This is a genomic window from Ancylobacter dichloromethanicus (assembly GCF_018390645.1).
In the GTDB taxonomy this organism is placed as follows: Bacteria; Pseudomonadota; Alphaproteobacteria; order Rhizobiales; family Xanthobacteraceae; genus Ancylobacter; species Ancylobacter dichloromethanicus.
The window spans coordinates 1-114637 of the sequence record NZ_JAHBGC010000011.1 but is presented as its reverse complement, the minus strand read 5'-3'; the positions used below and the strand labels follow the sequence as shown (position 1 = coordinate 114637).

At 68.5% G+C, this 114637-nt stretch carries 101 protein-coding genes, 1 tRNA gene, 2 rRNA genes, 1 pseudogene and 1 riboswitch (1 of these 106 cut by a window edge); of the genes and pseudogenes, 45 read left to right on the top strand and 60 right to left on the bottom strand.

What is annotated here, in order from left to right; all coding sequences use genetic code 11:
* On the top strand, window positions 1-15 hold the end of the coding sequence (locus tag KHC23_RS06185) for a CoA-acylating methylmalonate-semialdehyde dehydrogenase (RefSeq protein ID WP_213370541.1). 1476 nt of this gene lie to the left of the window's left edge; the window shows 15 of its 1491 coding nt (coding positions 1477-1491); the start codon falls outside the window, past its left edge; it ends in the stop codon at window positions 13-15.
* 60 nt (window positions 16-75) lie between these two features.
* Here the strand turns inward: KHC23_RS06185 and KHC23_RS06180 are convergent, their stop codons facing one another.
* The 4 genes from KHC23_RS06180 to KHC23_RS06165 form a co-directional block, all read right to left on the bottom strand.
* Window positions 76-615, bottom strand: a complete 540-nt coding sequence (locus tag KHC23_RS06180; protein ID WP_213370539.1) for a deaminase — start codon at window positions 613-615, stop codon at window positions 76-78.
* A 141-nt stretch (window positions 616-756) separates the two neighbouring features.
* The gene (locus KHC23_RS06175) at window positions 757-1692 is read right to left on the bottom strand and encodes a prephenate/arogenate dehydrogenase family protein (protein ID WP_213370537.1); all 936 of its coding nucleotides are present in this window, start codon (window positions 1690-1692) and stop codon (window positions 757-759) included.
* Window positions 1682-2812 (bottom strand): histidinol-phosphate transaminase, encoded by a 1131-nt coding sequence (hisC, locus tag KHC23_RS06170; RefSeq protein ID WP_213370535.1) that lies wholly within the window; start codon window positions 2810-2812, stop codon window positions 1682-1684. Before hisC ends, KHC23_RS06175 begins: the two co-directional genes overlap by 11 nt.
* Window positions 2813-2885: 73 nt before the next feature.
* Window positions 2886-3797: a chorismate mutase gene (locus KHC23_RS06165; RefSeq protein ID WP_213370533.1), complete on the bottom strand. Its 912-nt coding sequence runs from the start codon at window positions 3795-3797 to the stop codon at window positions 2886-2888.
* Window positions 3798-3930: 133 nt separating this feature from the next.
* Between KHC23_RS06165 and metX the strand changes: the two genes are divergently transcribed.
* Together metX and metW are read left to right on the top strand one after the other, a co-directional pair.
* On the top strand, window positions 3931-5118 hold the full coding sequence (metX, locus tag KHC23_RS06160; RefSeq protein WP_213370532.1) for a homoserine O-acetyltransferase MetX: 1188 nt from the start codon (window positions 3931-3933) through the stop codon (window positions 5116-5118).
* Window positions 5118-5771 carry a methionine biosynthesis protein MetW gene (gene metW, locus KHC23_RS06155; RefSeq protein WP_213370530.1) on the top strand — a complete coding sequence of 218 codons (654 nt, stop codon included), beginning with the start codon at window positions 5118-5120 and terminating at the stop codon, window positions 5769-5771. Before metX ends, metW begins: the two co-directional genes overlap by 1 nt.
* Window positions 5772-6029: 258 nt before the next feature.
* Here the strand turns inward: metW and KHC23_RS06150 are convergent, their stop codons facing one another.
* Complete coding sequence (locus KHC23_RS06150; protein WP_213370528.1) at window positions 6030-6758, bottom strand: class I SAM-dependent methyltransferase; 729 nt, start codon at window positions 6756-6758, stop codon at window positions 6030-6032.
* 292 nt (window positions 6759-7050) lie between these two features.
* Between KHC23_RS06150 and KHC23_RS06145 the strand changes: the two genes are divergently transcribed.
* Both KHC23_RS06145 and infA read left to right on the top strand, forming a co-directional pair.
* Window positions 7051-8418: a DEAD/DEAH box helicase gene (locus KHC23_RS06145; protein ID WP_213370526.1), complete on the top strand. Its 1368-nt coding sequence runs from the start codon at window positions 7051-7053 to the stop codon at window positions 8416-8418.
* Window positions 8419-8577: 159 nt separating this feature from the next.
* Window positions 8578-8859, top strand: coding sequence for a translation initiation factor IF-1 (infA, locus tag KHC23_RS06140; protein WP_213370524.1), 282 nt, complete (start codon window positions 8578-8580; stop codon window positions 8857-8859).
* A 79-nt stretch (window positions 8860-8938) separates the two neighbouring features.
* Here infA and tenA read toward each other — a convergent pair whose 3' ends face one another.
* From tenA to ccmA, 8 genes are all read right to left on the bottom strand, one after another.
* The gene (tenA, locus tag KHC23_RS06135) at window positions 8939-9628 is read right to left on the bottom strand and encodes a thiaminase II (RefSeq protein WP_213370522.1); all 690 of its coding nucleotides are present in this window, start codon (window positions 9626-9628) and stop codon (window positions 8939-8941) included.
* Window positions 9629-9736: 108 nt separating this feature from the next.
* On the bottom strand, window positions 9737-10153 hold the full coding sequence (locus tag KHC23_RS06130) for a F0F1 ATP synthase subunit epsilon (RefSeq protein WP_213370520.1): 417 nt from the start codon (window positions 10151-10153) through the stop codon (window positions 9737-9739).
* 69 nt (window positions 10154-10222) lie between these two features.
* Complete coding sequence (gene atpD, locus KHC23_RS06125; protein WP_213370518.1) at window positions 10223-11656, bottom strand: F0F1 ATP synthase subunit beta; 1434 nt, start codon at window positions 11654-11656, stop codon at window positions 10223-10225.
* 25 nt (window positions 11657-11681) lie between these two features.
* On the bottom strand, window positions 11682-12566 hold the full coding sequence (locus KHC23_RS06120; RefSeq protein WP_213370516.1) for a F0F1 ATP synthase subunit gamma: 885 nt from the start codon (window positions 12564-12566) through the stop codon (window positions 11682-11684).
* Between the two features lie 25 nt (window positions 12567-12591).
* Window positions 12592-14121, bottom strand: a complete 1530-nt coding sequence (gene atpA, locus KHC23_RS06115) for a F0F1 ATP synthase subunit alpha (RefSeq protein ID WP_213370514.1) — start codon at window positions 14119-14121, stop codon at window positions 12592-12594.
* Window positions 14121-14675: a F0F1 ATP synthase subunit delta gene (locus tag KHC23_RS06110; protein WP_213370512.1), complete on the bottom strand. Its 555-nt coding sequence runs from the start codon at window positions 14673-14675 to the stop codon at window positions 14121-14123. The genes atpA and KHC23_RS06110 overlap by 1 nt, the downstream gene beginning before the upstream one ends.
* A gap of 368 nt (window positions 14676-15043) precedes the next feature.
* Window positions 15044-15715, bottom strand: a complete 672-nt coding sequence (gene ccmB, locus KHC23_RS06105; protein ID WP_213370510.1) for a heme exporter protein CcmB — start codon at window positions 15713-15715, stop codon at window positions 15044-15046.
* On the bottom strand, window positions 15712-16353 hold the full coding sequence (gene ccmA, locus KHC23_RS06100) for a heme ABC exporter ATP-binding protein CcmA (RefSeq protein ID WP_213370508.1): 642 nt from the start codon (window positions 16351-16353) through the stop codon (window positions 15712-15714). The genes ccmB and ccmA overlap by 4 nt, the downstream gene beginning before the upstream one ends.
* Window positions 16354-16568: 215 nt before the next feature.
* On the opposite strand from ccmA, the gene acnA reads away from it, so the two are divergent.
* The 5 genes from acnA (at window position 16569) to aguA (ending at window position 23117) form a co-directional block, all read left to right on the top strand.
* Entirely contained in the window at window positions 16569-19253 is a 2685-nt protein-coding gene (gene acnA, locus KHC23_RS06095; protein WP_213370507.1) for an aconitate hydratase AcnA, read from the top strand.
* A gap of 292 nt (window positions 19254-19545) precedes the next feature.
* Window positions 19546-20406 carry a DUF1223 domain-containing protein gene (locus KHC23_RS06090; RefSeq protein ID WP_213370505.1) on the top strand — a complete coding sequence of 287 codons (861 nt, stop codon included), beginning with the start codon at window positions 19546-19548 and terminating at the stop codon, window positions 20404-20406.
* A 356-nt stretch (window positions 20407-20762) separates the two neighbouring features.
* Window positions 20763-21104 (top strand): DUF2794 domain-containing protein, encoded by a 342-nt coding sequence (locus KHC23_RS06085; protein WP_213370503.1) that lies wholly within the window; start codon window positions 20763-20765, stop codon window positions 21102-21104.
* A 26-nt stretch (window positions 21105-21130) separates the two neighbouring features.
* Window positions 21131-22021 (top strand): N-carbamoylputrescine amidase, encoded by an 891-nt coding sequence (gene aguB, locus KHC23_RS06080; protein ID WP_213370501.1) that lies wholly within the window; start codon window positions 21131-21133, stop codon window positions 22019-22021.
* Between the two features lie 4 nt (window positions 22022-22025).
* On the top strand, window positions 22026-23117 hold the full coding sequence (aguA, locus tag KHC23_RS06075) for an agmatine deiminase (RefSeq protein ID WP_213370499.1): 1092 nt from the start codon (window positions 22026-22028) through the stop codon (window positions 23115-23117).
* Between the two features lie 4 nt (window positions 23118-23121).
* Here the strand turns inward: aguA and KHC23_RS06070 are convergent, their stop codons facing one another.
* The 8 genes from KHC23_RS06070 to KHC23_RS06035 all read right to left on the bottom strand — a co-directional run bounded on the left by KHC23_RS06070 (window position 23122) and on the right by KHC23_RS06035 (window position 31519).
* Window positions 23122-24153, bottom strand: a complete 1032-nt coding sequence (locus KHC23_RS06070; RefSeq protein WP_213370497.1) for an SDR family oxidoreductase — start codon at window positions 24151-24153, stop codon at window positions 23122-23124.
* The gene (gene larB / locus KHC23_RS06065) at window positions 24153-24818 is read right to left on the bottom strand and encodes a nickel pincer cofactor biosynthesis protein LarB (RefSeq protein WP_213370496.1); all 666 of its coding nucleotides are present in this window, start codon (window positions 24816-24818) and stop codon (window positions 24153-24155) included. The genes KHC23_RS06070 and larB overlap by 1 nt, the downstream gene beginning before the upstream one ends.
* A 3-nt stretch (window positions 24819-24821) precedes the next feature.
* Window positions 24822-25640, bottom strand: a complete 819-nt coding sequence (gene larE / locus KHC23_RS06060; RefSeq protein ID WP_213370494.1) for an ATP-dependent sacrificial sulfur transferase LarE — start codon at window positions 25638-25640, stop codon at window positions 24822-24824.
* A complete protein-coding gene (gene larC / locus KHC23_RS06055; RefSeq protein ID WP_213370760.1) occupies window positions 25633-26913 on the bottom strand; it encodes a nickel pincer cofactor biosynthesis protein LarC in 1281 nt (426 codons plus the stop codon). Before larC ends, larE begins: the two co-directional genes overlap by 8 nt.
* Before the next feature lie 71 nt (window positions 26914-26984).
* Complete coding sequence (locus tag KHC23_RS06050; protein ID WP_213370492.1) at window positions 26985-28292, bottom strand: nickel-dependent lactate racemase family protein; 1308 nt, start codon at window positions 28290-28292, stop codon at window positions 26985-26987.
* A gap of 213 nt (window positions 28293-28505) precedes the next feature.
* Window positions 28506-29567 (bottom strand): selenide, water dikinase SelD, encoded by a 1062-nt coding sequence (gene selD / locus KHC23_RS06045; protein ID WP_213370490.1) that lies wholly within the window; start codon window positions 29565-29567, stop codon window positions 28506-28508.
* 177 nt (window positions 29568-29744) lie between these two features.
* Complete coding sequence (locus KHC23_RS06040; protein WP_213370489.1) at window positions 29745-30905, bottom strand: transglutaminase-like domain-containing protein; 1161 nt, start codon at window positions 30903-30905, stop codon at window positions 29745-29747.
* Window positions 30902-31519, bottom strand: coding sequence for a TlpA disulfide reductase family protein (locus KHC23_RS06035; RefSeq protein ID WP_213370487.1), 618 nt, complete (start codon window positions 31517-31519; stop codon window positions 30902-30904). Before KHC23_RS06035 ends, KHC23_RS06040 begins: the two co-directional genes overlap by 4 nt.
* 286 nt (window positions 31520-31805) lie before the next feature.
* On the opposite strand from KHC23_RS06035, the gene fdnG reads away from it, so the two are divergent.
* The 9 genes and pseudogenes from fdnG to KHC23_RS05990 all read left to right on the top strand — a co-directional run bounded on the left by fdnG (window position 31806) and on the right by KHC23_RS05990 (window position 43695).
* Entirely contained in the window at window positions 31806-34895 is a 3090-nt protein-coding gene (gene fdnG, locus KHC23_RS06030; RefSeq protein WP_213370485.1) for a formate dehydrogenase-N subunit alpha, read from the top strand.
* A gap of 12 nt (window positions 34896-34907) precedes the next feature.
* Window positions 34908-35894 (top strand): formate dehydrogenase subunit beta, encoded by a 987-nt coding sequence (fdxH, locus tag KHC23_RS06025; protein ID WP_213370483.1) that lies wholly within the window; start codon window positions 34908-34910, stop codon window positions 35892-35894.
* On the top strand, window positions 35891-36628 hold the full coding sequence (locus KHC23_RS06020; RefSeq protein ID WP_213370481.1) for a formate dehydrogenase subunit gamma: 738 nt from the start codon (window positions 35891-35893) through the stop codon (window positions 36626-36628). Before fdxH ends, KHC23_RS06020 begins: the two co-directional genes overlap by 4 nt.
* 143 nt (window positions 36629-36771) lie before the next feature.
* A complete protein-coding gene (gene fdhE, locus KHC23_RS06015) occupies window positions 36772-37683 on the top strand; it encodes a formate dehydrogenase accessory protein FdhE (RefSeq protein ID WP_213370478.1) in 912 nt (303 codons plus the stop codon).
* Between the two features lie 11 nt (window positions 37684-37694).
* Window positions 37695-39116: an L-seryl-tRNA(Sec) selenium transferase gene (gene selA / locus KHC23_RS06010; RefSeq protein WP_213370476.1), complete on the top strand. Its 1422-nt coding sequence runs from the start codon at window positions 37695-37697 to the stop codon at window positions 39114-39116.
* A pseudogene (gene selB, locus KHC23_RS06005) lies at window positions 39113-40960 on the top strand (selenocysteine-specific translation elongation factor); the annotation flags it as partial. The gene selA and the pseudogene selB, both read left to right, overlap by 4 nt.
* Before the next feature lie 153 nt (window positions 40961-41113).
* A tRNA-Sec gene (locus KHC23_RS06000) sits at window positions 41114-41209 on the top strand.
* Window positions 41210-41444: 235 nt separating this feature from the next.
* Complete coding sequence (locus KHC23_RS05995; RefSeq protein ID WP_213370474.1) at window positions 41445-42692, top strand: cupin domain-containing protein; 1248 nt, start codon at window positions 41445-41447, stop codon at window positions 42690-42692.
* Between the two features lie 166 nt (window positions 42693-42858).
* Window positions 42859-43695, top strand: coding sequence for an alpha/beta fold hydrolase (locus tag KHC23_RS05990; RefSeq protein ID WP_213370472.1), 837 nt, complete (start codon window positions 42859-42861; stop codon window positions 43693-43695).
* Between the two features lie 115 nt (window positions 43696-43810).
* On the opposite strand, the gene KHC23_RS05985 is transcribed toward KHC23_RS05990, so the two are convergent.
* From KHC23_RS05985 to KHC23_RS05960, 6 genes are all read right to left on the bottom strand, one after another.
* Window positions 43811-44698 (bottom strand): ABC transporter permease, encoded by an 888-nt coding sequence (locus KHC23_RS05985; protein ID WP_213370470.1) that lies wholly within the window; start codon window positions 44696-44698, stop codon window positions 43811-43813.
* Window positions 44699-44711: 13 nt separating this feature from the next.
* The gene (locus tag KHC23_RS05980) at window positions 44712-45722 is read right to left on the bottom strand and encodes an ABC transporter permease (RefSeq protein WP_213370468.1); all 1011 of its coding nucleotides are present in this window, start codon (window positions 45720-45722) and stop codon (window positions 44712-44714) included.
* Window position 45723: 1 nt separating this feature from the next.
* Window positions 45724-46803, bottom strand: coding sequence for an ABC transporter ATP-binding protein (locus KHC23_RS05975; RefSeq protein WP_213370466.1), 1080 nt, complete (start codon window positions 46801-46803; stop codon window positions 45724-45726).
* A gap of 116 nt (window positions 46804-46919) precedes the next feature.
* Window positions 46920-48092, bottom strand: a complete 1173-nt coding sequence (locus tag KHC23_RS05970; protein ID WP_271188675.1) for an extracellular solute-binding protein — start codon at window positions 48090-48092, stop codon at window positions 46920-46922.
* 175 nt (window positions 48093-48267) lie between these two features.
* Window positions 48268-49284, bottom strand: a complete 1017-nt coding sequence (locus KHC23_RS05965) for a serine hydrolase domain-containing protein (RefSeq protein WP_213370464.1) — start codon at window positions 49282-49284, stop codon at window positions 48268-48270.
* Window positions 49285-49411: 127 nt separating this feature from the next.
* Window positions 49412-49906, bottom strand: coding sequence for a hypothetical protein (locus KHC23_RS05960; RefSeq protein WP_213370462.1), 495 nt, complete (start codon window positions 49904-49906; stop codon window positions 49412-49414).
* A 354-nt stretch (window positions 49907-50260) separates the two neighbouring features.
* On the opposite strand from KHC23_RS05960, the gene KHC23_RS05955 reads away from it, so the two are divergent.
* Entirely contained in the window at window positions 50261-50932 is a 672-nt protein-coding gene (locus tag KHC23_RS05955; RefSeq protein ID WP_213370460.1) for a hypothetical protein, read from the top strand.
* Window positions 50933-50938: 6 nt separating this feature from the next.
* On the opposite strand, the gene proB is transcribed toward KHC23_RS05955, so the two are convergent.
* The 5 genes from proB to rplU form a co-directional block, all read right to left on the bottom strand.
* A complete protein-coding gene (proB, locus tag KHC23_RS05950) occupies window positions 50939-52144 on the bottom strand; it encodes a glutamate 5-kinase (protein ID WP_246544294.1) in 1206 nt (401 codons plus the stop codon).
* Between the two features lie 199 nt (window positions 52145-52343).
* Window positions 52344-53378, bottom strand: coding sequence for a GTPase ObgE (gene obgE, locus KHC23_RS05945; RefSeq protein WP_213370458.1), 1035 nt, complete (start codon window positions 53376-53378; stop codon window positions 52344-52346).
* A gap of 69 nt (window positions 53379-53447) precedes the next feature.
* On the bottom strand, window positions 53448-54119 hold the full coding sequence (locus tag KHC23_RS05940; protein WP_213370456.1) for a GNAT family N-acetyltransferase: 672 nt from the start codon (window positions 54117-54119) through the stop codon (window positions 53448-53450).
* Between the two features lie 144 nt (window positions 54120-54263).
* Window positions 54264-54533 carry a 50S ribosomal protein L27 gene (gene rpmA / locus KHC23_RS05935; protein WP_213370454.1) on the bottom strand — a complete coding sequence of 90 codons (270 nt, stop codon included), beginning with the start codon at window positions 54531-54533 and terminating at the stop codon, window positions 54264-54266.
* Window positions 54534-54563: 30 nt separating this feature from the next.
* Window positions 54564-54872 carry a 50S ribosomal protein L21 gene (rplU, locus tag KHC23_RS05930; protein WP_213370452.1) on the bottom strand — a complete coding sequence of 103 codons (309 nt, stop codon included), beginning with the start codon at window positions 54870-54872 and terminating at the stop codon, window positions 54564-54566.
* A gap of 353 nt (window positions 54873-55225) precedes the next feature.
* Here rplU and KHC23_RS05925 point away from each other — a divergent pair, with 353 nt between their 5' ends.
* From KHC23_RS05925 to apnL, 4 genes are read left to right on the top strand one after another with little or no spacing between them, the layout of a single operon-like run.
* Window positions 55226-56293: an ABC transporter substrate-binding protein gene (locus KHC23_RS05925; protein ID WP_213370450.1), complete on the top strand. Its 1068-nt coding sequence runs from the start codon at window positions 55226-55228 to the stop codon at window positions 56291-56293.
* A 19-nt stretch (window positions 56294-56312) separates the two neighbouring features.
* Window positions 56313-58862 carry an ATP-binding cassette domain-containing protein gene (locus KHC23_RS05920; RefSeq protein WP_213370448.1) on the top strand — a complete coding sequence of 850 codons (2550 nt, stop codon included), beginning with the start codon at window positions 56313-56315 and terminating at the stop codon, window positions 58860-58862.
* Window positions 58859-59878 (top strand): ABC transporter permease, encoded by a 1020-nt coding sequence (locus tag KHC23_RS05915; protein ID WP_213370446.1) that lies wholly within the window; start codon window positions 58859-58861, stop codon window positions 59876-59878. The genes KHC23_RS05920 and KHC23_RS05915 overlap by 4 nt, the downstream gene beginning before the upstream one ends.
* A gap of 5 nt (window positions 59879-59883) precedes the next feature.
* Window positions 59884-61848 carry a D-apionate lactonase gene (gene apnL / locus KHC23_RS05910; RefSeq protein WP_213370444.1) on the top strand — a complete coding sequence of 655 codons (1965 nt, stop codon included), beginning with the start codon at window positions 59884-59886 and terminating at the stop codon, window positions 61846-61848.
* A gap of 14 nt (window positions 61849-61862) precedes the next feature.
* Here apnL and KHC23_RS05905 read toward each other — a convergent pair whose 3' ends face one another.
* The 7 genes from KHC23_RS05905 to KHC23_RS05875 form a co-directional block, all read right to left on the bottom strand.
* Entirely contained in the window at window positions 61863-62573 is a 711-nt protein-coding gene (locus KHC23_RS05905; RefSeq protein WP_213370442.1) for a transcriptional regulator NanR, read from the bottom strand.
* 102 nt (window positions 62574-62675) lie between these two features.
* Complete coding sequence (locus KHC23_RS05900; protein ID WP_213370440.1) at window positions 62676-63956, bottom strand: TRAP transporter large permease; 1281 nt, start codon at window positions 63954-63956, stop codon at window positions 62676-62678.
* A 5-nt stretch (window positions 63957-63961) separates the two neighbouring features.
* On the bottom strand, window positions 63962-64447 hold the full coding sequence (locus tag KHC23_RS05895; RefSeq protein WP_213370438.1) for a TRAP transporter small permease: 486 nt from the start codon (window positions 64445-64447) through the stop codon (window positions 63962-63964).
* 108 nt (window positions 64448-64555) lie between these two features.
* Window positions 64556-65518 (bottom strand): TRAP transporter substrate-binding protein, encoded by a 963-nt coding sequence (locus KHC23_RS05890; protein ID WP_213370436.1) that lies wholly within the window; start codon window positions 65516-65518, stop codon window positions 64556-64558.
* Between the two features lie 94 nt (window positions 65519-65612).
* On the bottom strand, window positions 65613-66464 hold the full coding sequence (locus KHC23_RS05885) for a phosphogluconate dehydrogenase C-terminal domain-containing protein (protein ID WP_213370435.1): 852 nt from the start codon (window positions 66462-66464) through the stop codon (window positions 65613-65615).
* 20 nt (window positions 66465-66484) lie between these two features.
* Window positions 66485-67879, bottom strand: a complete 1395-nt coding sequence (locus tag KHC23_RS05880; RefSeq protein ID WP_213370433.1) for a four-carbon acid sugar kinase family protein — start codon at window positions 67877-67879, stop codon at window positions 66485-66487.
* Window positions 67876-69141, bottom strand: a complete 1266-nt coding sequence (locus KHC23_RS05875) for a ribulose-bisphosphate carboxylase large subunit family protein (RefSeq protein ID WP_213370431.1) — start codon at window positions 69139-69141, stop codon at window positions 67876-67878. Before KHC23_RS05875 ends, KHC23_RS05880 begins: the two co-directional genes overlap by 4 nt.
* 290 nt (window positions 69142-69431) lie before the next feature.
* On the opposite strand from KHC23_RS05875, the gene KHC23_RS05870 reads away from it, so the two are divergent.
* The 7 genes from KHC23_RS05870 (at window position 69432) to pdxR (ending at window position 77607) form a co-directional block, all read left to right on the top strand.
* Complete coding sequence (locus KHC23_RS05870) at window positions 69432-70670, top strand: CaiB/BaiF CoA transferase family protein (protein WP_213370429.1); 1239 nt, start codon at window positions 69432-69434, stop codon at window positions 70668-70670.
* 149 nt (window positions 70671-70819) lie between these two features.
* Window positions 70820-71761, top strand: a complete 942-nt coding sequence (locus KHC23_RS05865) for an aminotransferase class IV (RefSeq protein ID WP_213370427.1) — start codon at window positions 70820-70822, stop codon at window positions 71759-71761.
* A 142-nt stretch (window positions 71762-71903) separates the two neighbouring features.
* Complete coding sequence (locus KHC23_RS05860) at window positions 71904-73127, top strand: ABC transporter substrate-binding protein (RefSeq protein WP_213370425.1); 1224 nt, start codon at window positions 71904-71906, stop codon at window positions 73125-73127.
* Window positions 73128-73201: 74 nt separating this feature from the next.
* Complete coding sequence (locus tag KHC23_RS05855; protein WP_213370423.1) at window positions 73202-74272, top strand: ABC transporter ATP-binding protein; 1071 nt, start codon at window positions 73202-73204, stop codon at window positions 74270-74272.
* On the top strand, window positions 74269-75129 hold the full coding sequence (locus KHC23_RS05850) for an ABC transporter permease (RefSeq protein ID WP_213370421.1): 861 nt from the start codon (window positions 74269-74271) through the stop codon (window positions 75127-75129). Before KHC23_RS05855 ends, KHC23_RS05850 begins: the two co-directional genes overlap by 4 nt.
* Window positions 75129-75959 carry an ABC transporter permease gene (locus KHC23_RS05845; protein ID WP_213370419.1) on the top strand — a complete coding sequence of 277 codons (831 nt, stop codon included), beginning with the start codon at window positions 75129-75131 and terminating at the stop codon, window positions 75957-75959. Before KHC23_RS05850 ends, KHC23_RS05845 begins: the two co-directional genes overlap by 1 nt.
* Window positions 75960-76035: 76 nt before the next feature.
* Window positions 76036-77607: a MocR-like pyridoxine biosynthesis transcription factor PdxR gene (pdxR, locus tag KHC23_RS05840; RefSeq protein WP_271188674.1), complete on the top strand. Its 1572-nt coding sequence runs from the start codon at window positions 76036-76038 to the stop codon at window positions 77605-77607.
* 41 nt (window positions 77608-77648) lie between these two features.
* Here pdxR and KHC23_RS05835 read toward each other — a convergent pair whose 3' ends face one another.
* The 8 genes from KHC23_RS05835 to KHC23_RS05800 all read right to left on the bottom strand — a co-directional run bounded on the left by KHC23_RS05835 (window position 77649) and on the right by KHC23_RS05800 (window position 86376).
* Entirely contained in the window at window positions 77649-78668 is a 1020-nt protein-coding gene (locus KHC23_RS05835) for an ABC transporter substrate-binding protein (protein ID WP_213370415.1), read from the bottom strand.
* A gap of 33 nt (window positions 78669-78701) precedes the next feature.
* Complete coding sequence (locus KHC23_RS05830; protein ID WP_373878521.1) at window positions 78702-79496, bottom strand: ABC transporter permease; 795 nt, start codon at window positions 79494-79496, stop codon at window positions 78702-78704.
* Window positions 79493-80353: an ABC transporter ATP-binding protein gene (locus KHC23_RS05825; RefSeq protein ID WP_246544291.1), complete on the bottom strand. Its 861-nt coding sequence runs from the start codon at window positions 80351-80353 to the stop codon at window positions 79493-79495. Before KHC23_RS05825 ends, KHC23_RS05830 begins: the two co-directional genes overlap by 4 nt.
* A gap of 24 nt (window positions 80354-80377) precedes the next feature.
* Window positions 80378-81322, bottom strand: a complete 945-nt coding sequence (locus KHC23_RS05820; RefSeq protein WP_213370413.1) for a hydroxymethylglutaryl-CoA lyase — start codon at window positions 81320-81322, stop codon at window positions 80378-80380.
* Entirely contained in the window at window positions 81319-82569 is a 1251-nt protein-coding gene (locus tag KHC23_RS05815) for a CaiB/BaiF CoA transferase family protein (RefSeq protein ID WP_213370411.1), read from the bottom strand. Before KHC23_RS05815 ends, KHC23_RS05820 begins: the two co-directional genes overlap by 4 nt.
* 131 nt (window positions 82570-82700) lie before the next feature.
* Window positions 82701-84968 carry a TonB-dependent receptor gene (locus KHC23_RS05810; protein ID WP_246544288.1) on the bottom strand — a complete coding sequence of 756 codons (2268 nt, stop codon included), beginning with the start codon at window positions 84966-84968 and terminating at the stop codon, window positions 82701-82703.
* Between the two features lie 122 nt (window positions 84969-85090).
* On the bottom strand, window positions 85091-85501 hold the full coding sequence (locus tag KHC23_RS05805) for a DUF2946 family protein (protein WP_213370409.1): 411 nt from the start codon (window positions 85499-85501) through the stop codon (window positions 85091-85093).
* 197 nt (window positions 85502-85698) lie between these two features.
* Window positions 85699-86376, bottom strand: coding sequence for an energy-coupling factor ABC transporter permease (locus KHC23_RS05800; RefSeq protein ID WP_213370407.1), 678 nt, complete (start codon window positions 86374-86376; stop codon window positions 85699-85701).
* A 35-nt stretch (window positions 86377-86411) separates the two neighbouring features.
* Window positions 86412-86642: riboswitch (cobalamin riboswitch) on the bottom strand.
* A gap of 266 nt (window positions 86643-86908) precedes the next feature.
* Here KHC23_RS05800 and KHC23_RS05795 point away from each other — a divergent pair.
* Together KHC23_RS05795 and KHC23_RS05790 are read left to right on the top strand one after the other, a co-directional pair.
* A complete protein-coding gene (locus tag KHC23_RS05795) occupies window positions 86909-88189 on the top strand; it encodes an ATP-binding protein (RefSeq protein WP_213370405.1) in 1281 nt (426 codons plus the stop codon).
* Window positions 88186-88725 carry a response regulator transcription factor gene (locus tag KHC23_RS05790; RefSeq protein WP_213370403.1) on the top strand — a complete coding sequence of 180 codons (540 nt, stop codon included), beginning with the start codon at window positions 88186-88188 and terminating at the stop codon, window positions 88723-88725. The genes KHC23_RS05795 and KHC23_RS05790 overlap by 4 nt, the downstream gene beginning before the upstream one ends.
* 27 nt (window positions 88726-88752) lie before the next feature.
* Here the strand turns inward: KHC23_RS05790 and KHC23_RS05785 are convergent, their stop codons facing one another.
* The 3 genes from KHC23_RS05785 to KHC23_RS05775 are packed head-to-tail and all read right to left on the bottom strand — an operon-like array spanning window position 88753 to window position 92135.
* Complete coding sequence (locus KHC23_RS05785; RefSeq protein WP_213370401.1) at window positions 88753-89994, bottom strand: SAM-dependent methyltransferase; 1242 nt, start codon at window positions 89992-89994, stop codon at window positions 88753-88755.
* A gap of 12 nt (window positions 89995-90006) precedes the next feature.
* Window positions 90007-90789: a DUF1365 domain-containing protein gene (locus KHC23_RS05780; protein ID WP_213370399.1), complete on the bottom strand. Its 783-nt coding sequence runs from the start codon at window positions 90787-90789 to the stop codon at window positions 90007-90009.
* The gene (locus KHC23_RS05775) at window positions 90786-92135 is read right to left on the bottom strand and encodes an NAD(P)/FAD-dependent oxidoreductase (RefSeq protein WP_213370397.1); all 1350 of its coding nucleotides are present in this window, start codon (window positions 92133-92135) and stop codon (window positions 90786-90788) included. The genes KHC23_RS05780 and KHC23_RS05775 overlap by 4 nt, the downstream gene beginning before the upstream one ends.
* Before the next feature lie 164 nt (window positions 92136-92299).
* Between KHC23_RS05775 and KHC23_RS05770 the strand changes: the two genes are divergently transcribed.
* From KHC23_RS05770 to KHC23_RS05755, 4 genes are read left to right on the top strand one after another with little or no spacing between them, the layout of a single operon-like run.
* Window positions 92300-92911, top strand: a complete 612-nt coding sequence (locus KHC23_RS05770) for a sigma-70 family RNA polymerase sigma factor (RefSeq protein WP_213370396.1) — start codon at window positions 92300-92302, stop codon at window positions 92909-92911.
* Window positions 92908-93582 carry a ChrR family anti-sigma-E factor gene (locus tag KHC23_RS05765; protein ID WP_213370394.1) on the top strand — a complete coding sequence of 225 codons (675 nt, stop codon included), beginning with the start codon at window positions 92908-92910 and terminating at the stop codon, window positions 93580-93582. Before KHC23_RS05770 ends, KHC23_RS05765 begins: the two co-directional genes overlap by 4 nt.
* A gap of 5 nt (window positions 93583-93587) precedes the next feature.
* Window positions 93588-93758 (top strand): hypothetical protein, encoded by a 171-nt coding sequence (locus KHC23_RS05760; RefSeq protein WP_213370392.1) that lies wholly within the window; start codon window positions 93588-93590, stop codon window positions 93756-93758.
* Window positions 93755-94558, top strand: coding sequence for a DUF1295 domain-containing protein (locus KHC23_RS05755; protein WP_271188672.1), 804 nt, complete (start codon window positions 93755-93757; stop codon window positions 94556-94558). Before KHC23_RS05760 ends, KHC23_RS05755 begins: the two co-directional genes overlap by 4 nt.
* Window positions 94559-94564: 6 nt before the next feature.
* Here the strand turns inward: KHC23_RS05755 and KHC23_RS05750 are convergent, their stop codons facing one another.
* Window positions 94565-94966, bottom strand: a complete 402-nt coding sequence (locus KHC23_RS05750) for a DUF2177 family protein (RefSeq protein ID WP_213370390.1) — start codon at window positions 94964-94966, stop codon at window positions 94565-94567.
* A 323-nt stretch (window positions 94967-95289) separates the two neighbouring features.
* Between KHC23_RS05750 and KHC23_RS05745 the strand changes: the two genes are divergently transcribed.
* Complete coding sequence (locus KHC23_RS05745; protein ID WP_213370751.1) at window positions 95290-96648, top strand: NAD(P)/FAD-dependent oxidoreductase; 1359 nt, start codon at window positions 95290-95292, stop codon at window positions 96646-96648.
* A 76-nt stretch (window positions 96649-96724) separates the two neighbouring features.
* Here the strand turns inward: KHC23_RS05745 and KHC23_RS24320 are convergent, their stop codons facing one another.
* Window positions 96725-97069, bottom strand: a complete 345-nt coding sequence (locus tag KHC23_RS24320) for a hypothetical protein (protein WP_246544284.1) — start codon at window positions 97067-97069, stop codon at window positions 96725-96727.
* Between the two features lie 327 nt (window positions 97070-97396).
* On the opposite strand from KHC23_RS24320, the gene KHC23_RS05735 reads away from it, so the two are divergent.
* A complete protein-coding gene (locus KHC23_RS05735) occupies window positions 97397-97675 on the top strand; it encodes a hypothetical protein (RefSeq protein WP_213370388.1) in 279 nt (92 codons plus the stop codon).
* Between the two features lie 7 nt (window positions 97676-97682).
* Here KHC23_RS05735 and KHC23_RS05730 read toward each other — a convergent pair whose 3' ends face one another.
* On the bottom strand, window positions 97683-100049 hold the full coding sequence (locus tag KHC23_RS05730; protein ID WP_213370386.1) for an acetamidase/formamidase family protein: 2367 nt from the start codon (window positions 100047-100049) through the stop codon (window positions 97683-97685).
* 293 nt (window positions 100050-100342) lie between these two features.
* On the opposite strand from KHC23_RS05730, the gene KHC23_RS05725 reads away from it, so the two are divergent.
* From KHC23_RS05725 to KHC23_RS05710, 4 genes are read left to right on the top strand one after another with little or no spacing between them, the layout of a single operon-like run.
* Window positions 100343-101437 (top strand): TRAP transporter substrate-binding protein, encoded by a 1095-nt coding sequence (locus KHC23_RS05725; RefSeq protein WP_213370384.1) that lies wholly within the window; start codon window positions 100343-100345, stop codon window positions 101435-101437.
* A complete protein-coding gene (locus tag KHC23_RS05720) occupies window positions 101434-101982 on the top strand; it encodes a TRAP transporter small permease subunit (protein WP_213370382.1) in 549 nt (182 codons plus the stop codon). Before KHC23_RS05725 ends, KHC23_RS05720 begins: the two co-directional genes overlap by 4 nt.
* A complete protein-coding gene (locus tag KHC23_RS05715) occupies window positions 101969-103294 on the top strand; it encodes a TRAP transporter large permease (protein ID WP_213370380.1) in 1326 nt (441 codons plus the stop codon). Before KHC23_RS05720 ends, KHC23_RS05715 begins: the two co-directional genes overlap by 14 nt.
* A gap of 15 nt (window positions 103295-103309) precedes the next feature.
* Window positions 103310-104899, top strand: coding sequence for a gamma-glutamyltransferase family protein (locus KHC23_RS05710; RefSeq protein ID WP_213370379.1), 1590 nt, complete (start codon window positions 103310-103312; stop codon window positions 104897-104899).
* A gap of 85 nt (window positions 104900-104984) precedes the next feature.
* On the opposite strand, the gene KHC23_RS05705 is transcribed toward KHC23_RS05710, so the two are convergent.
* Entirely contained in the window at window positions 104985-105737 is a 753-nt protein-coding gene (locus KHC23_RS05705; protein ID WP_213370377.1) for an outer membrane protein, read from the bottom strand.
* A 534-nt stretch (window positions 105738-106271) separates the two neighbouring features.
* Between KHC23_RS05705 and KHC23_RS05700 the strand changes: the two genes are divergently transcribed.
* Window positions 106272-107600, top strand: a complete 1329-nt coding sequence (locus KHC23_RS05700) for an NAD(P)/FAD-dependent oxidoreductase (protein ID WP_213370375.1) — start codon at window positions 106272-106274, stop codon at window positions 107598-107600.
* Between the two features lie 30 nt (window positions 107601-107630).
* Window positions 107631-108926: an NAD(P)/FAD-dependent oxidoreductase gene (locus KHC23_RS05695; RefSeq protein ID WP_213370374.1), complete on the top strand. Its 1296-nt coding sequence runs from the start codon at window positions 107631-107633 to the stop codon at window positions 108924-108926.
* Window positions 108927-108956: 30 nt separating this feature from the next.
* Here the strand turns inward: KHC23_RS05695 and KHC23_RS05690 are convergent, their stop codons facing one another.
* The 6 genes from KHC23_RS05690 to KHC23_RS05665 form a co-directional block, all read right to left on the bottom strand.
* Window positions 108957-109784, bottom strand: a complete 828-nt coding sequence (locus KHC23_RS05690; RefSeq protein WP_213370372.1) for an ABC transporter permease — start codon at window positions 109782-109784, stop codon at window positions 108957-108959.
* Window positions 109785-109789: 5 nt separating this feature from the next.
* Entirely contained in the window at window positions 109790-111046 is a 1257-nt protein-coding gene (locus KHC23_RS05685) for an ABC transporter permease (RefSeq protein WP_213370370.1), read from the bottom strand.
* Between the two features lie 163 nt (window positions 111047-111209).
* Complete coding sequence (locus KHC23_RS05680) at window positions 111210-112256, bottom strand: ABC transporter substrate-binding protein (RefSeq protein WP_213370368.1); 1047 nt, start codon at window positions 112254-112256, stop codon at window positions 111210-111212.
* 36 nt (window positions 112257-112292) lie between these two features.
* Entirely contained in the window at window positions 112293-113396 is a 1104-nt protein-coding gene (locus KHC23_RS05675) for an ABC transporter ATP-binding protein (protein ID WP_213370366.1), read from the bottom strand.
* 765 nt (window positions 113397-114161) lie between these two features.
* Window positions 114162-114276, bottom strand: a 5S ribosomal RNA gene (gene rrf / locus KHC23_RS05670).
* Window positions 114277-114385: 109 nt separating this feature from the next.
* Window positions 114386-114637 (bottom strand): 23S ribosomal RNA (locus KHC23_RS05665); the annotation flags it as partial.

The window sequence follows — 114637 nt, the reverse complement described above, 5'->3', positions numbered from 1 at the left end:
CCGACCAGCGGCTGAGGGTTCGGCCGCTCGAAAGCGTCATCCCGGCTCTCCCCTGCGCCGGAGCCGTGATGACGCTTATGGAACGACGCCTGAAATTTCCACCGGCTCGCCCCGCACCGCCGTCTGAAAGTGCGGGGCGCCCCCCTCCCGCCAGAACGGCTCGGCCGTCGTGTCGAGAAAGCTGGCGAACAGCGCCCGTGCTTCATCGCGGCGCACACCGCCGGCAATCGCCACCGGGCGGGCGGCGTGGCGCGGCGGTGCGCCGTTGAGCGTCACCGAGGCACAGCCGCCATAGGCGTCCTCCATCGCGAACACCAGCCGCACGATCGGCAGATGCAGAAGCGTGCCGAAGCACATCACGCACGGCTCCAGCGTGGTGTAGAGGGTAAGGCCATCCGCGCGGGAGAAGCGGTAGTCGCCCATGAACACCTTGTGGAACAGGTTCATCTCGGCATGGCTGAGATGATTGGACGCCATCGTCTTGCGCGCGCGGCCCAGAATGTCCGTGCCCTTGGCGAGCACCGCGCCGACGGGGAACACGCCTTCCTGAAGCGCCGCCGCCGCCTCCGCCAGCGCTTCCCCCATCATCCGGTCGTCGCTCGACAGCCTGTCCATCCCCCGCGCCCCCGATGCCGCCGGAACGTTTTCCCACGCCTAGAGCCTTTCCCTGATTCACTGAATCGGGGAAAGGTTCCGGCTCATTGAGTTCACGCGTTTTCCTGCCGCGAACCGGTATCCACTTCGCTCGAAAACGCCTCAATCGTGCGAGCGGCCGAAGTCCGGCGCGGCCGTCTCCTGGCCGATCTCGATGATCGAGCGGCGGATGGCGCGGGTGCGGGTGAACAGGTCGAACAGCGCGTCGCCCTGCTCCCAGCGTATCGCCCGCTGCAGCGCGATCAGGTCTTCGGTGAACCGACCCAACACCTCGATCACCGCCTCGCGATTGTTGAGGAACACGTCGCGCCACATGGTGGGGTCGGAGGCGGCGATGCGGGTGAAGTCGCGGAAGCCGCCGGCGGAGAATTTGATGACCTCGGAATTGGTCACCTCTTCGAGGTCCGCCGCCGTGCCGACGATGTTGTAGGCGATCAGGTGCGGCACATGCGAGGTGATCGCCAGCACCAGGTCGTGGTGCTCGGGCGTCATGGTCTCGACATTGGCGCCCATCGCGGTCCACAGCCCGCAAAGCGACGCCACCGCTGCCGGGTCGGTGCCCTCGGGTGGGGTGAGAATCGACCAGCGGTTCTTGAACAGCGTGGCGAAGCCGGCATCCGGGCCGGAATATTCGGTGCCCGCCACCGGATGGCCGGGGACGATGTGCACATTCGCCGGCAGGTGGGCGCGCAGCGCGCTCACCACCGCGCCCTTCACCGAGCCCACATCGGAGACGATGGCGCCGGCCTTCAGATGCGGGCCGATCGCCTCCGCCACAGCGCCCATGGCGCCGACTGGCACGCATAATATGACGATGTCGGCATCCGCCACCGCCTGCGCCGGCGTGGCAGCGACGAGATCGGCGATATCGAGCGCCAGCACGCGCTCGCGCACGGCCTCCGAACCATCATAGGCGACCAGCGTGCCGGCGAGGCCGCGCGCCCTGGCCGCGCGCAGGATGGACGAACCAATCAGGCCGATGCCGATGACGGCGAGACGGCCGATAATGGGATGGGCGAGCGGCGGATCAAGCACCATCGCCGGTCTCCCCGCCGCCGAGGAACGCGGCCAGCGCCGCGACCACCAGCCGGTTGGCTTCCTCGGTGCCGACGGTCAGGCGCAGCGCGCCCGGCAGCCCGTAGGAATCCACCCGCCGCAGGATCAGCCCGCGCTGGCTGAGAAAGGCGTCGGCCTCCTTCGCCGTGCGGCCCGGCGTGTCGGGAAAATGCACCAGCAGGAAATTGGTCACGCTCGGCGTCACGGTGAGGCCGAGCGCGGTGAGTTCCCGTGTCAGCCACGGCAGCCACACCTCGTTATGGGCGATGGCCGCCTCGACATGGGCCGCGTCCTCGATCGCCGCGACGGCGGCGGCGAGCCCCGGCGCCGAGACGTTGAACGCCCCGCGGATGCGGTTGATGGCGTCCGCCACCTCCGCCGGCCCGTACAGCCAGCCGACGCGCAGCGCGGCGAGGCCGTGGATCTTCGAGAAGGTGCGCAGCATCACCACGTTCGGGCAGGTGGCGACCAGCTCGATGCCGGCCTCGTAGTCGTTGCGGCGGACATATTCGGCATAGGCCGCGTCAAGCGCCAGCAGCACATGCGGCGGCAGCCCGCGCTGCAGCCGCTTCACCTCGTCGAAGGGCAGGTAGGTACCGGTCGGGTTGTTCGGATTGGCCAGGAAGACGACGCGCGTCTTCTCCGTCACCGCCGCCAGCAGGGCGTCGACATCGGTGCGGTAGTCCTTCTCCGGCACCACCACCGGGGTCGCGCCGGCCGCCAGCGCGGCGATGCGATAGACCAGGAAGCCGTGCTGCGAATACAGCACCTCGTCGCCCGGCCCGGCGAAGGCGGCGGCGGTCAGCATCAGGAGTTCGTCCGAGCCGGTTCCGCAGACGATGCGCGCCGGGTCGAGCCCATAGGTCGCGGCGATAGCCTCGCGCAGCTTCGTCGACGAACCGTCGGGATAGAGTTCAAACGCGGTAGCCGACTGGAGGGCGGCGACGGCCTTCGGGCTGGGGCCGAGCGGGTTCTCATTGGCCGAGAGCTTATGCACCTTCACCCCCGGACCGCCCTGCGACTTGCCCGGCACATAGGCCTCGATCGCCAGAACGCTGGCGCGCGGGACGGGACGGGTGGGACGGGACGCGGCGGTCGACATGATGGGGCTCCGGGAGGCGGCAAGCGCGAAATTCAGGAGGAACGGCGGAAAGCGGGCCCGGTCAAGCGCGAACTCAGGCCTTCGGCGCGTGGGTATAGCGGCTCGCATGGCTGCCGACGAGTGCCGCCGCGCGCACCGAGGCCCCGCATTCGCGCAGCGCGGCCAGCACGGTGTCGCGGTCGACCGCGCCGCCGACCGGGATCGAGGCGAGCAGCGCCGCGCCATCGAGCCCGCGGTCGGGCACGGCGATGACGTCGGCGAGCGGCGCCAGCGCGCGGGCCGCCTGCGCGTTCCAGCCGGAAACGTGCAGGCTCCAGGTCTCGACCTCGCTCACCGCGCCATCGGTCACCGGATGGGCGATGCAGAACACCGGCAGGCCGGCCGGGTGGTCGGCCCGCTCGACGAAGGGCAGGCGGGCGATGATCTTGGGCGCGTGCTCGCCTTCCAGCGCGGTCCACCACGCCCCGGCGGAGGGCGAGGCGAAGGCCGGCACCAGGCCGAGATCGCCGCGCGAGCGCGCCACCGCCGCCACCACGCCGGCCGCGCCCATATGGCCGATGAACGGCACGGTGAAGCCGAAATGGAAGCGCGAGGCATCGCGCATCGCCGCCTCGCCCGAGGCGAGGTCGGCATGCACCGCATAGGGGGCCTGCACATAGGTAAATGTGGAGATGATGACCCGCCAGATGCCTTCCACCGTATCGAGGGGAAGGATGCCGCGATGCCGGTCGACGATCTGCCGCATCATCGAGGCTTCGCGGGCCGGGCGGAACGCCGAGCCGCTCTCGGTCCCCCGCGCCCGCTTCACCGCCACCAGCCGGTCGATGATCTGGCTGCGCTCGATCAAAAGCGCGTGCATCGCCGCGTCGAGGCGGTCGATCTCCGCGCGCAGCGTCCCGAGGTCCGGCGCGGTGGCCGGAACCGGCGGGGCGGCAGCGGAGGCGGGAGGCTGCGGCGCGGCGGGAATGGTGGTTTTGCTGTCCATCGCGGGTTGTCGTAAACCCCGCGCGCGCCGCGCGCAAAGCAAAATCTGACGGCCCGCTCTATTGACAAGAGCCGGCTGTGGGATCATCCGATCGTCCGGTATAACGAACTCTTCGTCCGGTATGACGGTTCCCATGTCCGACACTACGGCCCTGCGCGATCTTCCGGCCTATGAGGCGGCCCGCGGCGAAGCGGACAATCCGCATTCCGCGGTGGTGCGCTTCGGCGCCGACACGCCGCTTCAGCTCGACGCCGGTGGCGTGCTCACCCCGTTCCAGATCGCCTACCAGACCTATGGCACGCTGAACGCCGCGCGCTCCAACGCCATTCTGCTGTGTCATGCCCTCTCCGGCGACCAGCACGCGGCCAATGTCCACCCCGTCACCGGCAAGCCGGGCTGGTGGGAGACGCTGGTCGGCCCGGGCAAGCCGGTCGACACCGACCGCTTCTTCGTCATCGCCTCCAACGTGCTGGGCGGCTGCCTCGGCACCACCGGCCCCTCTTCCACCAACCCGGCCACCGGCCAGCCCTATGGCCTCGACCTGCCGGTGGTGACGATCCGCGACATGGTGCGGGCGCAGGCCATGCTGGTCGACCATCTCGGCATCGAGAAGTTGCTGGCGGTGGTTGGCGGCTCGATGGGCGGCATGCAGGTGCTGCAATGGGCGGCGAGCTACCCCGAGCGGGTCTTCGCCGCCATGCCGATCGCCACCGCCGCCCGCCACTCGGCGCAGAACATCGCCTTCCACGAAGTCGGCCGCCAGGCGGTGATGGCCGATCCGGAGTGGCGCGGCGGGCGCTACCTGAACGAGGGCACCAGCCCGCGGCGCGGCCTCGCCGTCGCCCGCATGGCGGCGCACATCACCTATATGTCGGATTCCTCGCTGCACCGGAAATTCGGCCGCCGGCTGCAGGACCGCGACGGGCACACCTTCTCCTTCGACGCGGATTTCCAGGTGGAGAGCTATCTGCGCCACCAGGGCGAGGCCTTCGTCGACCGCTTCGACGCCAATTCCTATCTCTATGTCACCCGCGCCATGGACTATTTCGACCTCGCCGGGGACTATGGCGGCGTGCTGGCCAATGCCTTCAAGGGAGCGAAAACCCGCTTCTGCCTCGTCTCCTTCACCTCCGACTGGCTGTTCACCACGGCGGATTCGCGCGCCGTGGTGCACGCGCTCAACGCCGCCGGGGCGCAGGTCTCCTTCGCCGAGATCGAGAGCGACAAGGGCCACGATTCCTTCCTGCTCGACGAGCCGGAATTCTTCGCCATCACCCGCGGCTTCATCGACGCCGCCGCCCGTGCCGTGGGAGTGAAGTGATGGCACCGCGCGACCTCACCATGCGCGAAGCCGCGCGGGCCGATTCCGGCAAGCGCGTCGACCTGCTGCTGATCGCCGAGATGGTGAAGCCCGGCTCGCGCGTGCTCGATGTCGGCTCGGGCGATGGCGAATTGCTGGAACTGCTCGCCACCACGCGCGGCTGCGACGCGCGCGGCATCGAATTGTCGCGCGAAGGGGTGAACGCGGGCGTGGCCCGCGGCCTCGCCATCATCCAGGGCGACGCCGATGTGGACCTCGCCGACTACCCCGACGATTCCTTCGACTATGTGATCCTCTCCCAGACCATCCAGGCGACGCGCCGGCCGAAATGGGTGCTGGAGCAGATGCTGCGCGTGGGGACCCACGCCATCGTCTCCTTCCCCAATTTCGGCTTCTGGCGGATGCGGCTCGACCTGCTGCTGAACGGCCGCATGCCGAGCACGGAGAACCTGCCCTATAGCTGGCACGACACGCCCAACATCCATTTCTGCACCATCCGTGATTTCGTCGCGCTGGTGGAGGAGGTCGGCGCCCGCATCGACCGCGCGGCAGCACTGAACGGCTATGGCCACCCGGTGCGCTTCAACCTGCCCTGGGCGGTGTGGAACCTGCTGGGTGAGCAGGCGGTGTTCCTGCTGTCGCGGAAGGGGTGACCGGGGCAGCCCGGGCGCGCCTCAGCGCAGCAGTCGCCACTGCAGAACGGCCGCCCGCAGTTAGGTCGACAGGTTCCCCGCCCGGTCCGGCGTGTCATGCTCGGCCGCGTAGGCATAGAGAGCGCGGTGATCGTCCCGCGCGTCACCGGCGATCGTAACACGCCGCGGCATGGCCTATTTGGACCCGCCACTTTCGCGCCGGACGTCTTGCTCGCCGCCACCCGCCGGCACCCCGCCTTCGCGAACCTGCCGAGTCCCTCACCCGCCCAGCGGCCGGGGCGCGAGCACCGGCTGGAACACCCGCAGCCGGGCGCGGCGCTTGGTCGGCACCGGCTTGTAGACCTGCTTGGTGGCCTCGACGATGTGCACCCCGGCGAAGGGCAGCGACAGGCTCGCCCCCACCCGCTCCCACGCCACCGACGAGCGCAGGAACCAGTTGCGCGCCACCGGCGGCATGTAGAGCGCCTCGTCCCAGCCCACCGGGGTGAACAGCGCCCCGCGCAGCAGGTCGGTGATCTGGGTACGCGAGAACGGCCGTCCATGCCCGAACGGGTTGTTCTCGGTGCGGGCCCACACGCCGCGCCGGCTCGGCACCACGCAGAGCAGCCGCCCGCCCGGCGCCAGCACGCGCCACACCTCGCGCAGCACCTCGCCGGCATCGGGCGTCATCTCCAGCAGATGCACCGCGATCACCCGGTCGATCATCCCGTCGCGCAGCGGCAGTTCGCTCTCGTCGACCAGCGCCGCCAGCGTCGGCGCGGCGGAGGGCCAGCGCGTCACCCCCTGCGCGCCGGGCATGAAGGCGAGCGCGCGCTCGCACTCCTCGCGGAACACGCCGAGATAGGGCGTGGCATAGCCGATGCCGAGCAGCGACAGGCCGCGCACATTGCCAAATCGCGCGCGAATGGCGCGCCCCACCAGCCGGCGCGTCACCACGCCGAGCGGCTGGGCATAGAAACTTCTGAGGCCGACCACGTCAGGATACATGGCTTCCCTTATAGCGAGAGCGATGACGCCTTGAAATCACCACCCTTTTAGGCCACATAGGGGCTGCATGCGGGCGTCTCGTCCGCATCGGGGCCGCGTCGCTCGATGTCCGCTTCGGCTGGGAGCCGGATCCGGTCAGGTTCGCCTGATCGAATATCCGCCTTCACTTCTGAGCCGCGGCAGTCTTCGGCCCTTCATCATCGGAAATCGCCGACGTCCCAGGCCACGCGGGGTGTCTCAACACCCCGTGATTAGCGGTTCGTGCCCCATGTGCGCGCGGACGCAATCGCCCATGAAAGAACCGTACTTGAACTCCTTCAACGAACTCGGCCTTGCCGAGCCGATCCTGAAAGCCCTCGCGGAAGCGAACCACACCACCCCCACCCCGATCCAGATCCAGGCCGTGCCGCAGGTGCTGGCCGGGCGCGATCTCATCGGCATCGCCCAGACCGGCACCGGCAAGACGGCCGCCTTCGCGCTGCCGATCCTCCAGCATCTGGTCACCAACCGCTTCCGCCCCGAGCGCCGCTCCGCCCGCGCGCTCGTGCTGAGCCCGACCCGTGAGCTTTCCGGCCAGATCCTGGAGAGCTTCCGCCTGTACGGCAAGCATGTGCGCCCCTCCACCGCGCTCGCCATTGGCGGCGTGCCGATCGGCCGCCAGGCCCGTGCGCTGGCCAATGGCGTCGACGTGCTTGTGGCCACCCCCGGCCGCCTCGTCGACCTGCTCGAAAACAACGCCGTGCGGCTCGACATGGTCGAGGTGCTCGTCCTCGACGAGGCCGACCAGATGCTCGACATGGGCTTCATCCATGCCATCCGCGCCATCTGCGCCCGGCTGCCGGCCAAGCGCCGCAACCTGTTCTTCTCCGCCACCATGCCGCGCGAGATCGAGAAGCTGGCCGATTCGCTGCTGACCAATCCGGTCCGCGTCGCGGTGACGCCGGTCGCCAAGACCGCCGACCGCGTCGAGCAGAAGGTGTTCTTCACCGATCGCGCCGGCAAGCCGAACCTGCTGGTCGAAATTCTCTCCGAGCCCGATCTCGACCGCGCCCTCGTCTTCTCGCGCACCAAGCACGGTGCCGACCGGGTGGTGAAGGGTCTCGCCGGCGCCGGCATCGCCGCCGAGGCGATCCACGGCAACAAGTCCCAGCCGCAGCGCGAGCGGGCGCTGGCCGCGTTCCGCCAGGGCGTGGTCAAGGTGCTGGTGGCGACCGACATCGCCGCCCGCGGCATCGACGTGCCGGGCGTCAGCCACGTCATCAACTACGACCTGCCCAACGTGCCGGAAAGCTATGTCCACCGCATCGGCCGCACCGCGCGCGCCGGCCGCGACGGCATCGCCATCTCGCTGTGCGACGGCGAGGAGCGCGCCTTCCTGCGCGACATCGAGCGGCTGATCAAGATCACCATTCCTTCGGCCGACCGCCGCGGCGAGAGCCGTCGCGAAGGCGCCCCGCGCCTTGAGGGCTTCCGCTCGGAAGGCCGTCCCGAGGGTGGTCGTCCCGCCCGCGACGCGCGTGGTCCGCGTCCGGACGCCCCGCGCGGCGCCCGCCCGTTCAATCGCGGCCCGCGTCCCGAGGGTGGCGACGTCCGCAAGGACGGCCCGCCGCGCGAGGGGCGCCGCCCGCCGCGCCGCAAGGCCTACAACGCCGCGACCTGATCGGTCGTTGAAACGGGACCTCGCGCGCCGGAAGGCGCGGGAGGTCCTGTTCGTTGGCGTATGCTGCTGCGCAGCATCATCAGGACAAGACAAATGCCGGCCGTCAGGGTATTGGCCTAGCGGCAAGGCCGGCAGCAGGCTGTACGAGGAGAGCCATTAATGGCGAAAGAGGAACTGCTCGAGTTCGACGGCACCGTGACGGAAGTTCTGCCGGACGGCAACTTCCGCGTCGTGCTCGACAATGAACACGAGATACTCGCCTATGCGGCGGGCAAGATGAAGAAGAACCGCATCCGCACCATCGTTGGCGACCGCGTCGTCGTCGAGATGTCGCCTTACGACCTCGACCGCGGACGGATTAATTTCCGCCACAAGACCGGTGGACCGACCCCGCCGATCGGCAGCGGCCAGCGTCGCCCGCCCCCGGGTCGCCGCCGCTGAGCAGCCGGGCGTCCCCCGCCCGGCAGCCCTCCCGCCTGCGGCGCAGGCGCCCTGCGCTTCCCGCTCGCCCCCGCTCCGGTCAGACCGGCCAGTCGGCCAGGCGCCAGGCTGAATCCCAGAACATCCATTCGAGTTCCGTGGCCCGCTTGTAGGCCGCGTGCATGTGCGCGAGCACGGCCGGCGACGCGCCCGCCGCCGCGTGGTCGGTGGTGGCGATCACCGCCCGCACCGCCTCGTGGAACTCTTCGCCGGCATAGGTGTCGATCCAGGCGTCATAGGGGTTCGGCCGCACCGCCCGGCCGAGAATGTCGCGCCCGACCTCGGCGTAGATCCAGAAGCAGGGCAGCAGCGCCGCCAGCACCACCGGATAGGGCTCGGCATAGGCGGTGGCGATCAGGAAGCTGGAATAATGGTGGCACACCGGCGACATCGGCGTGCGCGCGAATTCGTCGGCGTCGACGCCGAAGCTCTCGAAGAAATCGGCGTGCAGCGAGCGCTCCACCACCACCGCGATCTTGGCCGCTTCCGCGAACTGCACCAGCCCGTCCGGGTCCTCCGCCTTGGCGGCGGCGATCGCCAGCGCCCGGCCGAAGGCGATCAGGTAGTGCGCGTCCTGGATCATGTAGTGCCGGAAGCGCTCCTGCGACAGCGAACCGTCCGCCAGCGCCTCGTTGAACGCCATGGTGCGGATGGCCTCGAAGGTCGGCAGGTTGCGGCCCCAGGCATGGGCGCTGAAGGTCGAGCCGCTGATGCTGGTGGCATCGATCATTCGCGTATCCTCCGGAAATGAAAAGGGCCGCTGGTGACAGCGGCCCGGATCATAAACGCCTCGTCGAACGGACGAAACTCGGTGCGGCGAGGTTTGTCGCCGCCCGGTTCAGTGCGGGCTGCGCGAATCCGCCTCGATCGCCGCCGCCGCCGACTTGAGCTGTTCGAGGAACTGCTGGCGGCTGGCGCGGGTCGCCTCGTCGCCGGCGTCCTCGACGTCTTCCTGCGCGTTACGGATCATCTGCGCCAGCTTTTCGGCCGGCAGTTCGGCCAGCGGGATCGCGGTCTCGGCGAGCACGGTGAGGCCCTGCGGGTTGGCTTCCGCGAAGCCGCCGCGCACGAAGAGCTTCCGCGCCGCGCCGTCGCCCTTGATCGTCAGCACGCCGGGCTTCAGCGTCGACACGAAGGGCGCATGGCCGGCAAGGATGCCGAACTCGCCCTCGGCGCCGGGAACGATGACCTCGGTCACCGCGCCGGAATAGACGAGACGCTCGGGCGAGACGAGTTCGAACGGGAAGGTGGCCATGGATCCTCCAGAGGATGCGTCAGCGTCAATGATCGACGCCCCGTGCCGTCAGCGGCCGGGGCGCGTGGATCACGCGGCCTCGGCAGCCATCTTCTTGCCCTTCTCGATCGCCTCCTCGATGGTGCCGACCATGTAGAAGGCCTGCTCCGGGAGGTGATCGTACTTGCCTTCCACCAGGCCCTTGAAGCCCTTGATGGTGTCGGCGAGGTCGACGAGCTTGCCGGGCGAGCCGGTGAACACTTCGGCGACGTGGAAGGGCTGCGACAGGAAGCGCTCGATCTTGCGGGCGCGGGCGACGGTGAGCTTGTCCTCTTCCGACAGCTCGTCCATGCCCAGGATCGCGATGATGTCCTGCAGCGACTTGTAGCGCTGCAGCGTCTGCTGCACCGAGCGCGCCACATTGTAGTGCTCCTCGCCGAGGATCAGCGGCGAGAGGATGCGCGAGGTCGAGTCGAGCGGGTCGACGGCCGGATAGATGCCCTTTTCCGCGATCGAGCGCGACAGGGTGGTGGTCGCGTCCAGATGGGCGAAGGAGGTGGCCGGCGCCGGGTCGGTCAGGTCGTCGGCCGGCACGTAAATGGCCTGCACCGAGGTGATCGAGCCCTTGGTGGTGGTGGTGATGCGCTCCTGCAGCGCGCCCATGTCGGTGGCCAGCGTCGGCTGATAGCCCACCGCCGAGGGGATGCGGCCGAGCAGGGCGGAGAGTTCGGAGCCGGCCTGCGTGAAGCGGAAGATGTTGTCGACGAAGAACAGCACGTCCTGGCCCTGGTCGCGGAAGTGCTCGGCGACGGTCAGGCCGGTCAGCGCGACGCGGGCGCGGGCGCCGGGGGGCTCGTTCATCTGGCCGTAGACCAGCGCGCACTTGGAGCCTTCGGTGGAACCGCCATGCTCGTGCGGGTCGACATTCACCTTGGACTCGATCATCTCGTAATAGAGATCGTTGCCCTCGCGGGTGCGCTCGCCGACGCCGGCGAACACCGAGTAGCCGCCATGCGCCTTAGCGATGTTGTTGATCAGTTCCATGATCAGCACGGTCTTGCCGACGCCGGCGCCGCCGAACAGGCCGACCTTGCCGCCCTTGGAATAGGGCGCCAGCAGGTCGACGACCTTGATGCCGGTGACGAGGATTTCCGCCTCGGTCGACTGGTCGGCGTAGCTGGGCGCCTGCTGGTGGATCGCGCGGCTGGTCTCGCCGACGATCGGGCCCTGCTCGTCCACCGGCTCGCCGATGACGTTCATGATGCGCCCGAGCGTGCCGGCGCCGACCGGCACCGAGATCGGCGCGCCGGTATCCGTCACCGTCGTGCCGCGGACCAGACCTTCGGTCGAGTCCATGGCGATGGTGCGCACGGTGTTTTCGCCCAGGTGCTGGGCCACTTCGAGAACGAGGCGGGCGCCGTTATTCGTGGTCTCCAGCGCGTTCAGGATCTCCGGGAGGTGATCCTCGAACTGCACGTCCACGACAGCGCCGATGACCTGCGTGATGCGTCCGACATTAGCCATGTTCGTCGTCCTTCCGGGTCCTGCCTCACAGCGCCTCGGCGCCGGAAATGATCTCGATGAGTTCCTTCGTGATCATTGCCTGGCGGGTGCGGTTGTAGGTCAAAGTCTGCTTCTTGATCATGTCACCCGCGTTGCGGGTGGCGTTGTCCATCGCGCTCATGCGCGCGCCCTGCTCGGACGCGCCGTTTTCGAGCAGCGCCTTGAAGACCTGCACCGCCAGGTTGCGCGGCAGCAGGTCGGCGAGGATTTCGGCCTCGCCCGGCTCGTATTCATACACCGCCTCGGCGCCTTCGGCGGCGGCGGCCGGCTCGGCGAAGGTCGCCGGAATCAGCTGCTGCGCCGTCGGCACCTGCGAGATCACCGACTGGAAGCGGCTGAAGAACTGGGTCGCCACGTCGAACTCGCCGGCGGCGAACATGGCGCCGATCTTGTCGGCGATCTTCTGGGCGTCGGCGAAGGTGACGCCGCCCTTGCTGGTGCGCAGCTCGACGACCTCGACGATCTGCTTCTCGAACTGGCGGCGCAGCGCGTCATGGCCCTTGCGGCCGACGCAGAAGATCTTGACCGTCTTGCCCTGCCCCATCAGCGCCAGCGCGCGTTCGCGGGCGATGCGCACGATCGACGAGTTGAACGCGCCGCACAGGCCGCGCTCGGCGGTCAGCACCAGCAGAAGATGGGTCTGCTCCTGGCCGGTGCCGGTCAGCAGCCGCGGCGCGTCCGGCCCGCCGGAAATCGTGCTGGCGATGTTGCCCAGCACGCTCTCCATGCGCACGGCATAGGGACGCGCGGCCTCGGCCGCCTGCTGGGCGCGCCGCAGCTTGGCGGCGGCGACCATCTGCATCGCCTTGGTGATCTTCTGCGTCGCCTTCACCGAAGCGATGCGATTGCGCAGATCCTTAAGGCTGGCCATGTGTCCCTTTGCTCCGCTCTGCCGTTCAGGCGAAGGTCTTCGCGAAGGCGTCGAGCGCCTTGACGAGCTTGTCGGCGGTGTCCTTGGACAGTTCCTTCGACGTGCGGATGGTGTCGAGGATGTCGGCGTGCTTGGAGCGCAGGAACAGCAGCAGGCCCTGCTCGAACTCGCGCACCTTCGACACCGGCAGCACGTCGAGATAGCCGTTGGTGCCGGCGTAGATCACCACCACCTGCTCCTCGACCTTCAGCGGCGAGAACTGCGACTGCTTGAGCAGCTCGGTCAGCCGGGCGCCGCGGTTCAGCAGCTTCTGGGTCGAGGCGTCGAGGTCCGAGCCGAACTGGGCGAAGGCGGCCAGCTCGCGATACTGGGCGAGTTCGCCCTTGATCTTGCCGGCAACCTGCTTCATCGCCTTGATCTGCGCCGAAGAGCCGACGCGCGAGACCGAGAGGCCGACATTCACCGCCGGGCGGATGCCCTGGAAGAACAGGTCGGATTCGAGGAAGATCTGGCCGTCGGTGATCGAGATCACGTTGGTCGGGATGTAGGCCGACACGTCGTTGGCCTGGGTCTCGATGACCGGAAGCGCGGTCAGCGAGCCGGCGCCGTTCTCGTCATTGAGCTTGGCGGCGCGTTCCAGCAGGCGCGAGTGGAGATAGAACACGTCGCCGGGATAGGCTTCGCGGCCCGGCGGGCGGCGCAGCAGCAGCGACATCTGGCGATAGGCCACCGCCTGCTTGGAAAGATCGTCATGGACGATCAGCGCGTGCATGCCGTTGTCGCGGAAGAACTCGCCCATGGCGGTGCCGGAGAACGGCGCCAGGAACTGCATCGGCGCCGCGTCGGAGGCGGTGGCGGCGATGATGATGGAATATTCCAGCGCGCCCTGCTCTTCCAGCACCTTCACGAACTGCGCGACGGTGGAGCGCTTCTGCCCGATCGCGACATAGACGCAATAGAGCTTGGCCTTCTCGTCGGTGCCGGCGTTGATCGACTTCTGGTTCAGGATGGCGTCGAGCGCGACGGCGGTCTTGCCGGTCTGGCGGTCGCCGATGATCAGCTCGCGCTGGCCGCGGCCGATCGGGATCAGCGCGTCGATGGCCTTGAGGCCGGTCTGCATCGGCTCGTGCACCGACTTGCGCGGGATGATGCCCGGGGCCTTCACGTCGACGCGGCGGCGCTCGGTGAACTCGATCGGGCCCTTGCCGTCGATCGGGTTGCCGAGGGCGTCGACGACGCGGCCGAGCAGGCCCTTGCCGACCGGCACGTCGACGATGGCGCCGGTGCGCTTGACCGTCTGGCCTTCCATGATCTCGCGGTCGGAACCGAAGATGACGACGCCGACATTGTCGATTTCGAGGTTCAGCGCCATGCCGCGCGTGCCGTTCTCGAACTCGACCATCTCGCCCGCCTGGACGTTGTCGAGACCGTAGATGCGGGCGATGCCGTCACCGACGGACAGAACCTGGCCGACCTCGGAGACTTCGGCTTCCTGGCCGAAATTCTTGATCTGCTCCTTGAGGATCGCGGAAATTTCAGCGGCGCGGATATCCATCAGCGAACCTCTTTCATCGCAGTGCGGATCGAATTGAGCTTGGTCTTGAGCGAGGCATCGACGAGCTTCGAGCCGACCTTGACCTTCAGCCCACCCAGAAGCGAGGGATCGACCTCGATGGCGAGCTTGACGTCCTTGCCGGTGAGCGCGTCGAGCGACTGCTTCAGCGTGGCGGCGTGGGCATCCGAGAGCGGCTGCGCGACGGTAACTTCCGCGGTCACTTCGCCCTTGTAGGCGGAGACCAGCAGGTTGAAGTCGCGAATGATCGCCTCGACGGTGAACAGGCGGCGGTTGGCCGCCACGGTCTTGAAGAAATTGCCGGCGAGACCGCCGATCCCGGCCTTGGCGAGCAGGGCGGCGACCGCCTTCTCCTGCTCCTCCGACGAGAACACCGGGCTGCGCACCAGCCGCTTGAGGTCGTCGCTCTCGGCGATCATGGCGCCGAACCTTTCCAGGTCCGCCTGAACCGCATCGACGGCATCGGCGTCGCGGGCCAGCTCGAAGAGCGCCGTCGCGTAGCGTCCTGCCACTCCGGATACGTAGGTCTCGGCCACTTTGCCTCTCTCGGGGCTTGTCCGCAGCACGCGCCGCCCGACAGGGGACGCCTGCTTCCGGACCGGAAGGATTCTGAACTCTAGGCGGCGTAGGGATTTCCCTTATCTGGCCGCGAGGTCGGCGGTTCCCTAACACGGCTCTCCGCGTGCTGCAACACGAGGACGTGAGGGAAAAACGGGGGCAAATGACGTAGCGGCCGGATAATGCGTCGCAACCCGCCATCTCCCGCCGCCACAAGGCTTTGCGGACCCTGCGGCGCATTGCTGCACCGCGCCCGCGCCCCGCCGCCGGGGAAGCTTGTCCACGGCTGCGCGAGGATGTCGCGGCTTCTGGTATGCCAGAGCGACGCACACCATTGTGTGACAGCTCAGTCGCGGGCCACGCGCAGCGCCGCCGCCGCCGCGACCGGGCCCAGCACCATCGCCGCCAGCGACAGCCCGATGAGGATGCGGAACGGCGTGCCGAACGGCACCGTGCCGCCGAGCGCGGTGCCGGTCGCCGCCACCGCGAAGATCAGCACCGGGATCGTCAGCGGCATCACCAGCACCGCCACCAGCAGCCCGCCGCGCCGGAACACGGCGGCGAAGGCGGCGCCGATCAGGCCGAGAAAGGTGATCGCCGGCGTGCCCACCAGCAGCGTCAGGGTCAGCGCGCCGATCGAGGCCGGGGCGAGATTGAGCAGCAGCGCCAGCACCGGCGCCGCCACCACCAGCGGCAGGCCGGTGGCGATCCAGTGCGCCAGCCCCTTGGCCGCCGCCACCAGTTCCAGCGGCAGCGCCAGCATGGAAAGCCCGTCGAGCGAACCATCCTCGGCATCGGCGGCGAACAACCGGTCGAGGCCGATCAGCGAGGCCAGCAGCGCGCCGATCCACAGGATCGCCGGGCCGATACGGGCGAGCAGGGCGAGGTCCGGCCCGATGGCGAAGGGCGTTACCACCACCACGGCGAGGAAGAACACGACGCCGAGCCCCGCCCCGCCGCCGGCGCGCAGGGCCAGCCGCAGGTCGCGGGCGAGCAGCGCCAGAAACGCCCGGCTCATGCGCTCACCGCCGGCTCGGGCGCCGCGCGGGCCGGCCGCCAGGCACTGATGTCGAGCGCGTCGGAGGGGCCGAAATCGAGTGGCGCATGAGTGGCGGCGACGATCAGCCCGCCCGCCTCCACATGCGCCCGCGCCAGTTCGGCGAAGCGCGCCTGCGCCGTCACGTCGAGCGCCGTGGTCGGCTCGTCCAGCAGCCAGAGCGGACGCTCCGCCACCAGCAGCCGGGCCAGCGCCAGCCGGCGCTTCTGCCCGGCTGAGAGCACCGCCACCGGCAGCCGCTCCAGTCCACCGAGCCCGACCGCCTCCATCGCCTGCGCGACCGTCAGCGCCGGCCGCCCCAGCATGTCGCGCCAGAAGGCAAGGTTCTCCTGCGCGCTCAGCGCGCCCTTATGGGCGTCGAGATGGCCGAGATAGTGCACCTCCTCGGCGAAATCCTCCGGCTCGGGCGCGCCTTCGAGCCGCATCCGCCCCGCTTCCGGCCGCGCCAGCCCGGCGATGAGCCGCAGCATGGAGGATTTTCCGGTGCCGTTCGGCCCGGTGACGATGAGCGCGCGGCCGGCCTCCAGGGTGAAGCCGAGCCCCGCGAAAAGCAGCCGCACGCCACGCCGGCACGCCAGATTTTCCACCACCAGCCGCATCAACGCCTCCGCCGCCGACCGTTGCCGACGCGCCGCACAATTTTCCAATGCATCGCGTCAAGCCCTCTAGGATCGGAGTTTGAAATGGCTCTATATAGAAATCTGAACGATGCGCCCCGTGCCGTGCCAGGGCCCGCCCGAGCTATAGCCCGCGAGCCCGCTTCCCTCCAAGGCCCAGCGCATCCTGTCACTTTGTTAGCGGGGACCTGCCAGCCGTGACGTCTCTCGACAGCTTCAAAAGCCGTAAAACCCTCACCGTCGGGTCCAGGACCTACGTTTATTACAGCCTGCCGGAGGCCGAGAAGAACGGTCTCGACGGGGTCTCGTCCCTGCCCTTCTCGATGAAGGTGCTGCTGGAGAACCTGCTCCGCTTCGAGGACGGCCGCTCCGTCTCGAAGAAGGACATCGTGTTCATCAAGGACTGGCTGGTGAACCGCGGCAAGGTCGAGAACGAGATCGCCTACCGCCCCGCCCGCGTGCTGATGCAGGACTTCACCGGCGTTCCCGCCGTGGTCGACCTCGCCGCCATGCGCGACGCCATGGTGCATCTGGGCGGCGACCCCAAGCGGATCAACCCGCTGGTCCCGGTCGATCTCGTCATCGACCATTCGGTGATCGTGAACTTCTTCGGCGACAACGCCGCCTTCGGCAAGAATGTCGACGAGGAATACAAGCAGAACCAGGAACGCTACCGCTTCCTGAAATGGGGCCAGTCGGCCTTCGACAATTTCCGCGTGGTGCCGCCGGGCACCGGCATCTGCCACCAGGTGAATCTCGAATATCTGGCCCAGACCGTCTGGACCAAGGACGAGGACGGCGACACCGTTGCTTATCCCGACACCTGCGTCGGCACCGACAGCCACACCACTATGGTGAACGGCCTCGGCGTGCTCGGCTGGGGCGTGGGCGGCATCGAGGCGGAGGCGGCCATGCTCGGCCAGCCGGTCTCCATGCTCATCCCCGAGGTCATCGGCTTCAAGCTGACCGGCGAGATGAAGGAGGGCATCACCGCCACCGATCTCGTGCTCACCGTCACCCAGATGCTGCGCAAGAAGGGCGTGGTCGGCAAGTTCGTCGAGTTCTTCGGCCCCGGCCTCGACCACCTCACCCTCGCCGACCGCGCCACCATCGGCAACATGGCGCCCGAATACGGCGCCACCTGCGGCTTCTTCCCGGTCGATTCGGAGACCATCGCCTATCTCGACGAGACCGGCCGCACCGATGAGCGCATCGCCCTCGTCGAGGCGTATTCCAAGGCGCAGGGCATGTGGCGCACGGCGGGCACCGCCGACCCGGTGTTCACCGACGTGCTGGAACTCGACATCTCCACCGTGCTGCCCTCGCTCGCCGGCCCCAAGCGCCCGCAGGACCGGGTGTTGCTCTCGGGCACCAAGCAGGGTTTCCTCGCCGCGCTGGAAGGCGAGTTCAAGAAGGCCGGCGAGACCGGCAAGCGCGTGCCGGTGGCCGGCACCGACTATGATCTCGGCCATGGCGACGTCACCATCGCCGCCATCACCTCCTGCACCAACACCTCCAATCCCAGCGTGCTGATCGCCGCCGGCCTGCTGGCCCGCAACGCGGTGGCGAAGGGCCTGAAGTCGAAGCCGTGGGTGAAGACCTCGCTGGCGCCCGGCTCCCAGGTGGTCGAGGGCTATCTCAACGCCGCCGGCCTGCAGGACGATCTCGACGCGCTCGGCTTCAATCTGGTCGGCTTCGGCTGCACCACCTGCATCGGCAATTCCGGCCCGCTGCCGGAGGCGATCTCGGAAGCCATCAACACCCAGGACCTCATCGCCGGCGCCGTCATTTCCGGCAACCGCAATTTCGAGGGCCGCGTGAACCCGGACGTGAAGGCGAACTACCTCGCCTCGCCGCCGCTCGTGGTCGCCTATGCCATCGCCGGCTCGCTGCAGATCGACCTCACCACCGAGCCGCTCGGCATCGGCTCGGACGGGCAGCCGGTGTTCCTCAAGGACGTCTGGCCGTCGAACCAGGAAATCGCCGCCTTCATCCGCGAGAACGTCACCAAGAAGATGTTCCAGGAAAAATATTCCGACGTCTTCAAGGGCGACGAGAACTGGCAGAAGATTGCCATTCCGCTGGGCGAGACCTACGCTTGGGAGAACGCCTCCACCTACGTGCAGAACCCGCCCTATTTCGAGGGCATGAAGATGGAGCCCGAGCCGGTCACCGACATTCTCGCGGCGCGGGTGATCGGGCTGTTCCTCGATTCCATCACCACCGACCACATCTCGCCCGCCGGCTCGATCAAGGAAGCGAGCCCCGCCGGCGCTTATCTGCGTGACCACCAGGTCCGCCCGGCCGACTTCAACCAGTACGGCACCCGGCGCGGCAATCACCAGGTGATGATGCGCGGCACCTTCGGCAATATCCGCATCAAGAACCAGATGCTGAGCGGCAAGGAAGGCGGCTTCACCCGGCACTGGCCGGACGGCACCGAGATGCCGATCTACGACGCCGCCATGCTCTACAAGCAGGAAGGCGTGCCCACCGTGGTGTTCGCCGGCAAGGAATACGGCACCGGCTCCTCGCGCGACTGGGCGGCCAAGGGCACGGCGTTGCTCGGCATCCGCGCCGTCATCGCGCAGAGCTTCGAGCGCATCCACCGCTCCAACCTGGTCGGCATGGGCGTGGTGCCGCTGGTGTTCCAGAACGACGAGAGCTGGCAGTCGCTCGGCATAAAGGGCGATGAAGTGGTCACCCTCAAGGGCATCGAGGGCGACCTCAAGCCGCGCCAGACGCTGATCGCCGAGATCGCCTTCGCCGACGGCACGGTGAAGAACGTCCCGCTCACCTGCCGTATCGATACGCTGGACGAGCTGGACTACTTCCGCAATGGCGGCATCCTGCCCTACGTGCTGCGCAATCTCGCGGCCTGAGCGGGGCTCGCAACGCCTGCAGGCAGCCGGCGCGGGCTCGTCCCGTGCCGGCTTTTTGCATCCGGCGGCCGCCGTGCCGGCGCCCGGCCGCTCGTTGGGTCACGTCACGCCCGCGTGCGTGGCGACACCCGAATGTGACTGGTGGCGATGCCCGCGCCGTCCTATTGCCTTGGGTGCGGATCCGGCCGGCAAGGCTCGGCCCGCTCCGCCCCGAACCCTGCGAAAGGCGCCCTCCCTGCGGACCGGCCCGCCGCGTGCCAGACCGTTCCGCGCCCAAGGACAACCGCCCGACATGTCCCTGACCGCCTCCCTCGATTCCTGCCTGTCCGCCCGCGACACCCGCCCCGCCTGCACGCCCCTGTCGGGTCTTGCCCTGGCGCTGCTGGCCCTGCTGATGGTGCCCGCCGGCGCCGCCCACGCGGAAGACGCCCCCACCCCGGCGGCGAAAGTCGAGCCGGTGAAGCCGGTGGCGGCACCGAAGGCGATGATCGAGCTGTTCACCAGCCAGGGCTGTTCCTCCTGCCCGCCGGCCGACAAGCTGATGGGCGAACTCGCCACGCGTCCCGACGTGATCGCGCTCACCCTGGCGGTGGACTACTGGGATTATCTCGGCTGGAAGGACACGCTGGCCAAGCACGGCCATTCGCTGCGCCAGAAGGCCTATGCGCACATGCGCGGCGACGGCAAGCTGTTCACCCCGCAGGCGGTGGTGAACGGCCGCATCATGGCGATCGGCTCGGACCGGGCGACGCTGGAGCGCACGCTGGCCGACATCGACCCGCCGCCGGTGCCGGTCACGGTGGAAAGCCTCGGCGGCAGGGTGAAGGTGCATGTCGCCGCCGCCCCCGGCTCGGCCAAGGGCGAGGTCTGGCTGTGCCCGGTGGCGAGCCGCATGGAGGTCGATATCGGCCGCGGCGAGAATGAGGGCGCCAGCGTGGTCTACCACAATGTGGTGCGCGGCTGGACCCGGCTCGGCGACTGGCAAGGCACGGCCGCCAGCTTCGAGACGACGGTGCATCGCCTGCCCGGCGACCCCACCGACGCGGTGGTGGTGTTCGTGCAGTCCGGCTCGTCCACCGAACCGGGCGCCATCCTCGGCGCGGCGCTCCAGCCGCTCGAATCGACGCCAGCAATACAATCACACGCTCGTTAACAGAAAACACAGGACGGCCCGAATTCGGCCGTTGCAATGCCCATAGCCAGTTCCAATGTCGTTTCATAGCGTTGGGCCGGTTCGCAGGCGCATCGGTTTCCCAGCCCCCCAGCCCCCCGCGGCGTTTGTGGGCCGGCCTGACGTTATGTTCTAGGTTCAATCCCCGAATTGCTCTTCAGGGCCGGCTGCTTCGCCGGCCCTTTTTCTGTCCGGCGACCGTCGCCCGGGTGCCGCCGCCGGCGCGGCGGCGAAAAGGCGCTTGAAGCCGCCCGCCGCCCGGTGGATCATGACCGCGACATGACATTGATGAGTCCGCAGGCCCGCGCCAGCCGGGCCGCCCAGGGCGGAGGAGCCGCGTGGCGGAAATCGACCCCATAGCCTTGCCGGCCGGCGCGCGCGTCGACCGCGTCACCTTCGACCGCCGCGAGCTCGACCGCATCCTCGATCTCTATGGCCGCATGGTTGCCCAGGGCGAATGGCGCGACTACGCCATCGACTTCACCCGCGACAAGGCCATCTTCTCCATCTTCCGCCGCGCCACCGAGGTGCCGATCTACCGGATCGAGAAGGACCCGCGCCTCGCCCGCCGCCAGGGCGCCTACACCGTGGTGTCGCAGACCGGGCTCATCCTCAAGCGCGGGCACGAGCTTGCGCGCGTGATCGCGGTACTGGAAAAGCCGCTGCGCGCCGTCAACTGAACCCACCTTCCGATCCGGAGATGTCCATGCGCAGCCTGACCGTCGCCGCCACCCAGATGCGCTGCGACTGGGACGTGGAGGGCAACATCGCCCGCGCCGAGGCGCTGGTGCGCGAGGCCGCCGGGCGCGGTGCCCGGCTCATCCTGCTGCAGGAACTGTTCGAGACCCCCTATTTCTGCCAGGACCAGCTCTACGAGTTCCTCGATCTCGCCAGGCCGTTCGAGGGCAACCGGCTGATCGCCCATTTCGCCGGTCTGGCAAAGGAGCTGGGCGTGGTGCTGCCCATCTCCTTCTTCGAGCGCGGCGGGCAGGCCGCCTTCAACAGCCTCGCCATGGTCGACGCGGACGGGTCGATTCTGGGCCTCTACCGCAAGAGCCACATTCCGGACGGGCCGGGCTACACCGAGAAGTTCTACTTCTCGCCCGGCGACACCGGCTTCCGCGTCTGGGACACCGCGGTCGGGCGCGTCGGGGTCGGTATCTGCTGGGACCAGTGGTTCCCGGAATGCGCCCGCGCCATGGCGCTGCTCGGCGCCGAAATGCTGCTCTACCCCACCGCCATCGGCTCCGAGCCGCACGATGCCGGCCTCGATTCCGCCGGCCACTGGCAGCGGGTGATGCAGGGCCATGCCGGCGCCAACCTGATGCCGCTGATCGCCTCCAACCGCATCGGCCGCGAAGAGGGCCGCAACGGCACCGCCCTCACCTTCTACGGCTCCTCCTTCATCGCCGGGCCCACCGGCGAGAAGGTCGCCGAGGCCGGCCGCAGCGAAGAAACCGTGCTCACCGCCACCTTCGACCTCGACGGCATCGCCCGCCAGCGCCACAGCTGGGGCGTCTTCCGCGACCGCCGGCCGGAACTCTACGGCCCGCTGCTGTCGCTGGACGGGCACGCCCCCACGCGGGCCATCGGGTGATCCCATGAGCGAAACCCTCGCCACGCTGCCCGCCGCCGATGGCTTCCGCATGCCGGCCGAATGGGAGCCGCATGCCGGCACCTGGATGATCTGGCCGGAGCGGCCGGACAATTGGCGCGACGGCGCCGCCCCGGCACAGGCCGCCTTCGCCGCGGTCGCCGGCGCCATCGCCCGGTTCGAGCCGGTCACCATGCTCGCCACCGCCCGGCAATGGCGCCACGCCCGCGCCGCCCTGCCCGCCTCGGTGCGCGTGGTCGAGGCGTCCTGCGACGATTCCTGGTGCCGCGACAGCGGCGCCACCTTCCTCACCGACGGTGCGGGCCGGCTGCGCGGCGTCGACTGGGGCTTCAACGCCTGGGGCGGGCTCTACAGCCCATTCGACCAGGACGAGGCGATCGCCGCCAAGATGCTGGAGATCGAGCGTGCCCCGCGCTACGCCGCCCCGCTGGTTCTGGAAGGCGGCTCGATCCATGTCGATGGCGAGGGCACGGTGCTCACGACGGAGGAGTGCCTGCTCAACCCCAACCGCAACCCGCACCTCACCCGCGAGGAGATCGAGCAGCACCTGAAGGACTATCTCGGCGTCTCCCGGGTGCTGTGGCTCGGCGCCGGCCTGGTCGACGACGAGACCTCCGGCCATATCGACAACCTCGCCTGCTTCGTGCGGCCCGGCGTGGTGGCGCTCACCGGCTGCGACGACCCGCTCGATCCGCAATACGCGATTTCGAGGGATGCCCGTGAACGCCTGTCGAAGATGACCGACGCGCGTGGCCGCGCGCTGGAGATCGTCACCCTGCCGCTGCCCGGCCCGCTGTTCCGCTCCAACGCGGAAGCGCTCGACCTCGGGACCGAGACCGGCAGCATGTCGCGCCGTCCGGGGGAGCGGCTCGGCGCCTCCTACGCCAATTTCTATCTCGGCAACGGTTTCGTGCTGATGCCGCGGCTCGACCCGGCGCAGGACGAGGCGGCCCACGCCATCCTCTCCCGCCTGTTCCCGGAGCGCGAGGTGGTCGGCGTGCCGACGCACGAGATCATCCTCGGCGGCGGCAACATCCACTGCATCACCCAGCAGCAGCCGCTGGGCACGCCGGGCTGAACCGCTAGCCCTTCACCAGGCCCAACCGAAGCAGACTTTCCGCCGTGGCGAGGATCGCCTCTTCCGGCGGGCGGGGCGACCAGCCGAGCAGGGCGCGCGCCTTCTCGCTGGAGGCGCTGCGGCGGATGCCGAGGCGCGGCACCGCGAGGCGTGCCGTCGGCGAGACGAGAGCGGCGAGGCGCACCAGGAGATCCGGCAGTTCGAAGCGCGGCGCCCGCCGGCCCGCCGGGCCGAGGCCATCGCGCAGCATGCGCGCGATCTGATGCAGCGATACGGCGTCGCCTGACGTGGCGAGGAAGCGTTGGCCCGCCGCCTCCGGCGCCGTCATCGCCTTCACATGCAGTTCGGCCACGTCGCGCACGTCCACCAGGCCGAAAAAGACGCGCGGCGTCGCCGGCACGGTGCCGTCCAGCAGCGCCCGTATCAGATCCAGCGAAGCGGACAGGTCCGGCCCCAGCGCCGGGCCGAGCACCACCACCGGGTTGATGCTCGCCAGCTCCATGCCGGCCCCCTCGCCGGCGACGAAGTCCCACGCCGCCCGCTCGGCCAGCGTCTTGGAGCGCGTATAGGCGTCGACGCCCACGCCCTCGGGGTCGGTCCAGTCGCTCTCGTCATAGCGCCCGGCGCGCGGCGGATGGCCATAGCCCACCGCGGAGAACGAGGAAGTGACGACGACCCGCCGCACCCCGGCCGCGCGCGCCGCCTTCAGCACCCGCAGCGTGCCCTCGCGCGCGGTGCGGATCAGCGCGCCCTCATCGGCCGCCACCAGCCCCGCCGGCAGCGGCGAGGCGACATGCAGCACGCCGTCGCAGCCGGCCACGGCCGCCGCCCAGCCGGCGTCCTCGAGCAGGTCGGCGCGGTGGAAGCCGAGCGGAGCGTCAGCCGGCGCCCCGCCCGCCGCCAGCATGGCGCGCACCTCGCTCTCGCGGGCGAGGTCGCGCAGCGTCGCCCGCACCGCATGGCCCTCGCGCAGCAGGGCCAGCATCACATGGGCGGCGATGAAGCCCGCGCCGCCGGTGACGAGAACACGCGCCATCACGGCTCCTCCCGGCCCGTCGCCGCCGCGCCGAGCATCTTCAGGGCGGCGCAGGCGGCGCCGTAGCCATTGTCGATATTCACCGCCACCACGCCGGGCGCGCAACTCGCCAGCGCCGAGGCCAGCGCCGCCCTGCCGCCCTCGGCCACGCCGTAGCCGACCGAACACGGCACCGCGATGACCGGTGCGCTCACCAGCCCGCCGAGCACGCTGAACAGCGCCCCCTCCATCCCCGCCACCGCGATCACCACCCGGAAGCGGCGGATTTCCTCGATCCGCGCCATCAGCCGCCACAGCCCGGCCACGCCGACATCGGCGACGAGCAGCGATGCCTCGCCGGAGAAGGCCAGGGTTTGCGCGGCCTCGCGTGCCACCGGCAGGTCGGAGGTGCCCGCCGCCACCACCGCGACGCTGGCGGCGGCGAGCGGCACCGGCCCGCCGAGCACGGCGGTGCGCGAGGCGGCGTCGTAGTCGAGCCCGGAGCGTGCCTGCGCGTCCAGCGCCGCGAACCCCGCCGGCTCCAGCCGCGTCAGCAGCAGCCGCGCCGAGCGCGCCCGCGCGGCGGCAAGGATTTCCGCGAGCTGCGCCGGCGACTTGGCGCTGCACAGCACCGCCTCGGGAAGCCCGGTGCGCGCCGCGCGCTGCCAGTCGAAGGTGAAGTCCATGACTCAGGCCCCGACGAACATGGCGCCGCGGCGATAGGCGCGGGTGCCGGCATAGACCCGCGCCGCCTCCCCGCACAGGCCCGCCATCAGCGTGTCCACCGCGCCGGCATGGCCCATCGCCTCCGGCCCGAGTTCCACCACCACGCCCTGACGGGTGATCCGGCAGCGCAGCGTGCCGCCGCCGGTCAGCACGGCAAGCCGCCGCTCGGCCCTCTCGACAAAGGCGAGGTCGGCGGCATGGATGGCGATGCCGGTCTCGACCCGGCTGGCGAGACAGGGCTGCGCCGGCAGTTCCGCGACCTCGCCGAGCCCCAGCGCGCGGGCCAGCGCCCGCACGTCGCTTTTCGCCAGCCCCGCTTCGATGAGCGGGTGCACCACCCTTCGTTCTGTGGCGGCGATCAGGCCGGGCCGATAGTCGCCGAGATCGTCGAGATTGGCCCCCGAGGCGATCGGCCGGTCGGTCAGCCCGGCGACGCGGTCGTAGAGATTGGTCTTGCAGAAATAGCAGCGGTCCACCGGGTTGTCGCGGTAGCGCTTGTCCTCGAACTCGCCGGTGCCGGTGACGATGAGTTCCCAGCCCTGCGCCACCGCCAGATGCCGCACCCGCATCGTGGCCTCCGCCGGCACGGCGGGAGAAACCGCATGGATCACGGTGAGCGGCACGCCATGGGCGAAGGCGAAGCTGGCCAGGGTGAGCGAATCCACCCCGCCGCTCACCGCCACCGCCAGCGCCGGGAAGCGTTCGAGCACGCGGGCCAGCCGTTCGGCCGGCGGCGTGGCGGCGGAGGTTTCGATGAATGCGCCGGGCCTGGCCTCACGCATCGCCGCGTTCCGCGTCGCCAGATTCCGCCCGCAGCTTGAGCGCCCGCCGCGCAGCGAGCGTGTCGCCGGTCAGCACGTCGCTCTCCGCCTTCACCGTCGGCCCGCCCGGCCGCGCCACCGTCTTCACCGCGACGCCGGCGCTCTCGCCGGCCGCGCGCGGCAGAATCAGCCGGCGCTCCTCGCGAACGCGCAGCCCGATGGTGGAGGTCTGCGCGAAGCAGGCGCGGGCCACCGCCTCCATGCTTTCCGGCCGCGCCAGCAGCCGCATCGAGGCGACGGGCCGCCCCTTCTTGCCGAGGCGCGACCCGACGCTGACATCGAGCACCCCGGGCGCGGCGCGCAGCCGCTCGCTCGCGGTGCCGATCTCCTCCCCCGTCATATCGTCTATGTCGAATTCGATCACCGCCACCCTGTCGTGGTCGGCCCGCGCATCGCCCTCCGCCGGCGCGGCCTCGAACACCAGCGCTCGCAGCACATTAGGCATTCCCGGCAGGGCGCGCGTGCCCGCCCCGGTGCCGGACGCGACCAGCCGCCCGCCCAGGGGCCGGCCGGGCCGCGCCAGATGTTTCAGGATCGCCGCCCCGGTCGGGGTCACCCGCTCGCCGGCAATGCCGTCGTCGCGCCAGTCGAAGCCGTCGAGCAGCGCGGCGGTCGCCGGCGCCGGCACCGGAAGCAGCCCGTGCTGGGTCCTCACCAGCCCGCCACCCAGCGGCAGGGCGGAGACGGTCCAGTCAGCGCCTTGCAGCGCCGCCGCGAGGCTGCCGGCAGCGACCACGTCGAGCAGCGAATCCCAGTCGGCGATCTCGTGGAAATGCACCTCTTCCACCTTCACGCCGTGAATGGCCGCCTCGGCGCGGGCGAGCAGGCCGAGAATGGCCGACGCGTGCCGCGCTGTCCCCTCGCTCAGCGCCGCCGCCTCGATCCGCGCCCGCATGTCGCGATAGCTGCCGGCGCCGTGGCGGTGGCGTTCATGAGCCGGCTCATTTCCCCCGCGCTCCTCCTCATTCCCGGGCTTGGCCCGGGGACCCAGCCCCTCCGCCAGAACGGCACCGGAAGCCTGGTGAGCGTGGGAATGCGCGGGCCTGTGCGCATGATCGTGGGCGTGCGTGTGGGCGTCCTCGCCCTCCAGCCCGAAGCGGCGCACGGCGATGCCACCGCTCAGCCCCTCGCGCAGCACGGGCGTGCCCGCCCCTTCCGGCAGCACGGCACGCGCATCCGCCATCACCCGGGGGGCGAGGTCGGGAAAGGCGTCCAGCAGCGCCGCCACGAACATGTCGCCGGCAACGCCGCCCACCGCGTCGAGATGGATGCGTCTCGCACCGCCAGATATCGCGCCGCCGGAGTTCACGCCGCCGCCTGCCGTTGCCGGCAGACCGGTATCACATAGGGCCCCTCGGGAATGATGGCGAGCGCGTTGTCGCCGGAGCGTTTGAGGCTCGCGGCAATGGCCGCGTCGAGATCGGGCACGATCTCCACCGCGGTGACGCGGCGCTCCTCGCCGGTCAGCCCGGTGGTGTAGAGCTGGATGCGCCCGACCCGCATCGGCTTGAGCTGCATCTCGGTCTGCCACTCGTCGACATCGGCCAGCGTCTTCGCGGTCAGCGTGGCCAGAAAGCGCTCCGGCCCCAGTTCGACCAGCCGCTCCTGCGCGGCGCGGAATTCCTCGCTGCCGAACCCCTCCGAGCATTCCGAGGCGATGATCAGCGTGCCGCCGGGCTCCAGAATGTCGAGCGGCGTCACCATGCCCTTCACCGTCTGGTAATAGGTCTTGTCAAGTGGATAGCCGGCTGATGATGTCACCACCGTGTGGTAACGGCGCGGCGCCTCGATCACCGTGGCGCCCTCGACGAAATCGACGGCGGCGAGGTGGCTGGCGATGATCTCGCCAAACGAGACGAAGACCAGGTCGCGTTCCTCGTCCAGCACCGTGTTCAGCGCATAGATGTCGCCGAGCTTGCGCACGATCTCCAGTTGCTCCTCATGCAGCGGGTTGCCGACGAGGTTGCACTGCACCGCTAGCGGGTCCTCCATAAAGCGGGCGGAATGGAAGGTGCGGATGGTCTGGTGCCCGGCCACGCCCGGCGCCACCACCTTGCGCCCGCCGGACCAGCCGGCCATGAAATGCGGCTCCACCAGCCCGGTGGCGATGCGCAGATCGGCCTCGGCGAAGCGCCGGTCGATGAACACCGGCGTGCTGCGCGTCGACGTCGCGCCGAGATCGACATGGGCGGCCTCGTCGCGGGCGAAATGGTTCTCCACCCGCACCGTCTCCAGCACCCAGGGGTCGCCGACCAGCTCGGCCAGTTCCTCGCCCTCATTGGGCCGGTGCAGCCCGGTCGCCACCAGCACGGTGATGGCGGCGGGCAGAATACCGGCCGCGATCAGGGTCTCGATCATCGGCCGCAGGAAAAGCCGGTTCGGCACCGGGCGGGTGATGTCGCAGATGAGGATGCAGGCGCTCGCGCAGCCCGTCGCCAGCTCGCGCAGCGGCGCCGATCCCACCGGGTGGTCGAAGGCGTGGCGGATGCCGGCGAGGTTGTCCGGCAGCTTCGGCAGCGCCGCCTTGCGCAGCACGGTCGGCTCGGCTTCCGGCGGCAGGGCGAGGTGCAGCGCGCCACGGCCGAAGGCGAGTTCGAGGGCGGGTTCGGGCATGGTCGATCCTTGATGTTACCCGCCGCGGGAGGCTCACCCTCCCGGCCGGTCAGGCGAAGAGGATATCGCGCTGAAGCTCCCTCATAAACCTGCCGGCAGGCAACGAAAAGCCGGCCGGCGGCCCGCCCCCGCGCGCGGGCCCGATCCAAGAGACGCCGATCCAAGAGACGCCGTCTCCGCGCGACCGTCATCGGGCGCGGTGACCGCGCCCGATCAAACCACCGTGACCGAGGGCGCGCCGTCCACCGCGCGCCCGATGATGGCGGCGCGCGGGAAGCCGGCGGCGCGGATCTCGCCCAGCACCCGCGCGGCCGCCTCGGGCGCCACCGCCACCAGCAGCCCGCCCGAGGTCTGCGGGTCGGTGAGCAGATGGCGCTCCGCCTCCGCCATTGCGGCGGGCAGGCGCACCCCCTCGCCATAGCTCGCCCAGTTGCGGTGCGAGGCGCCGGTGATGAAACCGGCCTGCGCCAGCGCGCGGGCCTCGTTCAGCAGGGGCAGGGCCGCCGCCTCGATCTCCAGCCCGAGCGAGGCGCCGCGCGCCACTTCCAGCCCGTGGCCGAGAATGCCGAAACCGGTCACGTCGGTCACCGCGTGCACGCCCGCGTCCCGGCCCAGCGCGGTGCCGATGCGGTTGAGCGTCGTCATCGAGGCGATCATCTCGGCATAGGCGGCGGGCTGGAGCACCTCTTTCTTGAACGCGGCGGAATAGATGCCGACGCCGAGCGGCTTGGTCAGGATCAGCGCGTCGCCGGCGAAGGCGGTGCTGTTCTTGCGGATCTGCTCGGGCCGCGCCGTGCCGATGACCGCGAGGCCGTAGATCGGCTCCGGCGCGTCGATGGAATGGCCGCCGGCCACCGGAATGCCGGCCTCGGCGGCGATCGAGGCGCCCCCTTTCAAGATCTCGCGCACCATGGCGGGCTCCAGCTTGCCCAGCGGCATGCCGAGAATCGCCAGCGCCAGCAGCGGCTTGCCGCCCATGGCGTAGACGTCGGAAATGGCGTTGGTGGCGGCGATGCGGCCGAACTCGTAGGGGTCGTCGACCATCGGCATGAAGAAGTCGGTGGTGGCGATCAGGCAGGTCTCGTCGTCAAGCTGGTAGACCGCCGCGTCGTCGCCGGTCTCGGTGCCGACCAGCAGCCGCTCGAAGCCGGCGCTGGAGGGCTGCTCCGCCAGCAATTCGCGCAGCACCGAGGGCGCCAGCTTGCAGCCGCAGCCCCCGCCATGGGCGAGGCTGGTGAGGCGGAACGGGGCGGCGTCGGCGGGTTTGTCGAGCATGGTACGTCATCCTTCTGGCGGGCACGGACACGGTAATCGACTGCATCCTTCGAGGCCCGGCGTCGCCGGGCGCTTCAGGGGCGCCCATTGCCAGGCGCCCCGGGGATGACGCGGGGAGATGTCGCCCGTCATGCTGAGGAGCGGGGCAGCGCCCCGCGTCTCGAAGCGCGCAGGGCCTCAGGCCGAAACCTCACGCGCGGTGATCGCATAGGCGAAGGCGTCGGGGTCGAGGCAGTCCTGGCGCAGGCTCGCCACTTCCGCCTGCGGGTACATGAGGAAGCCGAGCTTGGGCCCGCTGGAGCCCGGCAGGGCGATGTCGTGGCCGTCATTATAGGCCAGCCAGTTGCCCTCCCACGAGCCGAACAGCGCCTTGCGCGCGGCCAGCACCTTGGCGTCGTCCATCGCGTTCTTGCCCGGCGGCTCCTCCAGCACGACCTTGCGCACGTCAGCGGGATCGGTGGCGACCCAGCCGAAGCCGTCGAGCCACACCTCGGCGCGGCAGTGCTGCGCCTTGGAGATGGTCGGCGAATTGGCGCCCAGGCTCTTGTAGCCGAAGGCGGAAGGCGCGACGCGGATGCCGTAGAGGTCGCGGGCGGGAATGCCGGCGGCGCGGTTCAGGCCGACGAACAGCGCGTTGAGATCGGCGCATTTGCCGCCGATGTTGCCACTGGCCAGCAGCGAGGCGACATCGCCGGTGCCGCAGCCGCGCGTCGCGGCGTTGCGATAGGTGTTCTCGACCACCCATTCATAGATGGCGCGCGACTTCTCGACATCGCTCGCCTTGCCGACGGTGATCCTGTCGGCGGTCGCCTTGACGATGCCGTCGGTGGGGATCAGGTCGGTGCTCGCGAGGAACAGCGCCCGCTCCTGCGCCGAAAGCGCCGCCACGCTGCCCGGCGCCGAGAAATCGGTGGCGCGGTCGCGGGTGGAGAAGCGCGAGGTGATCTCGACGCTGGGCTTGGCTTCGCCCTCGGCCCAGGTCAGGTGCAGCATCTGCGCGCCATAATGGGGGTCCGTCACCACCTCGGCGGTGACGGCATTGGTCTTCCAGGTGCTCTCGCCGGGCTTCATCCAGTCGGAGGCCGTATAGGAGGGCAGCGGCACCCACGCCTGAGCGGGGCCGCTCTTGCCCTCCACTGGCTTCACGTCCAGCACCGTCACCACCTCGAAATCGCGCCATTTACCGGGCTTCGGCGCGAAGGCGGCGGCCGCCGCCGGGCCCGCGGCCTGGGCGAAGGCGGTGGACGAAAAGAGGGCGGAGGGAACGGCGGCGATGGCGGCAAGCGCCGCGCCGGCTTTGAGAAGGTCGCGACGACGGGGCAAGGCGAGCTTTGTCATGGTGATGGCTCCCGGAGCGGTTCTTGTTGGTCGAGGGGTGGCAGCCCCGCGCCTTCGGGCGCGGCGGCCGGATCGGCAGGCACCTCGTGCAGCACGGCGTCGAGCAGGCGGTCGGCGGCGGGGTCGTCCCAGTCGACCGGGCCGCCGGCGTAAAGGCGCAGCGTGTGGGAGGCGTCGAGCACGAAGCTCGACGGCAGGCCGGTGACCTTCCACGCCTTCAGCGCGGCGCGGTCCTCGTCCAGCAGCACGGGAAAGGGCACGGGATGGGCGTCGAAGAAGCGGCGTACCCGCACCGGCACCTCGCCGACATCGACGGCGAGCAGCGCCAGCCCGTCCTCCCCGCGGCGTCCCGCGAGCCGCGCCAGCCCCGCCATCTCGTCGCGGCAGGGCGCGCACCAGGTCGCGAAGAAGTGAACCAGCACCGGGCGTCCGTGCAGCGCCGCAAGGTCCTGGCGGCCGTGATCGAGCGGGGCGAGGGCCAGAGAGGCGAGGGTCAGCGAGGCAAGAGCCGGCGCCGGCGGCTTTTCCCCGATCGGCAGCGGCGAGGCGGCAAACGCCGGTGCTGCCCCCGCAAGCGTCAGTGACGCAAGGGAAGCAACAATAACCAGAAGCAACCGGTTCTTCTCGCCCCGACACGCGGGAGCCGCAGATGCGAGCACGAGAATGATGCTGCGCCGAGGCCGGCAAATCGTCAATCGGCCGATCGGCCAAATCCGCAGTCGCTGCACCGCACCATTACGAAACCGCACGGCACCATTCTGAAGCCGCTGAAATCACACGATTTTTTGTCCGTGCCTTAGCCCTTTGGCTGTTTGACATTGGAGGAGCTAAAAAATAGCCTTGTGGTTGGCAAGGCCCGTCGCCCGATGGGCTTTACGACGAGAACACGGGAGGGCCACGATGAATATGGAGCTCTCGCGCCGTACGTTCCTCAAGACGTCGGGAGCCGGCCTCGCCGGCACCACGTTGGGTGCCTTCGGCTTCAGCGAGGCGGAGGCTGCCGTCGCCGCCGCTGTGAAGCCGTTCCACCTGGTGAACACCACGGAAGCGCGAAACACCTGCACCTACTGCTCGGTCGCCTGCGGCATCATCATCTATTCCAAGGGCGACCTGCGCAAAGGCGAGACGGCCGACATCGTCCATATCGAGGGCGACGCCGACCACCCGACCAATCGCGGCACGCTCTGCCCCAAGGGCGCGGCGCTGCGCGACATCGTGAAGTCGCAGACCCGGCTGACCCAGCCGATGCTGCGCAAGGCCGGCTCCGACAAATTCGAGGCCGTCTCCTGGGACGCGGCGCTCGACAAGATCGCCCGCGCCATGAAGGACGATCGCGACGCCAATTTCATTGCCACCAATTCGGACGGCGTGACGGTCAACCGCTGGCTCACCACCGGCTTCCTCGCCGCCTCCGCGACCACCAACGAAACCGCGTTCGCGACCTACAAGGTCGTGCGCTCGACCGGCATATTGGCGTTCGATAACCAAGCGCGCGTCTGACACGGCCCGACGGTGGCGAGTCTCGCCCCAACATTTGGCCGTGGCGCAATGACCAACGCCTGGACCGACATCAAGAACACCGACCTCGTCGTCATCATGGGCGGCAATGCCGCCGAAGCGCATCCGTGCGGATTCAAATGGGTCACCGAGGCGAAAGCCAACCGTGGCGCCAAGCTCATCGTCGTCGACCCGCGCTACAACCGCTCGGCGTCGGTGGCCGACTATTACGCGCCGATCCGACAGGGCTCGGACATCGCCTTCCTGATGGGCCTCATCAATCACTGCATCAGCAATGACAAGGTGCAGTGGGAGTATGTGAAGGCCTTCACCAACGCCACTTTCGTCGTGAAAGAGGGCTATGGCTACCAGGACGGCCTGTTCACCGGCTATGACGAGGAAAAGCGCGACTATAACCGCGACACCTGGGACTACGAGATCGGCCCGGACGGCTATGCCGTGGTCGACGAGACGCTGCAGAACCCGCGCTGTGTCTGGAACCTGCTGAAGCAGCACGTCGCCATCTACACCCCGGAACTGGTGGAACGCATCTGCGGCACGCCCAAGGACAAGTTCCTGAAGGTGGCCGAGATGGTCGGCGAGTGCTCGACGCCGACCAAGACCATGACGTCGATGTACGCGCTCGGCTGGACCCAGCATTCCAAGGGCTCGCAGAACATTCGCGGCATGGCGATGCTCCAGCTCATCCTGGGCAATATCGGCGTGCGCGGCGGTGGCATGAACGCCCTGCGCGGCCATTCCAACATCCAGGGGCTGACCGATCTGGGGCTGATGAGCAACCTCATCCCCGGCTATCTCAACATCCCCACGGAGAAGGAAGCCGACTTCACCACCTACATGTCGACGCGCGCCTACAAGCCGCTGCGGCCGAACCAGATGAGCTACTGGCAGAACTACCGCAAGTTCTTCGTCAGCTTCATGAAGTCCATGTTCGGCCCGGCCGCGACGGCGGAAAACGACTGGGGCTACCAGTACCTGCCCAAGCTGGATGTCGCCAGCTACGACGTGCTGCGCATCTTCGACATGATGAAGAACGGCAAGGTGAACCTCTATTTCTGCCAGGGGTTCAACCCGCTGCAGGCCTTCCCCAACAAGGCCAAGCTCGCCGAGGGCCTCGCCAAGCTCAAGCTGCTGGTCGTCATGGACCCGCTGCAGACCGAGACCGCCCGGTTCTGGGAGGATCACGGCACCTTCAACAAGGTGAACCCGGCCGACATCCAGACCGAGGTGATCCAGCTTCCCACCACCTGCTTCGCCGAGGACGAGGGCTCGCTGGTCAATTCCGGCCGCTGGCTGCAATGGCACTGGCCGGGCGGCTCGCCTCCCGGCGAGGCGAAGACCGACACCTGGATCATGGCGCAGATCCATCTGCGGCTGAAGGAACTGTACAAGAAGGAAGGCGGCGCCTTCCCCGACCCGATCGTCAATCTCAACTGGACCTACAAGGACCCCGGCGACCCGACCGCCGAGGAACTCGCCCGCGAGATGAACGGTTCGGTGCTGGCCGACGTGTACGACCCCGTCGACCCGACCAAGAAGGTGCTGGAGGCCGGCAAGCAGCTTTCCGGCTTCGGCCAGATGCGCGACGACGGCACCACGGCCGGCGGCTGCTGGATCTTCTCCGGCTGCTTCACCGAGGCCGGCAACATGATGGCGCGGCGGGACAATTCCGACCCCGGCGACGCCGGCATGTTCCTCAAATGGTCGTTCGCCTGGCCGGCGAACCGGCGCATCCTCTACAACCGCGCCTCCTGCGATCTCGAAGGCAAGCCGTGGGACCCCTCGCGCAAGCTGATCGAGTGGGACGGCGCCAAGTGGACCGGCTACGACGTGCCGGACATCGCGCCCACCGCCAAGCCCGGGGAGGTCGGCCCCTTCATCATGAACCCCGAGGGCACCTCGCGCCTTTGGGTGCGCAAGATGATGCGGGACGGGCCGTTCCCGGTGCATTACGAGCCGTTCGAGAGCCCGGTCGCCAACGTCATCGCGCCCAAGGTGCGGGGCAATCCGGTGGCGCGCGTGTTCGCCGACGACTGGAAGTCGTTCGCCGATATCGGCGACCCGGCCTTCCCCTATGCCGGCACCACCTACCGTCTCACCGAGCATTTCCACTACTGGACCAAGAACAACCATGTGAATTCGGTCCTGCAGCCGGAGCAGTTCGTGGAGATCTCCGAGGAGCTGGCGAAGGAGAAGGGCATCGCGCTCGGCGGCTGGGTGCGGGTGTGGTCGAAGCGCGGCGAGCTCTACGCCAAGGCGGTCGTCACCAAGCGCATCAAGCCGATGAACATCGACGGCAAGCTCGTCCACATCGTCGGCGTGCCGATCCACTGGGGCTTTGTCGGTGCCGCCCGCAAGGGCTTCCCGGCCAACACGCTCACCCCGTTCGTCGGCGACGCCAACATCGAGACGCCGGAGTTCAAGGCGTTCATGGTCAACATCGAGCCCTCGACCGGGCCGGTGGTGGCATAGGGAGGCGGCAACATGTTCCCACCCATCCCCAACCCCTCCGTCGCCTCCGACGCCGCAACCCCGCGCTTCGGCGAGAAGGATGTGATGCGCCGCAGCGCCTCCGAGGTCACGCCGCCCGCGCAGCGGCTGACCGAGGTCGCCAAGCTGATCGACGTCACCAAGTGCATCGGCTGCAAGGCCTGCCAGGCCGCGTGCCTGGAATGGAACAACCTCACCGAGGAGATCGGCTTCAACCACGGGGTCTACGAGAACCCGATGGACCTGACGCCGGACACCTTCACGCTGATGCGTTTCACCGAGTGGGTGAACCCCGAGACCGAGAATCTCGAATGGCTCATCCGCAAGGATGGCTGCATGCATTGCGAGGATCCGGGCTGCCTCAAGGCCTGCCCGGCGCCCGGCGCCATCGTGCAGTATTCCAACGGCATCGTGGACTTCCAGCACGACAACTGCATCGGCTGCGGCTACTGCATCAAGGGGTGCCCGTTCAACATCCCGCGCATCTCCAAGGTCGACCACACTGCCTACAAGTGCACGCTGTGCTCCGACCGTGTCGCGGTCGGCCAGGGCCCGGCCTGCCAGAAGGCGTGCCCGACCCAGGCCATCGTCTTCGGCACCAAGGAGGAGATGAAGGGCTGGGCGGATTTCCGCATCAAGGACCTGAAGTCGCGCGGCTTCGACAAGGCCGGCCTCTACGACCCGCCGGGCGTTGGCGGCACCCATGTCATGTACGTGCTGCACCACGCCGACACGCCGTCCATCTATGCCGGCCTGCCGGACAATCCGCGCATCTCGCCGATCGTCGACGCCTGGAAGGGCATGACGAAGTATGTCGGGCTCGCGGTGATGGGCTTCGCCGCCGCCGCCGGCCTGCTGCACTATGTCGTCGCCGGCCCGAACAGGGTCTCGGAGGAGGACGAGGAGAACGCCGAGAGGCTCGCGGACGGCACGCCGCCGCCCCCGCCGCCCACCGGCCAGCATGAGGGGAGGACGCCATGACGGCCGACAACCTCAAGACCCCGGACGGGAACCACGTACCCGACGATGTGGAACCGGGCGACGCCGTTCGCCCGGGCCACCCGGTGCAGGTATCGCGCTACACGGTCGGCGCGCGCATCAACCACTGGATCACCGCCACCAGCCTCGTGCTGCTGGCGCTTTCCGGCATGGCGCTGTTCACGCCGAAGCTGTTCTTCCTCACCGCCCTGTTCGGCGGCGGGCAGTGGACGCGGGCGCTGCATCCGTGGATCGGCGTGGTGCTGTTCTTCTCCTTCGCCGGGCTGTTCCTGCGCTTCTGGAAGGCCAACCTGCCCGCCCGCGAGGACGGCACCTGGCTCGCCCGCATCAGCGACGTGCTGCGCGGCCGCGAGGAGAGGCTGCCGGAGCTCGGCAAGTACAATGCCGGCCAGAAATTCGTCTTCTGGGGCATGTCGGCCCTCATCATCGTGCTGATCGCCAGCGGCATCGTGATGTGGGACCAGTATTTCTATGCCTTCACCACCATCGAGCAGAAGCGCATCGCCATCCTCGTCCATGCGATCACGGCGGTGGTGATCATCTGCGTGTGGATCATCCACGTCTATGCCGCCATCTGGGTCAAGGGCACCTTCGGCGCCATGACCCGGGGCAAGGTGACCGGCGGCTGGGCGTGGCGGCATCACCGCAAATGGCTGCGCGAGCTGGTCGGCACCCGCAAGCGCCCGGCCTCGCGGCCCGGCACGCCGGCGGAGTAGCGGCGCGCCGCCGTCCCGGTCCGCCGCGGGTCGATCCGGTTGCGGTCGGCGAAAAGTGAATGACGGTCCCGGCCCGCCGCCGCGCGGTGTCCGGGACCGCGCCCCATATGGAACACGTGGCCCGTGCGGTTCGTGAGGTGACTATGTCCGCAGACCTTCAGCCCGATCCCACCGCGATCGGCGCCGTCTCCGCCCCGCCCTTCGCGGTGCTGCCCGATCCCTCGCGCCTGTTCGGGGTGCGGGCGGCGCGGCTGCGCACCTATGCGGCGGTCAGCCCGCTCAAGCCCTATCTCGACTTCCTCGCCGGGCTCATCGAGGCGCAGCAGGCCATCGTGCCCGCCCTTCCGCCGGTCGAGCCGCCCGACACGGAGGCGCTGGCGCGCGCCGCCGGCTTCCAGATGCCTCCCCTCGACCGCGCCCGCACCACGCTCGACGACACGCTGGAGGCGACGCTCGACCAGCTCTTCGACGCCGCCGCCGGGGTGCCGATGCCGGAGGAAGCCAGCGCCGCGCTCACCCGCGTCAGCCTCGCCGACGGGGCGCTCCGGGCGCAGATGGTGCGCGACGTGCTGGCCCATGACCTGCCGGTGGAAAGGCTGGCCGAGCATGTCTATGTCGCGGCCGCGCTGCAGGTGCATTTCGCCCGCCTCGCCGCGACGCTCGACGCGAAGAAGCTGGTGCCGGTGGGCGACGGCGTGTGCCCGGCCTGCGGCGGCCCGCCGGTCGCCTCGCTCATCGTCGAATGGCCCAACGCCCATGGCAACCGCTTCTGCGCCTGCTCGCTGTGCTCCACGCTGTGGAACTATGTCCGCATACGCTGCTGCGCCTGCGGCACCACCAAGGGCATCGGCTATCAGGAGATCGAGGGCAGCCCCGGCACGGTGAAGGCCGAGACCTGCGACGAGTGCCACACCTATGTGAAGGTGATGTACCAGAACAGGGACGTCACCATCGAGCCGGTGGCCGACGACATCGGCACGCTCGGCCTCGACCTGATGATGCGCGAGGGCCCCTACCGCCGCGCCGCCTTCAACCCGTTCCTGCTCGGCTACTGACGGGGGCGACGATGGACGCGGACGCCCGCCCCGCCTCGCCCTCCCCGCGCGACCTGCCCTCGGTCGATCAGGTGCTGAAGACTCCGGCCGGCCAGCGGGCGATCGAGGACCATGGCCGCGCCCCCGCCACCGCCGCCATCCGCGCCGCGCTCGACGGCGTGCGGGCCCGCCTGCTGGCGCACCGGCTCGCCGCCCTGCCCTCGCCCGACCATGTGGCGCTCGCCGCCACCGAGGCGCTGGAGCACGGCGCCCGTTCGCGCCTGCGCCCGGTGTTCAACCTCACCGGCACCGTGCTGCACACCAATCTCGGCCGCGCCCTGCTGGCGGAGGAGGCGGTGGCCGCCGCGACATCCGCCATGCGCGCGGCGGTGGCGCTGGAATACGACCTCTCCACCGGCACGCGCGGCGAGCGCGACGACCATGTGCGCGGCCTGCTGATCGAGCTGACCGGCGCCGAAGACGCCACGATCGTCAACAACAACGCCGCCGCCGTGCTGCTGGTGCTGAATTCGCTCGGGCTCGACCGCGAGGCCGTGGTCTCGCGCGGCGAATTGATCGAGATCGGTGGCGCCTTCCGCATGCCCGACATCATGGCCCGCGCCGGGGTGAAGCTGGTCGAGGTCGGCACCACCAACCGCACCCACCCGAAGGACTATGCCGGCGCCCTCACCGAGGCGACCGGGCTGGTGCTGAAGGTCCACACCTCCAATTACCGCATCGAGGGCTTCACCAGCGAGGTGCCGGCGCGCGAGCTGGCGGCCATCGCCCATGCGCGCGGCGTTCCCCTCGTCAACGATCTCGGCTCGGGCACGCTGGTCGACCTCGCCCGGCTCGGCCTCGCCCATGAGCCGACGGTGCGCGAGGCGGTGGCGGAAGGGGCGGACATCGTCACCTTCTCCGGCGACAAGCTGCTCGGCGGACCGCAGACCGGCTTCATCGTCGGGAACAAGGACCTCATCGCCGCCATCAATGCCAACCCGATGAAGCGGGCGCTGCGGGTCGACAAGATACGCCTCGCCGCGCTGGAGGCGACGCTCAGGCTCTACCGCGACCCGGAACGGCTGGCCGCCCGGCTGCCGACACTGCGGCTGCTGGCGCGCACGCGCGCGGACATCGCCGCCCGCGCCCATGAGCTGGTCGAACCGCTCGCCGCCGCGCTGGGCGAAGCCTTCGACATCGAGATCGTCGACTGCGCCAGCCAGATCGGCTCCGGCGCGCTGCCGCTGGAGACGCTGCCCAGCGCCGCCTTCGCCATCCGCCCGGCGGCGGAAGCCTCCGGCGGCCGGCTGAACGCGCTCGCCGCCGCACTGCGCGCGCTTCCCGTCCCGATCGTCGGCCGCATCAATGAGGGCGCGCTGATCCTCGATCTGCGCTGCCTGGAGGACGAGGCCGGCTTCCTCGACAGCCTCGCCCATATAAGGGTGCCGGCATGATCATCGGCACCGCCGGCCATATCGACCATGGCAAGACCGCGCTGGTCGGCGCCCTCACCGGGGTCGACACCGACCGGCTGAAGGAGGAGAAGGCGCGCGGCATCTCCATCGATCTCGGCTTCGCCTACCTGCCCACGCCGGCCGGCACGCTCGGCTTCATCGATGTGCCGGGCCACGAGAAGTTCATCCACACCATGCTGGCCGGGGCCAGCGGCATCGATTTCGCCCTGCTCATCGTCGCCGCCGATGACGGGGTGATGCCGCAGACCCGCGAGCATCTCGCTCTGCTCGATCTGCTTGGGGTTTCGCGCGGCCTCGTCGCCCTCACCAAGGCAGACCTTGCCGACGAGGCCCGCCTCGCCGAGGTGACGAGCGAGATCGCCGCGCTGCTGGCGGGCACCTCGCTGCGGGGCGCGCCCATCCTGCCGGTCTCCGCCCATACCGGCGAGGGCGTCGACGCGTTGCGCGCCCGCCTGGTCGAGGCCGCCGGCGCCTTCGCCGCCCGCCCCGGGCAGGGCCGCTTCCGCCTCGCGGTGGACCGCAGCTTCTCGCTCTCCGGCGCCGGCACGGTGGTCACCGGCACGGTGCTGTCCGGCCGGGTGCGGGTCGGCGATCCGCTCGTCCTCAGCCCCACCGGCCTTCCCGCCCGCCTGCGCTCCATCCATGCCCAGAACCACAAGGCGGAGGAAGGCCGCGCCGGCGACCGCTGCGCGCTCAATCTCGCCGGCGAGGCCATCTCGCCCGACGCCATCCGTCGCGGCGACATGGTGCTCGATCCCACCCTCGACGCCCCCACCGAGCGCATCGACGCCACGCTCACCGTGCTGGCGAGCGAGCCGAAGCCGCTCGGCCAGTGGTTCCCGGTGCGTTTCCACCATGGCGCCAGCGAGGTCGGCGCGCGGCTGGTGCCGCTCTCGGCCGACAGCCTCGCGCCCGGCACCTCCGGGCTGGTGCAGGTCGTGCTTGAGCGCCCGATCGCCGCTGCCGTGGGCGACCGCTACGTGATCCGCGACACCTCGGCCCAGCGCAGCATCGGCGGGGGAAGGCTGATCGACCTGCGCGCGCCCGCCCGCCGGCGCCGCACGCCCGAACGCCTCGCCCAGCTCGACGCGCTCGCCGAGACCGATCCGGACACGGCGGTGGCGGGGCTGCTGGCGGTGGAGCCCTGGCATCTCGACCTCACCGCCTTCGCCCGCGACCGCGCGCTGGGAGCCGAGGCCCCGGCGGAGATCGCGGCGCGGCGCGGGCTCGTCGCCTTCGCCGCCGGCGGCACGCTCACCGCCCTCTCGCCGCAGCGCTGGGCGCTCTATGCCGACACGGCGCTGGCCGAGCTGGCGCGCTTCCACGAGGCCAATCCGGACCTGCCGGGCATGGGCGCCGAGAAGCTGCGCCTCGCGCTCGCGCCCCGCCTCGCCCGGCCGGTGTTCGGCGAGGCGCTGCGCCGGCTCGGCGCGGCCGGGTCGCTGGTGCTGGAGGGCGCCTGGGTGCGGCTTCCCGGCCACGAGGTGCGCCTCACCCGCAAGGACGAGCTTCTGTGGGAGCTGGTGGCGCCGCATCTCGGCCGCACCGCCCGCTTCCGCCCCCCGCGCGTGCGCGACCTCGCGGCGCTGACCGGCGAGGCGGAAGGCGAGGTTCGCCGGCTGATGAAGCTGCTGGCCCGCATGGGCAAGGTGGACGAGGTGGCGCACGACCATTTCTTCCTGCGCCCAAGCCTCGCCGAGACGGTGGCGATGGCGATGGCGCTTGCCGAGGCCGCGCCGGGGCGGGAATTCACCGCCAGCGCCTTCCGCGACCGCATCGAGGCGGGCGACCACGCGGTCGGCCGCAAGGTGGCGATCCAGATTCTCGAATTCCTCGACCGCCACGGCGTGACGCTGCGGCGCGGCGACCTGCGCCGCCTCAACCGCCACCGGCTGGACCTGTTCGGCGCGATGGACGACACTGGCGCCGGGGGAGATTCCACCGCCGGCCCGGCGCCGGGGGCGGACACGACCTCTGGAAGAGCGTTACCTCCGGTGAGGTATCCGGACTTCAAATCCGGAAGGGGCCGCGAGCCGGTCTCTGGTGGGTTCGACTCCCACTCTCTTCCGCCATCCCCCGCCCCGCAGCGCCCGAATCCGCCGCGCTAGGGTTTTGGGCGCACGCCGCCGCATGGCAGGGCACCCGCTCGCTCCCACCGGCGTGAATTTGCGCAACCGCCCGTCTTCCCGGCCACGCCATGCGGGCGCGCAAGACTTCGCGACCCCGCCGCCTCACATTCCCCGGCGAGGCAGGGCGCCCCGCATCAAAGCGCGCGCCCGACTTGCCAAGCCTGTGAGGAGAACGGACATGGAAGAGCTTTCCCGGCGTACCCTGCTCGCGCTCAGTGCCGTCGGCGGCGCCGCCGTCGCCAGCGGCGCGGCGCAGGCCGCGACCTTCGGCAATCCGGACCAGCCGCCGGAAGGCGCGGTCAATTCCACCCCCGGCGCCTTGTCCAGCCCCGGCCCGCAGAGCCCGGCGCTGGAAGCGCAGATCCCGGCCTTCCAGAACCCTCCCGCCACCGATGTCGGCAACATGCCGATGCTGTGGTCGTCGTTCAACATCATGCCCAAGCGCGTTCAGGCCGGCGGCTGGGCGCGGCAGATCACCGCCACCGAGTTCCCCGCCGCCAAGGAAGTCTCCGGCGTGAACATGCGCCTCGGCCCCGGCGGCATCCGCGAGATGCACTGGCACCTCGCCGGCGAATGGGCGCTGATGACCAATGGCCGCTGCCGTATCACCGTGCTCGACAAGGACGGCCACCCCTATGTGCGCGATGTCGGGGCCGGCGACCTGTGGTTCTTCCCCGCCGGCTACCCGCATTCGCTGCAGGGCCTCGGCCCGGACGGCGCCGAGTTCGTCCTCGTCTTCGACGACGCCTTCCAGTCGGAATACAACACGCTGCTGCTGACCGACTGGCTCGCCCACACCCCGCCGGCGATCCTGGCGCAGAATTTCGGCGTGCCGGCCGACACCTTCAAGAACATCCCGCTGCAGGATCTGTGGATCTTCCAGGGCAAGGAACCGCCGCCGCTCGCCGTCGACCAGGCCGCCGTCGCCTCCGGCGGCACCCCGGCCGAGCCGTTCACCTTCTCGCTCACCGCCACCACCCCGGTGAAGCAGAACGAAGCCGGCGAAGTGCACCTCGCCGACAGCCGGACCTTCAAGGCCTCCACCACCATCGCCGCCGCCATCGAGACCATCCGGCCCGGCGCCCTGCGCCGCATGCACTGGCACCCCAATGCCGATGAATGGCAGTACTGGATCAAGGGCCGCGGCCGCATGACGGTGTTCAACACCGGCCCGCGCGCCCAGACCATCGACTTCCAGGCCGGCGACCTCGGCGTCGTGCCCAAGAGCCAGGGCCACTATATCGAGAACACCGGCGACGAGGACGTGCAGGTGCTGGCCGTGTTCCGCGCCCCCGAATATCAGGAGGTCGACCTGTCCGACTGGCTCACCCACGCGCCGCCGGAACTCGTCGCCCAGCACCTCAACATCGACCCCGCCGTCCTCGCGCGCTTCCCGCGCGGCCGGGTCGGCATCCAGCCGGGCTGAGCCGTTCCCGACCGGTCTCCGGAGCGGGACGACGCCGCCGCGCGCGCCGTCTCGCTGCCGACGCACACCTGCCCTATCTTGGAAGCGCGACCCCGCGCCTTCGAGCCGACGACGAACTTCACCCTCTCTCTCCCCACCCGCCTGCTTCAGCAAAAGGATCGGAACCATGGGTTACGTGACCACCAAGGACGGCGTCGAGATCTTCTTCAAGGACTGGGGCCCGAAGGACGCCCAGCCCATCGTCTTCCATCATGGCTGGCCGCTGTCCTCCGACGACTGGGACACGCAGATGCTGTACTTCCTCGCCGAGGGCTACCGCGTCGTCGCCAGCGACCGCCGCGGCCATGGCCGCTCGGCGCAGGTGAGCGAGGGTCATGACATGGACCATTACGCCGCCGATGTCTCCGCCGTGGTCGAGCATCTCGACCTCACCAACGCCGTGCATATCGGCCACTCCACCGGTGGCGGCCAGGTCGCGCGCTATGTCGCCCGGTTCGGCGTGCCGCAGGGCCGCGTCGCCAAGGCGGTGCTGGTCGCCTCGGTTCCGCCGATCATGCTGAAGACCGAAGCCTATCCCGGCGGCCTGCCGGTCGAGGTGTTCGACGGGCTGCGCGCCGCACTCGCCGCCAACCGCGCCCAGTTCTACATCGATCTCGCCTCGGGCCCGTTCTACGGCTTCAACCGCGAGGGCGCCAAGGTCTCGCAGGGCGTGATCGACAATTGGTGGCGCCAGGGCATGGTCGGCAGCGCCAAGGCGCATTACGAGGGCATCAAGGCCTTCTCCGAAACCGACCAGACCGAGGATCTGAAGGCGATGACGGTCCCGACCCTGGTGCTGCAGGGCGATGACGACCAGATCGTGCCGCACGAAAACGCCAGCGCGCTGCAGGCGAAGCTGCTGCCGGATGCCACGCTGAAGGTCTATCCCGGCTTCCCGCACGGCATGCTCACCACCCATGCCGACGTCGTCAACCCGGACATTCTCGCCTTCATCAAGGGCTGATCGGGCGGATCTCCCGCAAGGCGGCGGCCGTCCCTCGCGGGGCGGCCGTTCCGTTTCGGCCACCGCCATCGCGTGCGGGGCGGCGGCCCCGCTTCGCGGGGGAGACGATCCCGTGTCACCCCATCGCCGCCGCCGGCGTCCCGGACATCTCCGCCTCCTCGGCCTCCAGCGCCGCGCGCTGGCGCGCCGCCGCCGCCGCATCCGCGCGCCGCTTGTAGATCTCGTAGGCGATGGCGCCGATCACCGTGGTCACCACGATCACCACCGCCAGCGCCGAGATCGCCGGGGTCGAGCCCTGCCGCACCCGCCCCGCCAGCACCGTGGTCAGCGTCTTGTCGGAAAGGATGGCGAAAGTCGTGGTGTTGTAGTTCTCGAACGAGGACAGGAAGGCCAGCACCGCCGCCGAGGCCAGCGCCGGCTTGAGGAACGGCAGCAATATGTGGCGGAACACCTGCGGGTAGCTGGCCCCCAAGTCCAGCGCCGCCTCCTCCTGCGAGCGGTCGAAGCGCTGCAGCCGGGCGAGGATGATCAGCATGCAATAGGCGGAGATGAAGCTCGCCTGCCCCAGCACGGTCAGCACCACCCCGTCATAGAGGAAGCGCGTCCCGGTCTGCCCGGTGAACTGGCGCCAGAACACCACGGTGGAAATGCCGATGATGATGCCCGGGGTCAGCACCGGCGAGACCACGACAAGATAATAGAGCGAGCGCACGCGCGGCTGGATCTGGGTCATGATGATGGCCCCGGCCAGCCCGATCGGCACTGCGATGCACACCACCAGCAGGCCGATCCACAGGCTCATCCTGAGGCCGGTCATCATGTCCCGGTCGGCGAACAGCGCCGCGAACCAGTCCAGCGTCACCCCCTCGATCGGCCAGACCTGCGGGTATTGCGGGGTGTTGAAGGCGGAAACCGCCATCACCGCCAGCGGCCCGAGCAGATAAAGGAAGAACACCGCCGTGTAGAGCGTGAACATCACCCGCTGGAACGGACCCGGATTCATCGCGTGAACCTCATCATCGCGTGATTTCTCCAAGGCTGAGCCTGAACGCCTTCAGCACCACCAGCACGAAGACGATGCAGCTCACCAGCAGGATGAAGGCATAGGCCGCCCCCTGCGGCCAGTTGAAGGCCTGGTAGAAGCGGTCATAGACGATGGGGGTGAACCACAGCGTGCGCGGCCCGCCCAGCACCAGCGGCGCCGCCAGCGCGCCGGCGGTCAGCATGAACACCAGCGTGCAGCCCGAGGCGATGCCCGGCTTGGCATGCGGCAGCACGATGAAGGCGTGGATGTGCCACCAGGGCGCGCCAAGGTCCCGCGCCGCCTCGACCTGATTCTTGTCCAGGCTCTCGATGGCGTTGTAGAGCGGGAAGATCATCATCAGCAGATAGGCGTAGGAAAGGCCCGCATAGAGCCCGACATCGGCGCCGAGGAAGTCGACCGGCTCGGCGGTCAGCCCGCTGCCCATCAGCATCTGGTTGATGATGCCGCCCGAGGACAGCAGCACCCGGAAGGCGAAGGCGCGCAGGATCTCGTTGACCCAATAGGGCAGGATCAGCAGCAGCAGCAGCACCCGCAGCCGCGCCGCCGTGGCCGATTGCGCCATGTGGAAGGCCAGCGGGTAGCAGATGGCGAAGTTCAGCAGGGTGATGGCGATGCTCGCCCCGATGGTGAGGAAGAAGGCCTTGATGTGCAGCCAGTTCCATTCCTCGGTCGAGGTGGTCGAGCCGAACAGGAAGTAGCGGTAGTTCTCCAGCGTGTACAGGTCCTTCGGCCCGCCCATCTGCGAGGGCGGCAGCTTCGGGCGGAACGACATGTCCACCATGGCGAGCTGCGGCAGCAGGATGATGAAGAAGGCCCAGAATCCCACCGCCACCACCAGATAGAGCCCGATGGCGAGGCCGTTGCGCTGGAAGAAGCCGGGCCCTGTCGCCACACCGGCGCGCCGCTCATAGGCGGCGAAGGCGAAGAAGAACACGACCACCGCCAGCGGCAGGCCGAAGACGAAGGCGAGGTTGCCGTTCATCTCAGTGCCTTTCCGGCCGCGCCAGCAGCAGCGCGTCCTCCGGGCTGAAGCCGATGCGCAGATGCTCGCCCGGGGCCGGCGGGGCGATGCCGGTGCTGGCGCCAAGGCTCGCCGTCACCTTCTGCCCGGTCTTCACCCGCAGCGTCACATGGGTCACGCTGCCCTCATAGGCGACATCGAGCGTCTCGCCCTCGAAACCGGCGGCGGTGCCGTTGGCGCGCAGCCGCATCGCCTCCGGCCGCACGAACAGCAGCGCCTCCTGCCCCACCTCCAGCGCCACCGGGTTGCGCCCGGCAAGCGGGCCGAGCGGGGTATCGAGCGTCGCCAGCGCGCCCTCGCGGGCGGTGAGGCGGCCGCGTATCTGGTTGTTCTCGCCGACGAAGGAGGCGACGAAGGGCGTGCGCGGCTCGGCATAGACGGCGCGGCCGTCGCCGACCTGCTCGATCACCCCGGCATTCATCACCGCGATGCGGTCCGACATGGTCAGCGCCTCGCCCTGGTCGTGGGTGATGTAGATGAAGGTGATGCCGACCCGCTTCTGGATCGCGCGCAACTCCGAGCGCATGTGCTGGCGCAGCTTCAGGTCGAGCGCGGAAAGCGGCTCGTCCAGCAACAGCACGGAAGGCTCCACCGCCAGCGCGCGGGCGATGGCGACGCGCTGCTTCTGGCCGCCGGACAGCTCGGCCACCTTCTTGTGGCCGTGCTCGGACAGCGCCACCTGGATCAGCAGGTTCTTCACCTTCTCGTCGCGCTCGTGCCGGGGCACGCCGCGCACGCGCAGGCCGTAGCCGATGTTCTCCGCCACGCTCATCATCGGGAACAGAGCGAGGTTCTGGAAGATCAGCGCGGTCGGGCGCCTGTTGGGGCCGATCCCCCTCATGTCGGCCCCGCCGATCCGCACCGCGCCGCGCGTGGGCTCGATGAAGCCGGAAATGGTGCGCAGCAGCGTGGTCTTGCCGCAGCCGGACGGGCCGAGAAAGGAGAAGAACTCGCCCGGCTCGATGGTGAGGTTGGCCTCCTTCACCGCGACGAAATCGCCGAAGGTGACATTGACGCCCTCAAGCTCGACGGCAGCGGCCATGCGAATTTCCGTTCAGTTGGGTTGCCGTCGCCCCGGACCGCGCGACCGCGGCGATCCGGGAGCGTGTGACGGGCGGGGACACGCCCGGCCCTGGCGGTACTAAGCCGGCAAACGCCTCATGCCGCCTTGAACTTCTCGGCATACTGGTTGCGCAGCTCGGCGTACCAGGACGGCTCCGGCGGGCGGCTCCACAGATTGTCGAGCGCGTTGCCGGGATAGGCCTCGGCGAAGTTCTTCTTCGCCACCTCGGAGAGGAACTTGTCGGCGCCCTTCACCACCGGGTTGTAGCCCGAGCCGTTGGCCACCATCGCCGAGACTTCCGGCGTGTGGATGAAGTTGATGAACTCATAGGCCTGCGCGGTGTTCGCCGCCGCCCTGGTCATCGACCAGCCGTCGATCCAGGTGATCGCGCCTTCCTGCGGCGCCATATAGGCCACCGGCTTGCCGTCCTTCTTCAGCGACAGCGCCGGCCCGTCCCAGGTCTGGCCGATGACGCAGCCATTTTCCATGAAGCCGGACTTGGTGTTGTCGGCCGAATCCCAGAACTGCTTCACCTGCGCCTTGTTGGCGACGGCGAATTCGAGGATCGGGTCGTAGATCTTCTTCATCGTCGCCTCGTCCTTGAAGGCGTCGAGCATGCGGTTGGAGGGCAGCTTGCCGGTCTTGTCCCACCACAGGCCGATGCCCAGGAGCAGCGAGTGCGGGCGGCCCTGCATCTTGCCCTTGAACTCCGGCGCCCACAGCGTGCCGTAGCTCAGCGTGTCGTATTTCAGGTCGGCGAGGTCGGTGCGCCAGGCGATCGCCTCCGAGCCCCAGCAATGCGGCACATGGTACAGCCCGCCATCCCAGGTCCACACGCTGGTGGAGCCTTCCATCATCGCCGGCAGCACCTGGTCGAGCTTCAGCTTGGAGAGGTCGTAGGGCGCCAGCACGTCCAGTTCCTTGAACTGGGGCGCGCGGTCGCGGGTGGGGGCGCACAGGTCGAAGCCCTCGCCCTCGGTGGCCTGCAGCTTGTTGATCTGCTCCTCGTTCTGCGAGAACGGGGTGGAGTTCACCTTGATGCCGGTCTTCTTGGTGAATTCGGGGATGACCGGGTCGGGCAGCTCGTCCGCCCAGTTGAGCAGGTTCAGCTCGCCCGAGGAGGAGAAGGCGTCGCGCACCAGATAGGGCCCGGCGGCGGTCATGGCGCCGGCCGCCAGCGCGCCCTTGAACAGCACGCGGCGGGTGAAGCTGCGGGCGGCGAGCAGCGTCTCGATCGAGGAATTGGTCGTCTCAATCTTCTTCGTCACGGCGTTCCCCTCGGGATGGCGATGGATCGGGGAAGCCGGAGCACGAAGCATGCCAGCGCCGCGCCGCCGTTGCTGCGTTGCACAATCGCGACGGGCGCGTTGTACCGACCCGACGCATAACCGCCACTGGCGCGCAATTCGGCAGGCCCGCGCGCGGGCATGCCTGTGAATCGGGCTACCGCAGCGCGGCGAGCATCTCGCCGGCCAGCGCGTGAAGGTCGTCGCGGTGGCCGGTGCGGCCGGAGGGAGCGTCGGTGGTGGAGGTCATGACCAGGCTCACGCCGCGCTCGGGCACCACATAGAGCATCTGCCCGCCATAGCCCCAGCCATAATGCGCCCGCGCGCCGTCGATCTCGCGGGTGAACCAGCCATAGCCATAGCCGTCGCCGGTGAAGCGCGAGGCGGTGCGCACCTGCCAGCACGCGGCGATCCAGTCCGGCGGGATCACCTGTTCCCCGGCCCGGTTGCGCCCCTCGTTGCGGCAGCACTCGGCGAAGGCGAGCAGGGAGGTCGGGCGCATCGCCATCTGGTTGCCGCCGAAATACACCCCCTGCCTGTCCTGCTCCCAGTCGGCGATTTCAAACCCCTCGATCGGCCCGAGCCAGTCCCGCGCGAGCGTCCGCGTCGAGCGCCCGCTCGCCCGCGTCAGGATAGCCGAGACGAGGTGCGAGGAGCCGGTGGAATACAGCATCTGCCCGCCCGGCTCATCGACAAAGGGCCGCGCCAGCGCGGCGCGCACCCAGTTCGGGCTCGCGATCCACGCGCCGTAATAGGCGCCGGAGGTGCGCTCCAGCCCCGCCTGCATGGAGAGCAGATGGCCGAGCGTGATCTCATAAAGGCGCGGGTCGGGGTCGGCGGGCAAATCCGCCTTGAGCAGCGGCGCGATCTTCTGCCCCGCCCCCTCCAGCACGCCCTTGTCGATGGCGATGCCGGCCAGAATGGCGAGGATGCTCTTGGAGGCCGATTTGATATTGGTCGGCCGGTCCACCCGTCCGCCGGCATAGCCCCGCGCGGCCAGCGTTTCGCCGTCCTTCATCACCAGCACAGTGCGCAGCGGCTCCAGCCCGCCGGCGCGGTCGAGCACCGCGTTCAGCGCGGGCGTGGAGGATTCGGGTGGGGACTCAGCCTGAGCGCGCGCGAGGCGCGGGGCGAGCAGAAGCAGCGGAGCGGCAAGCAGGGAACGACGGTGCATGCCTGACAAGATAGGGCGGGATAGGGGGAGGTGGGGTCACGAAAGGGGGAGGGACACCTGAGCGAACCGCACCCGATGGCATAGAGACCACTTCCCTACCTGGGTGAGGGGAGTGGTCTCAGCGCGCTTAACTGATCGGTATAGCCTTCAAGAAAGCCCCAAGTCGGTCAGCTTCACGATCAGTAAAATCAGACGGAAGACTGATTTTAACTTCAAAATCTGATCTTAGCTTAAATGTATGAATAACCGGTTCATCCGGATTAAATATAATACCTTCTGCCTCAAGAGTATCTTCTGGCTCCACCGCAACCTCTTCGAGACTAAAGCTTTCACCTTTTGCTGCTGAAGCAATACTCCGAATACTCAACGTCCAAGCCATTCGGCTTTCGTTTTCTCCCCTCCCCTTAATATATCTCCCACAACCAATTTCATCGAGCAACTTGAACACGCGACGAATTTCACGTTCGTCAAGGCCAGTTCTATAAGCGGCGATACGAACCGGCATTGCGCGCGAGTCTTTTCGGCGCTCATCAAACCAGGCGAATACGCGCCTAGCCGAATCGTCAGTGCTGTATAGCTCCCTCAGATCACGAGACATTGTACTATTAATATTTGAATTCATTTAAAATCTCCGGTTCTGGCTCACTTCAATGAGAGCATACTAAACCCAGTCTCATTCGAAGTCAACCGTTTTAAACCGTTTAAACTCATTTAAATCCGTTCAAACCGCGCAAAGCCCTGCTCAGACAGTGATCGGGAATTGCCATCGGTGAACCAGGCGCAGCGAGTAAGGGCGCACGACCCATCCAAAAAATGCGAGAACCAAATGCTCAAAAAATTGAACGCTATTATTCTCGCTTTTATCGTGCCAATTTTTATTTTCTCTTTTTTGATTCGTGTTGAAAATGGCAACTCCCGCTCCCCGCCCTCAACTTAGTAAAAGCGACAAACGACTATAATTCTTTTGTCGCGAATATTGAGCGAGATATCAAAAAGCTCTCGTAGCAAAAATGTATGTGAGGATATAACTGTATTCTCAGATGCAGAATTTTCTGAATTAAATCACCTTATCGAAGAATATATTCATTCAAAACAGTTTATTGAGGGATCTTTCTTTGTTGAGGAAATGTCTAATGGAGACAGCGAGGGTCGCGCTAAAAGAATATACCTAGACAGGCTTGGAAAATCACGAGTTATGTCTTCTATGAAGTGGGCAGACTTTGAAACGCGCCTCGGATCATCTGACTCAACAACATCATATAGAAGAACAGAAAGAATGGAGAACGATTATTTTAGAAATTTAGAATCAAGACTTTTGCGGTCTTGCGGCGTCAACGCCAATGTTACTGAACTTGTTATTTCTATGATTGATTTACAAAATAAGCAAATTGATGAATTGAGATCAAGACGCCGCCAACTTCGGAGGGGTTTTATTAAGGAGATCGTATTTAATCCAATACGCAGTCTTCGCGACAAATTCGAGAGTTCGACAAACAAGATTTCTCGATTGGAGATACCAACTCAGAAATTGGTTGGAGCCATTACGGTCGTTTCCGATACGAGCGTACTTTTTACAACGCGCGACTGGGGAGTCGCGGGGACTATCTCCACTATGGCCGGGGCAATGATTGCCGCAACGGCTCAATGACTATTCTCACCCACCGCCCAGCACCAGATCATCCCGGTGCACCATCGCGGCGCGGCCTTCAAACCCGGTAATCGTGACGATCTCGTCCGATGAGCGGCCCTTGAGGCGTTCGGCGTGGTCGTGGTCATAGGCCACCAGCCCGCGCCCGATCTCGGCACCATCCGGCCCGCGCAGGATCACCGCGTCGCCCCGGCTGAAATCGCCTTCCACCCGTTTCACCCCGGCCGGCAAGAGCGACGAGCCCCGGCGCAAAGCGGCCACCGCGCCGGCGTCGAGATGCAGCGTGCCGCGCGGCTCCAGCGCGCCGGCGATCCAGCGTTTGCGCGAGGCCACCGGGTTGGCGGGGGCGAGAAACCAGGTGCAGCGCGCCCCGGTCTCGATGGCGCGCAAGGGGTTCTTCACCTTGCCGGAGGCGATCACCAGGTGCGCGCCGGCCGTGGTGGCGATCTTGGCCGCCTCCACCTTGGTCTTCATGCCGCCGCGCGACAGCTCGGTGCCCGCGCCCCCGGCCATCGCCTCGATCTCGGCGGTGATGCGCGGCACCACGGGAATGAGCGCGGCATTGGGGTTCTCGTTCGGCGGGGCGGTGTAGAGCCCGTCAATGTCCGAGAGCAGGATGAGCAAATCGGCGCTGGTCATGCCGGCGACCCGGGCGGCGAGCCGGTCATTGTCGCCATAGCGAATTTCCGAGGTCGCCACCGTGTCGTTCTCGTTGATGACCGGGACGACCTTCAGCTCCAACAGCTTGGCGATGGTGGAGCGGGCGTTGAGATAGCGCCGCCGCTCCTCGGTGTCGCCCAGCGTGATCAGGATCTGCCCTGCCGCCACGCCCTCATGCGCCAGCGCCTCCGACCACGCCCGCGCCAGCGCGATCTGCCCGACGGCGGCGGCGGCCTGGCTCTCCTCCAGCTTCAGCGGGCGCTTGGGCAGCTTCAGCACATTGCGCCCCAGCGCGATGGCGCCGGAGGACACCACCAGCACCTCCTTGCCCTCGCGGTGGAGATGGGCGACATCCTCGGCCAGCGCCGCCAGCCAGGCATGGCGCAGCGCCCCGCGCGAAGAGTCCACCAGCAGCGCCGAGCCCACCTTCACCACGATGCGGCGGAAGGCGCCAAGCTGCGGCGCCGCCGGGGCGGGGGCGCTTGCGCAGCTTGAGGAAGCAGCAGCGTCTTCAGTCAGGGCGGCAGCGGTGTCCGCAGTCGGGTGATTCATCTCGGGCGCGCTTCGGATCAGCAGGGACGACGGCGCGCTACATACGCCGTTTCGGGCGCCCGCGCGCGGGAATTGTGGCCTTCACCTCTCCCGTGGCGGAGAGGTCGCCGCGCCGCGGCGGGCGAGGGGCAAGGGCCGCGCACGGCTGGCGCGACGCCCCCTCACCCCAACCCTCTCCCCCCGGGGGAGAGGGGGCTTTTCACGGCCGCCAGGGCTCGGCGACCTCGCGCTGTTCCTCCACCGCGCGGCCCTCGTCGATGACGCCGGCCAGCGCCCGCAGCGCCTCGCGCACGCCCTCGCCGGAGGCGGCGGAAAGCACCAGCGGCTTCTTCTTCGCCGCGCGCTTGAGGCGATCGAGCTGGGTCTTCAGCGTCTCCCTGTCGAGCGAATCGGCCTTGGAAAGCGCGACGATCTCGACCTTTTCGCCCAGCTCATGGCCATAGGCCTCCAGCTCGGCGCGCACCGTCTTGTAGGCCTTGCCGGCATGTTCGCTGGTGCCGTCGACCAGGTGCAGCAGCACGCGGCAGCGCTCGATATGGGCGAGGAAGCGGTCGCCGAGGCCGATGCCCTCATGCGCGCCCTCGATCAGGCCGGGAATGTCGGCGAGCACGAATTCGCGCTCGTCCACCCGCACCACGCCCAGCCCCGGGTGCAGCGTGGTGAAGGGGTAGTCGGCCACTTTCGGCTTGGCGGCGGTGGTGGCGGCGAGAAAGGTGGACTTGCCGGCATTGGGCAGGCCGACGAGGCCGGCATCGGCGATCAGCTTCAGCCGCAGCACGATCCACCGCTCCTCGCCCTCCTGGCCGGGATTGACCCGGCGCGGCGCCTGGTTGGTGGAGGTCTGGAAATGCGCGTTGCCGAAGCCGCCATTGCCGCCCTTGATGAAGCGGATGCGCTGGCCGACCTCGGTCAGATCGGCCAGAACGGTCTCACCGTCCTCATCGAGAACCTCGGTCCCCGCCGGAACTTTCAGCACCACGTCGTCGCCTTTGGCGCCGGCACGGTTGGAACCCATGCCGTAACCGCCTTTCTTGGCTTTGAAATGTTGCTGGAAGCGGTAGTCGATCAGCGTGTTCAGCCCCTCGACACACTCGATCCACACATCCCCGCCCCGCCCGCCATCGCCCCCATCGGGCCCACCAAACTCAATGAACTTCTCCCGCCGGAACGAGAGGCAGCCCGCTCCACCGTCGCCGGCGCGGACATAGATCTTGGCCTGGTCGAGAAACTTCATCGTGGCGGCTCAATGTTGTGGAGTCCCCGCGGCGGCGGGAACCCGGTCAGGATAGCAAAAAACGCCGGCTCAATGCCGGACGGCGTCGATCTCGTGCAGGCGCGGCGGCTTGGTGGCACCCCAGGCGCGCAGCGAGGTCCACAGCCGCTGCTCCAGCCGGAAGCGGTCCACCGGCACCGAAGCCCCCATAGCCCTCACCCGGGCGAGGCCGACGCCGGTCCACTGGAAGCCGCACTTCTCCAGCACGCCGCGCGAGGCCGGGTTGACGACGCGGGCCGAGGCGGCGAGCGCGGTGAGCTTGCGGTCGCCGAAGGCGTGGTCGATCAGCGCCCGCACCGCCTCGGTGGCGATGCCGTGGTCCCAATAGGGCTCGCCGAGCCAGTAGCCGATCTCCGGCGCGTCCTCGTCCCGGCGGTTGAAGCCGCACATGCCGACGGGGATCGCCGGGCCGAAACCGGACGCCTCACCGGCCCGCAAGGTCGATTCGCTCTTGAGAAAGATCGCGAACGTCGCCGCCTCGCGTCCGCCCGGCAGATTGGCGACGAAGGAGGCCGCATCCGCCATGCCATAGGGATGGGGAATGTTCGCCGTCATCTCCGCCACCTTGCGGTTGTCGGCGAGCTCGGCGATCCACGTCATGTCCTCGATCCGGGGCACGCGCAGGAGGAGGCGGCCGGTTTCGAGGACGGCGGTACTGCTCTCGACGAGGGGTGACCCGAGGGTCGCTTCGACTATGGTCATCTGAGGGCTCCTGGGACCGGAACGACGAAGGGGAGGCGGTTTCCTCGCCTCCCCTGTCGGGTACCCCGGGTGTCCTTCAGGGACGTTCGGGAAATCCTTCCGGTCGGGCGAGACCGGCGGGATTTCCAAGAACCCTCACCGGCTTTATTCGGCGGCCTCGGTGGCCGGAATGACGGATACGTACGTGCGGGAATTGGCTTTGGCTCGGAACTCGACTCGGCCTTCAATGAGCGCAAAGAGGGTATGGTCTTTGCCCATGCCGACATTGGTGCCGGGATGCCAGGTCGTGCCGCGCTGACGCACGATGATGTTGCCAGCGATCACCTTCTCGCTGCCGAACTTCTTGACGCCGAGACGACGGCCAGCCGAGTCGCGACCGTTGCGGGAGGAACCGCCTGCTTTCTTATGAGCCATGTTGCTCTCCTAATTTCCTAGCTGGCGGTCTCAGGCGCCGACGATCGAGGTCACGCGGACGACGGTGAAGTCCTGCCGGTGGCCAATCTTGCGACGCGAATTCTGACGGCGACGCTTCTTGAACGCAATGACTTTCGCGCCACGCGTATGCTTGACCACTTCAAGCGTCACGGAGGCACCATCCACCAGCGGAGCGCCGACCTTCGGGCTCTCGCCGCCGAGCATGAGCACCGGCAGCGTCAGGGAAGAACCGGCCTCGGCCTCGATCTTGCCGACGGTGACGAGTGCATCGGGGGCAACGCGATACTGCTTGCCACCCGTCTTGATGACCGCGAACATATTCTGTCCTTTCGTTCGAGCCCGGTCTCCGGCGTCGCCGCCTGGACCGGCTTCTTTCGGTCGGTTGAAATGAGCGCACGGGACGCAGGGTCCCACGACGCAGGCCGGCTCCTTACAAAGCAGGCCCCTTCCTGTCAAGGAAAACCCGCGTTGTCAGGGCTTCGCGGCCGCGCGCCGCATCCCGGCCGGCCGCTCCTGCTGGAGCCATTGCCGCGCGGGGACGGCCTGAACCCGCCCGACACCGACGCCCTTGCATAACTGGTATGATGAGATAATGTTTGTCTCATCATGCAGCCCCTCGACGGGTTTGCCGCAATGAGAGCCTCCAAAGGAGGCCATAGGGAGGAAGACCGATGCACCTGAAGACGTGTGTGCACCCGAAGACGCGTATCCACCTGAAGGCGCTTGCGCTTGCCTGCGCCACCGCCGCCCTCGCCGCCGCGGGTCCGGCCGCGGCCTCGCCGGACAAACCGGTCATTGCGCTGTCCAATGCCTATTTCGGCAATAGCTGGCGCCACCAGATGGTGGAGGCTTTCGAGGCCGCCGCGAAGAAGGCGAAGGACGAAGGCAGGATCGCCGACTACATCATCCTCAATGGCGATGGCACCGTCGCCCAGCAGAACAGCCAGATCGCCGAACTGATCCTCAAGAAGGTCGACGCCATCGCCATCGACGCCGCCTCCGAGACCGCCGTCAACGGCATCATCGAAAAGGCCTGCAAGGCCGGCATCAAGGTGGTTTCGTTCGATTCGGTCGCGTCCGCGCCCTGCAACTATCAGCTCAATTTCGATTTCAAGGGCTACAAGCGCGACCAGGCCGACTGGGTGCTGAACAAGATCGGCGGCAAGGGCAACGTCATCGTCGTGCGCGGCGTGAAGGGCTCGGCGCCGGACGCCGACATGTTCGCCGCGCAGGAAGCCGTGCTGAAGAACCACCCGGACGTCAAGGTCGTCGCCACCGTCTATGGTCAGGCCACCGCCTCGGTCGCGCAGTCGGCGGTCGCGAATGTTCTGCCGAGCCTGCCGCAGGTCGACGCCGTGCTGGCCCAGGGCGGCAGCGACGACACCGGCATCGCCCAGGCGTTCGACCAGTATGGCGGCGCCTACGCCAAGAAGATGCCGGTCATCGAAGGCGGCGGCAGCTCCAACTTCATCCAGTGGTGGGCCAAGCGGCACGAAGCCAACGGCTATTCCACGATTTCGATGAACACCACCCCGGGCATCGGCGGCGCCGCCTTCTGGCTCGCCTACAGCCTGGTGAAGGGCGCCACCCCGCCCAAGATGATGATCATGCCGGTCGCCACCGTGACGGATGAGAACCTCAAGGACTATGCGGATCTTCCCGCCGGCGTCATCGTCAGCCCGTCCTATTCGCAGGAATGGGTCGAGAAGAACCTGATCGCCGCCAAGACCGGCAACTGACCGAGAGCGGGCAGGCGCCATGACCGCGGTTTTCCGCACCGCGCAGGACGCTCCGGCTGTGGCCGGCGCGTCCGCGCACCGCCTCCTTGACGGGTCCATGACCGGGGACGCCACTGGGCAGATGACGCCGCCAGCCGCAACCGCCCCTCAGCAGGACAGTCCGCCGGTCGTCCGGCTGGCCGGGATCGGCAAGTCGTTCGGCCCGACCCGCGCCAACCATCAGGTCGACCTGGTCGTCGCACGCGGGCAAGTGCTCGGCCTTGTGGGCGGCAACGGCGCCGGCAAGTCGACGCTGATGCGCATCCTGTGCGGGGTGCACCGCGCCGACGAAGGCACTCTCGCCATTGACGGCGTCGATATCGACCCGGCTCTCTTTGATACCGCGCTGGCGCAGGCCGGCGGCGTGCGCATGGTCCACCAGGAACTGTCGCTGTGCGACAATCTCTCGGTGGCGGAAAACTTCTTTCTCGAATCGCCGGAGGCCGCCGGCACCCGCCCCTTCTGGAGGCGGGTCTACAGGGCGCAGGCCAAGGCCGCGCTCGACGCGGTGTTTCCCGACCACGGCATTTCCGTCGACGCACCGGTCGGCCATCTCCAGATCGGCCAGCGGCAGATGGTGGAAATCGCCCGCGCCGTCGTCGCGCCGCGCGTGCGGCTGATCATTCTCGACGAGCCGACCTCCTCGCTGGGGCCGGAACGCAGCCGGCAATTGCGCGCCTTCATCCGGACCCAGACCGCGCGCGGGATTTCCTTCATCTTCATCAGCCACAAGCTGCAGGAGGTGGTGGATATCGCCGACCATGTGCTCGTCATGCGCAATGGCCGCTCGGTGTGGCATGGCGCCTGCGCCGATGCGACCGTGGCCGACCTCGTTCAGGCCATGGGCGGCCCGACGGAAAGCGCCATGCGGGGCCGGCGTGCCGGCAGGGCGGCGGTCGCCGCCGGGGCACCCGCGATCGTCCGGCTGTCGGGCGCCCTGGTCGCGCCGCTGGGGCATGACCTGGTGCTGCGGGCGGGCGAGGTCGTCGGCCTCGCGGGGCTCGAAGGCTCGGGCCAGCGCGACCTGCTGCACCGCCTGCACGGGCGCGGCGACAACGATGTACGCCGCACGGGCACGGCAAGCTTCGTCTCCGGCGACCGGCAAAAGGAAGGCGTGTTCCCGCTGTGGAGCGTGCTGTCCAACATCGCGCTCGGGCGACTGGAGGGACGCCGACCTCTCGGCATTGTCTCCGACCGGGCCGAGCGCGCCGCCGCGCGCGCGGCGGCGGAACGGCTGAAGCTCGACCCGGACCGCTTCGATTCGCCGATTCTCGATCTCTCCGGCGGCAACCAGCAGAAGGCGCTGGTGGCGCGCGCGCTGGTCGGCAATGCCGGGACGGTCCTGTTCGACGATCCCACCCGCGGGGTCGATGTCGCCGCGAAGGAAGATTTCTACACCGTCATCGCCGAGGTGGCGCGCGCCGGCCGGCTGGTGGTCTGGCATTCGACCGAGGATGTCGAGTTCCTCGAATGCGACCGCGTGCTTGTGTTCAGCGAAGGCCGGATCGTGCGCGAGTTGGCCGGCGCCGAGATCACCGAGCCGGCCATTGTCGACGCCTCGTTCACCCGCCCCGGCATTGACGCCCGCCCCGCTGGCGCCGCCGCGTCCGGCCCGGCCGAGCGGCTGGTGGAACTGGCGCCCTTCGCCAGCCTCGCCTTCGTCTTCGCCATGATGGCGTGGGTGAACCCGCTAACCGTGTCCATGTTCGGGCTGGAACTGCTGCTCGGCCCCGCCATCGCGCTGGTTCTGGTGGCGCTGGCGCAGATGTTCGTGGTCGGCGGCAGCGAGATCGACCTTGGCGTCGGCGCCTTCGCCGGGCTGGTGAATGTGGTGAGCGCCACGCTGCTGGTCGATTCGCCACTGCTCGGCGTCGCCACCCTCGCCTTCGGCGTGCTCGCCTACGGCCTGATCGGCGCCACCATCCAGCTCCGGCGCATCCCGGCCATCGTGGTGACGCTCGGCGCCGCCTTCATCTGGATCGGCATCGGCTACACGTTGCAGCCCACCCCGGGGGGATCGAGCCCGCCCTGGCTGACGGCGGCCTTCAGCTGGTATCTCGGCGAGGTGCCGGCGACGCTGGTGCTCATCGCCGTGGCGGGTCTCGCGGCGCTTGCCATCGACCGCTCGCCGCTCGGCGTGGTGCTGCGCGGATTCGGCAACAACGCGCCGGCGATGACGCTCGGCGGCTGGTCGCCGCTGCGCTACGCTGTGATCCGCTACATGATCGCCGGCCTGTTCGCGGTGGCGGCGGGGCTGTCGCTCACCGCGATCAATACCGCCAGTGACATCAATGCCGGCGCCCCCTTCACCCTCATCAGCGTCGCCTCGGTGGTGATGGGCGGCTGCGCGCTGCTGGGCGGGCTGATCTCGCCGCTCGGCGTAGTGGCGGGGGCCCTGACCCTCGCGCTGGTCGGCGCGCTGCTGGGCGCGCTGGGGGTGAGTTCGGACTATAATGCCGCCGTGCAGGGTTGCCTGTTGCTGGCCATGCTGATGCTGCGCGCGCTCGCCGATCGCCGGAGGCCGTCATGACGGGCAAGGCCCTCTCGTTGAATCCGACCGCCTGGCTGGAGCGCAACCGCTGGGTCTGGGCCGCGCTCGGCGTCCTTGTCCTGTGGGCCATTCTCTCCGTGACCACCGGCCGCTTCACCCTGCACTCGCTCTCGGGCGTCGCCGTCTCGGCGAGCTTCCTCGTCATCGTGGCGCTCGGACAGACGCTGGTGGTGACGACGGGACGCGGCAATATCGACCTGTCGATCGCCAGCGTGATGACGCTCAGCGCCTATGCCAGCATCGTGGTCACGGCGGGTGCCGATGCGGGCCTGCCGCTCGCTTTGCTGACGGTGCTCGGCATCGGGCTCGTCACCGGCCTCGTCAATGCGCTGCTGGTGATCGTCTTCCGCATCCCGGCGATCATCGCCACATTGGCGACCGGGTATATCCTCGCCACCGGCACGCTCGTCGCCAATCGCTGGGCCGCCGGCTTCGGGGTGAGCCCGCTGCTGAAGACGCTCGCCGCCGGCCGGGTGGAAGGCGTGCCGGTGATGCTGGTCATCGCGCTGCTGGCGGTGCTGGCGGTCGGGTTTCTGCTGCAACGCACGGTCTATGGCCGCCGATTGTCGGCGGTGGGACAGAACGAGCGGGCGGCGGCGCTGGCCGGCGTGAACACCGGCCGCATCGTCGCCTGCGCCTTCCTCGCTTCGTCGACGCTGGCGGCGCTCGCCGGCATGCTGCTCGGCGCCTATGTCGGCGGCGCCTTCCTGGAGATGGGCCAGCCCTATCTGCTGCAGTCGCTCGGGGCCGTGGTGCTGGGCGGTTCGCTGATCTTCGGCGGCTCGTCGACCGCCCTCGGCACGCTGTTCGGCAGCCTGCTGCTGGTGCTCATCGTCACCACCATGCAGATTGCCGGCCTTCCGCCCGGCACGCAGGACATCGTGCAGGGTTTCGTGGTAATCGGCGTGCTGGCGCTGGCCGGCGGGCGCGCCAGAGGCCGGCGCGGGGCCGCACGCGCACCCATTCCGGCGGCCGGCAAGGTGGCGCAAGGGTGAGGCAGATGCCCCCACACACAGCCGAGCCGACCACGAGGGAATGCAAGGCGGCACGGCGCCTGCTGTATTTCGGCACCGAGGAAGTGGTCGCCGCGCCCCGCTTGCTCCGGGCGGGCGCGCTCAGCGCCGAGCTGGTCGACGGCAATCTGCGGGCGATCCGCTACGCCGGGCGCGAAGTGCTGCGTGCCATCTCCTATGTGGTGCGCGACAAGGACTGGGGCACCTACGCGCCCGCGCTCCACGCCGTCGAAGCAAGCGAAACGGCGGAAGGCTTTTCGGTCGCCTATACGGCCGGATGCATCGGCCGGGACGGCAAACGTCTGGACTTCCGCGCCCGCATCGAGGGCACCCCGGAGGGGCTTTCCTTCGCCGTCGAGGCCCTGCCGCCGGACGACTTCCTTACCAATCGCTGCGGCTTCACCATCCTGCACCCTATCGTCGGCCTCGCCGGAACCCCGGTGGAGGTGGAACATGTCGACGGCTCCGTGGAGCACGCCGCGCTGCCGGACCTCATCGCGCCCTGGCAGCCCTTCAAGGACATGCGCGCCATTACCCACGAGGTGGCGCCGGGCGTGCGCGCGACCTGCCGGATGGAAGGCGACGCCTTCGAGATGGAAGACCAGCGCAACTGGTCCGACGCTTCCTACAAGACCTATGTGCGCCCGCTGGCCCTGCCCTGGCCCTATGTGCTGCCGGCGAACGTGCCGATGCGGCAGTCCGTGACGCTGGCGATCCACGCCGACCAAGCGCTGCAGGCCCCCCACCCAGCCATTGGCGCGCCGGTCGCCCACTCCCCGCTGCGCATCGAGACCGGCGGCGTGATCGGCCGCACCCCCGCCTTCGGGCTCGTCATCACCCCGGAAGAGACCGCCGCGACACTGGCGGCCGCCCCGATACTGGCGGAGATCGGCCCGCAGACGCTGCTGTTCCATTTCGACCCGACCGCCGGCCACGGCGCCGAGGCGATGGCCGGATTCGCCCAGCTGGCGGCACTGCAGCCGGCCGAGACGGTGCTGGAATGCGTCCTGCCCTGCCAGAGGCCGATCGAAGCTGAGCTTGCGGAGGTGGCGCGGCTGGTGGCGCAGGCCGGATTGCGGCTCGACGCCGTCGCCGTCAGCCCCGCCGTCGACCGGCAGTCGACCCCTCCCGGCAGCGCCTGGCCGGACTGCCCGCCGCTGGAGGCGGTCTATGCCGCCGCCCGCGCGGCCTTTCCGTCATGCCGCATCGGCGGTGGCATGTTCAGCTATTTCACCGAGCTGAACCGCAAGCGCCCGCCCCATGCGGCGCTGGATTTCGTCACCCACTGCACCTGCCCGATCGTCCACGACGCCGATGATCGCAGCGTGATGCAGTCGCTGGAGGCTCTGCCCTTCATCCTGCGCTCCGCCCGGGCGATCATCGGCGCGGCCAAGCCCTACCGCATCGGCCCGTCGACGCTCGGCATGCGCCAGAACCCCTATGGCGCGCGCACCCTGCCGAACCCGGAACGGCGGCGCATGACCATGACGCCGGACGACCCGCGCCAGCGCGGCCTGTTCGCCGCTGCCTTTATGATCGGCTATGCCGCGCGGCTGGTGGCGGCGGGCGTGGAGAGCTTCATCGGCGCGGCACTCACCGGCCCGTTCGGCCTGGTGGAAATGTCGGCCACCGACCCCCGCCAGCGCTCCCCCGCCTTCCACGCGGCCTCCCTGCTGGCCGAACTGGCGGGCGCGCCCACCCTTGGCTGCGTGGTCGAAGGCGAGGACCGTGTTCTGGCGCTGGCCGTCGAGCGCTATGAATCGCGCACCCTGCTACTGGCCAATCTCACCGCCGACGACCAGCGCGTCGCCCTGCCCTGGGGCGAGCGCGCGGCCCTGCTCGACGAAGACAGTGCCGGAGATCTCGCCGCCACCGGGCGCCGTCCCGCCTTCCGGCGGGTGGACAGCGTGCTGGTGCTCAAGCCCTATGCGGTGGCGCGGGTGGAAGGCTGACGGGCGAGGCTGCCTCACTCGCCGTGGATGTAGAGCGCGCGCGAGCGGTCGAGATGACGGATCATCGCCTGTTCCGCGAGTTCCGGCTCGTGGCCGGCGATGTGCCCGAGAATCTCGTCATGCTCGGTCAGCGTCACGTTCTGCCGCCCCGTCCAACTCAGCATCTCGGTGTGATACTGGCGCAGCCAGCCGAGCATCGCCTCGCTCACCGCCTCGAAGATCGGGTTGCCGGAAATCGCCGCGATCTGGGCATGGAAGCGCATGTCGGCGGAGATGAAGGCATCCGCGTTCTCGATCGCCAGCGCCTGCGCGTCCAGCGTCGCGCGCAGCCGGGCGACCTCCTCCGCGGTGGCCCGCTCCGCCGCCGCGCGCACCATGCCGAGTTCGAAGAAGCGGCGCGCTTCCTTCAGATGTTCGAGACTGTCGGGCGAAGCCGACAGCAGGATGTTGGCGGTGAGATCCATCTGCTGGAAGATGCTGCGCGCCGTCAGTTGCTGGACCCGGGCGCGCTCGCCATGGGTGATGGCGATCAGGCCCATATTGGCCAGCGCCTGCATCGCCTCGCGGATCGCCGGGCGGCCGACACCGAACCGCTCCATCAGGTCGCGCTCGGAAGGCATGGCGTCGCCGGGCTTCAATTCCCCGCCGGTGATCATGGTGCGCAGACGGTCGAACACCTCATGCGAAAGCTTCCGCCGGATGATGGTGTCTGTCGCCGTGGCCATGCGTGCGCTCCCCGCCTTTTTCACCATCGCGGCGCACCGCGATGGGATATTCAGTATACCAGTGCGCGTACTGGGCGAACAGGGTTCGGGAACCGGTTCTCCTCAATGCATGGCCTTGGCACTGTAGGGCAACCAGGTGGCGATACCCGGCACCGCGATGATGAGCAGCACCACCGTTATCAGCGCCAGGATGAACGGCACCGCCGCCTTGCTGCCCTCCAGCAGATTGGTCTTGGCGATACCGCAGGTGACGAACAGGCAGGCGCCGACCGGCGGGGTCACCAGGCCGATGGCAAGGCCGATGACGGTGACGACGCCGAACTGCACCGGGTCGATGCCGACCTGCTTCACCAGCGGCCAGAGCACCGGCACCAGGATGATGATGTTGGCGGCAAGGTCCAGCAGCATGCCGGCGACGAGATAGACGCAGAGGATGAGCACCAGCACCAGATAGGGGTTGCTGGTCATTTCGAGAATGAGCTGGGCCGCCGCCTGGGGTATCTGCTCGCGGGTGACGATCAGCCCGTAGACCGAGGCGGCGGCGATCATCAGCATGACGATGCCGGTCGTGACCGCGCTGTCGAGCACGATGCGCGGCACGTCGCCCCAGGCGATGGTGCGATAGACATAGCGCCCGACGAGGAGGCCATAGACGACGGCCACCACGGAGGCTTCCGTCGGCGTGGCGATGCCGTAGCGGATCGAGCCGATGATCACCACCGGCATCAGCAGGCCCCAGAAGCTCGCCCGCGTCGCCCGCGCCACCGAACCAAGCGTCGGGCGCGGCCCGCGTTGGTAGCCGCGCCGCACGGCAATGAACCAGGCGGTGAACATCAGCGCCATCGTCATCAATATGCCGGGAATGACGCCGGCAATGAACAGGTCGCCCACCGAGACCCCGGTGACGACGGCGAAGACGATCATCGGGATGGAGGGCGGGATGACGACGGAGATGGTCGAGGCGCTGGCCGTCACGGCGGCGGTGAACGGGCCGTCATAGCCCTTCTGCAGCATGGGCGGGATGAGCGCGCCGCCGGTGGAGGAGGCCTCCGCCACCGCCGAGCCGGTCATGCCGCCCATCAGCATGCCGGCGCCGATATTGGCGTGGGCCAGCCCGCCGCGCATCCAGCCGACGAGCGCATCGGCAAAGTCGATGATGTCGCGGGCAATGCCGCTGCGCGCCATCAGATGGCCCGGCAGCAGGAAGAACGGCACCGCCAGCAGCACGAAGCTGTCCATGGCGGCGGTCATCTTCTGCACCACCAGCGCCAGCGGAAGGCCGCCGGAGAACAGGGCGAGCGCCGAGGCGACCGCCAGCGCGAAGGACACTGGCATGTTCAGGACGAGCAGCACGGCGAAGGCGATGAAAAGCACGGTGGCCATCGGGCTCACTCCTGCGGAAGAGCGGGATGGCGGCGCTCGCCGCTGATCCAGCCGACGACGATGTCGCCGATGATGAGGGCGCACATGGCGCTGTAACCGGCATAGACGAGGCTCATCGGCACTTCGAGCACGGCCGAGGGCTGGGTGCTGGTCATCTGCAGAAAGCCGAGGCTGGCGTAGAAGGTCCAGCCGCAAAAGACGAGCACGACCACCTCGACGAACCGCAGGCAGGCGCGCTCGAGGCCCGGAAGGCGCAGATAGGTCACGGCGTCGAGCGCGATATGGGCGCGCTGGGTCCCGGCGAGCCAGGCCGAGAGGTAGCCCACCCAGACGAACAGGTAGCGCGCCAGTTCCTCCGACCAGGTCAGCGGGTCGTTGAAGACGTAACGCCAGATCACCTGCGCCAGGCAGGAGATCGTCATGGCCGTCACCAGCAGGATGAGAACAGCCTTGGCCGCCCATTCCACGCCGGTCCATAATCTGCGAAGCATGTCACGCTCCATGAGGGGGCGGTGTTCGACGTCTCTGCGTTCCGAACCTTCGCGCCGGACCCGACGCCGCGCCGCCACCTCGGCGGGTCGCGGCGCGGTCCGCGCAGGTCAGTTGGCGGCGGCCTTGATCTTGGCGACCACGGCCGGATCGATGTTCTTGAAGGCGGCGGCGGTACCGGCGGTCGCCTCCTGGAACGGCACGATGTCGACGTCCTCGATGATCATGCCCTTGTCGGCCAGCAGCTTGAGCTGCTCGGTCTCGAGCCTGGCGGAGGTCTCGCGCTGATAGGCGGTCGCCTCGATCATCGCCTCGGTGAGGATCTTCTGCTGGTCGGGGGTCAGCCGGTCCCACGCGATCTTGCTGAACAGGGCGACATGCGGCCCGTAGACGTGGCGGGTGAGCGTCAGGTACTTCTGCACCTCCCACAGGGAGTTGCTGTAGATGATGGTGACGGGGTTCTCCTGCGCGTCGATGACGCCCTGGCTCAGGCTGGTGAACACCTCGCCCCACACCATCGGAATCGGCGCCGCGCCCAGTTCCTTGAAGGCCGCGATGTGCACCGGGTTCTGCATGGTGCGCAGCTTCATGCCCTTCAGGTCCGCCGGCGACTTGACCACCTTCTTGCTGGTGAGGCTGCGCCAGCCATTCTCCCACCAGGCGAGGCCGACGATGCCGCGGGTCTCGAACTTGGCCAGCAGGCCCTGCCCGATCTCGCTGTCGAACACCTTGTAGGCGTGCTGCGAGTTCTTGAACAGGAAGGGAAGGTCGACGACGCCGAGTTCCGGCACGAAGGCGACCAGCGGGCCGGTGGAGACCACCGCCATGTCGACCGTGCCGAGCTGGAGCCCCTCGACCATCTCGCGTTCCTCGCCGAGCTGGCGGTCGGGATAGATCTCGATCTTCATCTCGCCATGGCTCTTGGCGTCGACGATCTCGGCCAGCTTGACCAGCGCGAGATGGGTGGGGTGGGTGGTGTGCGTGCCGTGGCCGGCCTTGATCACGGTCGTCGCGGCCGCTGGCGCCGCGAAACCGAGCAGGGCCGCCGCCGTGAGGGCGATGATCCGGTTCATGGGGTTTCCTCTCGTCTCGTTATGTTCGCGTTACCACGTACCTTCGAGGGCGCGTGGCGGAGCGGGAGGCGGAGCGCGCCGCCTCCCGAGGAGGTCACGCCGCCTTGGGCGGGTTGCAGATTTCCTCCACCGAGCGCTGCACCGCCTCGGGGGCGAAGATCCGGTCGAGCCAGCCTTCCCGGAAGATCTGCGGGCGGGCCTGGTCGATGGCGTAGAGCGCGCCGTCGGAGAACTTGCCTTCCGGGAAGATGTTGAAGGCGATGGCGAGCTCGATGGTCAGGTGGCCGAGCAGGAAGTCCGTCGCCGCCTGGCGCGGCACGCCGCGGCGCACCGCTTCGTCGGTAGCCTCGCGCAGGGCGAGGCAGAGCGTGGCGCCGATGGTCTCGGCCAGCGCCGGCTCCATGATGGCGATCTGCTCCACCGTGCAGCGATGGGCCCGCATCACCGGCTTGTAGATGGTGCGGGCGATCTGCTCGCAGGCGGCATAATGCTCGTCCGGGCCCTGCATCAGCGCGCAGACGATGTGCTGCTTGGCGTGGACGCCGCCGAAGAAATCGTTCTTCGCTTCCTCCGTCACCTCGTCATTGAAGATCGGGGGATGGCAGGGATGGGTGACGAAATAGGTGACGTCATCGCGCTTGGGCAGTTCGCCGGCATGGGGGGCGGCGGCGTCGAGCATGATGATCGCCGTGCCCGGCTTCACCTTCTCGATGAAGGTGTGGGCGATCTTGCCGATCAGCCGGTCCGGCACCGCCATCAGCACCGCGTCGGCATCGGCCAGCGCGTTGTCGCCGTCGACGCAGTCGAAACCGGTCGCCTGCTTCAGCCGGGCGCGGCCTTCCTCGGACGGCTCGACATGCATCACTTCATAGGCGGAGCCCTGCAGGTTGGTGGAGAGGCGAACCCCCATCTTGCCGCCGGCTCCCAGCAACGCGATCTTCTTCATGACTGGCATACTCCCATCTGTCATCGGTTGGGCATGCCGCCGAGCTTGGCGGCGCAGAAAAAGTCGGGCCGGCCCATCTGGCCACCCTTGAAGGCGAGTTCGAGCCCGTCATGGGCTCCTTCGGCATAGGCGCGGCACAGCGGCGCGCCCGGCGCGAGCGGAGCAAGGGCGGTGACGGCATAGATGCCGAGCGCCATGGCCGCATGGCCGGAGGTGTCGCCGCCGGAGATCACCGCCCGTTCCAGCCCGGCGGTCCGGACCACCTCGTCAAGGACGCGGCCGAGGCCATCGCCGATACGGGCATTCACCGTTCCGACCGCGGCGCCCGCCGTCGCGATGGCCTCTGCCAGGGCGGGCACCGCCGTATCGTCCGGCCCGCTGGCCGTGAACACGAGCGGGTCACGTCCTTCTCCGAGCAGGCGCAGCGCCTCGGCGGCGCCCCGCGCCAGCTCGGCATTCCACACGGACGCATCGACCGCGCGGGCCGCCTCCAGCCGCACGCCCTCGAAGCCGTGATCCAGCGCGTGGGCGATCTGGCCGGCGGTGATCGGCGAGCAGGAGCCGGAGACCACCGCGAGGCGTTCGCGCGCCGGCGCGGCGGCGGTCGGCATGTCGGGCGGGAGCAGCCCGGCGCGGCGCCAATGAGCCACCAGCGCGTATTCGAGCCCTTGCGAGCCCACCGCGAAAAGGCGCACCCCACGGTGTTGCCAGACGAGACGGCCGGCCTCTTCGAGGGTTTCGCCGTCGAGCACGTCGAGCGCGACGATGCGCCGGCCCTGCGCCCGTTCCGCCGCCAGCCGGGCATCGGCGTCGCCGGCCTTCATCGCCACGAAGTCGACGAGGCCGATGGGAAGATCGGTCTGGCGCGCGAGGTGGGCGCGCACATCCGCCTCGCCCATCGGCGTCACCGGATGGCGGGCCATGACCGGGTGGCGGTCGAGCCGGAAACCGCGCCCGTCAATGGCCGCGAACAGGTTCCCGAACGCCTGGTAGCGCGCGATGGCGGGCGCCGCCACGACCAGCGGCACCCAGTCGCCGCCGAGGATCGGCCGGGCGATCTCGATAGCCCGGCCGATCGACCCGACATGCGGTGCCGAATCGAAGGTCGAGCACACCTTGTAATGCGCCAGCGGCGCGCCGATCCGTGCCAGCGCCTCGAACACGGCCGGCAAATGGGCGTCCATCCATTCCGGCGGCATGGAGCGCGCCACCCCGGCGATGCCGACCGCGCGCATGCCGTTGAAGCGCGCGAGCTGGTCCGGCGTCGGCGTGCCCAGGAACAGCACGGTCGGCAGGCCGGCGAAGCTCAGCACCTCCATCACCGCGGAGGAGCCGGTGTAGTCGTCGCCGTGGAAGGAAAGGAGCGGGCCGTCCGGAAGGCGGGCTTCGGCCGGGCCGTCAGCGGCGGCGCTCATCCGGCATAGGCCTCCAGCGCCCGGGCCAGCGCCGCGTGGTCGCGGGCATAGTCGGCGAGCGGCACGCGGGCGATCGCCGCGTCCCAGGCCTCGCGCAGGGAGGCGACGCCGGCCGCCGGCCCGTCCGGATGGGCCATGATGCCGCCGCCCGCCGCGAAGATGAGGTCGGGCGAGCCGAGCGCGGCAAAGGTGCCCGGTGCCTGCTTGGCCGACTGTCCGGAGGAGAATACCGGCATGGCGATGCAGGGCTTGTCCGGGAACATCGGCGTCAGGCATTCCCGCGCCGAGGCGATGACGCTGTCGTCGGCTTCCGAAAACTTGTTGGCGAGGCCGTTGACATGCATGTGGTCGGCGCCGGCCAGCCGCCATATCTTCTGCCACGCGACATAGGACCAGCCCAGCATCGGCGCGCGGGAAAGATAGCCCCAGCCATTGCGGTGGGCATGCACCGGCAATTGGGTGAAGCGGCACAATTCGATCATGCCGACGAGGCCGACCGAGTTGAGGCTCGCCATCACGCAGGTCCCGCCCTGCTCCAGCACGAGATCGTGCCGCCAGCGCATCTGGTCGATCTCGCCGGTGAGGTTGAAGGCGAACATCACCTTCTTGCCGGTACGCTCGGCATGGTCGTTGATGACCTCCATCACCGCGCGCACCCGCGCGTCGAAACGGCAATGCGGGCCGTCGGACTGCAATTCGTCGTCCTTGATGAAGTCGATCCCCGCGTCACATAGCTGGCTAACGAGCGCGGCGGTCTCCTGCGGCCCGAAGCCGACGCTCGGCTTGACGATGGTGCCGATAAGCGGCCGCCCTTCCACGCCGGCAAGGCGGCGCGTGCCGGCGACGGAGAATTTTGGCCCGGGATAGGCATCGCCGAAGGCCTGCGGCAGCCGGATATCGATAAGCCGCAGCCCGGAGAACTGCTTCAGCTCGAACAGGTTGCCGGCGACGGTGGCCATTAGGTTGGGCAACGACGGCCCGACATTGTCGAGCGGCCAGGACAGCGTGACGCGCGCCCGTCGGACGGTGGCGTCGCCGAGCTTCGGGCGCCCGGCGCCCGGCAACGACGGCGCCTCGACGCTCTCCAGCGGCTCCAGCGCCTCGATGCGGGCAGCGGAGCGCGCCTTCAATTCGGGAGTCTCGCCGGGAATGGCGACGAAAGTGCCGCTGGACTGCTCGCCGGCCATGGCTTCCGCCGCCGCAAGGGGATCGAACGCGGTCTCGATGATGTAGTCGGCTTCGATACGGGAAGGCGTCGTCATGCGTGTCGTTGTCCCGGGCAAGGGACCCGCCGGCGCCCCTGTCGGACAGGCGCGCGGCGCGGCTCCTGATGCATTTCCTCGGCAGTGAGCTTGGGCTCACTTATATATTGATATGGTGATTATACCAGTCAACGCGGGATGGCAAGAGATGGCCCTGTCCAAGAGGCCTTCCGCCCACGACCGGCTCCCGCCGACCTCGCCCTATCTGAATGGCCGGCCATGGCGCCGTCGGCGGGCGGCGGCTATCGTCGCCGCCGCCCGCCCGATGCCCTTGCCGAGGACCGCCCGATATGACCGACGCCCCTACCAGCCCTCCCGCCGCGCAGGCGCTGGCCGGCATCCGGGTGCTCGATCTCTCCCGCGTGCTGGCCGGCCCGTGGGCGACGCAGACGCTGGGCGATCTCGGCGCCGACGTGATCAAGATCGAAAAACCCGGCGAAGGCGACGACACGCGCGGCTGGGGGCCGCCCTGGCTTGCCGATGGCGAGGGAAATCCGACGCGCGAGAGCGCCTATTTCCTCGCCGCCAATCGCAACAAGCGCTCGGTGACGATCGACATGGCGACACCGGAGGGTCAGGGACTGATCCGCCGGCTGGCGGCAATGAGCGACGTCGTGGTGGAGAATTTCAAGGTCGGTGGGCTGAAGCGCTACGGGCTCGATCATGAGAGCCTCGCCGCGCTCAACCCGCGCCTCGTCTATTGTTCGATTACCGGCTTCGGGCAGGACGGGCCGGAAGCCGGCCGCGCCGGCTATGATTTCATGATCCAGGGCATGTCCGGACTGATGTCGGTCACCGGCAGCCCGGACACCGAGCCGCAGAAGGTCGGCGTCGCCCTGGTCGACATCCTCACCGGGCTCAACGCGACCATCGCCATATTGGCGGCGCTGGAGCAGCGCCACCGCACCGGGTGCGGCCAGCATATCGACGTCGCCCTGTTCGACGTGGCGGTGGCGAGCCTCGCCAACCAGGCGCTGAACTTCCTCGTCGGCGGCGGCGCGCCGCGCCGGCTCGGCAATGCCCATCCCAACATCGTGCCCTACCAGGCGTTCGAAACGGGCGACGGCCACCTCATCCTCGCGGTCGGCAATGACGCGCAGTTCGCCCGCTTCTGCCGCCTCGCCGATCTCACGGAGCTGGCCGCCGATACGCGTTTTGCCACCAATCGCGACCGCGTCGCCCATCGCGAGGCGCTCATCCCCTTCGTCGCCGCCGCCCTCAAGCGCCAGACGACCGGCGAGTGGCTCGCCATGCTCGACGCCGCCGGCATCCCCGCCGGGCCGATCAACACCATCGCCCAGGCATTCGCCGAGCCGCAGGCGCTCGCGCGCGGACTGGCGCTGAACCTTTCCCACCCGCTCGGCGGCAGCGCGTCCGGGGTTCGCAGCCCGCTGCGGCTGAGCGGTTCCCCCGGCGGCGCGCCCACCGCGCCGCCGCTGCTCGGCCAGCACACGGACGAGGTGCTGGAGCAGCTTCTGGGGCTTTCGAACATCGAGCGGCAGGCTCTGCGCGCCGCCGGCATCGTCTGACGGCAGCTCCATGCCAGGCGACCCACCCCGGCATTATGCCCGCGAAATTGGCACTGTCATTTTTCAGGCAAGCGGCACTTTCTGGCTGCGGGCCGCTGGGCCACGCTGCGTCTCGCAATGGCGCAACGATCCTGCCTGGAGTGCATGCGATGACAGAGGCGAAGAGCGACTTTTCCAAAGGCGCCGCCTACATCAACGGCCAGTATGTCCCGATCTCGGAGGCCAAGGTCCCGGTCGGCGACTGGGGCTTCACCCATTCCGACGTCACCTATGACGTGGTCCACGTCACCGATGGCGGCTTCTTCCGCCTCGAAGACCACCTCGACCGCTTCCACCGCTCGCTGGAGGGCTATCGCCTGGACCCCGGCGTGTCGCGCGGTGAGATGCGCACCATCCTCGGCAAGGTGGTGGCCCTGTCCGGCCTGAAGGACGCCTTCGTGGCCATGATTTCCACCCGCGGCGTGCCGCGCGTCTATGGCTCGCGCGATCCCGACGACTGCGACAACACCTTCATCGCCTATGCGGTGCCGTGGGTCGACGTGATCAAGCCCGACGTGCAGGCACGCGGCGCCCATCTGCTGGTCGCGCAGGTGCCGCGCATCTCGCAGGATTCGCTCGACCCGACGCTGAAGAACTATATGTGGCGCGACTTCACCCGTGGCATGTTCGAGGCCAAGGACAAGGGCTTCGATACCGCCATCCTGCTCGACGCCGAGGGCTACCTCACCGAGGGCGCCGGCTTCAACGTGTTCATCGTCAAGGGCAACGAGGTCATCACCCCCGATCGCGGCGCCCTGCGCGGCATCACCCGCCTCGCCGTGCTCGACCTCTGTCCCGAGCTCGGGCTGGAGGGCAAGGTGGCGCCGGTCACCTTCGAGGAACTGATGGACGCCGACGAGGTGTTCACCACCACCACCGCCGGTGGCGTCATGCCCTGTTCGCGGGTCAATGAGCGCATCTACGGCAACGACCGCCCCGGCCCGATCAGCGCGAAGATCAAGGAAACCTATTGGCGCAAGCACAAGGAAGGCTGGCACATGACGCCGGTCAACTATGCCGACGCCGACAACCCCTTCGCCGCTGCCGCCTGAGCGCCGCGCCGATGCACTGAGCGGACCCCGGGCCGGAATCGTCCGAGGCCTGTGCCGCCGGGGCCGCGCTTTCGGCAGGAGACGAGGGGTCGGGCGGTTCCCGCCGAAGGTCACTGCCACATAGACAACAGGGGACAGGAACATGAAGCCGCTTCAGCCGATTTCCGCCGCCGCTTCCACGCCGGACATTCAGGACGGGACGCCGCGCACGGGCATTTCCGTCGACCGCCGCGACGTTCTCAAGACGATCGCCGCCGGCGCGCTGGTCACGCTTGCCGCGCCCTATGTCCGCCCCGCCTCCGCCGCACCTTCGCAACTGCGCGCGCTGATGTGGGAGGGCTATCTGCTGCCCGACGTGATCGCCGCCTTCGAGGAGAAGCACGGCGTCAAATTCGCCCCGACCTTCTTCGACGGCAATTCCGAGGCCTACAACAAGCTGCGCGTCGGCGGCACCAAGGATTTCGACCTGGTGCAGGCGGACGGCTTCTGGCCGAGCCTGTATTACCGCGAGAAGCTGATCCGCGACGTCGACTACGCCAAGATCCCCGCCACCGAGCACCTCTTCCCGGTGTTCAAGCCGGCCGAGTTCAAGCTGCTGACCGACGCGGCCACCGGCGTCGATTTCGGCGTGCCGTTCTGCTGGGGCAGCTACGGCATCACCTACAACACTGCCGAGATGCCGGCCGACAAGGCGAACAGCATCGCCTGCCTGTTCGATCCCGCCTATGCCGGCCGCCTCTCCACCAGCGCCCGCTTCGAGGAGAACATCGCGCTGGCCGGCATCCTGGTCGCCACCCGCATGGGCACGATCGACAAGCCGCGCCCGAACGGCAAGCCGTTCAACCCCTATGACCTCACCGACGAGGAACTGGCCGGGGTCGAGAAGCTGCTGATCGAGCAGAAGGCGCTCCTGCTCACCCGCTACCAGGACAACGCCACGCTGGCGCAGCTGCTGGAAAGCGGCGCGGTGATCGCGGCGCCGGAATTTGCCCAGGTCTACCGTCAGCTTCTCGCCAAGAAAGCGAAGGGCGAGATCGACACCACCTTCGCCCACACGCTGGTGCCCAGGGAAGGCGGGCTCGGCTGGGTCGACACCTGGCTGGTCTCCTCCGGCGTGCCGGACGGGGCGATGCTGGATGTCTGCCAGAGCTTCATCGACACCATGATCACGCCGGAGACGATGAAGAAGATCGCGCTGGCCAGCGGCTGCTCGACCACCATCGACATTCGCAGCCTGTCGACCCCGGAGGAACAGGCGCTCTACCTGATGGACCGCACCGGCGAATTGTCCAAGATGTACATGTTCGACCAGCCCTCCTCGACCGAGAAATGGGAGCGGGTGTGGTCGCGGATGCAGGCCGCCTGAGTGCGCCGGCGGCCGGGGCCTCGCGCCGGCCGCCGCGCCCTGTCCTTCGACCTGACATTCCGGGAGCCTGATACGTGTACATCACCCTCGACGGGGTCTCGCGCCAGTATGGCAGCATCTGGGCGGTCGACCGCGTGACCATGGGCATCGGCAAGAACGAGTTCGTCTCGCTGCTCGGCCCCAGCGGCTCCGGCAAGACGACGCTGCTGCGCATCATCGCCGGGCTGGAAAAGCCCACCACCGGGCGCGTGCTGATCGACGGCGAGGACGTGACCGACCTGCCGCCGCACAAGCGCGGCGTCGCCATGGTGTTCCAGGAATTCCTTCTCTTTCCCCACCGCACCGTCCACGAGAACCTCGCCTTCCCGCTGCGGATGATGAAGCTGCCGGCGGCCGAGATCGCCGAGCGCGTCGCCTGGGTGGTCGGCATTCTCTCGCTCGGCGGGCTGGAGAAGCGCTACCCCAACCAGCTCTCCGGCGGCCAGCAGCAGCGCGTGGCGCTGGGGCGCGGGCTGGTGGGGCGGCCCAAGGCGCTGCTGCTCGACGAGCCGCTGGCCAATCTCGACCGCGAATTGCGCCAGGAGATGGAGGTCGAGATTCGTCGCCACCAGACCGCGCTCGGCATCCCCTTCATCTATGTCACCCACAATCAGGAAGAGGCGCTCTCGATGAGCGACCGCATCGCGGTGGTGCGCAAGGGACGGATCGAGGATTTCGCCGCCCGCACCGACATCTATGACCGGCCGCGGACCGCCTTCATCGCCCAGTTCGTCGGCCGCTCCAACCGCTTCGAAGGCGTGGTGGAGGCTGGCGGACAGGGTATCGCGACGCGCTGCGGCGCCGCGCTCTCGCTTCCTGCGGCGCTGCCACCGGGCCGCGAGGTGCAGCTCTTCGTCAAGAACGAGAAGCTGCGGCTGGAGCCCGATGACGGCGCCGGCGCGGGTCCCAACCGCCTTCCCTGCACGGTGAAGGACGTGATCCTGCGCGGCGCCTATGCCGACTACATACTCGCCTTCGGCGATCGCGAGCTCAACGCCAGCCGCCCCCGCTCCGAGCGCGCCTTCCTCGCCGGCGAGGCCGTGATCGCTCGCCTCGAACCCGGCGACATCGACCTGTTCGACACCGATGGGGAGCGCCCGTCATGAGGAGGCGCTGGGCGGCGGCCCTTCTTCTCGGCGTGCCCACCGTGTTCCTGCTGGCGCTGTTCGTGGTGCCGCTGCTCTCCATGGTGGTGCTGAGTTTCTGGCGGACCGAAAACTACCACATCGTCCAGGAGTGGAATGTCGGCAATTACGTCACCTTGGCGACCGGCGGGGCCTATGTCACCTTCCTGATCCGTTCGCTGGTGATGGCAGGCGTCGTCTCGCTGGTGTCGATCCTCATCGCCTGGCCGGTGAGCTACGCCATCATCCTCTATGGCGGGCGCTACCGGCTCCTCCTCACCCTCGCCTTCGCCGTGCCGTTCCTCACTGGCGAGGTGCTGCGGGTCATCGCGCTGCAGGGTCTCCTCGGCCCCCTCGGCCTGATCAATGCGGTACTGATGGCGCTCGGCAGCGCGCCGCTGCGCTTCATCATGTACACCAACGTCGCCAGCGCCATCGGCCTCGTCTATCTCTACCTGCCGATCGTGGTGACGGTGATCTACCTGTCGCTGCTGAACTTCGACGCGAGGCTGATCGACGCCGCCAAGATCTTCGGCGCCAGCCCGCTGCGCGCCTTCGTCGAGGTGACCTGGCCGCTGAACCTGTTCGGCACGCTGATCGGCTTCGCCCTGTGCTTCATCCCTTGCCTGTCGGCAACGCTCGCCCCGCGCTTCCTCGGTGGGCCGAACGGCACGCTCTACGGCATGGCGATGGCGCAGCAATTCGGCGAATCCGGCACCTGGGCGCTCGGCGCGGCGATGGGCGTGGTGCTGTTCCTCACCTCCATCGTCGCGGTGCTTCTGGTCGGCATGCGGGTCAATCTGCGCCGCACCGGCTTCACCGGACTGGGGAGGGGCTGATGCACGCCACCCTCAAGAAGAGGCTCGGCAAATATGCCCTGCTGGCCACGCTCGTCGTCTCCTATCTCTTCCTCTATCTGCCGATCCTGCATATCGGCCTCGGCTCCTTCGCGAAGAACCACACCTTCCCCTACCCGCCGCGCTGGACGCTGGACACGTTCGGCCGGCTGTTCGGCAATTCGCTGTACCAGACCGCCTTCTTCAACAGCCTGCTGCTCGGCATCGGAGCGGCGGCGCTGGCTACCCTGCTGGCGGCGGCGGCGACTTTGGGGTTGATGCGCCATGCCGGGCAGCGGGCGGGCCTCTACCTCACCCTGTTCATCGCGCCGCTCTTCGTCGCCGAGGTGCTGGTCGGCATCGCCTCGCTGATCTTCAACGGGCTGGTGCTGGAACTGCAGGGCAACCTGGTCTCGGCCATCCTCGCCAATGCGGTGCACGGCTTCAGCTACGCGCTGCTCATCATCGCGACCCAGCTCTACCGCTATGACTGGCGGCTGGACGACGCGGCGATGGTGTTCGGCGCCTCGCCTTCGCGCACCTTCTTCGAGGTGACACTGCCGCTGATCTGGCCGGGCCTGCTCGGCGCCTTCATCGTCACCTTCATCATGGCCTTCAACAATCTGGAGATTTCCTTCTATCTTCTGGGGGCGACGCCGACCCTGCCCTCGGTCGCCTGGGGGGCGCTGCGCTACGGGGTGAAGCCCGAGCTCTATGCGCTGGCCACGGCCGTCAATCTCGTGGTGGTGCTCGGGCTCGGGCTGATGTTCGTGCTGATGCTCACCGGCAGGGCCAGCTTCGGCCACCGGCCGGAACGCGAACGGGCGGTGTAGGGCCCTCCCGCCTCTGGCACGGCGATTGCCTCGGACTGCGCGGGACCAAGGGGGCTTGAATCGCGGAGGACACGAGGTGTTGCTCGATGCGCTGGGCCTGAACCTGGAGCGCCGGCCGGATTCGCCGCTCTACCGGCAGATCTATCAGGGGCTGGCGGCGGAAATCGTCAGCGGGGCGATCAAGCCCGGCCAGCGGCTACCGTCGACGCGCGACCTCGCCCAGTCGCTCGGGGTCTCGCGCAACACCATCATGCTGGCCTTCGAGCAACTGGCGGCCGAGGGCTATCTGGAAGGCCTCTCCGGCTCCGGCACCTATGTCTCGCGCCAGCCGCCGGCCGAGGTGGTCGAGCCGGCCGCGCCGCGCATCAACCCCGCGATCCGCGCCGCCGGCAGCCTCGACCGCAGCGCCGAGCTCGGCGTGGCGATCGAGGACCCGGAGCCGGAAGGCGCCCGGCCCGATTTCGGCGGTGCCCTCGCCCATGCGCCGCAGACGCTGCGCCACATGCGCCGGCCGGTGCCGTTCCGCTCCAACTTCCCGGCGCTCGACGCGTTTCCGGTGCAGCTCTGGGCCAAGCTCGCCGCCGACCTCTACCGCAAGCTCGATGCCGACACCGCCAACCACCTGATGGGCGAGGGCGACCCGCAGGGCTACGCGCCGCTCCGCGAAGCCATCGCCCGGCACGTCTCCTCCGGACGCGGCATCGACTGCTCGGCCGACAATGTCATCGTCTTCGCCGGCGCCCAGCAGGCGATCGACCTCGCCTGCCGTCTGCTGCTCATGCCCGAGGACGAGGTGATCTGCGAGGATCCCGGCTATGACGGCATCTACGCCTCGACCATCGCCACCGGCGCCACCCCGGTGCCGGTGGCGGTCGATGGCGACGGGCTCGATGTCGAGCGCGCGCTCGCCCGCGCCCCTCATGCGCGCATGGCCTATGTCTCCCCCTCCAAGCAGTTCCCGCTCGGCATGTCGCTTTCGCTGGAACGGCGCCACGCGCTGGTCGACTGGGCACAGCGGACCGGGAGCTGGATCATCGAGGACGATTACGACAGCGAGTTCCGCTATGCCGGCCGCCCGCTGCCCGCGCTCTACGCCCTCGATCGCGGGCGCCACGTGCTCTATCTCGGCACCTTCAGCAAGACGCTGTTTCCCGCCCTGCGGCTCGGCTTCGCCATCGTGCCGGCGCCGCTGGTCGAGGCCTTCGTCTCGGCCCGCACCGTGGTCGGACGCTACTCGCCGATCCTCGAACAGGTGCTGGTCGCGCGCTTCATGCAGGAAGGCCATTTCGCCAGCCACGTGCGCAAGATGCGCAAGCTCTACGCCCAGCGCCAGGCGCATCTGCTGGCGCGGGTCGGCGGCCGGCTCGGCGATTTCATGACCGCGCAGCCCACCGATACCGGCATGGAGATCGTCGCCCGCCTCGCCCCCGGCCTCAGCGCCCGCGCGCTGGCCAAGGCGGCGGCACGCGCGGGGCTGGAGATCATGCCGCTCTCGGCGCTGGCGCGCCATCCCGACACGGATGTCGATGACTACATCACGCTCGGCTTCAGCCCGTTCGCGCCACGCCAGATCGACGAGGGGGTGGAGCGGCTGCGCAAGGTGCTGGTGGACATGCGCGGCGGCGCGGCACCCGCCACCGCGGCCTGACGAACGGGCCGGCCGCGCCGGCCCGTCCGGAAAGAAGAGGCCTAGTTGGTGGCCGCCTTCGCCTTGGCGAGGAAGGAGCCGTCAAAGGTCTTCGACAGGTCGATCTTCGCCGGGTCGATCTTCGGATCGGTGGTGGCGATCAGGTTCAGCGCGCTCTTCATGCTCGCCTCATTGATGTTGCCGTCGGTCGAATAGGCTTCGCGCGTGGCGTTGAACGCCTTGATGTAGAGGTCCTTGTCGCCCAGCCAGTATTCCTGCGGCACCGTCGCCGCCACCTCTTCGGGGGTCGCCTTCTCCAGCCATTTCAGCGTCTTGTAGAAGGCGTTGGTGAGCGCCTGCACGGTGTTCGGATTGGCCTTGATGAAGCTCTCCTTGAAGTAGAGCACGGCCGCCGGGTTCATCCCGCCGAACACCGCCTCGGTGCCGGCCGTGGTGCGGGTGTCGACCAGCACAGTCAGCTCGCCCATGTCCTGCAGCTTGGAGATGACCGGGTCGAGATGCGAGATGGCGTCGATCTCGCCCTTCTGCATCGCCGCCACCGCCGAGGCGCCGCTGCCGACTCCGATGAAGGAGGCGTCGTCCGGCGACATGCCGTTCTTGATCATCAGGTATTGGACGAGAATATAGGTGGAGGAGCCCGGCGCGGTGACGCCGATCTTGGCGCCCTTGAGGTCGGCCACGGATTTGATCGTGTCCGCCTTGCGCTTGCTCACGCCCACCACGATGCCGGGATAGCGGCCGAGGTCGATGACGGCGCGGATGTCCTGCTTCTTGTCCTGCATGCGGATCGTGTGCTCATAGGCACCGGTGACCGCGTCCACCGAGCCGCCGATCAGCGCCTGCAGCGACTTCGAGCCGCCGCCGAAATCATTGATCTCGACCGTCAGCCCCTCATCCTTGAAGTAGCCGAGCCGCTCGGCCAGCGTCAGCGGCAGATAATAGAGCAGCGGCTTGCCGCCGACGCCGAGCGTCAGGTTCGGCTTCTCGATCTCGCCGGCCTGCGCCGCACCGAGCGCGGGAATGAGCAGGCTTGCCGCCAGCAGCAGGGTACGCATCTTCATGGCACTTCCTCCCGTTTGTTGTCGTTGGAATACTCAGTTCTGCTCGCTGGCCGCCTGCGGGCGCCACACCAGCAGGCGCTTCTCCACCCGCGTCACCACCCAGTCGATGACCAGCACGAAGGCGGCGAGGATGAACATGCCGGCGAACACGCCGGTCACGTCGAACACGCCCTCGGCCTGGTGGATGAGATAGCCGAGCCCGGCGGACGAGCCGAGATATTCGCCCACCACCGCGCCCACCAGCGCGAAGCCGACCGCCGTGTGCAGCGAGGAGAACATCCACGACATGGCCGAGGGCCAGTAGACGTTGCGGAACAGCTGGCGCTCGTTCATCCCCATCATGCGGGCATTGGCGAGCACCACCGGGCTCACCTCCTTCACGCCCTGATAGACGTTGAAGAACACGATGAAGAACACCAGCGTGACCCCGAGCGCCACCTTGGACCAGATGCCGAGGCCGAGCCACAGCATGAAGATCGGCGCCAGCACCACGCGCGGCAGGGCGTTGACCATCTTCACATAAGGGTCGAACACCGCCGCCACCACCGGCTTGCGGGCGAACCAGAAGCCGATGACGACGCCGCCGATGGAACCGATGAGGAAGGCCAGCACGGTCTCGGTCAGCGTGATCCAGAGATGCTTCCAGATGGTGCCAGAGACGAAAAGCTCGACCACCCGCGCCAGCACGTCCCACGGCTTGGAGAAGAAGAACTCGGGCAGCAGATAGTCGCCCCCGATCGGCACCGTCGCGCCGATATGCCAGATGGCGAGCGCGGCCACCGCGACGAGGACCTGGAGGAACAGCAGCCTGGCGGGATGCAGCTTCACGACGACACCTCCTCGGCGGCGAGTTCGTCGCCATAGGTCTTGGCGACCTCGGCCTTGAGCTGGTTCCAGATCGTCCGGTGCAATGCATGGAAACGCGGGTCGAGCCGGATTTCCGCCGCATCGCGCGGGCGGGCGAGGTCGATCGGGTAGTCGCCGATGATCCGTGCCTCCGGGCCGGCCGACATGATGACCACGCGGTCGGAAAGCGCGATCGCCTCCTCGAGGTCATGGGTGACGAACAGCACCGCCTTGCGGTCCTGCGCCCACAGCCGCAGCAGCAGCGTGCCCATGATCTGCCTTGTCTGCGCGTCGAGCGGGCCGAAGGGCTCGTCCATGAGCAGGATCTTCGGCTGGCGGATCAGCATCTGCGCCAGCGCCACGCGCTTCCTCTGGCCGCCGGAAAGCTCGTGCGGGTAGCGCTCGGTGAAGCGGGCGAGGCCGACCCGCTTCAGCCATTCCCGCGCCTGCGTCTGTGCCTCCAGGCGGCGCAGGCCGCCGATTTCCAGCGCGATCGCCACATTGTCCAGCGCCGTCTTCCACGGCATCAGCGCGTCCTGCTGGAAAAGGTAGCCCGCGCGCGCATTCAGCCCCACAAGCGGCTCGCCGAAGATCGACACCGTGCCGCCGGCCGGCGCCAGCAGGCCCGCCGTGGCGTTGAGCAGGGTGGACTTGCCGCAGCCGGTGGGGCCGACAATGGCGACGAACTCGCCCTCATTCACATGCAGCGAGGTCGGCGCCACCGCCTTGAACACCGGCCGTCCCTTGATGGCGAAGCTGATGCTGATGTCGTCGAGCGCCACCGCCAGCGGCGCGCCGGCGGGCGCCTCGGCGGTCATCGCCCTCGCGGTGGCGGTCATGGGCTGTCCTGCCATGCTGTCGTCCTACTGGGCGGCGCGCAGATGCGCCGGCACGGGGTGAAGGTCGCCGCTGCGCCCGGCCTTGGCGACCTGGCCGGGAATGTCGTGGCCGAGCAGCGCCGGCAGGCTGCGCGCGAGAGCGAGCAGCGCGGGAAGGTCGACGCCGGTCTCAATCCCCATCTGCCCCAGCATGTGGACGAAATCCTCGGTGGAGATGTTGCCGGTCGCCCCGGGCGCGAACGGGCAGCCGCCAATACCGCCGAGCGAGGCGTCGAAGCGGTCCGCCCCGGCCTCCAGCGCGGCAAGCGCATTGGCGAGGCCCATGCCGCGCGTGTTGTGGAAATGCAGCGTCAGCGGCACCCCGCCGAACCGCGCGCGGAACCCGCTCACCAGCGCGAAGACCTGCCGCGGATTGGCCATGCCCGTGGTGTCGGCCAGCGTCACCGACTGCAGCCCCGCCGCCAGATAGGCCTCGACCAGATCGAGCACCTTTTCCGCTGGCTGCACGCCCTCGAACGGGCAGCCGAAAGCGGTGGCGATGGAACCGTTGAGGCTCACCCGCGTGCCGGCCGCCGCCGCCACGATGGCGCGGAACCCTTCCAGCGACTGCGCCGTGGTCATCCGCATATTGGCGAGGTTGTGGGTCTCGCTCACCGAGAGCACGAGGTTCAGCTCGTCCATCCCCGCTTCCAGCGCCTCCTGCGCGCCGCGCAAATTCGGCACCAGCGCGACATAGGTCACATCAGGCCACCGCCTGATGGCGCGCGCCACCTCGCGTGCATCGGCAAGGTTGGGCACCGCGCGCGGCGAGACGAAGGAGGTGACCTCGATCTTGGCGACGCCGGTCTGCGACAGCGCGTCGATGAGCGCCACCTTGTCCTCGGTCGGCAGGAAGCACGGCTCGATCTGCAGCCCGTCGCGCGTCACCACTTCCTGGATGAACACGCGCGGGGGAAAGCCGGTGCTCATGCGGGCTCTCCCGCCGGCGCATCCGGCGCCTGTGCGACGGCCCCGGCCGCGACCAGCGCCGCGATCTCCTCCGCGCCATAGCCCAGTGAGGCCAGCACCGGCGCGGTATGCTCGCCGAGCCGCGGCCCGAGCCAGTTGACCGCGCCGGGTGTGGCGGAGAGCTTGGGCACGATGCCCGGCATCTTGACGTCGAGCCCGTCCGGCAGGGTCGAGGGCAGGATCATCTCGCGAGCGAGATATTGCGGGTCGTCGACGATGTCGGCCACCGAATAGATGCGCCCATTGGGCACTTCGGCGGCATCGAGCGCCGCCGTCACCTCGTCCAGCGAATGCCGGCTGGTGAACGCGGTAATGGCGCCGTCGATCTCCTCGACATGGCGCACCCGCCCGTCATTGGAGGCGAGGCGCGGGTCGCCGGCGAGGTCCTCGCGGCCAATGGCCGTCATCAGCCGGCGGAAGATGCCGTCGCCATTGCCGGCGACGATGACATAGGTGCCCTCGGCGGTGGGGTAGGAGTTCGAGGGCGCGATGCCCGGCAGCGCGCCGCCCGAGCGGGTGCGCACGAAGTCGAAGGCGTCGAACTCCGGCACCAGGCTCTCCATCATGTTGAAGACGCTCTCGAACAGCGAGACGTCCACCACCTGCCCGGTGCCGCGCCCGGACTTGATGTGCAGCAGCGCCATCAGCGCGCCCATCACCGCGTGCAGGGCGGCGAGCGAATCGCCAATGCTGATGCCGGTGCGCGCGGGCGGGCGGTCCGGCTCGCCGGTGGTGAAGCGCATGCCGCCCATCGCCTCGCCCACCGCGCCGAAGCCGGGCCGCTCGCGATAGGGCCCGTCCTGGCCGAAGCCGGAGATGCGGACCATGACGAGGTTGGGGTTGATCGCCTTCAGCGCGTCCCAGCCGAGCCCCCAGCGCTCCAGCGTGCCGGGGCGGAAATTCTCGATCAGCACATCGGCGTCGCGCACCAGCCGGCGCACCACCTCCTGCCCCCCGGGCAGGCGCATGTTGATGGCGACGGACTTCTTGTTGCGCGACTGCAGATACCACCAGAGCGAGGTGCCCTCGTGCAGCTTGCGCCATTTGCGCAAGGGATCGCCCTCGCCCGGAGCCTCGACCTTGATGACCTCGGCGCCGAACTCCGCCATCAGCCGCGCGGCGAAGGGCGCGGCGATGAGGTTGCCGAGTTCGATCACACGGATGCCGCTCAGCGGCCCCTCTGCGGGACCCTGCCGGGAAGCTTCCATCGCAGGCGCTCCTCACACGTCGTTTTTTCGTTCTATCGGACGAAAGCGACCGTGGGTCCACCCCTCTTTAGGCAAAGACGCGCCGGGAGAAGGGCCGACGACCGCGCGGGCGTTCCCGGCCGGGAACCGCTTCAGAACGCCACCGTCACGCGTGCGTTGAAGGAGCGGCCCGGCCCGGCCACGCCATAGCCCCATGCGGGCGAGGTGCCCATCATCGAGGACACCTGGTAGTTTACCAGATTGGCGCCTCCGAGCGGCAGGTCGTATTCGGTGTCGAACAGGTTCTCGATGCCGAGATCGATCTTGAGCTGGCCGAGCTGATAGCTGGTGCGCAGGTTGAACAGCGCATAGGCGCTGGTCTCCAGCTCGTTATGCACCTCGCTGACCTCGGTCTTGGCACCGACGAGTTGCACCTCCGCCGTGGTCGTCCAGTTGCCGAGCACATGGTCGAGCGCCAGCGTCGCGTTGACCGGCATGATGTGGTACAGATTTACCCCATCGACCCGCTGGCCGCGCACGAAGTTCAGATTGCCGCGGAACACGCCCCGGCCATAGGTCGGGTTCTCCCACAGGTCGAGCCGCCCGTCGATGTTCACGCCGTAGAGATAGGCGTCGTAATTGGCGAACTGCAAATACACGAAGCCTTCGGTCGCGGTCAGGTTGTCCGGCAGGTTCTCGATGCACCCCGGCAGGGCGCAGCGGCGCACGTCGATATAGTCCTCGACATAGCTGGCATAGGGCGAGACCCGCACCTCCCACGCCCTGCGCACCGGATCGCGCCAGGTGGCGGTGAAGCTGGCGGTGTGGGCCTTTTCCGGTTCCAGGTCGATATTGCCGACATAGCCGTTGCCGTCGCCGAACCAGCCGATCATGCTCATCGCCATGGCGTTGGTCGACCAGGAATAGCGCTCATAGAGATTGGGCGAGCGGGTCTTGCGGGCGAGGCCGATCTCGAACTGGCGGGCTTCGTCCGGCTGGTAGCGCAGGATCGCCGAACCGTCGATGTTGATGTCGGTGCGGGCATGGTCCAGCGCGTTGAAGGCGGCGGCGTTGGCGCCGTACATCATCTCGTTGTAGCCCTGCACGTCGCCGGTGTTCATCCACACCACGTCGCTGCGCGCGCCGAGAATGGCGGTCCATTGCTGCGAGAGCGTGCGCTCCCATTCGGCGAACACGCCGACCCGCAGGCGCTGGCCGTCATTGATGTTCCAGAACGTGTCCGGCCCCATCATCATCGAGCCGTCGACCGGCGGCCACCAGTCGTCGAGCTGGCTGTAGTATATTTCGTTGCCGAGACGGACGATGTCGACCCCGGTCGGCTCCAGCGTGCCCTTCACCCGGAAGCCCATGTCGCTGGTCCTGGTGTCCATCGGCATGTCGCCGGTCTTGTCCGGCGCGATGAAGCCCATGGTGTGGCGCACATGGTTGTAGAAGGCATTTGCCTCCAGCTGGCCCCACTCGAAGTTCTTCTCCAGCGTGCCGTTGACGAAGAAGCTCTTGTTGTCGACCATGTCCATGTACTGGTTGACATAGCCCTGATACGGGATGAACTGCCCGCCCAATTGCAGGGTCACGACGCCGTCGTCGAGCTTGCGCGACAGGCTCAGCGCGTGGTTCTGGGTCTCGTACATGGTCGACTTGATGGTCGTTCCATCGCCCGATCTGTAATCGTCCGCCCGCACCCAGCCGCCGGTGTAGTTGACGCTTCCAGCATCATTGGCGGCGTTCAGGTTCACGTCGACGCCGACGACATTGCCATTGCTGCGATAATAGCCCGACATGCTGCCGGAGAACACGATTTCCGGGGTTTCCGCGAAGGTCGGGGGCGCGACGCTCACATCGATGCGCGCGCCGGTATAGTCGCCGCCCAGGCCCACCGGCGCGGTGCCGGAATAGACCTTCACCTGCCCGATCATCGCCGGGTTCACATAGGACAGCGGCGGATTCATCATGTTCGGGCAGGCCGGGCCGAACAGCATGCCGTCGATCGACACCTGCACCTGGTCGGCGCTCATGCCGTTCACCGCCGGCAGGCTCGACACCCCGCCCGCGCCCCAGGAGGCGCCGCCCGGAACGGTGTCGATCAGCGCGCCGGAATCGCTGGTCCACAGCGTCGCGTTGGAGGCCTCGAAGGTGGAGATGGTGCCGGTGTCGGCAGGGACGAAGCCGTCATAGGCGATGTCCAGCGGCCCGTCCTGCGAACGCCCGCCGACCGGGCGGACCACGGACACGGCGGGCAACTCGACGGCGACAGCGTCGGGGGCCGCTGGCTGGGCGTGCGCCGTCGTGAGCGCCGGCGCAAGGCACAGCAGGGCCAGGGCCGGGCAGATGAGGGCCGTCGAACGGCGCAGCAGAGGGCGCCTCGACGGCGCGCGGGCGGGCGGGTTCAGGGGATTCATGGCGTTTCCATCGGCCTGCGGAAGCCCGTGCCGATGGCGCGCGCGGCACATGCGCACGACGCCCGGCGGGCTCCGGCTCGTTTTGGCAAAGACAGGATGCCGCGCGGGGCGGCACCGTTAAGTCAGGCGAGGAAGCGCGCGGCCGGCGGCCCGCGTGGATGGTGCGCGGTGCGGGAAAGCGAGGCGCGGGGCGGCGCGCGGAGGTCGGGCGCCCAGGCGACCGGGAAGGCGGGGCGGTCGGCGCCCTTCCCCGCCGCCACGGCGGGAGGAAGAGCGATGTCGGCGCGCAGCGTGCAGAGCGGGCAATGGGCGATGGCCGGCCTGTCCCCGCCATCGCCCGCGGGCGCGGTCGAGGCGGCGGCGTTGAGGCAGATCGCCTGGCCGGCGGCGGACAGCGGGTCGCCGGAAAGCTGATCGCCGGCGGCACGGCCGGCGTGGAGGCTGGCCAGCAGCAATTGCAGGACGAGCGCATAGGCGAGCGTCAGCGCAACCGCGCGCACCCCGAGCCAATAGCGTCCCGAATATCCAGCCATCCCACCGGTTCCCCAACGGGATCATGGCATCGGCCGCGCCGTCCGGACAGGGTCGGCAGGTGTTTAACCGCCCCCTTGGACAATTTGCCCAAGGGGTGCTCGAGCGGCTACCGGCGTCAACGCGGCCCGCGGCCTCGGTGGCGCGGAAGTGCCCGGTGGATGTCCCGGGAGGCGCGAACGCCTCCCGGCCGCAAGTGTCACGCCGCGTCGTAGAGGCGCCGCTCGAACAGCGGTGTGCCGCGCAGGCCGTCGAGCGCCTTCGCCGCCGCCAGCACGGCGAGGTCGACCAGCGGCTCGACGATGATGACCAGCATGTAGGCGGCGCCGAAGGAGACGATCGACGACGCGTTCTCCACCGTGAAGTCGTGGCCGTAGAACGCCCAGAACGCCACCCAGACCACGATCCCGGCCTGGTAGGTGGTGGAAAGCGCCAGCGCCTGCCGGTACTTCAGCTCCACATAGGGCGTGGCCGGGGCGATGATGCGGCCCGCCAGCGCGGTTAGCGCGAACAGCGGCACCAGCAGGGTGGTGACGTTCATGCCGTATTGCGGCAGGTCGAACGGCGCGAAGAACAGGCCCTGTATGGCGAGGCCGGCGGCCAGCCCGATGGCGGCCGGCGCCACGCCGAAGATGAGGAACAGCGTCGAGCCGAGGATGAGGTGCACCTCCGAGACCCCGACCGGGTGGTGCGGCAGCAATTCGAAGAAGCAGAAGACGAGCGCCGTGGTGAAGATGCTGCGGGCGACCAGCGAGACGGCGCCACGCTCGCGCACCGCGTCCGCCGCGAGCTTCAGCGTATAGGCGCCGGCACCGGCCGCCGTCACATAGCTGAGCCAGATCTTTCCTTCGGCCACGAGGCCGGGTTCGATATGCATGATGTTCTCCTGTGCCGTCTCACCCGACGGCGCGCATGGGATTCGTCGTCATGGCCGGTCTCCTGACTCGCGGGTCACGGCATGCCTTCCGCCTTCCCGGGCTCCCGGAGGGAGTCCCAGTGGCACGATGGAAGGCCGCTCGCCGCCTACAGTCGCGGGGGCGGTCGGGGTTTCGGGCGACAGACCTCGCGGTCATGGCGCCCTGCCCCGTTCCCGTTTCATCCGGAAAGGTCTTCCTCCCGGACACCATGAGGAATCGATGGGTGCATCGACGGCGCCCATCAAACAGCGCGTCATCGCGAATCGCAAGCGACGCCGTGCGCCATGCGCCAGGGCGGATATCGGCCGGCATCGCCGCACCACCGGCCGGGCGCTTGGCCGCGCCTTCCGGGGCCTTGGACAGGATGCCCAATCGACCTCGAGGCGCGCTCGCCCTAAAAGCGGCACACGGGCAGATCCGTGCCCGTGCCGCGCCCCGGCGGAACCTGGCAACGGGTTCCGGGAAGCCGGTCGGCGGCGGGAGGCATCCGGATTGGCAACGGTCTCGACAGGCGACACGAGCGACAGGAAGAACCTGCTGCTGCTGATCCAGCTGCGCTGGATCGCCGCGATCGGCCAGCTCGTCACCATCTGGTTCGTGGATGTCGTGCTCGCCATCGCCCTGCCGCTGGCGCAGATGCTGGCGGTGATCGCCTTCCTGGTCGCCCTCAACCTCGTCAGCCTGCTGCGCTACCGCCACCGCGAGCGGGTGAGCAACACCGAGCTGTTCCTCGAACTGCTGCTGGATGTCGGCGCGCTCACCGCGCAGCTCTATCTCAGCGGCGGGGCGCAGAACCCGTTCATCTCGCTGTTCCTGCTGCAGGTCATCCTCGGCGCCATCCTGCTGGAGGCGTGGTCGGTGTGGACATTGGTGGCGATCACCAGCGCCTGCTTTGTCGGCCTCACCGCCTTCCACCGCGACATATTGGGGCCGCACGGCCCCATGGGCGGGTTCTGGAACCTGCACATACAGGGCATGTTCATCTGCTTCGTGCTGTCGGCCTGCCTGCTGGTGGCGTTCATCACCCGCATCAATGCCAATCTGCGTGCCCGCGATGCCCGGCTCGCCGAACTGCGCCAGCAATCGGCGGAGGAGGAGCACATCGTGCGCATGGGCCTGCTCGCCTCCGGCGCGGCGCATGAGCTGGGCACGCCGCTCTCCACCCTGTCGGTCATCCTCAACGACTGGGAGAAGATGCCCGTGCTCGCCCGCGACGACGAACTGGTGCAGGACATGGCGGAGATGCAGACCCAGCTTGCCCGCTGCAAGGCGATCGTCACCGGCATCCTGCTCTCCTCCGGCGAGGCGCGCGGCGAGGGGACGATCCGCACCGGCGTGCGTGCGCTACTCGACGAGGCGGTGGCCGACTGGCGGGCGATCCGCGCGCCGGCCGCCCTCGACTACGAGAACGCCTTCGAGCCGGACCAGGCGGTCATCTCCGATCTCGCCGTCAAGCAGGTGATCTTCAACGTGCTGGACAACGCGCTGGAAGCCTCGCCGGCCTGGGTCGGCCTTGCCGTGCGCCGGCAGGGCGACACGCTGTGCGTCGAGGTGAGCGACCAGGGGCCCGGCTTCCCGGCACATATCGCGGCGGAGCCGGGCAAGCCCTACCGCTCCACCAAGGCGCGCACCGGGGCCGGGCTCGGCCTGTTCCTCGTCGTCAATGTGCTACGCCGGCTGGGCGGAGCGGTAGAGGTACAAAACCGTCCCGGGGGCGGCGCCTGTGTCCGGCTCCGCCTGCCGCTGGCCGGGCTGTCGGGAGGAACGCCGTGAACCATGTCCCCACCGGAACGCTGCTGATCGTCGAGGACGACGCCACCTTCGCCCGAACGCTCAAGCGCTCCTTCGAGCGGCGCGGCTACGTGGTGACAACCGCGACGGGGCTCGACGAGGTCACCGCCCTGCTGGCGCGAACCCGCCTCGCCTATGCGGTGGTCGACCTCAAGCTCGCCGGGGAATCCGGGCTCGACTGCGTGAAGGCCTTGCACGCAAACGACCCCGCGATGCGGATCGTGGTGCTCACCGGCTTCGCCAGCATCGCCACGGCGGTGGAAGCGATCAAGCTCGGCGCCTGTCACTATCTGCCCAAGCCCGCCAACGCCGACGACATCGAAAAGGCGTTCGAGCGGGTCGAGGGCGACGTCTCGGTGCCGCTGGACGGGCGCCCGACCTCGCTCAAGAATCTCGAATGGGAACGCATCCACGAGACGCTGGTGGAAGCCGACTTCAACATCTCCGAAACCGCGCGCCGGCTCGGCATGCACCGCCGCACGCTGGCGAGGAAGCTGGAAAAGCGGCAGGTGAAGTGAGCGCCCTGCGGATCGAGCGCGGCCCGCTTACCCCTTCAGCCGGTAAAGCCCGACATCGATGGCGCCGGCGCGGAATCCACCTTCGCAATAGGCGAGATAGTACTCCCACAGCCGGCGGAAATCGGCGTCGAAGCCCAGCGCCTCGATCTGCGGCCACGCGGTGAGGAAGCGGGCGCGCCATTCGGCCAGCGTCTGCGCATAGCCGAGGCCGAAGCACCGGTTCTCCACCAGTTCGAGCCCCGCCAGCCGGGCCTGTTCGGCGATATGCTCCTTGGTCGGCAGCATGCCGCCGGGGAAAATGTGCCGCTGGATGAAGTCGGTGTTGCGCCGGTAGGCCTCGAAGCGATCCTCGGCGATGGTGATCACCTGCAGCACCGCCGTCCCGCCCATCTCCAGGCACGCACGCAACTTGGCGAAATAGGTCGGCCAATAGGCTTCCCCCACCGCCTCCAGCATCTCGATGGAAACGACACGGTCGTAACGCTCTGCCACATCGCGATAATCCTGCAGGCGCAGCTCGGCACGCCCGGCCAGTGCGGGATCGGCGGCGATCATCGCCTGCGCATGGGCGAGTTGTTCGCGCGACAGGGTGATGCCGGTGACCGCCGTCCCCGCCTGCGCCAGCGCGGCCGCCAGCGCGCCCCAGCCGCAGCCGATTTCGAGCACGCGCTGGCCCGGCCGAACCTCCAGCATGTCGACGATGCGGGCGAGCCGGGCCTGCTGGGCCTGCTCCAGTGTCTGGCCGGGCTCGATGGCGACGGCCGAGGAATAGCACATGCCGGCGTCGAGCCAGGCGCGGTAGAAATCGTTGCCGAGATCGTAGTGGAACGCGATGTTGCGCCGGCTGCCCGTCTTCGAATTGCTCTTCAGCGCATGGCAAAGCCGGTTCCACAGCCTCACCGGCGCCAGCGCGTCGACGCGGCCGGCCAACACCGGCAGATTGTGCGCGGCCAGCTCGATGAGGGCCGGCAGGTCCGGGCTCGACCAGTCACCCGCGATATAGGCCTGCGAGAACGCAATGTCGCCGCCGGTCACCAGCCGGCGCAGCGCCCGCCAGCGATGCAGCACCAGCGTCGCCTCCGGCCCCGGCAGCCGCCCACGTCCGACGAGCCGCCGGCCCTCCGGCGTCACCACGCTGAGACTGCCCATGGCGAGCTGCCGCAGCAGCCGGGCCAGCGCCGCCTCGCGCAATCCCGCGCGACGGGCGCGGGAGGCGGACCCGTCGCGTGCGTGGGGCAAATTGGTGAAGCTGTCGGCGTCGCTGGACATACGGTTCTGTCCTCAGGAGCGGTGTGAGGGCGAAAGGCTGACGGGCGCGTCGGGCGCCTTCGGCCGCGGACGCAGCGCGATCCCCTTGGCCCAGATAAGCAGCGCCTCCCAGTGAATGCCGGCGGTCACCTTCAGCGTCAGCAGCGGGTAGCGGACCAGCGCGCCGGCGAGCTGGCCGTCGGTCAGCGGGCGCCGCGTGGCGCTGTGCACCGCGCTCAGGACCGGCCCCTCGTCGTCGCTGGCGAGAATGGCGATGCGCAGTTCCTCGCCCGGCGGCGTGACGCGGAAGGCATAGGTCAGCCCCATATCCAGGAAGGGCGAGACATAGAAGCGCTTCTCCGCCTTCTGGCGCAGCGGCACGGCGTCATCGGCACCGACCGGTATCAGGTAGCAATGGCGCTGGCCGAAGGTGTTGTTCACCTCATAGAGCAACGCCAGCAGCGAGCCGTCGCGACGATGGCAGAAATAGACGCTGAGCGGATTGAAGGCGTAGCCCAGCAGCCGCGGCATGGTGAGCAGCCGGATGGCGCCCCCGTCCGGCTCCAGCCCGGCCGCACCGAGCAGCCGCTCCACCTGCGCCTTCAGCGGCCCGCCCTTCGGGTCGGCATAGTCGCGCTCGAAGAAGCTGAAGGCGTTGAACCGGTTGCGCGAGAACAGGCGCAGCCTCCGGTCCAGCGCGTCGATCTCGTCAAGATCGAGCAGCAGCGAGAACAGCCGATAGACCAGGCGGTGCCGGCGCGGCTTCAGCCGCACATGCATCACCGATCCGGCATAGAGTGCCGACGCGGCGTTCATGACACCCGCTCCTGCAACGTCGCCGACGCCCTCTCGGCCGGCAGGGCGATGCGGCCGGATTCATCCGCCACCCGCCACGGCCGCCGCACGCCGCCGAGCGCTTCGGCGACGGCGAGGCCCGCCTGCAATCCGTCCTCATGGAAGCCCGCACCGAAATAGGCGCCGCAGAACCACACCCCGCCCGCGCCCTGCAGCGACCACAAACGCTGCTGCGCCGCCATCGCCCCGGCGTCGAACTGCGGGTGCTCGTAGCTGGCGCGATAGAACACCGAGGCTTCAGAGGGCGGCTCGGCCGGGTTGAGCGTGACGAAGAGCGGGCGGCTCTCGGGAATCGCCTGCAGCCGGTTCATCCAGTAGGTCACGCACAGATCCCCCCCGCTACGCCGGTCGGCGAGGTAGTTCCACGCCGCCCACGCCGCCCGGCGCCGGGGCATCAGGCGGGGATCGGCGTGCAGAAACGCCTCGTTGCGGCTGTAGCGGAAGGCGCCGAGCAGGTCGCGCTCGGCAATGGTCGGGCCCTCCAGCATGGCCAGCGCCTGGTCGGCATGGGTGGCGAGGACGACATGGTCGAACGCGCGCGCCTCGCCGGCCGCGTCCACCAGCGTGACCTCTCCGACCGAGCGGCGGACGGCGCGGACAGCACTTCCGGCGACGACGCGGCCGAGAAAATCCTCGCGCAGCCGGGCGACATAGCGACGGCTGCCACCGAGCACCGTCCGCCACACCGGCCGATCGGTGAGCTGCAGCAATCCGTGATTATCGCAGAAGCGCACGAAGGCGGCGGCGGGATAGCGGCCGACATCGGCGGCCGGCGTCGACCAGATCGCCGCCGCCATCGGGTAGAGGTGGTCGTGCCGGAACGCCGCGCCATAACCATGGGCGTCGAGATAGGTGTCGAGACTTTCGAGGCCCATGCCCGGCAGGTCGCGCGGCGCCGCGCGATAGAACCGCAGCAGGTCGAGCATCATCGATGCGAATCGGGGCGAGGCGAGATTGCGCGGCTGTGCAAACAGGCCACGCAGGCCGGAGCCGGAATATTCCAGCCGCCCGCCATCCAGCGACGCCGCGAAGGACATTTCCGTGGCACGGGTCGGTACGTCGAGATGGGCGAACAGGGCGGTGAGGTTGGGATAGGTCTTCTCGTTATAGACGATGAAGCCGGTGTCGACCGCCACGCCATCGGCCTCCACCGTGTTGGAATGGCCACCGAGCCGGCTCTCCGCCTCGAACAGGGTGACGTCGTGGCGCTTCGACAGCAACCAGGCGGCGGCGAGACCGGAAATCCCGGCGCCGACAACGGCGATTCGCAGGGCACGGCCGGGCACGAAGCCCTGATGAAAGTTCATGACGCAGCAATTCCATGCCGGTGGAGCGGCGAGGCAAGGTTGTCTAGGGTGTACGCTGCCGGCTTTGCGACGGATCACCCTCGGGCAGGATGATCCGGCCACGGGACCGGCGCGTAGAAGGGTCCATGAATGCCTTGCTCGAACATGCCCGATCCGGAGAGCCTATGGCGGCTTCGTCCCTGCGACGGAGGCCGGTGGTGACGCGTTTCGTCAAGGAGGATGCCGTGCCGGACGGCGCGGAACTGGCGCGCCTGATCGGCAGGGTCGCCGCCGAGCGCGACCGGCAGGCCTATGCGCGGCTCTACAGCTATTTCGCCCCGCGCCTGAACGGCTTTCTGCGGAAATCCGGCCTGCCAGCCAACACGGCCGAGGAGATCGCCCAGGAAGTCATGCTCTCGGTCTGGCGCAAGGCATCCTATTTCGACGCCTCGCGGGCGGGGGCGGCGACGTGGGTGTTCACCATCGCCCGCAACCTGCGGATCGACCATTTGCGGCGGGCCCGCATAGCCGCGAGCAGCGAGGCTAACGAGCCGGAGGAGAGCGAGACCGCGCCTTCCGGCGAAACCCTGCTGCTGGTGGCGGAACGTGAGGCGCGGGTGCGGGAGGCGCTGAAAACGCTGTCCGACGAGCAGGCCACCGTGCTGCGCCTGTCCTTCTTCAGCGAGAAGGCGCATTCGGAGATCGCCCGCGAGCTCGGCCTTCCGCTCGGCACCGTGAAATCGCGCGTGCGCCTCGCCCTCGGGCGGCTGCGCACGCTGCTGGAAGGCCAATCATGACGATCCGTCATCACGCGAGCGACGAAACGCTGATGCGCTACGCTGCCGGGCAGTTGCCCGCCGCGCCGGCGCGGGTGGTCGCCGTCCACCTCGCCACCTGCCCTGCCTGCCGGGAACGGCTCGTCGCGTTCGAGGCCGTCGGCGGCGCGCTGCTGGAGGCGATGGAACCCGTCCCCCTGGCACCGGACGCGTTTGCCTCGGCGCTGCGGGCCATCGAGGACGAGGAAACGGCGCGGCACGCACCGGTGGCGCGGCACGCCATCGGCCGCCCCCGTGCGCCGGCGACGCTGCCGGGGGGCATCGCGCTTCCGGCGCCGCTGCGCGACTGCGAAATCGGCCCCTGGCGCTGGATCGGCCTCGGCGTGCGGGCCAGCGCCCTGAAGCTGCCGGAAGATCCCGACGCGCGGCTGACACTGCTGCGGGTCGGCGCCGGCCGCAAATTGCCCGAGCACGGCCATGTCGGCACCGAGTTCACCCAGGTGATTGCGGGCTCGTTCTCCGACAGCTTCGGGCGCTACGGGCCGGGCGATCTCAGCGAGATGGACCACGAGATCGAGCACCAGCCGATCGTCGACCTGGAGGGCGAGTGTATCTGCCTCGCCGCGCTGGAGGGCAACATGAAGCTGACCGGCCTCTTCGGCCGGCTGGTGCAGCCCTTCGTCCGGCTCTAGGTGCCATGCGCGCGGCGCTGGAAAACCTCGTCCGTGCCGGCGGCACCTGCCGTCGGCCCGGCCCGCATCTACCCGGCGGCACCGGCCGCCGCCCCTACCCCGGCGCGCGCTTCCCCGCCTTCGCGGCGGACATCGCCGGCTTCGCCCGCCGGGCGTTGACGGATACCCGCACGTGACGCTGCTATGGCCGGCCCTCGCTCTCGCCGCCGGGCTGTCGCTCGCCATGGCGGCGGCGTGGTGGACGGCCGAGCGCAGCGGCAATCACGGCTGGGTGGACACCATCTGGTCCTTCGCCACCGGCGCGGCCGGCGTCGCGGGCGCGCTGATGCCGCTCGGCGCCGAGCCGTGGGCGCCACGCCAGGGGCTGGTCGCCGCGCTGGTGGCGCTGTGGTCGCTGCGTCTTGGCGCGCACATCCTGCGGCGGACGCTGCAGGGCAAGGATGACCCGCGCTATGCCGATCTGCGCCGCCAATGGGGCACGGCGGCGTCGCGCCGGCTTTTCCTCTTCCTTCAGGTTCAGGCGCTGGCCGGGCTCGTTCTGGTGGCAGGGGTGGCGGCCGCGGCGCACAACCCTGCGACCGGCTGGAGGGAGGGAGACGGCCTCGGCGTCGCCCTCTTCCTTGGCGCCCTTGCCGGCGCGGCGATCGCCGACCGCCAGCTGGCGCGTTTTCGTGCCGATCCGGCCCATCGCGGCAAGGTTTGCGACATCGGCCTCTGGGGGCTGACCCGGCACCCCAATTACTTTTTCGAGTGGCTGGGCTGGGCCGCCTATCCGGTCATCGCGCTCGACCTTTCGGGCGCCTACCTTCCCGGCTTCATCGCGCTCGCCGCGCCGGCCCTGATCTATGTGCTGCTGGTCCACGCCTCCGGCATCCCGCCGACCGAAGCGCACATGCTGCGCGCGCGCGGCGCCGCGTTCCGCGACTACCAGCGGCGGGTCAACGCCTTCTGGCCCGGCCCGCCGCGCCGCGGCTGAGCCGCCTCAATGCGTGAAGGCGCGGGTGGCCAGCATGCCCGCCGTGGCGGCCGCGGCGGTAAGGAAAGTGCCCCAGGCAAGGTCGATCGCCGTCATCGCCGCCGGCCAGTTGCGCAGCGTGGCGTGGTTGGTGAGGTCGTAAGTGCCGTAGGCGAGCAGGCCGAGAAAGGCGCCGAGCGCCAGCGCCGTGGTCCAGCGGCCGGAGGCCAGCGCCGGCTGCACCGCAAACACCACCACGCCGGCGACGTAGAGCAGGTAGAACAGGACGGCCGGCGGCCAATTGGGCTGCTCGGCCAGCAGATCGCCGATCAGCGGCCGGTAGACCCGGCTCGACATGAAGCCGAGCCAGACCGCGTCGAGCGCGAGGAAGACCGCCCCCGTCGATACGTAAGCGACGATGAACTGCATGAGCGTGCCCCTGAAGCGAACGGATGATCATCTGCGCTTACGGGCCGGCTTCACCCGCGGATCAGTCCAGCTTGCCCCGATGCCCGTCACCTCTGTCCCCCTTCGACCGCCGCTGCCGCCCCTTGCCCGCGCATGGCTGCCGATACCCAAGGATAGTTGCGTGACGGTCGTTCCGGGTGCTTCGATGTGCGGCCTTTTGTGTGGGGCTGAAGCGTCGGGGGGCGCCGTCGGAACCTCAAGCGGAAAGCGAGCGCAGAATGGCTGAACATGGCATGGCTCACAGTGGCACGGCTGACGGTGGCACGGCTGACGGTGGCACGGCGATGGATGACGTGATCGCGCGCACGCAGGAGGCTGGCACCAGCGTGCAGACCGCGCCTCCGCCGCGCCCGCATGTCGTCATCGTCGGCGCCGGCTTTGGCGGGCTGCAGGCCGCGCGCGGCCTGGCCGATGCGGCGGTCGAGGTCACGCTGATCGACCGGCATAACTACCATTGCTTCCAGCCGCTGCTCTATCAGGTGGCCACCGCGACGCTGTCGCCGGCGGACATCGCCTGGCCGGTCCGCCATATCCTCTCGCGCCAGTCGAACGTCACCCTGCTGATGGCGCGGGCACTGGGCGTGGATCGCCGCGCCCGCCTCCTGCTCACCAGCGAAGGGCCGATCGCCTACGACTTCCTCGTCCTCGCCACCGGGGCGACCCATTCCTATTTCGGCCATGAGGAATGGGCCCCCCACGCCCCGGGGCTGAAGGACATCGAAGACGCGACGCATCTGCGCCGGCGCATCCTGCTGGCGTTCGAACGCGCCGAAGTGGCCGCCGATCCGGACATCCGCAGACGGCTGCTTACCTTCGCCATCATCGGCGGTGGCCCGACCGGGGTGGAACTCGCCGGGTCGATCGCCGAGATCGCCCGCCACGCGCTGGCACCGGACTTCAAGCGTGTCGACCCGCGCACCGCCCGCATCCTGCTGATCGAGGCCGGAGACCGGGTGCTACCCGCGTTTCCGCAGCGGCTCTCCGCCTATGCGCGCGAGCGGCTGGAGGCGATGGGGGTGGAGGTGCTGGCCGGACGGGCGGTGGTCGCCATCGGGCCCGATCATCTCGAACTCGCCGACGGCGAGAGCATCGCGGCCTCGACCAAGATCTGGGCGGCGGGCGTGCGCTCCTCGCCGGCCGCCGAATGGCTCGACGTCGCCGCCGACCGGGCCGGCCGCTGCCGCGTCCGAGCCGATCTGAGCGTTCCCGATGAGCCGGACATTTTCGTCATCGGCGATGCGGCCGCCGTCGTCGACGGCGCAGGGCGGCCGGTGCCGGGCATCGCGCCGGCGGCCAAGCAGATGGGCGACCATGTCGCCCGCGCCATCAAGGCGCGGCTTTCGCGCACCCCGTCGGCGGATTTCCGCTACCGCCATGCCGGCGACCTCGCCACCATCGGCCGTAACGCGGCGGTGGTGAAGCTGGGACGGTTCGAACTGACCGGATTCCTCGGCTGGTCGTTCTGGGGGCTGGTGCACGTCTATTTTCTGGTCGGCGCGCGCAACCGCGTCATCGTCGCGCTGTCCTGGCTCTGGAACTACATCACCTACCAGCGCACGGCGCGCCTGATCACCGGCGATACAGGCGCACCCGGCGGAGACGCGCCACCGGCGCCGACGGGCCCGGCCCGTCCGGAGGGGTGAGGCCGCCGGGAACGATGGCGCGGCTACTGTCCCGCAGGAACAGGCCGGCCTCATCAGGGGCGGATGCGCAGATCGGTCAGCGGCGCAGGCGGCGGTATTCCTGCTCGCGCGCCTCGATATCCTCGGGCAGCACCAACGTATACGGATCGGCGACGCCCATCATCTCGCGCGCCGCGACCGGCCAGAGGCGCTCCACCAGCGGCGGAATGTCCGTCGCTGGCACATTGGCACGCTCCGCGTCGGCGGCGCAAAGCGACCGCGCGCGTCTTTCCACATCTTTAACCATGTTGTCGAGCCTATCAGGAATTCGCCGCAGGCCGAAGAAAAAAGCGGGCCGGCAACCGGAGAATGACGTGCCAGCCCTTCCTCCTGCCCGACCGGTGCGCTGTACCCGCGCGTAATCACTACGAATTTTCTGCACGCGGAATCGCGGACACTATCGCGCGACCCGCCGCCGCGTGGCCTGCCCTGCCGGCGGCTTCAGGAACCCACGCTCCCGGAGACGGGAACATCCGTCTTCCTCGCCATCGATGATGCCGGATCACGGCGGCGTCAGCCTTTCCCAAATCGCCGTGACAGGTATCCGCGCGCGGTCGCGGCACCCGGCTTCCATGCTAACGTTTGTCGTCGTCGGTGATCCGGTCGCGGGCCGAAAACCGGGGATCTCGGGGATGTCCTGTCGTTCGAGCAATGCCAGCCCTTTTCGTGCAACTCCCGTCCTTCGCGCAACTCAGGGGGAGAGTCGGCCATGCCCTCTCACATGTCTCGCTATGTTGAGCCGACCGTCGTCGTCGACGCGCTGGCCGGAGCGGCCTACGAGCCCGAAGACGTGGCGCTGCTCGACAGCGCCTTCAGCCACGCCTGCGCGCAGGTCGCCGAGCGGCTGGCCATCGGCGAGGGCATCCGCAGCCTTCTGGCATTCGCCATCCTCGAAGGCGCGAAGTCGGGACTGCGCGACCGCGAACACCTGACCTCCTTCGCGCTCCGCGCCCTGCCCAGCTTCCGGACGCGCGAACTCGAACGGTAGCCCCGCTTCATCGTTCCGCCGGCTCGAGGATCGCCTTGGCGACCCGGGCATGGACGCCCCAATTGCCGTCCGCGACCTGGGTCACGCCGAAATCGACGGCCACCGACATCAGCGAGATCGCCTCGTCCTCGTCCAGCCCGTAGCGTTCCATCAGGAATTTGCGCGTGGCGCGGACGGCGCTGCGCAGCGCCCGGCTGAGCGAGGAGCGCTTGAACACTTCGGACTGCGCGTTGCGTCCGAGTTCGCGCAGATAGTTGGTGTAGCTGAAGCCGTGCAGCAGCCACGCGTCCGGCGTCTCGATCAGGGGGGCGGCAAGGCCGTTGAGGAAAGACTTGTCGGTCTCGCCGCGCTTGTGCAGCACGAGCCGCACCTCCCCGGTCAGCGAGCATTCCAGCGCCGTGCCGCTGATTTCGCCATCGCCCTGCGCCAGATGCGGATCGCCGAGCGAGAGCAGCGCCCCCGGCACCGCCACCGGCAGATAGACGCTGGCGCCCTTTCCCGCCCGCCAATTGTCGATATTGCCGCCGAAATAGCCGGGCGGGACGGAATCGACGATGTCGGTCTCGCGCGGCGCCACCGCGATGAAGCCGAAATGCGGACGGACGGGAATGCGGGCTCCCTTCAGCACCGTCTCGCGCTTCTCGATGCGGGTATGATCCACCGGCACGCCGGGATAGTCGATGGTCTCGTGCACCACGCCGAACGGATCGGTCTGCGGCGCCCAGCGAAACGAATAGACCGCCTCGGCATAGCCGCTCTCGCCGGCGGCGTCGGTGCGGTAGACGGTGATCACCTCGCGCTTGCGCGGCTCGTCGAGAATGTCGTCATGGTGGAAACCCCAGGCGGCCGCGGCGTTGGAGCCGAACGCATAGCCGGCAAAGTCCGGATTGGCGCACGGGCGCGGCCGCAGGTCGCGTATCTCCACCTCCAGCACGTCGCCGGGCTCCGCGCCATGAACGAAGATCGGCCCGGTGCAGATGTGCACGCCGAAACCCTCCCCGGCGCCGCGCCCGAAAATGGTGGCGTTCACCGGCCCGGCGCCGCGCCGGTCCACCGCCTTGAAGTCGCGGGTCCAGCGGAACACGCTTTCGGCGCCGGCATCGCCGGCGATCATCCGCTCATGGTCGTCCGAGGCGTGCTGGGTCAGCGTCTCCACCGTGACCCGCGCGCCGGAGCGCACCCGCAGCACCGGCGCGATGGTGCGCGAGAGATAGCCCCAATGCACCGTGTCGCGAGAGACCGGCAGATGGTGGCAGCCGGGCGCACCGGCCTCCTCCGGCGCCACGCTGGACGCGGCGGGGCCCGTCGCGACAAGCGCCGGCGCGACGACATTCCGGTCCGGCGCAGCGGGCGCGCCCGCCGCCGGCCCCGGCCGCACCGGGCGCGAACCCGAATGCATCGGCCGCCCGCGCGTCCAGCGCGTCTCCACCGTCGAGCCAGCCGATTTTCGATAGTCCCGCGGCGAGATCGCGTAGGCGGCGCTGAACACCCGGCTGAAATGCGCCGGATCGGCAAAGCCCCAGCGAAACCCTATCTCGGCGATGGAGCGGTCGGCATGCTGCGGGTTCACCAGGTCCAGCCGACACTGCTCCAGCCGGCGATGGCGCACATAATCGGAGAAGGAGCGGTCCTGTCCCTCGAACAGGCGCTGGATGTAGCGCGCCGAGAGGCCCTCCGCCCGGGCAATGTCGGCCACGGAGAGGTCCGGCTCGCGCAGCCGCGCCTCGATCTGGGCGCAGACCCGAGCGAAATGCGCGGTCTGCACCTGCGAGGCATTGTCCTCCTCCGGCCGCGCCTCGCCCAGCAGGGCGGACAGCACGAGTTCGGTGATCGCCGGTTCGGCCGCCATCACGTCGCCATCCTCCATCATGGCGAAATTCGCCGCGAAAGCCCGCATCATCGGGCGGGCGGCGGAGGCGGACACGGATTCGCCGAGCACCAGCGTCGGCACGCTCGCCGCGCGGCCGAGCCGCCCCACCAGCCGCTCACGCGGCAGCCGCAGCAGCAGCAGTTCGAAATCGTTGCGGAACTGCACCGAGAACCGCGTCGCCGGATCGCACACCCAGAGGTCGCCGTCGGCGAACTCGGCCGCGCGGCGGCCGGAATCGGTGAGGTGGCCGCGGCCATAATTGACGAAGCCGATCAGGATCTGCGGCTCGGCCTCGGCGAGCGCGGTAAGGTCCTGGGCGCTGGAGCGCAGCAGGGCGAAAGTCGCCTGCGACGGCGACCGCTTGATCGACACCTCGCCGAAATGAAACACCGCGTCCTTCGGCAGACGGCCGGCGAGCGCGAGCCCGGCCAGGGTCTCGCGCCAGGCCGCCTCCTGCTTGCTGGCGGGGAAGGCGGCGATCGAAATCGGAACGGCTCGGTTCATCGGCGGCGGCTCTAACAGGTGAGAGGCGATCCCGACCAGTGAAGCACTTTGACGAACGGCGCACAAAAACTTGTCGCAGCGGCGCGGAGCACAGGTGCACAAAATCGCGTCATTTTTTCCTAATGCTCAGTAATAATTGAGATAATCCGCCTGAAATACGAAACCTGAAGGTCTCACCTTTCTACCGTTGCCCCCAATGGGGCATTGCTCATGCCCCCCTGCAGCGGATTATCTGGCCCCGATAAGGGTGCGCCGCAGGCTCATGGCGCCCCATTCCAGACAAGGGGAACAACATGGATCGCCGTGGATTTCTGGGGGCCGGCCTTGCCGGCACCGCCGCCGCCGCCACCCTCGCCGCGCCGCACGTCGCCCGCGCCCAGGAGACCTTCAACTGGAAGATGACCAACGCCTATGGTCCCGGCGCGCCCTTCTATGTCACCGGCCCGGGCAGCCCGACCTATTTCTGCGAACTGGTCGGCAAGATGTCGAGCGGCCGGTTGAATATCCAGCACTTCGCAGCCGGTGAGCTGATCCCGGCGCTGGAAGGCTTCGACGCCGTCTCCGCCGGCACGGTGGAGATGAACGCTGCCAACTCCTATTTCTGGGCCGGCAAGGTGCCGGCGGCGCAGTTCTTCACCTGCGTGCCTTTCGGCCTCAACTTCCAGGGCCAGAACGCCTGGATCTACCATGGCGGCGGGCTCCAGCTCTGGGAGGAGCTGTACGACCCCTTCAACCTGGTGCCGATGCCGCTCGGCAATACCGGCGTGCAGATGTCCGGCTGGTTCCGCAAGCCGATCGAGAAGGTCGAGGACTTCAAGGGCCTGAAGATGCGCATCCCCGGCCTCGCCGGAAAGGTCTACGCGCAGCTCGGCGTCGACGTGAAGCTGCTGCCCGGCGGCGAGATTTTCCCGGCGCTGGAGCGCGGCGTGATCGATGCCGCCGAGTTCGTCGGCCCCTACCAGGACCGCCGTCTCGGCCTGCAGAAGGCCGCCAGGTACTATTACACCACCGGCTGGCACGAGCCCAACAACGTCACCGAGCTGATCGTCAACAAGGCCGCCTGGAACTCGCTTCCCGACGACCTGAAGGAGATCGTCCGCGCCGCCGCTGCCGCCTGCAACGTCATCAGCCACACCTGGTGCGAGGCCACCAATGGCGAGGCGATGGCCGATCTGGTGCAGAATCAGGGCGTGATCGCCGGGCCGTATCCGACGCCGGTGGTCGACAAGCTGCGCGAGGTCACCGCCACCACCCTGCAGCAGCTCGCCGACTCCGATCCGAAGATCAAGAAGGTCTATGACAGCTTCACCGCCTTCGCGGACAAGCACAACCAGTGGGCCGGCCTTTCCGAGGCCGTCTACCAGACCCAGATCCGCAGGGGCTCATGAGCGGCACTCTGGAGAAGGTCGCCCGCGGCCTCGACGTCGTCGTCGAGGCCTGCGGCTGGCTCGCGGCGTGGACGGGCCTCGCGCTCGTCCTCGTCATGGCCGGCAACGTATTGATGCGCTACGCCTTTAACACCGGCTCGGTCGGCATGCAGGAGCTGGAATGGCACCTGATGAGCCCGCTGACGCTGCTGTGCATCGCCTACACGATCAAGCATGAAGGCCATGTGCGGGTGGATATCCTCTATGCCCGCTTTCCCCTGCGCCTGCGGCAGGCAATCGACCTGTTCTCGGCGCTGAGCGTGGTGGTGCTGTCGGTCATCGTGATCGTGCTGTCCTGGCGCTACGTGATGCAGTCCTACCGCATCGGCGAAGGCTCGCCCGATCCCGGCGGCCTGCCCTACCGCTTCATTCTCAAGGCGATGATCCCCGCCGGCTTCCTGCTGCTGCTGTTCCAGAGCCTCGCCGCGACGCTGCGCGCCCTCATTCCCTTCCTCGGCGGGCAGGCACAGCCTCCCGCGCAGGTGCCCTCGCATGCCCCTCAATGAAATACTGGCGATCGCCTGCATCGCCTCCTTCTTCGTCATGCTGCTCGTCGGCGTGCCGGTGGCGCTCACCCTGGCGATCAGCGGCTTCTTCTTCGGTTGGCTGGGCTTCGGCACCACGCTGTTCGCCCTGCTGCCGGCGCGCATCTATGGCGTGACCGCCAACTACACGCTGATCGCCATCCCGCTCTTCGTGTTCATGGGGGTGATGCTGGAGAAGTCGCGCCTTGCCGACGAACTGATGGAGGTGATCGGCCATCTCTCGGGCAGCCTGCGCGGCGGCATGGGGCTGGGCATCGTACTGGTCGGCATGCTGATGGGTGCCACCACCGGCATCGTCGGCGCCACCATCGTCACGCTGGGCCTGCTCACCCTGCCCACGCTGCTGCGGCGCGGCTATGACCGCAGCCTGTCCTGCGGCGCCATCTGCGCCTCCGGCACGCTCGGCCAGCTCATCCCGCCCTCGACCATCCTCATCCTGCTCGCCGACATTCTCGGCGAATCTGTCGGCACGCTATTCGCCGCCGCCCTCATGCCGGGCCTGCTGCTGACCGGCATCTTCTGCGCCTACATGCTCGTTGTCGGCGTTATCTGGCCGGAAAAAGTGCCCGCCATTCCGCTGGAAGAGCGCCAGGCCATGCCACGCGGGGAATTGTGGTTGAAGGCGCTGAGGGTCGGCCTGCCGCCGATCGGCCTCGTGCTCGCCGTGCTCGGCTCCATCATCGGCGGCATCGCCGCGCCGACGGAAGCCGCCAGCATGGGCGCGCTGGGCTCCATCGTCGTCGCCTCCCTCGCCGGGCGGTTCACGCTGAAGACGCTGGTCGACACCGTGCAGACCACGGCACGCATCACCGCGATGATGTTCTTCGTGCTCATCTGCTCGCAGGTCTTCGCCCTCGCTTTCCGCGGCCTCGGCGGCGAGCGGCTGGTGCACGACGCCTTCGCGCTGGTCCCGGGCGGCACCGATGGCATCCTCATTTTCATGCTGCTGATCATCTTGGTGCTCGGTTTCTTCATCGAGTGGATCGAGATCAGCTACATCGTGGTGCCGATGTTCCTGCCGCTGTTGCACGCGGCCAATGTCGACCTTGTCTGGGCGGCGGCGCTGATCGCCACCGTGCTGCAGACCTCGTTCCTCACCCCGCCCTTCGGCTGGGCGCTGTTCTATCTGCGCGGGGTGGCGCCACCGGAGGTGACCACCGGCGAGATCTATCGCGGTGTCCTGCCCTTCATCGCCCTGCAGCTCTGTGCCGTGGCGCTGGTCTTCACCTTCCCCTCGGTGGCCACCTGGCTGCCGAAGGCGATCGGCTGGTAGCCGGAGTTCCCCGACATGCTGAATACCGTTCGTGCCCGACGCGGCATGGTGACTTCCCCGCACCATCTCGCCAGCGAGGCGGGGCTGCGCGTCCTGCGCGAGGGCGGCAACGCGGTGGAAGCGACCATCGCCATGGCGGCGACGCTGGCCGTGGTCTACCCGCACATGACCGCCATCGGCGGCGACGGCTTCTGGCTCGTCGGCGCCCCCGGCGAGGAACCGGTCGCCATCGACGCCTGCAGCCGGGCAGCGGCGGCGGCCACGCCGGAACTCTATCTGCGGGCCGGGCTGGCGGCGATCCCGCAGCGCGGGCCGCTCGCCGCCAACACCACCGCCGGCACCGTTGCCGGCTGGGGCGAGGCTTTGGCGTTGAGCGTGGAGCGCGGTGGCACGCTGCCGCTGTCGCGCCTGGTCGAGGACGCGGTCTGGCACGCCCGCAACGGCTTCGCCGTCACCGCCAGCCAGAGCGAACTGACGGCGCAGAAGCTGCCGGAACTCGGCGACGTCTCCGGCTTCGCCGACGCTTTCCTGGTCGAGGGGCAGGCCCCGGCCACCGGCGCGTCGATGACGCTGCCGGCGCTGGGCGAGACCCTGCACCGGATCGGCGATGAGGGAACCGACAGCTTCTATCGCGGCGCCCTCGCCCGCGAGATTGCGCATGATCTCGCCACTGCGGGCACGCCGGTCACGCTCGCCGATCTCTCCGCCTGCCGGGCGCAGCGCGTGGCGCCGCTGTCGGTGGACCTCCCCGGCATCCGGCTCACCAATTTCCCCCCGCCGACGCAGGGGCTCGCCTCGCTGATGATTCTGGCTCTGTTCAGCCGGCTCGGTGCGCGCGAGGCGGAGAGCTTCGACCACCTGCACGGGCTGGTCGAGGCGACCAAGCAGGCCTTCCTGGTGCGCGACCGCCTGATCGGCGACCCCGACGCGATGACCGGGGACCCGCGCGACTGGCTGACCGACACGGCGCTCGACCGGCTGGCCGCCCGCATCGACCCCCAGCGTGCCCTGGCCTGGCCGGCGGCGCCCTCGGGCGGCGACACGGTCTGGCTCGGCGCCATCGACGGCGATGGGCTGGCGACCAGCTTCATCCAGAGCATCTATTTCGAGTTCGGCTCCGGCGTGGTGCTGCCGCAGACCGGCATCGTCTGGCAGAATCGCGGCTCCAGCTTCCAGCTGCGCGGGAAGGGCCCGCGCGTGCTGGCACCCGGCCGCAAGCCCTTCCACACCCTCAACCCGGCGATGGCGCGCTTCGCGGACGGGCGCCACATGGTCTACGGCACCATGGGCGGCGAGGGCCAGCCGCAGACGCAGGCGGCACTGTTCTCGCGCTATGGGCTGTTCGGGCAGGAGCTTCAGGCGGCGATCACCGCGCCGCGCTGGCTGCTGGGGCGCACCTGGGGCGCGGAGACCGTGACGCTCAAGCTGGAGGACCGCTTTCCCCCGGAACTCGTCGACGCCCTGCGGGCAGCCGGGCACGAGGTGGAGACGGTGGCGCCGTTCGACGCCATGATGGGCCATGCCGGCGCCATCGTGCGCCAGCCCGACGGCCGGCTGGAAGGCGCCAGCGACCCGCGCAGCGACGGCGCCGCGATGGGCTTCTGAAGCCTCGCGCCGCCGATGTCGGGTCACGAAAAAAGGGCCGCGTCAGCGGCCCTTTCAATCGTCGCCCGGAGGAGTGGAGCGGCGGTCAGAACTTGTAGTTCAGGCCGACCTTGGCGGTGTGGAAGGTCGTCTCGGTGTCGAGGTTGCCGAACACGCCCGGCGCCAGCAGGCCGTTGAAGGCCGATACGCTGCCGAGATCGACGTAGAGATACTCGGTCTTGAGCGTCCAGTTGTTGTTGATGGCGTATTCGAAACCGGCGCCGGCGGTCCAGCCCCAATTGGTGTCGTCCGCCGATTCATTCAGCAGGAAGCCCGGGCCCCCGACGCTGATGCTCGACTTCACCTTGCCATAGGCCGCGCCACCGGTGCCGTAGACCAGCAGGTGATCGAAGGCGTAGCCGAGACGGGCGCGGATGGTGCCGAACCACTCGACTTCGGAACCGGCGGAGGCCGAGAAGGCCGCCGGAAGCAGCGGAATGTTCAGACCGGCATCGACCTTGCCATCGATGCCCGACCACTCGAAGTCGGCCTCGACGCCGAGGACCACATTGTTGGCGAACTGGTAGTTGTAGCCGATCTGGCCACCGCCGAAGAAGCCGCTCGAATCGATCGACGCCGAGCCGTTCGCCAGCGGCAGGCCGCCCGCATTGACCGAGAACGGGTATTCGAACTCATTGCCGCCAAAGCCGACATTGGCGCCGATATAGAAGCCGGTCCAGCTGAATACCGGCTCCACGACAACCACTTCGGCCTTGGTCGGATAAGGCATGTCGGCTGCGACGGCCACGGCCGGCAGGGCCGTGCTCATCAGGACGGCACCTAGCAGAACGTTCTTCATGTCATTGTCCCCAGCAAGAATAGATTGACGCCAATGTACTGATTCTGCCGGCTTCGCGTAGTGCAAATCAGCAACACTCAGTCAAATTAGACTCAATTCCGTCATATACTAGTATCCTGGTATGGATACGCGCGATGCTCTGAAGCGCTTACGCAGCGTCGACGGAGGTGTCATAATGCCTTTTCTCCACCTTGCCTGACGCGAGCGTGAATTATCCAACGCCCTTACGCCGCAATGCTTTGAGCGTAGCCACGCCTGCTGGTCGGACGTCGCCTTTTCGCGACCGGTCCGGGGCCGTCGAAAACATGAAGCTGGCGCGCAGAAGCGCGGCAATTGCCGACGATCCCGGGCGCGCTGCGCATCCATGGCCACATGTTCGGCGCTGGCCTTCTTGGCGCCGGGAGCGCGGCGGAAGGCCAGGGAATCGGAGGCCCCGACCAAGGCCGGGCACCGATGGCACCGCTTTTGCTGGTCCCGGCGCCACGGCCGCGTGCATAACGGCCGGAGACCCTTTCCTGTTTCGAGTAGGCCCTCATGGGACCCCAGGTCGTTCCCGTCTCTTCCGATCCCACCTGCCCGCCGGCGGCCGATGTGGTGATCGTCGGCGGCGGCATCATCGGCACCACCAGCGCGCTGTATCTCGCCGAACGCGGCCTCAAGGTCGTTCTCTGCGAGAAGGGCCACATTGCCGGCGAGCAATCGAGCCGCAACTGGGGCTGGTGCCGGCAGGCCAAGCGCGACCCGCGCGAATTCGAGCTGATCCGCGAGGCGCTGGCGCTCTGGCGCGGCATGGATGCCCACATAGGCGCCTCCACCGGCTTTGCCACCACCGGCATCCTGTTCGCCGCCAATGACGCGTCGAAGGAGGCCTCCTTCGCGGAGTGGGTGAGAGACGCCGCCGGCGCCGGCATCCATGCCGAGATGCTCGCCGGCGCCCAGCTCGCGCAGCATATGCCCGGCGATGCGACGCCACCGCCTGCGGCGCTCTGGTGCGCCTCCGATGGGCGCGCCGAGCCGCAGAAGGCGGCGCCGGCGATCGCCGAGGCAGCGCGCCGGCGCGGCGCGGTGATCCTCGCCGATTGCGCGGTGCGCGGCATCGAGACCGGCGGCGGAAGGGTGATCGCCGCCGTCACCGAGTGCGGGCGCATCGCCACGGGCAACGTCGTGGTCGCCGGCGGGGCGTGGACCCGGCGAATCCTGCGCGATGTCGGCATCGACCTGCCGCAGTTGAAGGTGCGGGCCAGCGTGCTGCGCACCTCGCCGGTGGAAAATGGCCCGGAGCCGGCCTTGTGGGACCATGATTTCGCCTTCCGGCGCCGGGAGGATGGCGGCTACACCATCGCCAATGGCCATGTGAACGTGGTGCCGATCGTGCCCGACAGCTTTCGCTTCGCTCTCGATTTCCTCCCCGCCCTGCGGATGGAATTCGCCTCGCTGCGCCTGCGCCTCGGCCCGCGCTTCGCCGCCGAATGGCGGGAGGCCGCGCGGCGTCCGTTCGACCGGCCCTCGGTCTATGAAGAGGTAAGGGTGCTCGATCCCGCCCCGGACAACCGCTATCTCGCGCAGGCCTTCGCGGCGCTGCAGCGGCGCTTCCCCGCCTTCGCGCAGGCGCGGATCGTGCAGAGCTGGGCCGGCTTCATCGACGCCACGCCGGACGCGGTGCCGGTGATCTCCGCCGTCGAGAGCGTTTCGGGCCTTGTCGTCGCCACCGGATTCTCCGGCCACGGCTTCGGCATCGGTCCCGGTGCCGGCCATCTGGTCGCCGATCTCATCACCGCCGCCAAGCCGATCGCCGATCCACATCCCTACCGCCTGTCGCGCTTCTTCGACGGCTCGCGCCCGCGCCCGATGGCGGGTCTCTGATCCGTCCAGCCCTCCCAGCGGAGCCCCCTCGTGGTCCAGACCATCGCCCGCCGCCCCATGCCGCGCTCGCTCTACCGGGACACGGCGCCCCCGGCCCCGGAGACCGGGCCGCCCGACCACGACATTGCCGCGCAGGTTGCCATCGTCGGCGCCGGCTTCACCGGCCTGTCGGCTGCGCTGCATCTGGCCGAGGCCGGCATCGACACGGTCGTCATCGAGGCCAGCGAGATCGGCTGGGGCGCCTCCGGCCGCAATGGCGGGCAGGTCAATCCCGGCCTGAAATGGGAGCCGGAGGAACTGGAGCATGCCTTCGGGCCCGATCTCGGCGGGCGCATGGTGCGGCTCGGCCACGACGCGCCCGCATTGGTGTTCGACCTCGTCGCCCGCCATCGCATCGACTGCTCGGCGAAGCGCGGCGGCACCCTGCGCGCCGCCGTGTCCGAGCGCTCGACCGAGGGCGTGAGCGCATTCCAGCGCCAATGGGCGGCGCGGGGCGCCGATGTGGTGATCGCCGAGGGCAAGGAGATGGCCCGCCTCACCGGCACCGGCGCCTATCTTCTCGGCGCCCATGACCGGCGCGGCGGCCAGGTGAACCCGCTCGCCTATTGTCGGGGCCTCGCGCGGGCGGCGGTGAAGGCCGGCGCCCGGCTGTTCACCGACACGCCGGCGACCGGGCTCGCGCGCAATGCCCAGGGCTGGGAACTGTCGACCCCCAAGGGCCGGGTGAGCGCGCAGCGGGTGATCCTCGCCACCAATGGCTATAGCGACGATCTGTGGCCCGGCCTGCGGCGCAGCGTGATCCCGGTCTTCTCCTCGATCACCGCCACCGAGCCGCTGCCGCCCGAACTCGCGGCGCCGATCATGCCGAACGGCGTCGTGCTCTACGAAATGTCGGCGTCCTATGCCTATTACCGCCTCGACGAGGCCGGCCGCTTCGTCATGGGCGGGCGCAGCGTGCTGCGGCCGGCCAGCGCACCGGACGACTTCCGGACGCTGGTCGCCCACGCCACCCGGCTGTTCCCGGTGCTGAAGGCGGTGGAGTGGACCCATCGCTGGAACGGCCAGGTCGCCGTCACCTGGGATCACCTGCCGCATCTGCACGAGCCGGAGCCGGGCCTGCTGGTCGGGCTCGGCTATAATGGCCGCGGCGTCGCCATGGCCACCATCACCGGCCGCATGCTGGCGCGCCGCGCCGCCGGTGGCGGGCCGGAGACGCTCGACCTGCCGCTCACACGCATCAGTCCCATCCCCTTCCATGCCGGCTGGCCGCTGGCGGTGAAGGCGCGACTGAAATGGGACCGGCTGCGCGAGGGCGCCGGTCGCTGAACCGGTGGTCCAAGGTCAGACGCATCGCGGTCAGGCGGTCGCGCCGCGCAGGCGTTCCGAGCGCCGCCGCAGCAGTTCCAGCGTCAGCATCAGCAGCGCGGCGAAGATGACCAGGAGTGTCGCGGCGGCGGTGATGGTCGGCGATATCTGCTCGCGTATCCCCGAGAACATCTGCCGCGGCAGGGTTCGCTGCTCCGGGCTGGAGAGGAACAGCGCCACCACCACCTCGTCCCAGGAGGTGACGAAGGCGAACAGCGCGCCGGAGGTGACGCCGGGCGCGATCAGCGGCAGCGTCACGGTGCGGAACGCGGTCCAGGGCGAGGCGCCGAGCGAGGTCGCCGCCCGGGTCAGCGAGCGGTCGAACCCGGTCAGCGTCGCCGTCACGGTGATGACGACGAAGGGCGTGCCGAGAATGGCATGGGCGAGGATGAGCCCGAGATAGGTGTTGTTCAGCCCCACCGCCGCGAAGCCGAAGAACATCGCCACCGCCACGATCACCACCGGCACGATCATCGGCGAGATCAGGATCGACAGGATCAACCCGGCGAACGGCACATTGCCGCGCGACAGGCCGAGCGCGGCCAGCGTGCCGAGGCCAGTCGCGATCAGGGTCGAGAACACCGCGACGATGGCGCTGTTCTGCAACGCGATGCGCCAGCGCTCGTCGGTGAAGAAATCCACATACCAGCGCAGGCTGAGGCCCGGCAGCGGATAGGTAAACCACGGCTCGCTCGAAAAGGAGAGCGGCATGATCACCAGTATCGGCCCGATCAGAAACAGGAACACGAGCGTGCAGAACAGCGCGAAGAAGAAATAGGTCAGTTTCTCGCGCGGCGTCGCATAGGAGGGTGCCAGCATGTCGATCAGCCCAGCTTGACCTTGTCGATCCCGACGAGGCGATTGAACACGGCATAGAGCACCAGCGTGATCAGCAGCAAAATGCCGCCGAGCGCCGAGGCCTGCCCCCAGTTCATTTCGCGATTGGTGTAGAGCGCGACGAAATAGCTGACCATCTGGTCCTGCGGTCCGCCGACCAGCGCCGGGGTGATGTAATAACCTAACGACAGGATGAAGGTCAGCAGGCACCCCGCGCCGACGCCCGGCAGGGTCTGCGGCATGTACACCGTGACGAAGGCGGTGAGCGGCCCGGCGCCCAGCGAGCGCGCCGCCCGCAGATGCGAGGCGGGGATCGACTTCATCACCGAATAGATCGGCAGGATGGTGAAGGGAAGCTGGATGTGGGTCATCGACAGCACGGTGCCGAAGCGGTTGAAGATCAGTTGCACCCGCTCTGTGGTCAGGTGGAGCGCCAGCAGAATGTCGTTGATCACGCCATTGCTCTGCAGCAGCACGATCCACGCCGTGGTCCGCACCAGGATCGAGGTGGTGAAGGGCAGCAGCACCAGGATCATCAGCACATTGGCGTGGCGCGGCGGCAGGATGGCGAGAAGGTGCGCCACCGGATAGCCCAGCACCAGCGTCGCCAGGGTGACCAGCAGGCTGATCCAGATGGTGCGGATGAAGATGTCGACGAAAATCGAATAGTCGGCAAAGTTCCTGACCACGGCGCCGCTGGCATCCTGCCGCAGATCGAGCGAGGTGAGCAGGTAATAGGGGGTGAGCGTGTTGCCGGCGCGCTTCATGATGGCCCAGAATTCCACCGCGCCCCATTCGGCATCGGCGGCGATGAGCTTTTCCTTCCAGGGCCCGCCGCCGCCGGCATCGATCAGCCGCCCGGCCTTGAGGAAGCGCGAGCGGGCGCCCGGCACCTCGTAATTGATGCGCTTGCCGACCAGCGCGGTGGTGCGATCCTTCTGGGTCTGCACCAGGTCTTCCGCAAAGGCGGCGAACACGCCCTCGCCGGGCGTCGCCTTGCCATCCCACTCACCCAGCGCCGCCATCGTCTTCGGCAGGCTGTCGCGCACCTCGGTGTTCTCCACCGATCGCAGCAGCATCAGGCCGATCGGCAGGGCAAACACCGCCAGCACGAACAGCAGCAGCGGGGCGACGAGCGAGAAGGAGCGGGCGCGATTGACACGCTCGGCGCGCCTGAGCTTGGTCTTGAGCGATGTGCGGTCCACGTCGGGTCCGGCATCCCCCTCCAGGGTTGCCACGGCCATGTCGATATCCCCCTCGGCTGGTGTCGAGCCGTCCGCCCGGAGGACGGCGGCCCGATCGGTTGCCGGCCGGGACACCGAGAGCCCCGGCCGCTTGTTCCCGCCCGCCCCTGCGCGGGGCGGGTGGGCCTTCAGGCGGCAAGACCGGCGCGAGAAGCGCCGCGGCTCACTGGGCGATCCAGGTATTGAAGCGCTTCAGCAGCTCTTCCTTGTTGTCGCCCCAGAACACCGGGTCGTTGGCCAGCGCGGTCTTCGCGTTTTCCGGCGCCGTCGGCAGGTCTTTCAGGATGTCCGGCGAGATGTGCGGCGTGGCCGCCAGCAGCGCGGGGCCGTAGGAGATGTACTTGGTCTGCTCCGCCTGCGCCTCGGGGCTGGAGGCGAACTCGATGAACTTGTAGACGGCGTCGAGATCCTTAACCCCCTTGGGAACCGCCCACAGATCGTAGTCGAGCAGCTGGCCGTCCCAGACGATCTTGAAGTTCTTCTTGTCGACCTTGTTGGCGTTGAAGATGCGCCCGTTCCAGGCGGTGGCCATCACCACTTCGCCGGAGGCAAGCAGCTGCGGCGGCTGCGCGCCGGCTTCCCACCACACGATGTCGCTCTTGATGGTGTCGAGCTTCTTGAAGGCGCGGTCGACACCCTCCTTGGTCTTCAGCGTTTCATAGACCTTGTCGGCGGGCACGCCGTCGGCCATCAGCGCGAATTCGAGATTGCCGAAGGGCGTCTTCTGCAGCGAGCGCTTGCCCGGCCACTTCTTGGTGTCGAACAGGTCGCCGATCGTGGTCGGACCGTCCTTTATCTTGTCCGCGTCATAGGCGTAGATGGTCGAATAGATGATGGTCGGAATGCCGCACTCGAAGGTGGAGCCCTTCACGAAGGCTTCCTCGCCGCCGAACTTGGAATAGTCGATCGGAGTGAGGAACCCCTCGTCGCAGCCCTGCTGCGCGGTGGCAGCGTCGACATCGACGGCATCCCAGGTGGTGTTGCCGGATTCGACCATGGCGCGGATGCGCGCCGCCTCGCCATTATATTCTTCCTGGGTGATCTTGGCGCCGGTCTTGGCCGTGTAGGGCTTGAAATAGGCTTCGTCCTGGCTGGTCTGATAGGCCCCACCCCACGAGGTGATGGTGAGGCTGTCCGCCGCGGAGGCGGCCCCGCAACTCGCCGAAAGGGCGAGTGCGGAAAGCGTCATGGTCAGCGACTTCATCTGCATGGGTCATTCCCTTGGGTGGATTTACGGGAGGGGCAGTCAGGCGGCGTCGAGGGCGCGGCAATCCTGTGCGCGCCAGCCCAGCGGTATCCGCGAGCCGACGACGAGAACCGGCCGGTCGTCGGCATTGCCGACCTTCACCACCACTTCGGCGCCGCTGTCGAGGACGCAGCGCACGCGCACATGATCGCCGAGATAGATCGTCTCGGCGATCTGCGCCTCGAAGTGGTTGTCGAACGGACCGCCCGGCGGGGCGATCTTGACCCGCTCGGGGCGGATGGAGAGCAGGCAGTCGCGCCCCACCCGCGTCGCCTCGGTGAGGGTGGCCGCGACGATGTCGCCATTGGCCAGCACCACCGTGCAAAGGGTGCCGTTCGCCGCCTCGACGCGCCCGGGCAACCGGTTGTTCTCGCCGATGAACTGGGCCACGAAGGAGTTCGCCGGGCTTTCATAGAGCTCGGAAGGCGGAGCGACCTGCTGGATGACGCCGGCGTTGAACACCGCGACGCGGTCCGACATCGTCAGCGCCTCGCTCTGGTCGTGGGTGACATAGACCACGGTGATCCCGAGCCGCTCATGGAGGTGGCGGATCTCCATCTGCATGTGCTCGCGCAACTGCTTGTCGAGCGCGCCGAGCGGCTCGTCCATCAGCACCAGCTTCGGTTCGAACACCAGCGCACGGGCCAGCGCGACACGCTGCTGCTGGCCGCCGGAAAGCTGGCCCGGCATGCGGGCGGCAAAATCGCCGAGATGCACCATGTCGAGCGCCCGGGCGACGCGCTCGGCGATCTCCGCCTTTGGCCGCCCCCGCACCTTAAGCGGGTAGCCGACATTCTGCGCCACGCTCATGTGGGGAAACAGCGCGTAGTTCTGGAACACCATGCCGATATTGCGCTTCTCCGGCGGCAGCGCGTCGATGCGGGCGCCGTCGAGCATGATGTCGCCCGAGGTCGGCGTCTCGAATCCGGCCAGCATCATCAGCGTCGTCGTCTTGCCCGAACCCGACGGGCCGAGCAGAGTAAGGAACTCGCCGCGGCGGATGCGCAGGCTGAGATCCTTCACCACCAGAACCTCGCCATCGTAGGTCTTCTGCACGCCGGCGAACTCGACGAAACTCTCGCTGGCGCTGACCGGAAGCTTCATGGTTCCTCCTCAGACATTGCGGACCGGAGACCGCGTGGCCGGGCTGCCTTGGCCGCGCCGGGCTGCTGGAGAGGCCCGGGCGGGTGACGAGGCTCCGCAATCTCCATGCCAGATGGAGGCGCGGCAGGCGGAAAGCCGGATGACCGGCACACAGGGCTGCATTCCCCAATGATTAAAGTCGCTTGACTTGACGCCGCACCCCGGCGGGCGGCCCGCGGGAGACTCGCGCACCGGACATGGAAGCGCTCGGCACCGGGACCCGCCCGAACATTCGCCTGCATCAAGGAGCAACAAGTCGACCGCTGTGATCAGATTATAGGCGCGCCCAATAGGGAGGCGCTCGACGGATCCGCGGCGGGGTCAATCCGAGCCCGCGCAAGCTTTCGCGTCAGATCGGGGGACGCCGCGCGATGGCCAGCGGACGGATCCAGATGGGCGCCGCCGCTCATGCCCGATCCGTCACGGCGCTTGTACCGACGCGACGTTCGCCTAAGAGGACGGCGGTCAGGCGCCACATTGACGCTTTTCGGGGCGCCCTGCCGGTGAGGCCGCGTCTGCCCGACCGCCCGCCATGGCCTCGATCGCCTGCCGCAGCATTCCGGGGCAGGGACCGAACGCGGGAGTGCCCGACGGCGGGAGGGCGCCGCGAGGTGTTCAGCGGGCCTCCCGCCCGGCACGGTGTTGACGCATAAAAGCCCGTCGGTGATTTCTCACGGACGGGCTTTTTGCTGAGGATGTGAAGAAGCTTTGTGCTGTGCTTTGCAGGCCTGGCAGCGACCTACTCTCCCAGGTCTTGAGACATAGTACCATCGGCGCTGAGGAGTTTAACGGCCGAGTTCGGGATGGGATCGGGTTGGGGCTCCTCGCAATGGCCACCAGGCCGGCGAAGCACAGCATTTTGCGAAGCAAGGATCCGTTATGGATCGGGCCTGGTCGGCCCTGGTCTTTGGATTGCTTTGATCCCTGATGGATGACCATCGAGGATGAGAACGATCAAGCCAATCGAACGATTAGTACCGGTAAGCTCAATATGTTGCCACACTTACACACCCGGCCTATCAACGTGGTCGTCTTCCACGGTTCTCAAGGGAATACTCGTTTTGAGGTGGGTTTCCCGCTTAGATGCTTTCAGCGGTTATCCCGACCGTACATAGCTACGCTGCACTGCGGCTGGCGCCACAACAGCTCCACCAGAGGTACGTTCATCCCGGTCCTCTCGTACTAGGGACAAATCCTCTCAA

Coding starts and splice junctions, on each gene's coding strand:
- KHC23_RS05675 (WP_213370366.1), bottom strand. CDS start 113,396: ATGAAGCTTCCGGTCAGCGCCAGCGAGAGTTTCGTCGAGTTCGCCGGC.
- KHC23_RS05705 (WP_213370377.1), bottom strand. CDS start 105,737: ATGAAGAACGTTCTGCTAGGTGCCGTCCTGATGAGCACGGCCCTGCCG.
- KHC23_RS05770 (WP_213370396.1), top strand. CDS start 92,300: ATGGCGGCTTCGTCCCTGCGACGGAGGCCGGTGGTGACGCGTTTCGTC.
- KHC23_RS05845 (WP_213370419.1), top strand. CDS start 75,129: ATGCACGCCACCCTCAAGAAGAGGCTCGGCAAATATGCCCTGCTGGCC.
- KHC23_RS05900 (WP_213370440.1), bottom strand. CDS start 63,956: ATGGCCACCGTGCTTTTCATCGCCTTCGCCGTGCTGCTCGTCCTGAAC.
- KHC23_RS05800 (WP_213370407.1), bottom strand. CDS start 86,376: ATGCATATCGAACCCGGCCTCGTGGCCGAAGGAAAGATCTGGCTCAGC.
- KHC23_RS05875 (WP_213370431.1), bottom strand. CDS start 69,141: ATGACGACGCCTTCCCGTATCGAAGCCGACTACATCATCGAGACCGCG.
- fdxH (WP_213370483.1), top strand. CDS start 34,908: ATGTTCCCACCCATCCCCAACCCCTCCGTCGCCTCCGACGCCGCAACC.
- apnL (WP_213370444.1), top strand. CDS start 59,884: ATGCCCCCACACACAGCCGAGCCGACCACGAGGGAATGCAAGGCGGCA.
- KHC23_RS05785 (WP_213370401.1), bottom strand. CDS start 89,994: ATGTCCAGCGACGCCGACAGCTTCACCAATTTGCCCCACGCACGCGAC.
- KHC23_RS06050 (WP_213370492.1), bottom strand. CDS start 28,292: ATGCCCGAACCCGCCCTCGAACTCGCCTTCGGCCGTGGCGCGCTGCAC.
- selA (WP_213370476.1), top strand. CDS start 37,695: ATGGACGCGGACGCCCGCCCCGCCTCGCCCTCCCCGCGCGACCTGCCC.
- KHC23_RS06090 (WP_213370505.1), top strand. CDS start 19,546: ATGTCCCTGACCGCCTCCCTCGATTCCTGCCTGTCCGCCCGCGACACC.
- larE (WP_213370494.1), bottom strand. CDS start 25,640: ATGCGTGAGGCCAGGCCCGGCGCATTCATCGAAACCTCCGCCGCCACG.
- KHC23_RS06165 (WP_213370533.1), bottom strand. CDS start 3,797: ATGGACAGCAAAACCACCATTCCCGCCGCGCCGCAGCCTCCCGCCTCC.
- KHC23_RS05975 (WP_213370466.1), bottom strand. CDS start 46,803: ATGGCCGCTGCCGTCGAGCTTGAGGGCGTCAATGTCACCTTCGGCGAT.
- KHC23_RS05980 (WP_213370468.1), bottom strand. CDS start 45,722: ATGAACGGCAACCTCGCCTTCGTCTTCGGCCTGCCGCTGGCGGTGGTC.
- KHC23_RS05680 (WP_213370368.1), bottom strand. CDS start 112,256: ATGCAGATGAAGTCGCTGACCATGACGCTTTCCGCACTCGCCCTTTCG.
- KHC23_RS05915 (WP_213370446.1), top strand. CDS start 58,859: ATGACGGGCAAGGCCCTCTCGTTGAATCCGACCGCCTGGCTGGAGCGC.
- aguB (WP_213370501.1), top strand. CDS start 21,131: ATGCGCAGCCTGACCGTCGCCGCCACCCAGATGCGCTGCGACTGGGAC.
- KHC23_RS05720 (WP_213370382.1), top strand. CDS start 101,434: ATGAGCGGCACTCTGGAGAAGGTCGCCCGCGGCCTCGACGTCGTCGTC.
- KHC23_RS06020 (WP_213370481.1), top strand. CDS start 35,891: ATGACGGCCGACAACCTCAAGACCCCGGACGGGAACCACGTACCCGAC.
- fdhE (WP_213370478.1), top strand. CDS start 36,772: ATGTCCGCAGACCTTCAGCCCGATCCCACCGCGATCGGCGCCGTCTCC.
- metW (WP_213370530.1), top strand. CDS start 5,118: ATGGCACCGCGCGACCTCACCATGCGCGAAGCCGCGCGGGCCGATTCC.
- KHC23_RS05825 (WP_246544291.1), bottom strand. CDS start 80,353: ATGACCGCCACCGCGAGGGCGATGACCGCCGAGGCGCCCGCCGGCGCG.
- KHC23_RS06145 (WP_213370526.1), top strand. CDS start 7,051: ATGAAAGAACCGTACTTGAACTCCTTCAACGAACTCGGCCTTGCCGAG.
- obgE (WP_213370458.1), bottom strand. CDS start 53,378: ATGAAGTTTCTCGACCAGGCCAAGATCTATGTCCGCGCCGGCGACGGT.
- KHC23_RS06175 (WP_213370537.1), bottom strand. CDS start 1,692: ATGGTGCTTGATCCGCCGCTCGCCCATCCCATTATCGGCCGTCTCGCC.
- KHC23_RS05735 (WP_213370388.1), top strand. CDS start 97,397: ATGCCCTCTCACATGTCTCGCTATGTTGAGCCGACCGTCGTCGTCGAC.
- KHC23_RS06070 (WP_213370497.1), bottom strand. CDS start 24,153: ATGGCGCGTGTTCTCGTCACCGGCGGCGCGGGCTTCATCGCCGCCCAT.
- KHC23_RS06180 (WP_213370539.1), bottom strand. CDS start 615: ATGGACAGGCTGTCGAGCGACGACCGGATGATGGGGGAAGCGCTGGCG.
- KHC23_RS05765 (WP_213370394.1), top strand. CDS start 92,908: ATGACGATCCGTCATCACGCGAGCGACGAAACGCTGATGCGCTACGCT.
- KHC23_RS05925 (WP_213370450.1), top strand. CDS start 55,226: ATGCACCTGAAGACGTGTGTGCACCCGAAGACGCGTATCCACCTGAAG.
- KHC23_RS05690 (WP_213370372.1), bottom strand. CDS start 109,784: ATGCTGGCACCCTCCTATGCGACGCCGCGCGAGAAACTGACCTATTTC.
- KHC23_RS05730 (WP_213370386.1), bottom strand. CDS start 100,049: ATGAACCGAGCCGTTCCGATTTCGATCGCCGCCTTCCCCGCCAGCAAG.
- KHC23_RS05815 (WP_213370411.1), bottom strand. CDS start 82,569: ATGGAAGCTTCCCGGCAGGGTCCCGCAGAGGGGCCGCTGAGCGGCATC.
- KHC23_RS05710 (WP_213370379.1), top strand. CDS start 103,310: ATGCTGAATACCGTTCGTGCCCGACGCGGCATGGTGACTTCCCCGCAC.
- KHC23_RS05995 (WP_213370474.1), top strand. CDS start 41,445: ATGGAAGAGCTTTCCCGGCGTACCCTGCTCGCGCTCAGTGCCGTCGGC.
- rpmA (WP_213370454.1), bottom strand. CDS start 54,533: ATGGCTCATAAGAAAGCAGGCGGTTCCTCCCGCAACGGTCGCGACTCG.
- KHC23_RS05780 (WP_213370399.1), bottom strand. CDS start 90,789: ATGAACGCCGCGTCGGCACTCTATGCCGGATCGGTGATGCATGTGCGG.
- KHC23_RS05960 (WP_213370462.1), bottom strand. CDS start 49,906: ATGAATTCAAATATTAATAGTACAATGTCTCGTGATCTGAGGGAGCTA.
- KHC23_RS05715 (WP_213370380.1), top strand. CDS start 101,969: ATGCCCCTCAATGAAATACTGGCGATCGCCTGCATCGCCTCCTTCTTC.
- KHC23_RS05865 (WP_213370427.1), top strand. CDS start 70,820: ATGACAGAGGCGAAGAGCGACTTTTCCAAAGGCGCCGCCTACATCAAC.
- KHC23_RS06120 (WP_213370516.1), bottom strand. CDS start 12,566: ATGGCCAGCCTTAAGGATCTGCGCAATCGCATCGCTTCGGTGAAGGCG.
- atpD (WP_213370518.1), bottom strand. CDS start 11,656: ATGGCTAATGTCGGACGCATCACGCAGGTCATCGGCGCTGTCGTGGAC.
- KHC23_RS05940 (WP_213370456.1), bottom strand. CDS start 54,119: ATGACCATAGTCGAAGCGACCCTCGGGTCACCCCTCGTCGAGAGCAGT.
- selD (WP_213370490.1), bottom strand. CDS start 29,567: ATGCTCGACAAACCCGCCGACGCCGCCCCGTTCCGCCTCACCAGCCTC.
- atpA (WP_213370514.1), bottom strand. CDS start 14,121: ATGGATATCCGCGCCGCTGAAATTTCCGCGATCCTCAAGGAGCAGATC.
- aguA (WP_213370499.1), top strand. CDS start 22,026: ATGAGCGAAACCCTCGCCACGCTGCCCGCCGCCGATGGCTTCCGCATG.
- KHC23_RS05895 (WP_213370438.1), bottom strand. CDS start 64,447: ATGCTTCGCAGATTATGGACCGGCGTGGAATGGGCGGCCAAGGCTGTT.
- KHC23_RS05985 (WP_213370470.1), bottom strand. CDS start 44,698: ATGAATCCGGGTCCGTTCCAGCGGGTGATGTTCACGCTCTACACGGCG.
- larC (WP_213370760.1), bottom strand. CDS start 26,913: ATGTTCGTGGCGGCGCTGCTGGACGCCTTTCCCGACCTCGCCCCCCGG.
- KHC23_RS05750 (WP_213370390.1), bottom strand. CDS start 94,966: ATGCAGTTCATCGTCGCTTACGTATCGACGGGGGCGGTCTTCCTCGCG.
- KHC23_RS05920 (WP_213370448.1), top strand. CDS start 56,313: ATGACCGCGGTTTTCCGCACCGCGCAGGACGCTCCGGCTGTGGCCGGC.
- larB (WP_213370496.1), bottom strand. CDS start 24,818: ATGGACTTCACCTTCGACTGGCAGCGCGCGGCGCGCACCGGGCTTCCC.
- KHC23_RS05880 (WP_213370433.1), bottom strand. CDS start 67,879: ATGAGCGCCGCCGCTGACGGCCCGGCCGAAGCCCGCCTTCCGGACGGC.
- KHC23_RS05685 (WP_213370370.1), bottom strand. CDS start 111,046: ATGGCCGTGGCAACCCTGGAGGGGGATGCCGGACCCGACGTGGACCGC.
- KHC23_RS05965 (WP_213370464.1), bottom strand. CDS start 49,284: ATGCACCGTCGTTCCCTGCTTGCCGCTCCGCTGCTTCTGCTCGCCCCG.
- KHC23_RS05990 (WP_213370472.1), top strand. CDS start 42,859: ATGGGTTACGTGACCACCAAGGACGGCGTCGAGATCTTCTTCAAGGAC.
- KHC23_RS05820 (WP_213370413.1), bottom strand. CDS start 81,322: ATGAGCACCGGCTTTCCCCCGCGCGTGTTCATCCAGGAAGTGGTGACG.
- KHC23_RS05760 (WP_213370392.1), top strand. CDS start 93,588: ATGCGCGCGGCGCTGGAAAACCTCGTCCGTGCCGGCGGCACCTGCCGT.
- KHC23_RS06150 (WP_213370528.1), bottom strand. CDS start 6,758: ATGTATCCTGACGTGGTCGGCCTCAGAAGTTTCTATGCCCAGCCGCTC.
- KHC23_RS05885 (WP_213370435.1), bottom strand. CDS start 66,464: ATGAAGAAGATCGCGTTGCTGGGAGCCGGCGGCAAGATGGGGGTTCGC.
- hisC (WP_213370535.1), bottom strand. CDS start 2,812: ATGTCGACCGCCGCGTCCCGTCCCACCCGTCCCGTCCCGCGCGCCAGC.
- KHC23_RS05905 (WP_213370442.1), bottom strand. CDS start 62,573: ATGGCCACGGCGACAGACACCATCATCCGGCGGAAGCTTTCGCATGAG.
- KHC23_RS05810 (WP_246544288.1), bottom strand. CDS start 84,968: ATGAATCCCCTGAACCCGCCCGCCCGCGCGCCGTCGAGGCGCCCTCTG.
- infA (WP_213370524.1), top strand. CDS start 8,578: ATGGCGAAAGAGGAACTGCTCGAGTTCGACGGCACCGTGACGGAAGTT.
- rplU (WP_213370452.1), bottom strand. CDS start 54,872: ATGTTCGCGGTCATCAAGACGGGTGGCAAGCAGTATCGCGTTGCCCCC.
- KHC23_RS05775 (WP_213370397.1), bottom strand. CDS start 92,135: ATGAACTTTCATCAGGGCTTCGTGCCCGGCCGTGCCCTGCGAATCGCC.
- KHC23_RS05725 (WP_213370384.1), top strand. CDS start 100,343: ATGGATCGCCGTGGATTTCTGGGGGCCGGCCTTGCCGGCACCGCCGCC.
- KHC23_RS05860 (WP_213370425.1), top strand. CDS start 71,904: ATGAAGCCGCTTCAGCCGATTTCCGCCGCCGCTTCCACGCCGGACATT.
- ccmA (WP_213370508.1), bottom strand. CDS start 16,353: ATGCGGCTGGTGGTGGAAAATCTGGCGTGCCGGCGTGGCGTGCGGCTG.
- proB (WP_246544294.1), bottom strand. CDS start 52,144: ATGAATCACCCGACTGCGGACACCGCTGCCGCCCTGACTGAAGACGCT.
- metX (WP_213370532.1), top strand. CDS start 3,931: ATGTCCGACACTACGGCCCTGCGCGATCTTCCGGCCTATGAGGCGGCC.
- KHC23_RS05805 (WP_213370409.1), bottom strand. CDS start 85,501: ATGGCTGGATATTCGGGACGCTATTGGCTCGGGGTGCGCGCGGTTGCG.
- KHC23_RS06040 (WP_213370489.1), bottom strand. CDS start 30,905: ATGACAAAGCTCGCCTTGCCCCGTCGTCGCGACCTTCTCAAAGCCGGC.
- ccmB (WP_213370510.1), bottom strand. CDS start 15,715: ATGAGCCGGGCGTTTCTGGCGCTGCTCGCCCGCGACCTGCGGCTGGCC.
- KHC23_RS05870 (WP_213370429.1), top strand. CDS start 69,432: ATGACCGACGCCCCTACCAGCCCTCCCGCCGCGCAGGCGCTGGCCGGC.
- KHC23_RS05890 (WP_213370436.1), bottom strand. CDS start 65,518: ATGAACCGGATCATCGCCCTCACGGCGGCGGCCCTGCTCGGTTTCGCG.
- KHC23_RS06130 (WP_213370520.1), bottom strand. CDS start 10,153: ATGGCCACCTTCCCGTTCGAACTCGTCTCGCCCGAGCGTCTCGTCTAT.
- KHC23_RS05850 (WP_213370421.1), top strand. CDS start 74,269: ATGAGGAGGCGCTGGGCGGCGGCCCTTCTTCTCGGCGTGCCCACCGTG.
- KHC23_RS05745 (WP_213370751.1), top strand. CDS start 95,290: ATGGATGACGTGATCGCGCGCACGCAGGAGGCTGGCACCAGCGTGCAG.
- tenA (WP_213370522.1), bottom strand. CDS start 9,628: ATGATCGATGCCACCAGCATCAGCGGCTCGACCTTCAGCGCCCATGCC.
- KHC23_RS05835 (WP_213370415.1), bottom strand. CDS start 78,668: ATGAAGATGCGTACCCTGCTGCTGGCGGCAAGCCTGCTCATTCCCGCG.
- KHC23_RS05700 (WP_213370375.1), top strand. CDS start 106,272: ATGGGACCCCAGGTCGTTCCCGTCTCTTCCGATCCCACCTGCCCGCCG.